The sequence below is a fragment of the Mycolicibacterium pallens genome (genome assembly GCF_019456675.1).
GTDB classification, from domain to species: Bacteria; Actinomycetota; Actinomycetes; order Mycobacteriales; family Mycobacteriaceae; genus Mycobacterium; species Mycobacterium crocinum.
In genome coordinates this window covers 5,810,605-5,925,947 of the sequence record NZ_CP080333.1, presented here as the reverse complement: position 1 = coordinate 5,925,947, position 115,343 = coordinate 5,810,605, and the positions used below count along the sequence as shown (strand labels likewise).

Below are 115,343 nucleotides of genomic sequence, written 5' to 3'. Positions count from 1 at the left end.
GCAAGGTGGATCTGCGGTCGGAAGTGGCGGATGCCATTGCCCGCTCGGAGTTCAGGCTGGCCTACCAGCCGATCGTGAACTCGGCCACCGGTGTGCTGTTCGGTCTCGAAGCACTGGTTCGTTGGCGGGTCGGCGACGAAGAGATCCCCGCAACCGACATCATCGCCCTGGCCGAAAGTGCCGGGCAGATCGGTCAGTTGAGCCGGTGGATTCTGGCGCGCAGTTTCGAGGACTTCGCAGCGCTGGGCCGAGATGACTTGAAGCTGCACGTGAACCTATCGCCGGACCACGTGCTGGAATGCAGCTTCCTCGACGACCTGATCGGTGCGCAGCGCGACAGTGGGGTCGCCCCGGAGAACATCTGCCTGGAGCTCAGCGAACGCACATTCTACGGAGATCCGGCCACGGCGCGTGTGGCGTTGCGCCACGCTCGAAGCATCGGATTCAACTTGGCCATCGATGATTTCGGTGTCGACCATGCCAGCATGACGAATCTGCTGCACATCCCCGTCGACTGGCTGAAGATCGACCGCACGTTCGTCGCCGAAGTTCACGACGATCAGCGCGTGCAGAATCTGGTGCGCAGCCACATCGCGCTGGCGTCCTGTATGCAGGTCGATCTGATCGCCGAGGGTGTCGAGAACCAGAAACAGGCAGACTGGCTCCGAGACGCGGGATGTGTACTGCAGCAGGGATTTTTGTATGCCCATCCGATCGAAGCAACGGATCTGGCTGCTGAGGTCAAGAAGTGGCCCACTGCGCGGAGAGCTAGGAATACCGGTGAGAGCTAGGGTGATATGAAGCTTGCGACCCGATTGGCGATTGTCTGCGGTTGCGCGCTTCTCGCAGTGATTTTGGCGAATACGCTTTACACCGTTCAACTCAGGCAGATCACCGACCTGTTCGAGCAGCGTTCCCAGGCCCGCAACGACCAGGTTGCCGCACTCGACACCCAGCGGGATCTGAAGGCCCTGCTCGTCGCGCACGACAGGCTGCTGTTTTCCAACGATCCCGCCCGTCGTGCGGAACTCACGGCTGAGATCGACCAACTGGACAAGACGGTCGACACCGAGCTTCGTGCAGGCGCAGAAACCGACGACAACGACGCCATCCGCTCGCTCTATCAACAGGCGTTGGCAACCTGGGTCACCTTCCGGTCGAACTATCGCTCCGATCTGCAGAAGGCCCAAAATGCCGAGCAGGCAGCCGCTTCGGGGAGAGAACACGCCGATCAGGTCGCGCTGCTGGAGACTCAGCTGGGCCAGATCGAGCAGGACGCGGTCAAGGCCGTCGAGAGTGCCAACACGAGGGCGGGACAAGCGGTCAGTTTCGCCCGGTCTCTGCTGTGGATACTCGCCAGCGCAATCGTTCTGGTGCTGGGCATTCTGCTGTATTTCACCAGCCGCAATATCCACCGCACGGTGACATCGGCGGCCGAACAGAACGAAAAGGCACGACGCTCCAAGGAAATTCAGGCGAACCTGATGACCGAGGTGCAGGCGGCGCCCGATCTGGCGTCCGCTGGCTCCATCATCGTGTCGCGCACCGCGCAGGCACTCGACGCCAAGCACGGGGCCCTCTACCTGCGGCAGACACAGGAGACGGACCAATTCGCGCTGGTTGCGTCCTACGCCTTCCACCGCCGAAAGGACCTGCCGACTTCTTTCGGGATAGGCGATGGTCTGGTCGGCCAGTGCGCGCTGGAGGGAAACCGGATCGAGGTGACCGGCGCGCCCGGGGACTATGTCGAAATCGTCTCGGGCCTGGGCAAGACCGAGCCCGTGTCCCTGATCCTGATCCCCATCAAATTCGAGTCCGAGGTACATGGGGTTCTCGAGCTTGCCGGCCTGCAGTTGTTCTCCGAGGAGGACGTCGAACTCTTGGAGAGCATTGCGCTGGGAGCAGGAGTGGCTCTGAGCGCCATCGAGTCGGCGCAGAAGACCAGTGAGTTGCTGCGGCTATCCCAGGCACAGACCGAAGAACTGCAGGCCCAGGAAGAAGAACTGCGCACCGCGAACGAACAGCTGACGCAGCGCGAGGACCAGTTGTCGGCACAGAACGCGGAACTGGAGGAGACGACCGAGGAGTTGCGCTCGCAACAGGAAGAGCTCAGAGCGAGTTCGGAACGGCTCGAGTCGCAGGCGCAGTCGTTGGAGCAGAAGAACGACGAGCTGCATCGGCTCAGCCAAACCCTCGAAGCGAAGGCCGAGGAACTGGCCGTGTCGTCGCGGTACAAGTCGGAATTCCTGGCGAATATGTCGCACGAACTGCGCACACCGCTGAACAGCATCCTGATCCTGGCCGGCTTGTTGGCCGATTCGGATGACCCGCTCACCGACAAACAGCAGGAGTTCGCGGAGACGATCCAGCAGTCCGGCAAGGACCTGTTGAACCTCATCGACGAGGTCCTCGACCTGGCCAAGGTCGAATCCGGATCGTTGCGTCTGGAGCGGGAGCTGATCCAGGTGAACGATCTGGTCGCCTTCCTCGAGCGCACCTTCCGCCCGATCGCGGACAACAAAGGCGTCGGCTTCCACGTCGTGGTGGGTGACTCCACACCCGTGCAGCTCACGAGTGACTACACCCGCGTGAAGCAGATAGCGAAGAACCTGGTGGCCAACGCGATCAAGTTCACCGACGAAGGTTCGGTGACCGTGGAACTGTCCGCGGCAGGCGATATCGACGGCAATCCGGGCACGGGTTATCTGTCCCTGGCCGTCGTCGATACCGGAATCGGCATCGACGAAAAGGACCACCACCTGATCTTCGAGTCCTTCCAGCAGGCGGCCAGGGGAACCACCCGGCAGTACGGTGGCACCGGGTTGGGGCTGGCGATCAGCCGCGAACTGGCCCGCAACCTGGGTGGCGAGATCACGCTGCGCAGCGCGCTGGGCGAGGGATCCACCTTTACCTGCTATCTGCCCGTCGCGGCCCCGCAGGCAGGCGAATCCACGCAGCCCGAAACCCCGCGGGCCGCAACGGTATCGAGCAGCGTGGTTGCCCCGCCGGTATCACAGCAGGTGGCCGGGAACGGATCGGGGACTGCCCCGCAGCCGTCGTCCGGCCAGATGTCGCCCGAGGTGGACGGCGCCCTGGCACGCATTGGCGCGGTGGACATTTCGTCCGTCGACTGGCCGCAGGGGCCCAAACCGGTCCTGCTCGTGGTCGAGGACGACCCGACCTTCGCGGGGCTCCTGGTCGAGTTGGCCACCGAGGCCGGCTTCGACGCGGTCGTCACCGCGAGCGGGCGCATGGCGTTGGCGCTGGCGAAGGAATGCCAGCCCGCCGCGATCACCTTGGATATCGGTCTGCCGGATATGGCCGGCTGGGTCGTCCTCGACGTCCTCAAGCATGATCTCGCCACCCGGCACATACCGGTCAACGTCATCTCGGGTTCCAACGACGACGGCCGTGGGCGGCGGATGGGTGCCATCCACACGTTGAACAAGCCCGCCGAAGTCGACGATCTCCGTTCGATGTTCAGCGCGGTGGCCGACTTCCTGAAGCCGGGACCGCGGCACGTGCTGGTCGCCGAAGACGATGCCAGCCAACGCCAGGTCGTCAAGCACATGATCGAAAGCGACGATATCGCGATCACGTGCGTCGGCACCGGCCAACAGGTGCTCGCCGAGTTGGCCGGCCCGACGTCCTACGACTGCCTGGTTCTCGATCTCGGCTTGCCCGATATGGACGGCATCGACCTCATCGAGCGCGTCAAGGATCAACTCAAGCAGAAGCACTTGCCGGTAATCGTGCATACCGGAAGGGAATTGACCACAGCCGAGACGCAGCGCCTCGAAGTGCTGGCCTCTGCGATCGTGCTGAAGAACGCCAAATCACCCGAGCGGCTGCTGGACGAAACAGCGCTGTTCCTCCATCGCGTGGCCAACGACATGCCCGACTCGGCCCGGGAAATTCTCTCGAACCCCAAGCGGGTCGACGAAAGCCTCGCGGGCAACACCGTCCTGCTGGTCGACGACGACGTGCGCAACGTCTTCTCACTCGGCAGCGCGCTGAAGCGGTATGGGATCACGGTGATACCGGCCCGCAACGGTCAAGAAGGGCTCGACAGCCTCGCCGCCCATCCGGAGGTGGGACTGGTGCTGATGGACATCATGATGCCGGTCATGGATGGTTACGAGGCGATGCGCCGGATCCGGGCTGAATCCCGTTGGCGCAGCTTGCCTATCGTGGCGCTGACCGCCAAGGCGATGAAGGGCGACCGCCAGAAGTGCTTGGACGCAGGCGCATCGGACTATGTCACCAAACCGGTCGACATGGACCAATTGACGTCGGTGCTCAGGGTCTGGCTGGGCAGTCGGTTACGCGGCCAGCAGGGGGCGGCAACCACCAATGAGTGATCCCGCAGAGAATGACGCGGCCCGGTCCAAGGAACTGACGGCGATCGAGGCAGAGGCGTTCTTCTATGCGGTGTTCGAGTTCCTCGGCTACGACTTCCGTCACTACACGGACGCCTCGCGCAACCGGCGGCTGATGGCGTTCGTCGAACGGCATTCGTTGGGCACCATCTCCAGAGCCCAGGACCGGGTGCTTCGTGATCCGAGTCTGCTGGCCTCGCTGCTATCGACGATGACGGTCAACGTGACCGAGATGTTCCGGGACCCGTTGGTGTTCAAGAAGATTCGCACGGAGCTGTTGCCGCGGCTGGCCACCTATCCGCGCATCCGCATCTGGGTCGCGGGGTGTGCGACGGGCGAGGAAGCGTATTCGATGGCGATCATGCTGGATGAGGCCGGTTTGTTGGATCGGTCCACGATCTACGCAACCGATATCGACAGCGATTCCCTCAAAGTCGCTGCCGCGGCGATCTATCCCGCGGATGCGATGGTCGGAGCGACCCGCAATTATCAAGCCAGCGGCGGAGAAAGGCCGTTCTCGGACTGGTACATCGCCAAATATGATCGGTGCATTCTCAGCCCGGCACTGCGGTCGCGGCTGGAATTCTTCTCGCACAATTTGGCGACCGACAGCACATTCGGCGAATTCCATCTGATCATGTGCCGCAACGTCTTCATCTATTTCGAGGACACGCTGCAGCGCCGGGCTGAACGGATGTTCTGGGATAGCTTGGCTCCGTTCGGCAGTCTGGTCATCGGTCCGAGGGAAGGCCTCACCGTCGACGGCATGCGGTTGTTCAAGCCGCAGGACCGCCGCCTGGGCATCTACGCCAAGAGCCAGAACCAGCGTGTCCGGCCCTGACGTCGTTGTGATCGGAGGCAGCGCCGGGGGTATCAAGGCGCTGCGGGGGATCTTCGAGACCCTCGTCGACATCGGCAACACGGTGGTGTTCGTGGTGTTGCACCGCGCACCGCAGTACGCGGGACTCGACCAAGTTCTCCAGGGCTACACCGCAATTCCGATCCGTGAACCGACCAGCAGCCCCTACGCCTGCACGCCGGGCGAGGTCATTCTCGCCCCCGCGGGGTACCACCTGCTGGCGGGCAACGACCGGAGGCGGTCCACGGAGCCGCAGACGCCGATCGAGCAGTACGAGACGGGCCCCGGCGTGCGAGCCCATCTGACGTTGGATCCGCCGATCCTATGCTCGCGCCCGTCACTGGACGCGGCGTTTTCCAGCGCGGCCCAGCTCGTCAATTCGGTGACGGCCGTTCTGCTTTCCTGCGCGAGTGAGGACGGGGCGCGCGGCTGCGAGGACGTGAAAGGCGCCGGGGGGCGGGTCGTGCTGCAGGACCCGGACAGTTGCGAGGCGGCGATGGCGGTCAACGCCGCGCTGCGCGTTGTCGATCCGGATCACATCGCAGATCCGCGCGGGATCGGCCAGTGGCTATCCGAGGCGTGCGGGTAGACCGACCTCAGGCGAACCGCACGTTCATCGTCGCCAGGCCAAAGATCTTCTTGCCCGCGGATTTCGCGCCGATGAGAACAACGCCCGACCGGGTTTCCGGGTCCAGCGACTTGACCTTGCCGCTGAACTCGATGTCGGCGCCCTCTTTGGCCGAGACGACAGCGGGTTGCGACAGCCGCACCGCGAAGCGGGTCACCGCGCCCGGGTCGCCGGACCAGCTCGAGTGAAATCCGGCGCCGAGGCCCATGGTGAGCATGCCGTGGGCGATCACGTCGGGCAGCCCGGCCAACTTGGCGATGTCCTCATCCCAGTGGATGGGGTTGGCGTCGCCGGCCACACCGGCGTAGTTCACCAGATCGCCGCGCGACACCCGGGTGTGGTGGGGCGGCAACTCCTCACCGACCGAGACATCGTCGAACGACCGCGACCCCGGTGTACGGGTCAGACCTCCGTCGGCGATCCGGATCTCGCCCTCGGGCCGCAACTCCTTGGTGTACTCGGCGTCGTTTCCGCCGATGTCGAGGATGTTCATGTCGTGCATCATCGCGTTCTGAACGGCGACCTTCACGCCCGCGTCGATGTCCTCCGCGGTCACGCCGACGACCGTGGTGTGCAGGGTGTGCACCCGCTCCCCGTCGGCGTCGGTGAAGGTGTTGGTGACGGTGATGAAGTCCCGGCCCGCGGTGCGGCGTACCGAGGTCAGCTCGACGTCGATCACCAGCTCGTCACCGGCGACGATCGGTCGGTGCTGCTCGAAGACCTCCTCGGTCTGCAGATAGGTGTCGTAACCGACGACGATCGATTCGAACATCCGGCGATTGCACTGCATGCCCGGCGCCGACGTGAACGTCAACGGCGCGATGACGTCTGAGTAGCCCAGCTCGGCGGCCGCGGCGACGTCCCAGTGAGCAGGGTGGTAGTCCTGCACGGCACGGGCGTACTCGCGAAGCTTTTCGCGGCCGACGAGGTATGTGCCGTCCATCCGGTAGTAGTGGCCGACCCGCGCTTCGAGTGGTGACGTCTCTGTTGGTGCAGTCATGAATTGCTCAACTTTTCTATCGGCTTGTTCACTGAAGCCGACCACAGCACCCTAACCCGCACGCCGGGACGCACCGTCGACACGCCGCGCTGCCCAGTGCGCACGGCTGCGGAAAGAACGCGTTGCCGCAGCGAGGCGGCGGTATCGGTGATATTCAAGAGCGATGAAGCGAGCGCCCGCGGCCTGCCCCTATTGCGGGGCTGACCTGGACGCACACGGGACTTGCGCACGCTGCGGCGGGGTGCTGACGCCCACCCCGCCGACCGGCTGGCGGCCCGATCCCGCGGCCCGCTTCGAGGGTCGCTACTACAGCGCCGGGCACCCCACCAACCGGGTTCGCAACGGCAGGTCCGAGTCGAACGACCCCGTCGGCGGCCAGCTGCTGCCCGGCTATGTCGAAGTGCCGGTCGCCAGGTCGAGCATCCGGTTGACGTGGCTGGCCACCGGAGTGACGACGGCGGTGATCGTCATGGTCGCGGGCGTGGTCGGCGGCCTTCTCTGGGCACGGCACAAACCGACGCCGCCGCCCGAAGTCGACTACGTGCAGGCATTGCAGACGGCGGGGCTGTTCGATCAGTTCAATTCCGAGGCCAATGCGGTGGCCCACGGACACGAGGTGTGCAATCAGCTCGAGCACGGCGGGCAGCAGCAGGGTCTGCTCGCCGACAAGATCGCCGTCGACGTGTTCTGCCCGAAGTTCAACAAGGGCTTTCGCGTCCTCGAATCCGCCAAAATCTCAGGGGTATTCGTGCTGACCGACACCCTCGGCACCGGCGCGATCGTCACTGACGGCGGGTCGTGCCACGGCACGGACGGCTATGCCGACGTCGGTCGCACCACACCGGTCACCGTCAAGAACGACAAGGGCGAAATCCTCACCACCACGTCACTGGGTGCCGGAACCGGTGACACCGCCAACTGCACGTTCTCCTTCACGTTCCCGATCACCGAAGGCCAGGACCGCTATCTCGTATCCATCGGCCGCCGAGGCGAATTCAGCTACAGCTTCGAGCAGCTGCGCAGCCACGGACTGCAGATTCACCTCGGTCACTAGCCAGGCGCCGGGCCCGCCTGGTAGTACGCGATCCGCCAATCCCCGCCGGCGCGGACAATGACCAAGCCCAACCGAAGATCCTTCACCTCGCCGGTGGGAAGCACGAACGTCGCGGCGATGTAGCCGAGCACGGCGTCATCGCCGAGGCGCCGCGACTCGAGAACGGAGAAGTCCACCGTCATACCGGTCGGCTGGGAGTCGTAGTAGTCGAAGACTCCCTGAGGGCCCACGCTGTACGGGCGCAACCCCTGAAAGATCGCGTCGCCGGTGAACAGTTCGGCGACTGCCTGGGGGTTGTGTTCGTCGATGCCGGCCCTCCACTGATCCAGCACCGAACGCAGAAGACGCTCAATGTCCGGCACTTTGGCCCCCGTCCACGTGGAGGATCTCACCGGTGACCAAGCCGGCCTGCTCCAAGTACAGCACCGCCTCGACCGCCTCATCGATCTCGCCGAGCCGACCCAGGGGATGCAGTCCCGCCAGCGCGGCGTGGTCGGACGGATCGTGCATCGGGGTGCTGATGACTCCGAGAGCGACGGCGTTGACCCGGATCCCGCGCCCGGCGTACTCGATCGCCAGCGCCTTGGTCGCTGCGTTCAGGCCGCCTTTGGTCAGAGACGCCAGAGCGGACGGCACCTGTGAATTCGTCTGATCCACCAAACTGGTCGAGATGTTCACGACGTGGCCACCGGCTTTCAGGACCCGCATCGCCGCTCGGGTGAGCTCGAAGAAGCCGCGCATGTTCACCCCGGTGATGGCATCGTAGTCAGTGTCGGTGTAGTCGGTGAACGGCTTGGCGATGAAGATCCCGGCGTTGTTCACCACGGTGTCGACACAGCCGAAGCGCTGCAACGCCGCATCGATAATACGTTGTCCCACACCGGGTTCGGAGATATCGCCGGCGACAGTGAGTACCAGCGGATCGTCGGTGTCACCGATGCTTCGGGAGTTGGCGACGACCGCGTAGCCCAGCCTGCGGTAGCCCCGTACCAAGCCGGCGCCGATGCCCTGGGAGGCGCCGGTGATGACGGCGACCCGTGTCGGAGTGCTCATGTCGATGGTCCTTTCCTTCGCTGTGTGACTGGCTCAACGCCTCGGGCGGGCCGCCGATGCCACGCCTGCGCGATCGGTCCCCTCCCTGCTGGGAGGCTGCGCCTACTAGGCTGCAGCGATGGAGTTGCGGCAACTGCGCTACTTCGTCGCCGTGGCCGAGGAGCTGAACTTCGGTCGCGCGGCTGCGCGTCTGCGCATCGCCGGACCGTCACTGTCCCAGCAGATCAAGGTTCTCGAGCGTGAGCTCAAGGTCACCCTGTTCGACCGCGACCGCCGCTCAGTGACCCTGACACCGGCAGGTGCCGCACTACTGCCCGACGCCAGGGCCCTCATCGCCCAGGCAGACGAATTGCGCAGGCGTGCTTCAAGTCTGGGGAGCTCACAGCCGGTGCGCGTGGGCTACGTCAACTGGTGTCCCACCGATTGGTCCGAGCGCGCGGCGGGGATCGCGCAGCTGCGGGTGGACACGTGGGTAATGCCGTCGCACACGCAGGCCGCGCGGGTCGCCGACGGCAGCCTCGATCTCGCGATCTGCTGGGTCCAGAACACCGACCTGCAAGCGCTCGCGCTCGAGGCGCGACTGTTGGGCGTGGACCGGCTCTACGCGCTTGCGACCGGCCCAGACGATTCGCCCGTCGAGGCCCCCGACACGGTCGTGCTGATCGACGCGGACGCCGGCAGTTGGTCGTCGTGGAATCGCTATGCCGAGCAGTTCGCGGCCGCCACCGGTGCCCGCGTCATGCGTACCGACGACGGCGGCGTCACCGGGGCGACGTTCCTGGAGCATGTACGAGGACTTGGCCGTCCAGTGATCAACAATCCGAAGGGCCAGGACGCGTCGCTGCCCAAGGACCTGGTCCGGCGTGCGGTGATCAACCCGGCCCCGCTATGGACGTGGTCACTGGTGTGGCGGCGCGACGAAGACAACCCGGTGGTTGCCACCCTGGTCGACGAATTCACCCGGGACATCGGTGATTTCGGGCTCTCTGATCATTCTGTCTGGCTGCCCGCCGATGATCCGCATCAGCCCAGCGACCGCGGCGGCGGCTGACACGACCAACGCACCGACCACCAGGGCGGGCCGGAATCCGTTGTGCAGCAGTGGGCTGACCGCGAGCGGGCCGAGTATCTGGCCGACCGAGTAGCCGGCAGTCAGCAGCGCCACGGCGCGCGGATAGCGCAGCGCACGCGCTGCCGCAAGCGACAACGTGCTGACCCCGATGAACGTGCCGCCGAAGAGCACCGCCCCGATCAGTGCGGCCGCGACGCCGCCGAAGACCCCGGCGGCGGCAATTCCCGCGGCCTGCGCGCAGAGCGCCGCCACCAGCAGTCCGGGATGCGACCATCGTGAACTTAACGCCGACCACAATGCCGCGGAGGGGACGGTCGCCAAGCCCACGACGAGCCAGGTCGCACCGCCGAGCCAGTGCGGCGCATTCTGCGTGACCGCGGCAACCAGGAACGTGCCGGCGATGATGTATCCGACGCCTTCGAGGGTGTAGCTCACAGCGAGCAGCCCAAAATGTCTGTGCGGCAATTTGATTCGCGTTGCGGACGCCGACGCAGTGGCCACAGGCGCGGCAGGCATCGTCCAGGCGGCGGCGGTCAAGACCGCGGCAGCTGCAGCCGAGGTCCACCAGGCCAGCCGCCACTGCTCACTGGCCAGCACCAGCACTGCCGATAGCGCAATGCCTGCGCCGATCCCGCCGAATCCCCACCCGGCCAGATGGGCAGGTCGCCCGTGCGGGTGCTCCAGCAAGGTGTTGACGGCGATCACGAACACCAGGGCACTGGTCACGCCGGCCACCGTCCGCAGCAGAACCCATTCCACCGTGGTGTCGGACAGGGGCATACCGGCCAGGCTCACGACCAGTGCCACCAGCGATACCCGGCAGAGGACCATCGAGCGGGCGACGCGCGGCCACACGGAACCGACCAGTGCGCCCGCGAGGTAGCCGACGTAATTGGCCGTCGCCAGGGTGGCCGCAGTGTGAGGCGTCAGGGTCGTTTGTGCGGTCATCAACGGCAGGATCGGGGTGTAGACGAATCGACCGATTCCCATGGCGGCGGCAAGCGCTGCGGCGCCGCGCGCGACGTGCATGTGATGCTGCATCAGACCATCGTGGGTTTCGCCCAGAGCCGTCGGCCACGACCGGGGTCCTCGTAGCTGGTAGGTCATTCCTCCCAACCGTTGGCTAGGTCTAGCGGAATGAACCTAGCCTGTTCTAGTGTTGCGCCAGGCAAGCACCGTGGAAAGGGACACCGATGACCGAGCAGATCACCGCACTGGTAACAGGCGCCAACCGGGGATTGGGACGACAGTTCGCTACCGAACTGGTCGCACGGGGAGCGAAGGTCTATGCGGGCGCGCGCCGACCGGAGACCGTCGACCTGCCGGGTGCTATTCCGGTTCAACTGGACATCACCGACCCGGAGTCGGTGCGGCGGGCCGCGTCGATCGCCAACGACGTGAAGGTGCTGGTGAACAATGCGGGCGTCTACACCGGCGCCGATCTGCTGACCGGGTCGATCGAGGACATTCGGCTCGAGATGGAGACGCACTACTTCGGGACGCTGAACACCACCCGCGAGTTCGTGCCAATCATCGAGAAGAACGGCGGCGGCTCGATCCTCAATGTGCTGTCCGTATTGTCGTGGTACCACGCACCCGCAGTCGGTGCCTACGCGGCAGCCAAGGCTGCCGGCTGGGCGATGACCGATGCGCTACGAACAGAACTCGCCCCCAAGGGGATTCACGTGGCCTCCCTGCATGTCGGCTATATGGACACCGACATGGCCAGCTTCGTCCCCGCCGACCAGAAGACCGATCCAGCGGTGGTGGCGAAAATGGCCCTTGACGGACTGCTCGCCGGCCAATCCGAAATCCTGGCCGACGATCTGACCCGGCAGGTCAAGGCGGGTCTGTCCACCGCCAACAGCTAAGCACCGGGGACCGCGCCTATGTTCCGCCTGATCGTGGGTATACCGGGCGTGAGATGGATCGTCGAATGCTGGTCGCGACAGCGGCCGTGGGGTGTGCGGTGGTCAGCGCCGGGTGTGGCGGCACCACCGGAGGCACTGCTGTGAAAGCGACCGCCCCCAAGTTGATCGCGCGCCCTCTCGTCGAACGAGAGATATCGGGTCTGTTGCTCAGCCCTGACCAGGTGAACGCCGCGGTGGGTGTCAACAACATGGCGGTCACCAACACCGCGACCTCGATGGCCGACAACGCCCCTATCATGACACCGCCGGAGTGCCTCGCCATCGACGGCGCCGCGGAGACTCGCGTGTACGCCGGCAGTGGCTTTGTGGCGGAGCGCGACCAAAGCCTCAGCGACGGTGACAAATTGGAGCATTACGTCAAACAGGCCGTGGTGCTGTTTCCCACCGCCGACCAAGCCCGAGCGTTCTTCACCGCCTCGGCGCACCAGTGGCCCGCCTGCCACGACTTCACCCACACGCAGAGCCAGACGCACTGGACTGTGGGCCCGATCGCCACCACCGAGGACACGATGAGCACCACCGCGACTGAGGAAGAGGCCAGTGCCCCGGGCCGGGCCTGCGGCCGGGCGTTGGAGCACCGCAACAACATCATCATCGACGTCAACACCTGCGCCGCCGACCCCGGTGACTCGGCGTCGAAGATTGCCGACCAGATCGCGGCCAACGTCGCCGCGAAGTGGTGATCAGTCGTCGCCGGCCGCGACCAGCGGGCGCAGCGTCACCTTCGGGTTGTCCTCACAGAAGCCCTGCAGTCGCCACTTCGTGGTGAACAGCGCGAGCATGACGCCGTCGGTGCGAGTGAGGACTTCCGTCGACACCTGCTTGTCCACGAACGGCGCGTCCTCGGGATCGACGGCGCGCGCCACGGTGTAGGGCAGTGACTCGAGCGAGATCGGCGCGTTGAACTCGGTGGCCATCCGGTGACTGGTCACCTCGAACTGCAGCGGGCCGACGGCGGCGAGGACCGGCGCCTGCTCACCGCGACGGTCGGACCGCAGAACCTGCACCACGCCTTCCTGCTCGAGTTGTTCGATGCCCTTGCGGAATTGCTTGTGCTTGCTCGGGTCGGTGCCCCGCGCGACCGAGAAATACGCCGGCGAGAAGCTCGGTATCGGTGGGAACTGCACGGGCACGTCACGGAACAGGGTGTCGCCCGGCCGTAGCGCCGCCGCGTTGGCAAGCCCGATGACATCTCCGGGCCACGCGTTGTCGAGCGTTGAGCGCTGTTGGCCGAACACCGACTGCGCGTACTTGGTGACGAACGGCTTGCCGGTCGCGGCGTGGGTGAGGACGTCGCCTCGCTCGAAAGTCCCCGAACACACTCGGGCGTACGCGATCCGGTCGCGGTGAGCGGAGTCCATGCCGGCCTGCACCTTGAAGACGAACGCGCTGAACGGTGCGTCGACCGGTCGGATGTTGCCGTCGACGTCGGCCTGGCCGCTCGGCGGCGGCGCGAGCCGGGTCAGGTTGTCCAGCAGCTGGTTCACACCGAAGTTCAGCGCCGCAGAGGTGAACAGGACGGGCGTCGTCACACCCTGCAGGAACGCCTCCTGGTCGTGGTCGGCGTCATCGGCGGAAAGCAGTTCGCATTCTTCGACCGCGTTGTCCCAGTCGACGCCGGCCGCGTCGTGCGCGTGCTCGGGTGCGATGTGTTCCTCGGGGGCAGCGGTGGCGCCGCCTGCGGTTCTGGTGAACCGGATGAAGTTGCCGGTGCGGCGGTCCAGCACACCTTTGAAGTCGCCGGCGATGCCGACCGGCCAGGTCAACGGGGTGGGCTTGAGCCCGATGCGTTCCTGGATCTCGTCGAGGAGTTCCAGTGCGTGGCGGCCGGGACGGTCCCACTTGTTGATGACCGTGAGGATCGGCAGGCCGCGGTGCTTGCACACCTGAAACAGCTTGAGCGTCTGCGGTTCCAGGCCCTTGGCCGCGTCGATCAGCATGACGGCGCAGTCGACGGCACTGAGCACCCGGTAGGTGTCCTCGGAGAAGTCGGCGTGCCCGGGGGTGTCGAGCAGGTTGATTACGCAGTCCTGGCCCTCGGGCGAGTGGTACGGGAACTGCAGCGCCGTCGAGGTGATGGAGATACCCCTGGCCTGTTCCATCTCCATCCAGTCCGACACCGTGGACCGGCGCCCGGCTTTGCCGTGGATGGCGCCGGCCTGGGTGATGATCCTGGCGTGCAGCACCAACGCCTCGGTGAGCGTGGACTTACCAGCGTCCGGGTGGCTGATGACGGCGAAGGTTCGCCGGCGGCCCGCTTCGGTCGCGAGCCGGTTTGCGGCAGCCGTGGACGGTGCGCGGGTTTCGAGGTCTTGATCGCTCATTGCGTGGTCGATGGTATTTGCCGACGACGCAAAACCTCTAATCGTGTGGCAAGCCGAAACTTGTCGGAGCCCGCGCGCATTGTGGTCGCAACCACTACAGAAAGGCGTGCCATGTGCTGGCGATGCGACCACCCCGACGCCACTACAGAGGATTATCTGGAGGAATTGCAGGCGACGATCCGTGACCACGGTTGGGCCGTGCAATTCGTCGAGAGCGAAAATCGGCCCTTCGCGTACACGATCGGTTTGCATGACCACGACTTGCCGGAATTGCTGATCACCGGGTTGAGACCCGAAGTTTCCGCCAGCGTGCTCAACTCCATCGCACACATGATTGTCGACGACGGCACGACCTTGGAGCCGGCGATGCACATCGACTTCGAAGACCGCTTCCTCATCGAGGTGGTTGAGGTCGAACACCCTGACGTGCACTTGAAATTCGGGGTGCGGTTATTTGGCCCGCGGATCCGCGCGTTCCAACTTGTGTGGGCCGACAATCACGGCCGGTTCCCCTGGGAGCCAGGGTGGGGACACGGCCGACGTCGTCAGCCAGTACTCGGGGTACGAACTGAGCTCAGTTCCCCGTAGCTGGTTGTGCGCGCATTGTCAGACCATGCCTTCAGAGCAGATGCAGCTCGACCTCAATGGCTTTCCCATCGCGACAATGCGTCGTCCGATCGGCCCGGCAGCCACTACGCTGACCAGCATGAACGGGCAGACCGGCATCGAGATCCAGGTGGGGTTGACGCCGGGTCAGAAGGTCATCGGCAAGCTGCTGCATGCCGCCCATCTCGACGTCATCGGCAGAGCGGTCGCCCAAGGCAGCACCGCTGTCATCGAGGTCGACGGCCGGCGCACCGAGGAGCCGTTCTACGAAGCGCACTTCATCGCGTGTGAACCCGGTGAGCACACCGTCGAGATGTTCATGCAGGGCAAAGGCCCCGGGTCAGATGCCATCGCGAACAAGATCTACGGTGCGAACCTGTCGACGACCGTGGAGGACGGGCAGGTGTCTGTTTTGCTGTACACGCCGAAGGACGGCGTGGGTGCCACGCTGACCTTCGTGGAGACTCGACCGGCCTGAGAGGGGAGCGTGGCGGCATGCTGCGAGGCAAAGCCGTTGCTGGCCAGTACATCAGCACAAGTGCGTAGAACGCGAGGATCTCAAGGCGGAACTACGACCCGCCCGCATCGAATTTCACGTTTTGCGACGCCGCACTCGAACTTCCGCTGCGAAAAGTGAATTTCGATGCGGAAGGGGCCAACCGCGGTCTCACGACCTAGGAGGCTGCCTTCACGGTCCGCTTCACCGTCGCGCGCGGCTTCGCGGCCGGCATCGGGGTGACGGCGGCGGGGCGGACGGGCCGGGCCGGGCGCCGGTTGTGACGCTGAATTCGCTTGTCCAACAACCGCAGTTCCCGGGTGGTCAGGGAGCGGCTCTTGTGGACCAGGAGGTCGAGCTGTTGCCAGCTGAGGCCGTCAAGGTCACCGTCTGCATCATGGGTGGCGACGACAACGCAGCCGGGCAGAAGCGGCACCGACTTGGCGGTGAAGTTGGTTGTCGCCAGAAGAATTTCAGTTGCTTGCTGGTTGATCCGGCTCTGGCATCCCGGGGGCGACGGGCTGAACCAGAAATCGAATTGCCGGTCGGGACTGGTCAGGCAGTGGAGCTGACGGCCCTTGAAGAGGCGGTCGATGTCGGCCTTGGTGTAGGCGCGGGTCTCATATACGGGGCCGTTGGAGCTGAAGTAAAGGATTGTGTTCATAACGGAGATCCATTCGACTCTTTCTTAGCTGGTCAGGGCGGCGCCGGTATGCCAGCGCTGTTACCAAAGTTACCCCTGTTGCATTTGGGACAAACCTAGATCTCAATGTGGAAACAATGTGTTCTTGCTGACAGTGCCGTCAGTCGTCCCACAACAGCAGCTGCCGAACTGCAGGCCGGGATCCGTAGGGCCGCAACATCGCGCTGGCCGGCCGCGGCCGTACGCGCAGCGGCCACCAGAACCACCGGCCTAGAAGCGCGGCGATCGACGGCGTCATGAACGACCGGACGATCAACGTGTCGAACAACAAGCCGAGCCCAATGGTGGTGCCGATCTGGCCCAGAACCAGAAGATCACTGAAGGCAAGTGAGGCCATCGTGAAGGCGAATACCAGGCCGGCGGCGGTGACGACACCGCCGGTGCTGGCCATGGCCCGGATGATGCCGGTGTTGAGTCCGGCGCCGATCTCTTCCTTGAACCGCGATATCAACAGCAGGTTGTAGTCCGAACCCACTGCCAGCAGCAGGATCACGGCCAGTGCGAGCACAACCCAGTACAACGGCTTGCCCAACAGGTCCTGCCACACCAGAACCGACAATCCGAACGAGGCGCCGAGTGAGAGCGCCACGGTGCCGACGATCACCAACGCGGCCACGATGCTTCTGGTGATGAACATCATGATGAGCAGGATCAGGCTGAGCGCGGCGATTCCGGCGATCATCAAGTCGTACTTGGCCATATCGGAGATGTCTTTGTAGGTCGCGGCGGTACCGCCGATGTAGATGCTCGAGCCGGCCAGCGGGGTTCCCTTCACCGCCTCCTGCACCGCATGCCGAATCTTCTCGATGTGGGAAAGACCCTCGGGCGTAGCGGGATCCACGTCGTGGGTGATGATCATCCGGGCGGCCTTGCCGTCGGGGGAGAGGAACAGCTTCAGTCCGCGCTGGAACTCGCTGTTACTGAACGCCTCCGGTGGGAGGTAGAACGAGTCGTCGGTCTTCGAGGCGTCGAACGCCGCGCCGAGGGCGGTCGCGTTCTGCAGCGCCGCCGCCGTTTGGTCGTAGATACCGGACTGGGTGGCGTAGTTCGTCATGGACAGCTCGCGGTTGGCCTGCTGGCTGTCGATCTGTTGCGGAATCAAGGCGAGCAACTTCGGCTGCAGCGCATCCAGCTTGTCCAAACTGGCTGTGACATTGGCCAGTTGGTCGGTCAGGGCATCGATTCCGTCGAGTGCGTCGAAGACCGAACGCAACGCCGCGCAGGCCGGGATGTCGAAGCAGTGCGGCTCCCAGTAGAAGTAGTTGCGCAGCGGCCGGAAGAAATCATCGAAGTTCGCGATCTTGTTGCGCAGATCCTGTGCCACAGCGACGGTCTGGTGGAATGCCTCGACCTGCTCATGAGTGGCTGCGGAACTCTGCTGTTGCAAGGCGTACTGCTCCCGCAGGATGTTGATCGTCTTGTCGATCTCGCCTACCTGCTTGAGCAGGTCTGCGGCGCGCGCCTGCTGATAGGGCAGGTTGTTGATCTGCGCGCTGCTTTGAGCGCTGATCTGGAAGGGCACCGAGCTGTGGTCGAGCGGGGTTCCCAATGGGCGCGTGATGGATTGGACCATCGCGATGCCGGGCGTATGGAAGACGGCCTTGGCGACCCGCTCCAACAGAATCATGTCGGTCGGGTTCCGCAGATCGTGGTTGGACTCGATCATCAGCAGTTCGGGATTGAGTCGGGCCTTAGAGAAGTGCCGCTCAGCGGCGGTGTAGCCGACGTTGGACGGAACATCGGCGGGCATATAGGCACCGACGTCGTAACTGGTCTTGTAGCCGGGCAGCGCCAACAGACCGATCAGCGCGATCCCCAGGGAGACAACAAGGATGGGGCCGGGCCACCGCACGATAGCGGTTCCGATACGCCGCCAACCCCGAGTTCGGGTCCGGCGCTTGGGGTCGAGCAGACCGAAGTGACTGGCGATCGTCAGAACGGCGGGGGCCAGGGTCAGTGCGGCGATCAGCGCGATGAAAACACCGATCGCGGCGGGAATGCCGAGACTCTGGAAATAGGGATTGCGGGTGAACGTCAGGCAGTAGACCGCGCCGATGATCGTCAGCCCGGACCCCAAAATGACGTGGGAGGTCCCGCGGTAGGTGTCATAGAACGCGGTCTGCCGGTCCACACCCGCCGACCGCTCTTCGTGATAGCGGCCGACGAGGAAGATCGCATAGTCGGTGCCGGCGGCGATGACCAGCAGCGTGAGGATGTTGGTGGAATAGGTGGAAAGTCCGATGAACCCGGAGTTGGCCAAGAACGACACGATGCCGCGGGCCGCGGACATTTCGATGAGCACCGTGATGAGCATCAACAGCATGGTGACCACAGACCGGTACACCAGCAGCAGCATGATCGCGATCACCCCGATGGTGAGCAGGGTGACCTTCGTCGTGCCCTTGTCACCGCTTTCGAACTGGTCGGCGACCTGCGGGGCCGCGCCGGTGACATAAGCCTTGATCCCGGGCGGTGCCGGTGTGTGTTCGACGATGTCGCGGACCGCGTCGACCGATGCCAGCGACAGCGCCTCGCCCTGGTTGCCGGACAGGAACACCTGGACGTAGGCGGCCTTGCCGTCGGGGCTCTGCGCGCCTGCAGCGGTCAGGGGATCGCCCCAGAAATCTTGGATGTGTTGGACGTGTTTGCGATCGGCGGAGACTCGCCGGATCAGTTCGTCGTAGTACCGGTGCGCTTCGGCGCCGAGCGGTTGGTCGCCTTCGAGGACGATCATCGCCGCGCTGTCGGAGTCGAACTCGCCGAAGACGTTCCCGATCCGTTTGAACGCCTGCAGCGAGGGCGAGTCGGGGGAGCTCAGCGCGACGTTGTGCTCCTTGCCGACGACTTCCAGCTGCGGCACCAGCGCGTTGCTGAGAACGGTGATCGCCAGCCAGAACAGCAGGATCGGGATGCAGAGCGTCCGGGTGGCCCGGGCGACCCGGTGGGTCAGAGTCCGGTCAGTCACTTGCTGATCCTGAGCTTCGTTCGAAACCCTCTGCACCCGTTGGCCTTTCGATAACCGGCGAACACGATTACTTGGCGGGGAGAGATCGTTTCCCGGTCAGCAGGGGCTGATCGCTCTAGACGGTACGGTACGGTACGGTACTGGATCGCCGCAGGCAACACTTCGTTCTAGCTGATAGGACGGGTGAGGCTGGGGATGATGACGTTGTCCACGAGCGCCCGCACGGTCTGCCGGTTGGGCGGCCGGTTGGGGACGATCGACCGGAAGATCAGGTAGCCGGGCAGCAGATCCCAGAGTTCCTCGGTGATCGCCTCCGCTTTGATCTCACCGCGGTCGACGGCGTGCTGCAGGACCGACTCGATCAAGGCCTTGCGCTGGTCGAGGAACTGATGCTGCATGGCCTCGCGGAGTGCGGGGTCGCGGGAGACCTCCACCATCACCGCCCGGATGGTGGCGGAGTGTTCGTCCGCGTGTTCGGTAATGGCATCGCCGAGGCTCAGCAAGTCCTCCCGCAGGCTTCCGGTGTCGGGCCGCACCGCCTTGCAGCGAACGCCTTCGATGAAGGCCGCCAAGACCAGCTCACCCTTCGACGGCCAGCGCCGATACACCGTGGCCTTGCTCGCTTTCGCGGTCGCCGCGACAGCGTCGACAGTCAGCCGCTCGTATCCATGCAGCTGCAGCAGCTGCAGCGTGGCAGCCAGCAGCTCCGCTTCGCGCGGCGACCACGGCGACGATTCCGCCTCGTAGTCGGCAATCTTGGTCACGCGCTCACCATAGAGCGCGTACGGCAGTACGGTCCAGTACTGCTGAACCCGGGTGTAAGGCCATTTCGCTGCACCGAATCGCCCCCATGCTGCAGTTACGATGAACGCCGTGGCGAGCCTCGTGGTGCGAATCGGCCTAGCCCTGCTTCTGAGTGTGCTCCTGGCCCCACCGGCGAGCGCCGCACCGGAGACCTCGCAATGGATCGTCGTCGGCGTGCCCGCCGCCAACTCCACCACCGGCACGCTGACCGCCTTCCAGCGGGTCGGGCAGGACTGGAAGGTTGTGCTGGGTCCCACGCCGGCCAAGGTCGGCGAATTGGGCGTCGGCGCCCCGGCCGACGGCGTCTACCGCACCCCGGAGGGCACCTTCGGATTCGACCAGGCCTTCGGCCGTGAGCCCAACCCGGGCACGAAGATGCCTTATTTCCAGGCCACCAACCAGGACTGGTGGGACGAGGACGGCAAGTCCCCGACGTACAACACCCACGTGCGGGCCGCGGCCCAGCCGTCGGGCATCGCGGAGAACCTCTACGACTCGGGACCGGTCTACGACTACGCGGTGAACATCACGTCCAACCCCCAACGCATTCCGGGCAAGGTGGCCGGGATTTTCCTGCACGTGACCGACGGCAATCCCACGTGGGGCTGCATTGCCATCGGCCGCGACGAAATGAAGTCGATACTGAATTGGCTTGACCCCGCGGCCAACCCGCAGATCACCATCGGGGTCGGTGAACCCTCGCTCATCACGGCGCGGTCGTGATGGAGCCGACCCGGCGCGACGTCTTCCGGTATGCGCTCACGGCGCTGGCCGGTGCCGCTGCCCTCGGTGCGCCGAAGGCATCCGCCGAGGGGCTGCGGCTGATCGATTTCGCGGTGCAGCTGGTTTCGCCCGAGCAGATCAAGGCCGCCGGCTACGACGGGGCTCTGGTCTACGTGTCCGAGCTGCGGCCGGGCGCCACCTTCGATTTCAAGCCGGTCACCCGCGACTACACCGACGGACTCATTGCGGCCGGGCTGCATGTCGTCAGCTGCTACCAGTTCGGTAAGCCCGGCTGGCCCACACCCTCGGATTTCACCCGCGCCTTCGACGGCGGCGTGGCCGACGCCCAGACCGCGCTGCGGATTCACGGCGCGGCGGGTGGACCGAATTCGGCGCCGATCTTCTTCAGCGTCGACGAGGACATCAACGCCGACACGTGGAAAAGCACAGCGGTCCAATGGTTCCGGGGTATCAACTCGGTGCTCGGTGTCGAGCGCACCGGGATGTACGGCGGCGCCCGTCAACTCGGATGGGCGATCGGCGACGGCGTGGTCGGTCATTCCACGAGTCCCGGCCATCGCTGGGCCTGGCAGACCAAAGCATGGTCGGGGGGTGCCCGCGAACCCGCCGCGGTGTTGTTCCAACGTGAGGTCGTCACCGCGTCCGACCCAGGCGCGATCATCGACGGAGTCAGCGTCGACGTCGACGACGTGTTGGCGCCGGACTTCGGCCAGTGGGATCTCGCCCGCTGATCAGCTGTCGATGAACACGACGTTGTTCTCGAGCGGATTGCGCGGCACGATCAGCTGATTGCACGCGAACTCCGGATCGGGATAGCCGATCGAGACACCGCACAGAATGCGCATCTCCTCGCCGATCCCCAGCTGTTCGCGCAGCACATCGGGATAGCCGGCGACCGAGACCTGCACGCAACTGCCCAAGCCGCGTGCGGTGAGCGCGAGCAGGAAGGTCTGCAGGAACATGCCGACACCGACGGCGTCGACATAACCCAGGTCGCGGTGCATGCAGACGATGCCGGCCACGGGTGCGCGGAAGACTCCCAATTACGCAGGATGGCAAGGCGTCTGGCTTCGGCATCGTCGCGCGCGACACCCATCGTCCCGTACACCAGTGCGCCCAGCTCACGGCGCAGGTGCGCAAACGACTCCGGCAGTTCGGGCACGTTCGGAGCCTCGATGTCAGCCTGCTCGAGCAGCGCCTCGGCCAGGCGATCCCGCACCGGGCCGGACGCGAAGATCACATGCCACGGCTGCACATTGGAGTTCGACGGAGCGCGGATCGCCAGCTCCAGTGATTCGGTGACGAGTTCCCGAGGCACCGGCTTGTCGCGGAGGAACAAGCGGATGGACCGGCGGTCACGGATCGCGTTCTCGAGGTCGTACATCGCGTCCCTCCGTCGTCAACCCGTTCTGCATCGGAGAACGCCGGTGACCGCGGAATGCATCCCGGCGCTGTCAGACCGCAGCGTCAGAAGCCCTTCCTCGCCAGCCATTCCAGGGCCACGTCGGCCACGTCACGCCATCCGGCGTCGATGGTCAACGAGTGACCACGACCGTCGAACTCGCGGAATTCGGTGTCGGATCCACCCTTCTCGTAGAGGCCGTACACCTCCTTGGTGACCTTCAGCGGCACCGTGTGGTCTTCGGTTCCCGACGTCAGCAGTAGTGGACCGCGATCGATGAGGTGAGTGTCGACCTTGGCCGGCGAGTCCCGGTGGAAATTGGCGGTGGCATCCTCGAACAGCGGGCGACCAGGGCCGGGAATCGTCCACTTGTCGTGCAGCTCATCGCTTTCCTGCTCGGTCAGGGTGTTGCCGAACGCGTAGCGGAACTGCTTGGCGTTCAGTGCCACGGTCCGGTGCCGGTTGGCCGGATTGCCGAGTACGGGGAACGCCGACCGCAATTGCGCCAGCGGCAGCGCCTTGACGCCCTTGATGGGGGCCGGGTCGATCGCGACGGCCGCGGCGACGTGGCCCGCGGCGAGCAGCTCCTGAGCGATGAGGCCGCCGAAGGAATGTCCGATCACGACGGGCTTGGCTTGGTGCTTACCGCCGGCGTCGATGATCTCCACATAGTGGTTGACGATGTCCTCGATTCCGATGTCGTTGAGGGCGTCGGCGTTGTCACGCGTCTCGGTGACGGTGTCGCCATCACCGGGCCAGCCCGGGGCCGATACCGCATACCCGCGTTCGGTGAACAGGTCCAGCCACGGCTGCCAGGCGGTGGCGTGGATCCACAGACCGTGGATGAAGATGACGGAATTGAGTTTGGTGCTCATAAGTCCCTTCGCGGATTACAGGGTGGTGACATAGCCACCGTCGATGCGGAAGTCGGAACCGGTGATGTTGGCCGAGCGGTCACCGGCGAGGAAGAGCGCGAGGTCGGCGACTTCCTGCGCGGTGGTGAAGCGTCCGGTGGCCGAACCGGCGACCACGGAGTCGACGACCTGGTCGGGGGTGGCCCCGCTGGCCGCCGCGAACTGCGCGGCGATCCCCTGATCAGCCAGCCACAACGGGGTGGCGACCGGCCCGGGACTGATGGTGTTGACGCGAATACCGTTGCGGCCGAACTCCTTCGAGACCGCCTTGGCGAAGTTGGCCAGGGCCGCCTTGGCGGCGCCGTAGTCGACGATGTTCCATTCCGGCAGCGTCGCGTTGACCGAACCGATCATCACGATCGATCCGCCGCCGCGGCGCAGCATGTGCGGGATGGCCTCCCGGGTGGTCCGCACGGCGGACAGGAAGTTCACCGACAAGCCCGCCAGCCAGTCGTCGTCGGTCACCGACAGCAGACCGTCGAAGCGCGGCGTGACCGCCCCGGCGTTGTTCACCAGGATGTCGATGCCACCGTGCTGCGCGGCGGCTTCGATCACCGCGCGGGGCCCCTCGGGGGTGGCCAGGTCGGCGGCGACGAACGTGGCCAGACCGGCCGCTTCGAGCGCCTCGAGCTCGGCGGTGTTGTGCCGCGCCCCGGCAATCACGTGCGCGCCCGCGGCGGTCAGGGTCTCGGTGATGGCCAGACCGATTCCCTTGCTCGCACCCGTCACAACGGCGACTCTGTCGGTGAGGTTGGTATCCACAAGGGATACCTTGCCGCACCTGCGCCGGTTCAGCGCTCCAAAGTGAAGACCACGTCATACAGCCCGGGATGTGCCTGGCCGTACTCGGCATTGCGATCCAGGAATCCCGCCGCCCGCAACCGCTCGATCACCTGCAGCGCCGCATCGAGGCTGTCGCTTTGGGCGTAGTTCACCACCCGGGTACCGTCCAGGCTGCGATGTAGGCTGGCCGAACGCCAGCCGGGTATGGTGCTCGCGAATTCTGCTGCCTCTCGGAGCAATTCGATCAGGGGCTGCTGACCGCCTTCGGGCACCGTGGACGTGTTGATCTGGGTGACGATCCCGGCGTCGGTGCGAATGAACGGCATGACTACCTCCTATGTGGAGGCGCTGTGAAACCGGAGGCTGGACCACGGCCCTGTCGGTGCCCGCGCCAAGCCACCGGCGCAGCAGCGCCAGTTGCTTGCCGAGGGTCCGCGGGGCGGTACGGAGCTTCCTTGCGGAAGGGAGCGGGCTTACCGGTTGCCGCTCCAGGTCCTTTTCGACTGTTGTGACATTACCGCGACTTCAGGTGAATTGCTGTCCGCCGTCGATGTCGTAGGTGGCGCCGGTCAGCGCTCCGTTCACCATGAGGTGGACCGCGAGCGCGGCGACATCGTCGGGACCGACGACCCGTCCGATCGGCAGTGTGGTGCGCAGCTCGTCTCGGCGGTGTTCGAGTTGGTCGCCGAGCAGAGTGGCCGACAACGGGGTGTCGACGAAGCCGGCCGCAATGAGATTGACGCGAATCGGCGCGATTTCAAGCGCGAGCGCCGCGGTGAACGCGGGCAGCGCGGCGGTCGCGGCCGGGACGATGCCCAGCCGGTGATCGATGCGCCGCCCACCGGTGCCGCCCATGAAAGTGAGTGAGCCGCCAGGTCGCATCTTCGCCCGCGCATTACGTGCGACCTCCAGACCGAGGACGACATGTCCGCTGAGCGCCTCGCGGACGTCGTCGGCGTCCATCTTGAGCAATGGCCGATAGCTGGGGCCGCCTGCGGTGATCAAAACGTGGTCGACGGTGCCGGGCAGCCGGTCGAAAAACCTGCGCAACTCATCGGAGTCGGTGGCGTCGAAGGCTGCGATGTCTCTGGCGCCCACCTCGTCGGCGGCAGCCTGGAGGTGCTCCGCATTGCGTCCGGTCAGGATCACCTCGGCGCCTTCGGCGCGAGCGCGGCGGGCAGTCGCCAGTCCGATACCGGCGCTTCCACCGATCAGAACCACGGTCTGCCCGGCCAATTCTCCGGTCATCGCTTCAGCGTCCGCCGACTGTGGGTGCTATGCAGAGATTTTGGCAAGATTTCGTGCAGGACCCCCACACTCGACACCCCTACGTTAGCCAACGGTCGACGAGGTCGGCCCACCGTCGCGAAATCGTCTTGTCCATCAGGTCGCGCCGGCGGCGGGTGTTCACGTCGTCCGGCTCGATCCCGCCGATCGCCATGCGAGCCATCTCATCGACCTGCTCGCTTTCGAGCCCGAACGTGAGCAGGACGTCGAGATCGGTGGCGGTGTCGAGCTCATCAGGCAGCGTCGAGCGCGCGAGCAGAACGGCGGCGTTCTCCTCGCCGGCCTCCAGCAGCATCGCGACCAGGCTGGCCTTGGCGACCTTCACGAAGCGTGACTACACCGGCCGGCGGACCGATAGCTCGATCCCGTTGTCCCGCATGACCTTACGGCACTGCTCGGGCGTGTAGTCGAAGTTCTCCAGGTCCTTGATGTAGGAGGCCGGCTCGGCCAGACCTTCGACGTGCGGGTAGTCCGAGCCCATCAGGATGTGGTCGTCACCCATCAGCTTCAGCAGGCTGGCCAGTTCGTCCTCGTAGAACGGTGACACCCAGACGTGGCGCCGGAACGTCTCCCGCGGATCCTCCCGATAGATGAACGGGATCTGGCCCCACGACTTGGTCAGCTTCTCGAACAGATGGAACACCCACGTTGAGCCGCTCTCGATGCACGCCATCCGCAGATTCGGGAACCGCAGGAACAACCCGTTGTGCAGATGGTTGGCGAACGTGTCCTGGATCGCGTCCCCACTGAACAGACTGCGGAAGCCCAGCAGCGCGTTGAACGACATCATGTAGTCCGACTCACCCCACGCCGGCATGAACTTCGAGTAGTAGGTCTCACCGGAGTGGTAGCACACCGTAATACCGGAATCATTGGCCAGCTGCCAAAACTCGTCGAACATTGGATCACCGGGTGGCCGCATCCCGACCTCGGTGGTGATCGGTCCCGGGATCATCACGATGAAGCGCGCATCGCGTTCGAGCGCCCACTCCAGTTCACGCACCGCGTCGGCCGGTCGGCACATCGTGATGTAGGGAGCGGTGAAAATCCGCTCCTGATAGGCGAATCCCCAGTCTTCGTCGAGCCAGCGGTTGAATGCCTTGAACGTCGCGACCGTCGCATCAAAGTCGGGGAGCAACGCCTGCTCCATCCCGACGCCGAGGGTCGGCAGCATGATGCAGCCCTGCATGCCCTGGGCGTCCATCGCCTCCAGCCGCGCATCGCGGTTACGGTATTCGGGCCGGATCGGCTCCAGTTCGCCGAACAACGCGTTCAGATCTGCACCCCGGGGATTGCGGCCGCGGAAGTACTCGTCGAGCGCACCGGGTTTACCCACCGGGTCGAACGTCGGGTTCGGGATGAACCGGTTGACCCTGCCGCCGACCAACAGTCGTTGCCGCCCGTCAAGCTGCGCCCACTGGATCGCACGCTTCTTCAGTTTCGGGTCGATGTAGCGCGTGAATGCGTCCTCGGCCTCGTAATAGTGGTTGTCACAGTCGAAGAACTTGAACGGAAGCGCAGTGGTCATGGGGCTGTGTCCTTTCCGGCTATTTCCGTGGCAGGCCGAGGATCATCGAGGCGATGATCGTGAGCTGAATCTCTGCCGTGCCGCCGCCGATGAGCTCTGACGGCATGTCGAAGTAGGGCTTGATCACTGCAGGATCTGAATCCTCCAGCATCGCAAGGCGTCCGGTGAGCCCCAGGTTTGCAGTAGAGGCACGGCGCAGCAGCAGCACCATCGCGTACTTGGCGATGCTGGAGGTCGGGCCGGGGCCCTGCCCTTGCACCAGACGCAAGGTCTCACGCAGAACCATCGCCTTGATGGCAGTCGTGTGGGCTTCGATCCCACCGAGCGCCTGCAGGATCGTGTCGTGATCGGGGCCGTCGGTGTCGGCCATCCGCCGAAGCGCTTGTGAGCGATCGATGGTGACGTAGTTGCTGATTGCCGTGCGCTCGACAGCCATGGTCGCCACCGCGAGATCCCAGCCGTGGCCGGGCTCACCGACCAGCATGTCGTCGGGAATGAAGACGTCGGTGAGAAACACTTCGTTGAAATGGGACTCACCGCTGGCCTGCTTGATCGGGCTGATCTCGATCCCGGGCGATGACATATCGACCAAGAAGTAACTGATGCCACGGTGTTTCGGCGCATCGGGGTCCGTGCGGGCCAGCATCGCGCCGAACTGTGCGACATGTGCCGACGAGGTCCAGATCTTGTGTCCGTTCACCAGCCAGCCGCCTTCGACCTTCTGGGCCCGGGTGACCAGCGAGGCGAGGTCCGAGCCGGCACCCGGCTCGCTGAACAACTGGCACCACCGCTTGGTGCCGCGCAGCATGTCCCACGCGAATCGTTCACGCTGCGAATCGGTTCCGCTGTTGAGAATCGACGGCAGAATCCATTCCGCGATACTGAGCGACGGCCGCACCATCCCGCGCTTGTCGAACTCCTCGGTGATGATCACCTGTTGCACGGGAGATGCGTCGATGCCCCACGGGGCGGGCAGGTGCGGAGCGACCAGACCAGCCTTGGCCAGTAGGTCGCGCTGCGAACCGTAGGCGAGCCCCGGTGCCCGAGCATCATCGGTCGGCGTTTCGTTCTCCAGCTCCGACGCCTGATCGAGTGTCGCGGCGATCGTGGCCCGGAACTCCGACTCGACGTCACCGAGATTGATTGCCGTCGAACGCTTTAGCGTGCGGGCCAGTTCGCCCGCCTCACGGGCCCAGCGTGGAGTCGACCCCACCGATGCGGCCAAACTGGTGGCCCGCCGCCAGTACAGGTGGGTGTCGTGTTCCCAGGTGTAGCCGATGGCGCCGAACATCAGCAGCGCGTCGAGCATCAGGTCGGGGCCCGCGCAGACCGCCATCAGCGCTGCCGACGCGGCGGCCAGCCGGTGCTGGTCGATGCTCTCGTCGATCGCTCGGACCGCATCCCATGCCGACGCCGACGCCAGCTCCGCGTTCACCAGCAGCACGGCGGCCTTGTGCTGCAGAGCCTGGAACGAGCCGACTGGCTTACCGAACTGCTCGCGGGTGCGGATGTAGTTCACGGCGGTTTCGACGCCCTTGCGCACGGTGCCGGCCGATGCGCACGCCGTGAGTGCGGCGACGACACAACGTGCTCGTTCGGTGTCGATCCCGGTGATCGGGGCCTGTGCCGGGTAATCCTGGAGGGTGAGGGTGCCGACGTCGGTGCTCAGATCGGTGCCGCGCTGCTGTTCAAGCGTAAGACCGGAGCTGGCGTCGAGCACGAACCACAATTCGGTGCCGTCCTCACCGTGGGCGGCCAGCAGAACCCGTTGTGCAGCAAGCAGTCCCAGGGTGCTACCGATGGAACCGGTCAGCCGCCACCCTTCGCCGTCCGGCACGGCGCGGACGCTGGAATCCTCCGGCAGCACCACCACGGCCGTCGCACCACCGGCAAGGTCGGCCACCAAGGTCGCCGCGGAATCGTCGGCCAGGCTCGCCACGGCGCTGGCGGACACCGTACTCAACAGCGGGCCGGGCAGGAGCGCCGCCGCGGCCGCCTCGATGACGCAGGCCGTGTCCGCGAGCGTGCCGCCCTGGCCACCGGCATCTTCGGGAAGGTGCACCGCGTGGAAGCCGTTGGCGGTGAATTCCTCCCACCACGTTGGCAATTCACCTGCGGCGATCGAGTCGAGCGCGGCCCGGGTCTTGTCGATCGGGGCGTGCCGGGCCGCGAACTGAGTCACGGCCTCGGCCAGCTGCTCCTGCTCGATCGTGATCGCCAACACTGCGTTAGTTCTCCAGTCCTAGAATCCGAGCGGCATTGCCGTACAGGAACTTCGGCCATACTTCGTCTTTGAACGGCACCTTGGGCAGATCACTGAAGATGCGCTCCAGCGACAGGCCCATCGGGAAATAGCCGGCGTAGATGATCTTGTCGGCACCGCGGGTGTTCGCGTAGTCGATGATTTCCTTGGGGTAGTACTTCGGTGCGAACGCCGAGGTCGAGTAGTACAGGTTGGGCCACTTGAGCATGAGCTTGACCGCGAGGTCCTGCCAGGGCTCGCACCCGTGGCGGGTGACGAAGACCAGGTCGGGAAAGTCGAACATCACGATGTCGATCCGTGAAACCTCTTGCGGCGCCATCGGAATGCGCGGCCCGGGGACACCGGCGCAACAAAAGATCGGCAGCCCCAGTTCGACGCACGTCGCGTAGACCGGGTACATCTTCGGATCGTCGATCGGCACCTGGGGGAAGGTGCCCGACGGGAAACATGACACGGCACGGATGCCGTACGTCTCGTATTCCCGGCGGATGTTGTTGACGGTGCCCATGACGTCGTTCGGGTCGTTGACGTTGCCCGAGGCGATGAAGCGGTCGGGGAACATCTTGAGCGCCAGCTCTGCCGCGGAGCCCTCGCTCACGCCGATCATCGACTTCTCGATACCGAACCGGTCCATCTGCTGAAGCAGCAGTGACACGGGGTCGTCGGTGGGCAGGCCCTTGGGCACGTCCTTGAACATGTACTCGACCGGGAAGTCGAAGTCCTCTTTGGACTCGCGATCCTTGGTCTGCTTGCGGATGAAGTCGTACTGAGCGGTGCCCTCGTGCGGGAAACCGATCATCGTGTCGATCACCGGCAGACCGACCGGTCCGGCCATGGTGTCCTCCCATCACAAGAGACCCGGCGGAATGCCGGCGCGCACACCATAGTGAAACACGGTTCTACTTGGTGTCAAGCGATCTAGCTGCTACTACCGGTCCGTTTGGGGTTAGCATGTCGTAGCATCGCAGAAGACTGTTCTAGCTTTGATCGGAGGTGACATCGTCAATACGCCAGTTCCCGACCTGGTGCCGCCTGCCGGACGTGTCATCCCGCTGTCGGATATGACGAGTGGTCAGCTTGCGCGCCGGGCGAAGATCATCGAAGAGGTGATCGACCTCATCGGTGCGGTCGGCGCGGACGCGGTTCAGATGCGTGATGTGGCCCAGCGGTCGGGCGTCGCGCTGGCCACGCTCTACCGCTACTTCTCGTCGAAAGAGAATCTGTTGGCCGCCGCATTGGCGGACTGGCAGAAGCGGTTGACCCGGCGCGTCCTGTCCGGCGGTGAGCCGTCGGACAGCGATCCACTGCCCGCAGTCTTGGACTACTTGCGCCGGGCGCAGCGTGCGTTCAACCGCAACCCGGCGATGACCGCGCTGATGCTGCAGATGATGACATCGACCGATCCCGAAGTGCGCTCGTCGATCGATCAGATGGAGCGCACCAACGTCGAGCTGTTCAACCGCCTGCTTGCCGGCGTGGAACCCGAAGCCATTCCGCAGGTGACGTTCGGGCTCAACGCCGCGCTGAGTGCTGCGCTCGCCGGGCTGCGTGCCGGACGGCTGACGCTGGATGAGTCGCTGAATCACGTGGAATGGGTGGCGCGGGTGTTGCTGGCCGAGGCGCAACGCTAGACGCGTTGGCAGCCGTGATCACCACGTGGTTCGCGTCACCTGAGCCACGCAGCGGTAACGCCGGACGTGGTCGCGCGCGATCTACAGGCGGACAACCGTGGAGGGACTTCATCGTGATTAGGCGCCTTGGATCGGCCGTGCTGGCCGCCGGTATCGCATTGGCCGGGCTGACGGCGGGAACCGCGTCGGCAGCCCCGGGGTGCGCTGATTACCACTGGATCGGCGCGGCCGGATCCGGACAGCGTGACGCGGCTGGGTTGACCGCCAACGGCGGTATGGGATCGGTGGTCTACCAGTCCTACCAGCAGCTCAAAGCGCAGCTCGCCGCCGACGGCCGCACCATCGACGCCGAAGCTGTCCAATACCCGGCGGCCGCGGTGCCACTCGAGGGCGGGATCAGCGGTTGGCTGGGCTTCCTCGGCAGCGTCGGTGACGGCACCGACGCGACAGCGACGCAGTACAAGGCCTTCGTCGAGCGCTGCCCCGACAGCAAGGTGGTCCTGGCCGGATACTCGCAGGGCGCGATGGTCGTCCACCGCAACCTGTACAAACTGGCCGACGATCCGCACCTGGCGGCGGCGTTGCTGATCGCCGACGGGGACCGGCTGCCCGTCGACACGACGATCAAACTGGGGTCGACCGCCGTCGCGCTGGGCCACGGCGAAGGCGTCGCGCAGGATCACTCGTTCCTGGCGTCGACCAACACTTCGCAGCTGCCGCCGGCGATCGGCACCCGCACCATCAGCGTCTGCGACGTCGGTGATCCGGTCTGCGACTACAACCCCGACACCGGGAAGGTCACCGACTCGGCGATCGCAATCCACACCTCGTACGCGCCGGCCCTCAGCGGCCCGCATGCCTGGGGCACGCCGCTGTACACGCTTGTGACGGCGACCGAGACGGCCTCGCCCGTGGAGCTGACCGCGCACACCGCCTGATATCCCCGCGCCGCCGGGATGAGTTTTCGTTCCACCATCCGTTCTGGCCGTCAGGGAGCTGTTCAGCTTCCGCACGCCAGAAGGGATCATCATGAAAATCGTCGTAATCGGTGGCACCGGCCTGGTGGGGTCGAAAGTGGTGCAGGCCTTGTCTGAACGTGGTCACGAGGCCGTCGCCGCGGCACCCTCGACCGGTGTGGACACCATCACCGGTGCGGGCCTGGCCGAGGTGATGTCGGGTGCCGCCGTCGTCGTCGACGTCTCCAACTCCCCGGTGCTGGACGACTCGGCGATCGAGTTCTTCCGCACGGCGACCACCAACCTGCTGACCGCCGAACAGCACGCCGGTGTGCGGCACCATGTCGCGCTGTCCGTGGTGGGCACTGCTGAGTTGGCTCCGCACAGCGGCTACTTCGAAGGCAAGCTCCTGCAGGAGAAGCTGATCAGTGAAGGTCCGATTCCGTTTTCGATTGTCCACGCGACCCAGTTCTTCGAGTTCGTCAATACGCTCGCCGACTCTGCCACCGAGCGCGACACGGTGGTGCTGCCGCCGAAGTACTTCCAGCCGATGGCCGCCGCCGACGTCGCCGAAGGCGTTGCAATCGCCGCGCTGAACGACCCCGTCAACGGGATCACCGAAATCGGCGGCCCCGACATGGTTTTGCTTCCCGATCTGATCCGCACCGCGCTGATCGCCCACGGCGATACCCGCACCGTCATCGCCGATCCGAGCGCGCTCTACTGGGGCGTCGACATCGGCGAGCGCACCCTGGTGCCGGGGTCGGGCGCGACGCTCTTCGACACCCGGTTCGAGGACTGGCTTCTGCAGGCGGCCGCCAAGTCCTAGGCGATGGCCACCCTCGACGAGACCGTCGTGCCCCTGTCGGGATAGGTCCCACCACGGCAGTGCGCGCCGGCCCTGGCTACGATCGAAGCCGACTAATTCGGTGACGTCCGCTAGGGGCAGACGGTGGTGCCTATCGCGAGTGACGGACGGCCCGCGCAACTGCGCGGACGTGCTGCCGAGAGCCGGGTGCTGCAGTCGCTGATCTCGGCCGTCACCGCCGGTGATTCGCAGGTATTGGTGCTGCGCGGTGAGGCCGGCGTCGGCAAAACGGCATTGCTCGGGTATCTCGTAGAGCAGGCGTCGGCACTGCACGTCCTTCAGATCGCCGGCGTCCAGTCCGACATGGAGCTCGCCTACGCCGGGCTGCAGCAACTCTGCGCGCCGCTGATGGAGCACCTCGGTGAGTTGCCCGATCCGCAACGGCTGGCGCTGGAGGTCGCCTTCGGCCGCGGCGTGGGCGAGGCACCCGACCGCTTTCTTGTCGGCCTGGCGGTTCTGAGCCTGATAGCCGCAGCCGCGCAACAGAAGCCGCTGTTGTGCGTGATCGACGACGCGCAATGGCTCGATCAGGTGACGGTGCAGACCCTCGGTTTCGTGGCCCGCCGCCTGCTGGCCGAGCCAATTGCATTGGTGTTCGCCGCACGCGATGACGGCGCCGAGCCGCTGGCGGGACTGCCGGAGCTCACCGTACGCGGCTTGTCCGACAGCGATGCCCGTGAGCTACTCGATTCGGTGTTACTCGGCGGGATCGATCCCCCCGTGCGCGACCGCATCATCGCCGAAACTCGTGGCAATCCGCTTGCACTACTTGAGGTTCCGCGCAATACATCGGCCACCGAGCTCGCCGGCGGATTCTGGATTTCCGGCTCGGCCTCGTCACCGAGCGCGATCGAGACCGGTTATGTACGGCGTATCCAGGCGCTGCCCGCTCCGACCCGCCGACTGCTGCTCGTGGCCGCGGCCGAACCGGTGGGCGATTCCGCGCTGTTCCTGCGCGCCGCCGCCGCACTCGGTATCCCGGTCGACGCGCTGGCGCCGGCCGAAGCCGCCGGCGTCATCGAGTTCGGCCCGCGGATGCGCTTCCGGCACCCGCTGTTGCGGTCGGCCGCCTACCGCGCCGCCGACCTGACCGACCGCAGAGCCATCCACCGCGCCTTGGCCGACGCCACCGATCCCGACGTCGACCCCGACCGGCGGGCCTGGCATTCCGCCAACGCGGTGGCCGGACCCGACGACGCGGTGGCAGCAGAGCTGGAGAGCTCGGCGACGCGAGCCCAGGGCCGGGGCGGGATCGCCGCGGCGGCCGCGTTTCTCGAGCGCGCCGCAATCCTGACCGCGGACGCGGACCTGCGCGGTGCACGGGCGTTGGCCGCCGCTCAAGCCAAGCGAGATGCCGCGGCGTCGGCGGCCGCGCGTGACCTGCTCGACCTGGCGGAGCGTGGGCCCCTGTCGGAGCTGCAGCGGGCCCAGGTCGCGCGATTGCGAGCCCAGATGGACTTCGTCCGCAGCCGAGCCGGCGAGGCCGGAGCACCGGCCGTGCGTGACACCGCGCGGGCACTGCTCGATGCGGCCCGACAGCTGGAATTCCTGGACGACTACGCATCTCGCGAGAGTTACCTCGAAGCGATTGCGGCATTGATGTACGCCGGGCGACTCGGCGACCCCGGGGCGCTGACCCATGCAGCGGAGGCCGCGCTGGCCGCGCTCGCCCGGGAGCCCGAATTGTCGCGCGCGGTGGACTATCTCCTCAAGGGCATCGCTGAACGCATCACTCGGGGGGTCAGTGCGGGCTCCGAGCCGCTGCGCACCGGGCTGGATCACATGTGTGTGCTGGCTGCGGCGGACGATCGGCACGTCTTGCGCTGGATGGTTCCGGCGTTCCCGATCCTGCAGGAGTCGGCGGCACACGAATTGTGGGATCCGATGATCGTGGAGCAGCTCGCCACCGCGGCGGTCCGAGCCGCACGCAATGCGGGGGCACTGGCCACTTTGCCGCGAGCGCTGGTCTATCAAGCCGGGGTCCACCTCGTGGCCGGCGACTTTCGAACGGCGGCAACACTTGTCGCAGAGGCAAACACGATCACCGCGGCGACCGATCACTCGACGGCGGTCAAGTACCACGCGTTGATGCTGACGGCGTGGCAGGGCGACGCGACCGAAGCCGAGCGGCTGATCGAGGCGGCCGCGGCGGACGGAACGAGCCGAGGCGAAGGCCGGGTGCTCGGACTGACCGGATACGCGGCGGCCGTGCTCTACAACGGGCTGGGCCGCTACGAAGAGGCACTGGCCGCCGCCCGCACAGTATGTGAATACGAAGATGTCGGCTTCTACAGCTGGTGTCTGTACGAACTCGTGGAGGCGGCGACGCGCTGCGGCGATCGCGACGCGGCCGCCAGTGCGCTACCGCGACTCGCGGAGCGAGCGGGGGCGAGCGGAACCGACTGGGGGTTGGGGGCACTGGCCAGCGCCCAGGCGATGCTGGCCGACGACGAGACCGCCGAGGCCCTCTTCACCGAAGCCCTCGAACGGTTGGGCCGCACGACGATCACCGTCCATCAGGCCCGCACACATCTGGTGTACGGCGAGTGGCTGCGACGGGTATTGCGCCGCAGTGACGCCCGGCATCACCTGACCCAGGCCTATGACGCGTTCGTCCGGATGGGTGCCGAGGCGTATGCCGAGCGGGCGAGGCGGGAATTGGCCGCCACGGGCGAGAAGGTGCGAAAACAGCAGCCGAGCACGGGCGGCGAGCTGACCGCACAGGAGGCCCAGATCGCGCGGCTGGCTGGTGAGGGGCTGACGAACCAGGAGATCGGTGCGCAGCTATTCATCAGTACGCACACCGTCGAATGGCATCTGCGGAAGGTGTTCGCCAAGCTCGGCATCTCGTCGCGCAGGCAGCTGCGCGCGATGTCCTGGGCGAGCTAGGCCCGGGCCCACGGACTCCGGGCCACCGGACTACGGATTTTCAAGGGTTCGCTCAGACGGGCAGGCCGCGAGGCTGGTCGCATGACCGCCGAACGATTCGCCCAGGATGCGCAACCACTGTTCGATGCCCTCTTGCGCCGGGCCAGGGGACTGACCAAGACGAACGCCGATGCCGAGGACCTGGTACAGGACACCTTGCTGCACGCCTACATGGGGTATCACACCTTCCGCGAGGGAACCGACTTCAAGGCGTGGCTGTTCCGGATTCTCTACAACCGCTGGGTGAGCACCTTCCGGGCCAAGCAGCGGCGACCGGCTGAGGTGCCGGTCGACGATGTCACCGAGGGTGAGCTGGCCGGCAGTGCGGCTCGCCTGTCCACGGCGGCCCGCTCGGCCGAGGCCGAGGCCCTCACGCGGCTGCCCGACGGCGAGCTCCGCTCCGCGATGGCCGCCCTGCCGGAGGACTTCCGCACGGCGTTGTTCTACGCCGAGGTGCAGGGCCACACCTATGCCGAAACAGCCACGATCCTGAACATCCCGCGCGGCACCGTGATGTCGCGGGTGTCCCGCGGCCGGCAGCGACTGCGAATCGCCCTCGCCGACACCGCGTTTGCGCCGACTGCCCAGATCGCATGACCGCCGCGATCGAACTGAGCGGGCAGACGGCTCTGGTCACCGGGGGCACCGCAGGGATCGGATTGGCCTGCGCCCGACTGTTGGCCGGCGCGGGTGCCACGGTGATCGTCACCGGCAGAGACCAGCACCGCGGTGAGGTCGCGGTCGGCCAGATACCGGGCAGCGCCCGCTTCCTGCCCGCGGATCTCTCCGATGCCGCATCGGTGCAGGCGCTGGTGGACCAGGCAGGCGATGTCGACATCCTGATCAACAACGCGGCGAGCTTTCCCGGTGCACTGACCGTCGACCAGACCGTCGCGAGCTTCGAGACGACCTTCGACACCAATGTGCGCGGGACGTACTTCCTGACCGCGGGATTGGTTCCGGGGATGTTGGGGCGACGCCGCGGCAGCATCGTCAACGTCACCTCGATGGTCGCATCGAAAGGCGTTGGCGGAGCGTCCACCTACGGCGCGTCCAAGGCCGCGGTCGAGTCGCTGACCCGATCGTGGGCGGCGGAGTTCGGTCCCTACGGTGTGCGCGTCAACAGCGTCGCACCCGGGCCTACCAAGACCGAAGGGGTCGAAGCGCAATGGGGTGACACCAACGAAGAACTCGGCCGCGCGTTGCCGCTCGGCCGCACCGCCGCCCCCGACGAGATCGCGCACGCCGTGCTCTTTCTCGCCTCGCCTCGCGCAAGCTTCATCACCGGCACCACCCTGCACGCCGACGGCGGCGGAACCGCCGTCTGACACCAAGGAGATCGGACATGTCGAAAAGCCATGACCCGCAATGGGAGAACGCCTTAACCGTGGTGCAGGACGTGCACCCGCCTTTCATTCCCGAGGGTGCCGACGTGATGACCGTCGTCATCGAGTATCCGCCCGGCAGCGCCGGAGCCCCGCCGCACCGCCATCCGAGCGGCCCGGCGTTCGGTTACATGCTGGAAGGCGAGATGCTCTTTGAACTCGAGGGGCAGCCACCACGTGTCATCCGCGCGGGCGAAGCGTTCTGGGAACCCGGCGGCGACGTCATCCACTACTCGGATGCCAACAACCGCGACGACGTGAAGAGCCGTTTCGTCGTCACGATGGTGTGCGTCCCGGGTCGCCCGATGCTCGAACTCGTCGACGACGACGAGCTGGCCGCCCGCAGCCATCTGCGGGTACCGGCCGTACCGGCTACCGGAAAGGACTGAACGCCAACGATGTCTCGCATCCTGCTCCAGACCACGATCACCGCACAGCCCGACGACTGGAACATCGGGCGCTTCTCGCTGCTGGCCGCCGAACTGCGTGCGGCCGGACACGACGTGGTCGCCCGCGACCGCGCACACCACGGTGACGATCCGATCCTCAGCGTTCTCGACGACCTCGCGTTCGACCAGCTGTGGCTGATGGCAGTCGACACCGGTGACGGCCTGACCGACACCGAAGCCGACGCCATCATGAAGTTTCGCCGCGGTGGTGGTGGCGTGCTCACCGCCCGCGACCATCAGGATCTGGGTTGCTGCCTGACCCGCCTGGGCTCGTTGGGCCACGTCAACGAATTCCAGGACAAAACCGTCGACCAGAGCCACCTCTGCGACGACCGGGACACCCCGACGATCTCCTGGCCCAACTACCACTCCGGTGCCAACGGCGACTACCAACCGGTACTCGCCACCGACCCGGTGCATCCGCTGCTGCGCACCTCGCAGTCCGCCAGCGGGCGCATAGAGTGGTTTCCCGCCCATCCGCACGAGGGAGCGGTCTCGGCGAGCGTGCCCTGCGCCACCGTCGTGGCGCAGGGCCGCAGCAGCGCCAGTGGCCGTCGTTTCAACCTCGCCGTCGCGATCGACGGTGAGACCTCCGACGGCTTACCGATGGGTCGTGCACTGGCCGAATCGACCTTCCACCACTTCGCCGACTACAACTGGGATTTGGGTTGCGGGGCACCGTCATTCGTCAGTGAGACACCCGGCACGCAAATCCTCGCCGATCCGGCCCGGCTGGTCGTCTTCAAGGACTATGTCCGCAACGTCGCGGAGTGGCTGCACCCGGGAATCCGTGCCTATCCCGCCGCGCCACCCATGACGCACGTGTCGCTGTCGTAATCTTGAGGGCGCTTCAGACACAGGAGGCGTAATGAGCGACCACGAAGTCAAGATGATCATCCTGTCGACCGACAATCTGGATGAGTCGATCAAGTTCTACAGTGACACCCTGGGCATGGGCGTGAAATTCAGCGACGGCACGCATTTCGCCGCGCTCGATGGCGGTCCGATCACCTTGGCGCTGGCAACCGAGATCGACCATCCGATCCCCGGACAGGTCGTCGTCGGCATCAAGACCGCCGACGTCGACGCGGCAGCCAAGGCTGTCGAGGCCGCCGGCGGCGGGATCGTGAAGGGCCCGTACGACGATGCGCACGAGCGCCGCGCCGTGGTCTACGACCCCAAGGGCAACGGGCTGGTCTTCTACAGCCCGCTCCCGCGCAAGTAAGTCGCCGCCTCGACAAGCCGTGTCCCCAGTGCGGTGACGCGGCGCATCGGCAGCGGCACGAACGGGTGCACCGCCAGGATCATGGCCACCCGGCCCGTGTCGTCGAACACCGGTGCGCAGATCGACGCAATCGGTTGCGGCCTTGGCGCCGAGTCGTTTTCGGGCAATAGGCCGATGGTCGCACACTCGACCAGCAGCTGATCCAGCATCGCCCCGACATGCGCGGGCACATCGTCACGCAGTGCGCCCACCAGTTTGGTCATCTGCCCGAGGGCCTGCGTGGTCCAGTCGACGTCGAAGCCACGCTCGCGGGTGCGGACCAACACCCGTTCCAACCGTTCGGCCAGTTCAGGATTCGTCGAGCCGGAGCGGGCGATCCAGGCCTGTTGTTCTTCAGGGGTGTCCCACGCCGCGAAGGCAACCCCGAACGGTGGGGCGTAGGCGATCCGCTCCCCGGGCGGGGTCTGCGCGCCTGCATCGCCGCCTTCGAAGGCGGTGATCACCAGGGAGTCGCCGACGCGTTCGACAACCGAAACCGCATAACCCAATTCAGCGGACAGCTGTGTGACGGTCGTATGCGCCGCATGTGCCAGGGGCCGCACCGCACCGGTGCGTGCAGCCACGACGGCAAGCGCCGGCCCCAGGCGGAACGCCTTGCCCGCGGGGTCCCGGGTCACCCATCCGCGGTCGCTGAGTGTTTTGAGGATCGAGTGCGCGGTGGCCTGGGTCAGGTCGAGTTCGCGCACGATGTCAGAGAACCGCAGTTGCTCGTTTCCGGGCTTGGCAAGCAATTCGACGATGTCGAGAACGCGCGCGGTCGGCGCCGATGTGGACCCCTTCATCCTTGACTCCAGCCGCCGGTCTTCCTACTGTCATTTTGAATGGTCGAGATGCTATCTCGAATAATAGAGAAAGCCAACCGGAGGTGCGGGGCGTGCGGGCAGCGGTATTGCGACACGGCACGGTCGAGGTGCGGGAGACACCGGATCCGGTCCCCGGCCAGGGGGAATTGCTTCTGCGCACGCTGAGCACCGCGATCTGCGCGTCTGACGTGCATTTCATGGACCATCCGCAGCTGAGCCTCGACGATCCGACGGGTCGCTCGCTGTACGACGCGGACCGCGACATCGTCCTCGGGCACGAGTTCGTCGGGGAGGTCATCGCGCGTGGGCCGGGGTGCAGCGAGCAGATCCCGATCGGCGCCCGGGTGACGTCCATTCCGATCCGTCTGGTCAACGGCGGAGCCGACGGTGCGCGCATCATCGGCCAGCACCCGGAGGCGCAGGGCAGCTTCGCCGAGCTACTGGTGGTCGCCGAGTCGATCGCCCGGGTGGTCGACGGCGACGTCTCCAGCGACGCGGCGGCTCTGGTCGACGCGTTCGCGGTGGGCGAGTTCTACGTGCGATCGGCTGATGTACAACCCGGTGAGATCCCGATCGTCATCGGTGCAGGCGCCATCGGGTTGTCGGCGGTGGCGGCACTGGCCGAGCGTGGGATCGAACCGATCGTTGTCTCCGACTATCAGCAGGACCGCCGCGATCTGGCACGCGACGCCTTCGGTGCCCACGTCGTCGTCGACCCGGCGGAGCGCTCCCCGTTCGATGTGTGGCGCGAACTGCGCAGCGAGCGCAATCTGTGGGGGCCGGCCGTCGTGTTCGAATGCGTCGGCGCGAGCGGACTGATCCAGAAGCTCGTCGAATCCGCCGACATGGCCACTCGAATCTATTGTGCCGGTGGCTGGTACACCGGTGACACTCTCGACATCACCACCGCGACGCGGCAGGGGGTGACCATCCAATTCGGTGGCGGTCCCATGCCGCAGGACTGGTACGGCACGCTGGATGCGATCGCCGCCAAGCGCCTCGACCCCCTGCCGAGCGTGGGTAGGATCGTGACCCTCGACGAGGTACCCGAAGCCATCGACCTGGCCCGGCGTTCCGCTGGGCCGCCGCGAACCATCGTGCACCCGAACGGAGACCCCGCATGAGTGAACTTCAAGACCGGCAGGACGTTTCGGACCTTCTCATCCGCTACGCCACCGGTATCGACCGGCGCGACTGGGACCTCTTCCGGATGGTGTTCACTCCCGATTGCCAGCTCGACTACGGCGAGATCGGGGTGTGGGACGGAGTCGAGGCGGTCACCGAGTTCATGGACGTCGCGCATCGCGAAGCCGGCTACCTCATGCATCGCATCAGCAATATCGTGATCGACCTGCAGGGCGACCGTGCTGTCACCCGCTGTTACGTCGACGCGTGGATCATGGCTGCCGACAACAACTCCGGGGTGAACGCCAAGGGCTTCTACGACGACGAGATCGTCCGCACCGAGGCCGGCTGGCGGATCGCACGGCGTGTGTTCACGAGCGTGCAGGTCAAGTTCTCATGAGCGACGAGTTCGCCACGCGGTATGGACCCTGGGCTGTGATCGCGGGTGCCTCCGACGGGGTGGGTGCGGCCTTCGCCGACGCGCTGGCCGAGCGTGGACTCAACGTGGTGTTGCTCGCACGCAGGCAAGCGGTGCTCGACGATGTCGCCGCGAGCATCCGCCAGCGGTACGGCGTCGAAACTCGCACACTGGCAATCGATCTCGCCGTATCCGGTGCGGCCGCCTCGGTGATCGACGCGACCGCCGACCTCGAGGTCGGCTTCCTGGTGTACTGCGCGGGCGCCGACCCCGACTTCACACCGTTTCTGTCCAATTCGATCGCAGCCGCCGAGACGATGGTGCAGCGCAACTGCGTGGTGCCGATGCAGCTCAGCCATCACTACGCCGCCCCCATGGTCCAGCGGGGCCGAGGCGGGATCGTGGTGTTCGGGTCCGGGGCCGGTTTCGTCGGTGGCCCCAACATGGTGGCGTACGGCGCATCCAAGGCCTTCGACATGGTGTTCGCCGAGGCCCTATGGAGCGAACTGCACGACAAGGGCGTCGACGTCATCGGGCTCATCCTCGGCAAGACCGACACACCTGCGTTGCGCAAGCTCGAATACCAACGCGGCACACTCGCGTCCGAGGACCAGATGCCGACCGACGCGGTACCCGTCGGGGACGTCGTGTCCGAGGCGTTCGCCAACCTGACCAACGGTCCGACGGTGCTCGTGGGTGAGCAGATGCGCGGCGTCGGGCAATTGCTGGCATCGATGGATCGCAACGACGCGGCGCGGTTGATGGCGCAGTCGATTGCGGCGGCGATGGGATCGGACTGAGTGGTCCGGTATTTGCCCTGCCCAGTGCTTCGGATGTTTATCGATCGCAGATCTGGATAGCTATAGCCATACCAGGCAGATCGTTAACCAAGCACGATTGACGCAGGATTGGAGCACGAAGCCATGAAGTTGATCGACATTGTTGCCGGTGCCGCAGTTGCCGGTGGAGTAGCGGCGAGCGCCTTGGGATTGAGTGCCGCAACCGCCAGCGCCAGCCCGCCGCCCCCGCCGCCCGCTCCCGGGCAGCCGATGCTGCCGCCGGCCGGTCCCGATGCCGGCACTCCGCCGGCCTGGGCGCCGCCGAAGCCGGTCGACCCGTCGTGGGCCAACGGCAACAAGCAGGTCTGGGACGAGGGCTGGAATCACTGGGGCGTTTGGATCAACGGAGTTTTTGTCCCGACGTACTGATTTCCGCGTGACGCCGCGGGGTGCCATCTGATCGCCTGGATGTCGGCGCCTCGCGGCGTCCTCGTGTCTCAGGGGCAAGTACGCCGCTCTATGGTGCAACGGTGACGATCACTTACAACGAGGCGCTGCGGGACCAGATCCGCGACCATCTGGCCGGACATGACCGTCGTGCGGTGAGCGATCCGAGCAAGCGGCACGCCGCCGTCGCGGTGGTGCTGGTCGACTCCGAGACCGGTGAGGATCGGGTCGATCCAGCGCCCGTCGACGACTGGATCGCCGGCCGTCCGATGGAGCCCGGCCTCGACGGCCGGATGGTCGGCGTCTCCGGGGGCGCTGCATTCTTCCTGTGTCGCAGGGCATCCCGACTGAGTTCGCATTCCGCGCAATGGGCGCTGCCCGGTGGCCGGCTGGACCCGGGGGAGACCGCCGTCGACGCGGCCCTGCGGGAACTCGACGAGGAGGTCGGCGTGAACCTGCCCGACTCATCGGTGCTGGGACTGCTCGACGACTATCCGACACGCTCCGGCTACATCATCACCCCGGTGGTGATCTGGGGAGGTGGCCGGCTCGATCCCCGGCCCTCACCCGACGAGGTCGTCGCCGTCTACCGGGTGGGGTTGCATCAGCTGCAGCGACCGGACTCGCCGCGCTTCATCACCATCCCCGAAAGCCCTCGCCCGGTCGTCCAGATGCCGCTGGGCAACGACCTCATTCACGCGCCGACCGGTGCTGTGCTGCTTCAGCTTCGGTGGCTGTGCCTCGAAGGCCGCCACGATCCGGTCGACGATCTCGAGCAGCCGCTGTTCGCCTGGAAGTAACCCCAAAACACAAGTGCCGCGCGGTCATTGCGACCGCGCGGCACTGGGACGTCAGTTGTCAGGCAGGCGGGTACACGCCCATCTGCTTGCCCTTGTCGGTCTGCCAGAAGATGTCGGAGATCTCGTCGATGGTCTTGAGCAGCTTCTCGGCGACGGCGGCGTCGAGCGACTTCTTGACGTCGCCGGCACCGTGCACGCCGTCCCAGAACAGCTGGTGCAGGTTGGGGAACTGCTCGAAGTGGTCCTTGGTGAAGAAGTCGGCCCACAGCACCATCAGGTGATGCTTGACCTCCTCGGCCTGCCGCTCCTTGATGATGATCGCGCGGGCCTTGAAATGGTCGTCATCGGAGTCGTGGTACTTCTGGATCGTCTTGAGGCACGACAGGGCCTCGATCTTGGCCTGGGCGGGGTCGTAGACGCCGCAGTACAGGTCGCAGTGAGCATGGGCAGGGGTGGCGTTGGCGAAAAGTCTATGCAGCATGTGCCCTAACTTACCCTTTCAACATGCGCGAGAACCATGGGCTCGGGTACTGGCCACTGCGCCGGTTTCTGGTGGTCGAGGACTCGATGCTGCCGACGCTTCGGCCCGGTGACGGTCTCCTGGCGGTTCGCGGCGGCAGGATGCGTACAGGCCAGCTACGGGTGTTCCCCGATCCCACGTCGCCGTCGCGGTGGTTGATCAAACGCGTGGGGGAGGTGCGCGGGCGCGGCCGTGGCGCGACTTTTGAAGCGTGCTCGGACAATCCCCGCGCGCCGGGCGCCGTCGACTCGCGGCGCTTTGGCTGGGTTCCGGTCGCCGGTTCGTACCTCGTGGTGTGGACGGTCCGCGGCCCCGAGAAGTAACGGCGAGTTTCGTAATCGGGCTACCGAGGTACACGCGACCTATGGGTATCTCAGACAAGATCAGCAACAAGGTCGACGACGTCGCGGGCAAGGCCAAAGAGGGAGTGGGCCGCGCTTCCGGTGACAAGAGCACCGAAAACGAAGGCAAGCTCGATCAGGCCAAGTCCAGCCTCAAGGACGCCGGCGAGAAGGTCAAAGACGCCTTCAAGAACTGATGGAACTGCGCAACGAGCCGCCGGCAACGCCGGTCGATGCCAGGAAAGCCAGCGAAGAGCAGCGTGTCCTGCAAGACCAGCTGGATCACCAGAACGACGATCCAGCTGGGCCTGGCAAGGTCGACACCGACCAGATCGCCGACGAGTCCACTCGCTGACGCGTCGCAGCCAATCGACCGGCTGACGGGAGAACATTGCGTGCCGGCGGTACTTGCCGCCACACTGCACCGTGCCTCTTGGACTGATCTGTGCGATTCCGGAAGAACTCGGTCATCTGGTCACGCTGCTGCCCGACGCTACGGGGGTCCGCGTCGGGCACACCGAGTTCATCGCCGGGACGCTGGACGGCTGCGATGTCGTACTGGCCGGTGCCGGGATGGGCAAGGTGAACAGCGCCCTCGTCACCACCGTGCTGGCCGACCGGTTCGGTTGTAGCGCAATCGTTTTCTCGGGTGTAGCCGGTGGGCTCGACCCGGAATTGGCGGTAGGCGACGTGGTGATCGCCGATCGTGTCATCCAGCACGATGCGGGGCTGATCGACGACGACGGCCTTTTGACCTACCAGGCCGGACACGTTCCCTTCATCAACCCCACTGACCGGCTCGGGTTTGCGGTGGACGCCGAGCTGTTGGCTCGCGTCACGAGCCGGCTCGACGGGTTCGCGTTGCCCGCTCTGTCGGGGTCCGCGGGTGGCGGCGATCGGCCTGCGGCAATCCGATTCGGGACGGTGCTGTCCGGCGATCAGTACGTGCACAGCGAGTTCACCAGGCAGCGCCTGCACGGGGAGTTCGGTGGCCTGGCGGTCGAGATGGAGGGCGGGGCGGTCGCTCAGGTGGCGGACGCTTTCGGGATCCCGTGGCTCGTCATCCGGGCACTGTCGGATTTGGCCGGCCGGGACTCCCGATTCGATTTCCTCGCGTTCGTCGACGAAGTGGCCGCGTCGTCGGTCGCGATCCTGCGGCGGCTGCTGCCGGTGCTGTGATCGGGCCGGTCTACTGCGGGTGCGTGGCCAGGTAATCGCCCACGGGCATCGGCGCGTCGGCGGCGTAGCCGATCGGCAGGACGACATCGCCCTCGGTCGTCACGTAGTAGACGTCCCAGCGGTAGAAGCCGGCGAACGTGGCGGGGTCGGCCAGTACCGCGGCGTAATCCTTGACGGCGGCCACGTACTGGTCGGCGTGGTTGTAGCGGAAAATTGCGTGATCGGGGTCTGTGGCGAAGCCGTTGGCGGCCAGGTAACGCCCGGCGGCGAGGATGCTGTCGTGCGGTGAGCGGATGTCGCCGCCCTCGCCGTAGGCGGCGAAGGTCGACGGCAGGAACTGCATCGGCCCGTCTGCGCCGGCGGTGCTCAACCCGGCGATGCTGCCGAAGCGGGTTTCGATCAAGTTGATCGCCGCCAGGTAATTCCAGCCGACACCGGTCGCGGCCTCGGCCGCGTGGTAGTGGCTGAGCAGTTCGTCGGCCGGTGCCGGCGGTTGAATCTGCCAGGCGGGCAGCTTGTCTCGCGGATGCGCCATCGCGGCGAGCTGGCGCCGGGCGTCGACGTTACGGTCGTAGGCGTCGAGCAGCGACGCCGGGATTCGTGGGCGAATCGTGGCGTCCCATTCGGGGTGACGCCCGATGCTGCGGTATGCGACCTGCTGACGGCGTGCGGCCGCGACGAGAGCGGCCTCCGGGGTCGACGGGTCGCGGATGGCCAGTTCGTCGGCGACGAGGTCGTCGGCGAGTTGCGCGGGATCCGACGCCAGCCGGGGTTGAGCACCCGCCGGCGCCGCGTCGGGTGCGGCCGGGGAGTCCAGCGCGGCGGCGGGCACCGAGGTGGCAGCCGGGCCGGTCACCGGCGTGCTGACCGGGCGAGCGGTCTCCGATGCGCAGGCGGCGACGGTCAGCAGGACCGTGGCGGCCATGAGCGAGAGTCCGGTGCGCACCGGTGAAGTCTGTCCTACTGCGGCGGTGAGCACCAGGTTCGGTCTGGGATGATGAGGAGATCATGCGGATAGATGTCACGGTCGTGGCGGCCGGACTACTGGGCGCGGCCACAACAGCGGTGGTGCTGGTGGGCGCCGCCGGCTCGGTGACCCAGACGCCTCGAATAGCTTTGGCGGACAACAGCGTCAGCGTCGATCCACCCCCGGGTGACGGGTCACTGGCCGACGGTCAGATCCTGACGCCGTTCGACGTGCAGAACCCCGCCGTCGGCCGCTTGGACCCGCGACTTCTGGACGCGATCCAGCAGGCCGCCACCGCGGCGTCGGCCAACGGCATCACGATGACCGTCACATCCGGATGGCGCTCGCCGGAGTTCCAGCAGCGCTTACTCGACAACGCGGTGGCCCAATACGGCAGCCTGGCGGCCGCCCGCCAGTACGTGCAAACGCCCGAGGCGTCCAAGCACGTCATCGGTGAGGCGGTCGACATTGGCGGTGTCGGCGCTGACCAGTGGTTGATGGACAACGGCGCCCGGTACGGGTTGTGCCGCATCTACGCCAATGAGGTGTGGCATTTCGAGCTGGCCACCGACGCCGCAGGGAACTGCCCACCACTGCTGCCCAACGCTGCTGGTTGAGCGTAATTTGATCCAGATGAGGAGTCTGGACGAGATCCGCGCCGCGCTTGAGGCGTGTTACTCGGCGATCGAAGGCTTGTGCGCCGACCTGAGCGAGGCCGAGTGGAAGACCCAGTCGCTGTGCCCCGACTGGGTCGTCCGCGACGTCATTCAGCACGTCGTCAGTATCGAAGCCGTCATGGCCGGTTGGCTGCCGCAGGACGATGCCACGCCGCCGCCGTTCGAGCGGGCGGCCGAGTTCCTGGCCGGGACCGACGACCCCGCGATCCTGGCCGAGAAGGTCAGCGCCGTATTCGCCGAGCGGCGGGGTGACCTCGGCGCGCTGACGGCCGCCGACCTCGACCGGCCGTCGTGGATGCCCACCGGCCGCGGCACCTACGGCCGCTTCCTGGAGATCCGCGTGTTCGATTTCTGGGTCCATGTCCGCGACATCACGATTCCGCTCGGCAGGCCGACCGACGACGCGGGCTTGGCCGCGGAACTGGCGCTGGCGCAGGTGGAGAGCTCGATCGGCTACATCGCCGGGAAGAAGGTCGGTGTGCCCGAGGGCAGCAGCATCGCCTTCCGGCTGACCGGACCACTGGTTCGCGAGATCGATGTAGCCGTCGACGGTCGCGCGAAACAGGTTGACCACCTTGACAATCCGACTGCGACGCTGACCACCGATTCGACCACGTTCATCATGCTTGCCTGCGGACGCATCGACCCACAGGCTCAGATCGACTCGGGCGCGGTCAGCTGGACCGGCGATGCCGAGCTCGGGGAACGCGCCGCCCGCAACCTGAGGTTCACGATGTGAGCGCCCGGCCCGAGTCCGTCGACTTCCACTTCGACGTCATGTGCCCCTACGCCTACCAGACGTCGCGCTGGATCCGTGAGGTGCGCGACCGCACCGGACTGGTGGTGAATTGGCGCTTCTTCAGCCTCGAGGAGATCAACCGCCAAGAGGGCAAGAAGCATCCGTGGGAACGGGATTGGTCCTACGGCTGGTCGATGATGCGGATCGGTGCGCTGCTACGCCGCCAGTCGATGGCCGCTGTGGAGGCCTGGTATCAACGTGCCGGGCGGGCACTGCATGTCGACGGTCACAAACCGCACGACCCGGCGGTGGCCCGGCACTTGCTGACCGAACTCGGTTTTGATCCCGCACTCGTCGACCAAGCCATCGCCGACCCCACCACCGGCGACGAAGTGTTGGCCGACCACAACCGCGTCGTGGCGGCCGACGGATACGGCGTGCCGACATTGTTCTTCCCCGACGGCCAGTGCCTGTTCGGTCCGGTGCTCATCGACCCACCGACCGGGGACGCGGCGGTGCGGCTGTGGGATGCAGTCGTCGCATGGACCGAATTCCCGCATCTCTACGAGCTTCAGCGGCCCAAGACGCCAGCCGACGAGCAAGTGATCGCCGAGACATTCCGCCCGTATCTGGAGGCCCGCGACTGGGTCTCGATCAACCGGGGTGAGGTCATCAGCTTCGGGGATTAGGTCTTTATCCCCAGACTCGGATTCATCCACAGATTCGTCTTTTCCGGGCCGGTCCCTGTTGCCTCATGTCAAGATGCGCGCGTAGTGCTGTTGGTTGCCTCACGCGAGAGTGCGCGCTTGGGAAGTTGCGCTTTGGCTGCTGGTCCAGCTTTGCTGGTGGCAATGGTGAACCGCCCCGGCATGTCCGGAGACTCCATTTGTTGGGAAGGATGGGGTCATGTCAGGTGGTTCGTCGAGGCGGTATCCGCCGGAGCTTCGTGAGCGGGCGGTGCGCATGGTCGCTGAGATCAGCGATCAGCACGAGTCGGAGTGGGCGGCGATGGGCGAAGTCGCCCGGCTACTAGGGATCGGTACGGCTGAGACGGTGCGCAAGTGGGTGCGCCAGGCCCAGGTCGATGCCGGCGCCCGGGCGGGAACTACGACCGAGGAGTCCGCCGAGCTTAAGAAGCTGCGCCGGGAGAACGCCGAGCTCAAGCGGGCCAACGCGATCTTGAAGACGGCGTCGGCTTTCTTCGCGGCCGAGCTGGACCGGCCACACCACTAGTCTGTCGATTCATCGCTGAGCATCAGGGCCGCCGGGAGGGCCCTGATGGTCTGCGGTGGGGTGTCCAGTCGATCTGTGATGAGCTCGTCCGGCTCGGTGTGCAGATCGCCCCGTCGACGTACTACGAGCATCTCGAGCGTGAGCCCAGTCGTCGCGAGATTCGCGACGAGGAGCTCAAAGCCCACGTCAATCGTGTTCACGCCGCGAACTATCGCGTGTACGGGGCGCGCAAGGTGTGGCTAGCACTGAATCGCGAGGGCATCGGGGTTGCCCGCTGCACGGTGGAGCGGCTGATGGCTGAACTCGGCCTGTCCGGTGCGGTACGTGGTAAGGCCAAACCGACCACGATCGCTGATCCGGCCGCAGTGCGTCCGGCCGATCTGGTCGGTCGGCGCTTCGGTCCGGTCGCACCGAATCGGCTCTGGGTGGCCGATCTGACCTATGTGTCGACCTGGTCGGGGTTCGCCTACGTCGCGTTTGTCACCGATGCCTACGCTCGGCGGATCCTGGGCTGGCGGGTGGCGTCGACGATGGCGACCACGATGGTGCTCGACTCGATCGAGCAGGCCATCTGGACGCGTCAGCAAGACGGTGTCCTCGATTTGAAAGATGTTGTCCACCATACGGATAGAGGCTCGCAGTATACGTCGATCCGATTCACGGAACGTCTCGCCGAAGCCGGTATCCAACCGTCGGTCGGTGCGGTCGGCAGCTCGTATGACAACGCGCTCGCCGAGACCATCAATGGGCTGTACAAGACCGAGGTGATCAAACTGGGCAAGCCCTGGCGCACCGTCGAGGACGTCGAGTTGGCGACCGCGCGCTGGGTCGACTGGTTCAACCACCGCCGGCTCTACGAGTACTGCGGCGACGTCCCGCCAGCCGAGATTGAGGCTGCCTACTACGCTCAACAAGCGAGGCCAGCCGCCGGCTGAGTCCTCAAATCAGAAAATCTCCGGACTCCCCGGGGCGGTTCATGGTGAGTAGTTGGCCGGCCAAGGCTTGTATTCGGCGGCGGGTGGCGGCGGGGTTGATCTGTGCGTGGGTTCGGGCTAGGGCTGCGATCTGGTCTTCGTTGATCGTCGGGTGATCGATCGCACGGTGGAAAGGGGTGGCTGCTGTGTCGTATTTCTTCGTGACTTTAGCGCCGTGGCGGACCTTGGATATCAGTTTCTGCTGGGGATAGAAGTAGTTGGTCAGTTTGGACTGGAGTTTCCAGATCTCGTTGAGTAGCAGCAGTTCTGCAGCGGTGTCATAGCGGTGGTAGCCGACCACGGTACGCACCACCGCCCAGTTCTTCTGCTCCGCATGACAGCCATCGTTTTTGTTGCCCGGCCGCGCTCGAGTGAAGGTGAGGTGGTGGCGTTCGCACCACTGCAGCACGGTGAGATTGATGAATTCCGATCCGTTGTCGGAGTCGACCCCTAAGACCGGAAAGGGCATCCGATAGGCAATGTCATTGAGTGCGGCCAACACGCAGTTGGCGGTCTTTTTGGGCACGGAGCGGTTCTCCGTCCAGCCGGTCGCTATATCGGTGACGGTCAGGGTGAAGGCGTGCGCCCCGGTGAGATTGCCGCCGTCATGGGAAACCAAATCGATCTCGACAAAGCCAGGCCGAGCGTCGTTCCAGTCAGCCCAGGTCCGCACCGGAATCTGGCTCTTCAGCAGCGAGCCGGGTTTGGTGGTGCAGCGACCCTTGAGCTGATATTTCGCCCGCGCGGCGCCCAAGCGCCGATCGATGGTGGCCGCCGAGATCGACACCAACAGCGACGCGGTCTCATCATCGATAACCAGTTCTGCGAAATGTCGTAAGACCGGCACCAGTTCACCCAACATCGGCGCCAGGCGCTTACCGGCCGGCATGCCCAACACTGTCCAACAGACCGTCAGTGCCGCAATAACATCCGGACCATACTTCACTGGTCGCGGCTTGCGTGGCGGAGCCACTTTAGGCCTCAGCGCCCCCGCCAACGCCTTACGGGCATGACTTCGGTGCCAGCCAGTGTTGGCACACAACTCATCGAGAATCCGACCCTTAGCGCTCTTACTCGCCCGCTGATAGCGGGCCGCAGTCGTCTCAATGATTGCTCTGCGTTCGGCCAACGTCAACCCCATCCACTGGGCCTACGCGCGCATTTTCAATGAGGCAACGAATCCCCATTTCGCGCGCATTTACGACGAGTCAACGCGCGGTCTCTGTCGGTGGCGCGGCGTAGTGTTTCGAACATGAGTTCGATCTGTGCGGTGTTGGAGGCGCTCGATGATGTCGTCGAGTCCCTGGCCGCGGTCGATCTCGATGTCTTGGCTCCGCCGGAGCGGTTCGTGGTGTTGGAGCGGTTGGAGACGGTGCGTCGGCGCCAGGTGGCGGTGTCGCATGCGCTGACCGCACGGTTGGAGCAGTTCGAGGGGTGCCCGCCGGTGCCGATCACGGTGGCGGATGTGTTGCGGGTGAGTCCGCGGGAGGCCAAGCGGCGGATCCGGGATGCCGAGCAGCTCGCGCCGCGGCGGGCGTTGTCCGGGGAGCCGCTGCCGCCGCTGCTGCCGGAGACCGCGAAGGCCTGGCAGGCCGGACTGTTGGATGGCGAGCATCTACGGGTGATCCAGAAGTTCTTCCGCGACCTGCCCGAGCACGTCGCGCCGGTGGATATTGAGAACGCGGAACGCATGCTGGCGCAGAAGGCGGCGGTGCTGCGCCCGGACCAGTTGGAGAAAGTCGCGCTGCGGTTGGCGTTGCATCTGAACCCCGACGGCAAGTTTTCCGATGAGGATCGGGCCCGCAAGCGCGGCTTCGTCTGGTGCGGGGGCCAACGGGTCGACGGCATGAGTGTGGGCCGGTTGGTCGCCGACCCGCAGTTGCGCTCGATGCTGGATGCGTGGTTCACCAAGTTCGCCGCACCCGGGGTGTGCAATCCGGCCGACCAAAGTCCCACCCTCGCTCCGTCTGAGGAGGTGGCCGAGCGTGACCGGCGCAGCCATGGGCAGCGTCAGCATGATGCGTTGACGGCGTTGGTGCGCGGCCAGCTCGGTGATCCGAAGTTGGGGCAGCACAACGGCTTACCTGTCACGGTGATCGCCTCGGCGACGCTGCAGGATCTGCAGGCCAAGACGAGCCTGTCAAGTTATCTGTGTAAGTCGCCTATCCGATTCGTCCTGAATGTGTGTTGCTGTGTTTAGAGATAGCGTTCGATGCGGTCTGGGTAGACCAGGCTGAGTTGTTCGAGTGCTTTCTTCCAGTTGGTGACTACCTGTCCTTCCACGAGGCGCCCAGGGGCTGTTCGGCAGAGCTTCTTGCCGCGTTCTTTGGCCCGCTCGGCGGCGCGTTTGTCCTCGATGTTGCAGATCGCCAGCCACAGCAGTTTCACGACCGAGGCGTCGTTGGGGAACTGGCCGCGGTTCTTGATGACCTTGCGCATCTGGTAGTTCAGCGATTCGATCGAGTTCGTCGTGTAGATCACCCGACGCAACTCCGGCGGAAACGCCAGGAACGGGATGAACTGCTCCCAGGCCCGTTCGAAAGCCTTTGTCACCGTGGGGTTCTTCTTGCCCAACTCCGAGGTCGTGAACGCCTGCAATTCGGCGTGGGCGGCATCAGCACTGGGCGCGGTGTAGATCGGCTTCAGTGCTGCGGCTACGGCCTTGCGGTCACCGTAGGACACAAACCGCAAGGCGTTGCGGATCAGGTGCACCACGCACGTCTGAACGGCCGCTTGTGACCAGGTCGCCGCGATCGCCTCCGGGAACCCGGTCAGTCCGTCGCAGCACACGATGAGCACGTCCTTGATGCCGCGATTGGCCAGATCCGAGCACACCGACGCCCAGAACGACGCTCCCTCGGTGGGCTGAACCCAGATGCCCAGGACATGCTTGACGCCGTCCATATCCACGCCCACGGCGATGTGGGCGGCCTTGTTGCGGGTGTGGCCGCCGTCTTTGACCTTCACGATCATCGCGTCGAGGTAGATCACCGGGTACAGCGGTTCCAGCGGCCGGCGCTGCCAGCTGAGTACCTCATCGGAGATCTCGTCGACGATCTTAGAGATCGTCTCATGCGACACCTCGGTGCCAATCGTAGAAGCCAGGTGAAATTGGATGTCGCGCAATGTCATTCCACCGGCGTACAGGGAGATGATCATGTCATCGAGCCCACCGATCCGGCGGGCGCCCTTAGGGACCAGCGTCGGGGTGAACGAGCCGTCGCGGTCTCGTGGAACCTCCAGGGCCACCGGCCCGGCCTCAGACTGCACCGTTTTGGGTGAGTGGCCGTTACGGGCGTTGGGCATCGCCCGCCCGATGGGATCGCCCTTCTCATAGCCCAGATGCTCGGTGAGCTCAGCGGCCAACCCGCGCTCCAGAGCCAGCTTGATCAACCCAGGTAGCAGCCCGCCCTCACCGGTCAGGGCAACCTCGCCGGAGTCGACCTGAGCCAGCAGCTCATCGACGGCACCCGAGGCCCGAAGCGCCTCGGCCATCTCCACTGTGGACCCCGCCTCGACCAGCGATGAATTCACGTCCTTGCCTGTCGTCACGTCCTGCGATCCTTCCGTTAACAGGACTTACACAGACCATTTGACACGCCCGCCAAGACCGGGCACGCCGTCACGGCGACCGGCACCCTGCTGCCCATCCCCGACGTCATCCGGATGGCCAGCCACGCCTACCATTATCTTGCCCTGTTCGATGGCGTGAACGGTCAGGCGTTGTGGCTGGGCCGCACCAAACGCATCGCCACCGCCGATCAGCGAATCATGCTGCACAACAGGGAACGCGGCTGCACCCGGCCCGGCTGTGACGCACCCGGATATCTCACCGAGGTCCACCACGTCGACGAATGGGCCGAGGGTGGCCTGACCAACATCGACAAACTCACCCTGGCCTGCCGAGCCGACCACCGACTCCTCGACCAGGGCTGGAAAACCCGCAAACTCGCCAACGGCGACACCGAATGGATACCACCACCGCAACTCCCACTGGCCGCGGGCACCAACACCTATCACCACCCGGAACGACTACTGGGCAGCTAAGCCGGGAAGTTCACTCGTCGCTGTCGCCACTCGACGGGTCGGACAGCGACAGGCGGAAGATCAGCGACATTCAGCCACAGGATGATCACCGCGGAGATGATGTCGAACCATTGGAACGGGTAGAACGCGCCGTCGATCGAGAGCACGAGGATCACCTCGATCAACCCGAACACCGCCAAGAATGCCCCGATGCGCCATCGCCGCATGCTTCGATGCCGTTGAGTGCGGCGTAGTTCCACCGCGAGCGTGAGAAGTAGCAGCGGCATTACCTGAGCCAGGGTGGCTGCGGTTTTGCTGTCCACCAGCACAATCGATACGGGGTGCGCCATGCGGCCGACCTCCTGTCGATGAGAGTGTGCCACCGCGAGGCCGTGAGGGGTTAGATCGACCTATGCGTGTCAACCGGATCATCGCCGACCTGCAGGTCACCGACATCGAGTCGGCCAAGGATTTCTACACCGACTATCTCGGCCTGACCACCGAGGAGTTCAACCTCGGCTGGGTGGCCAGATACACCAGCCCAGAGACCGGTGCGAACCTGCAACTGGTCACCCAGGATGCGACCGCGCCGGTGGCGCCCGTCATCTCGGTCGCGACCGACGACGTCGACGCCGCCTACGATCAGGCCCGCGCCCGCGGGTACGAGATCGTGCACCCGCTCACGACAGAATCATGGGGAGTGCGGCGGTTCTTCGTCCGCGATCCGGACGGCAACGTGATCAACGTTGTGGCGCACCGGGACTAGTGCCCGGCAAGCATCACGATCAACTCGGCCTGTAGCTCGCCGAACAGGAAGCCCAGCGCGGCACCCAGTACCACGATGATCCACTCGTCGTCCTTGAACGCCGGCCGCAGCAGGTTCTCGTAGGCTTGGGCGTCGAGGTCGCGCATCTTCTCGACCATCATGTCTTCGAGTTGCAGCCGCTCCTGGAAGTAGCCTTCGATATAGCTGGACGTCTCAGGCAGTTTCGCGATGATGGAGGCGGCGATCTGCTGCTTCATCTGTTGATACTGCCGACTGCCGACAGCGTTGATCACCCGGACAGCCTTGCCGAGCTGAGCGTCGATGGTGTTGCTGATCTCGGTTTGGATGAGATCGAAGAACTTATCCGACATCGGGCCGGTCAGCACGCTCTCCATGATGGCCTTGGGGGTGAAGATCTCTCGTGCCATCAACGCCGCGTAGCCCTTGATCACGTCATCGCGTTCGGCCTGGAAGACGCCCTGCCACTTGATGCCGGGAAACACCGTGCGTCGCTGCAGCGGACGGAAAATCATCTGCAGTGCAACGAAATCGGTGAGACCACCGGTCAAGAGCCCGAAGGCCGGCAGCGTCCACACCCATCCCGTGAAGCCGAAAACCAGAACCTGGACCAGGCCGATGACGAACCCGAACCACAGACCGGCGAGGACCAAGAACTTGAACGCGGATTGGCCGATGTCCTGAAAGACGCGGTTCAGCTTCGCCTTATCGCGGACCAGGTTGGTGACGACCATGTGTTTGATGTCGAAGATCTGGTCGACTTGACCACGCAGCTCGGCGAACATCGCCCGCGACGCGGCCGGAATACGGTTGTTGACATTGGCCACGATCAGGTCTTTGACCTGGTCTGGCGTGGCCCGCCACAGCTGGGGCTGCAGCGCCATCATCATCGTGTCGACGAGTTCGGTTGCGGCGGCGTTGAGTGGCTCCCCGAGTTCCTTCACCAGCTCGTCGGGATCGATCTTGTCGAACATCTCCTCCGGTTTGAGGATCCCGGACGTGAGTGAATCCACCGCCACTGCAGCCATTTTCGGTGCCCGCTTGGGGATCTGGCCCTGCCATCCCAGATACGGTTTGATGCCCTTGAACTCGACGGGGTAGAACATCATCTTCAGCGCGAGGATCTTCGTCGCCCAACCGACCAGCGCTGCACCGAGGGGAATGGACACATACACCCACCACGGGTAGGTGAAGATGTCTGCCGCCTCGATGCTCACTTCGCGGCCTCCCACAGCTCCTGGCCGAGCTCGGAGATCCGCACCGTTCGCCGGATCACGCGCGCCGAGCGGATACCGCGCCGCGCCTTGGCAATTGCCGTATTCACCGCGGCGTCGGTGAGCAACATCTCGTAGTCGTCGTACATGGCGCTGCCGCCCTCGGGACCGATGACGGCAAGTCCGGCGAGAACGAGCCGACTGACGTATAGCGGCGTGTGATGAGGAAGCGAGACACCGGCCGCGCGGCCCACCGTGGAGGCATTCGTCAGCACCAGCACGGTGCTGGTGCCCAGCAGCGGTTCGGCGATATCGATGACGGGATAGGTGGAGCCGTCGGAGAGCGCCGCGAGGATGCGTGCCTCGTCGGGCAGCAGGTCGCTCAGCAGCGACAGGTACAGGGCGTTGCGACTGTCGTCGGGACGGCTGTACATCGACCGGTCGAGTAGTTCACGAAGAACATCGGTCGGAGTGGCAGGGGATTCATCGGTGGCCACGTCCGGCGGCTCGTCGTCGGGCGGGTCGATCTCGGCGAGATGTGCTTTTATCGCACGGATTACGATCCGTTCGGCGTCGGCGAGCCGGGCCAGGATCTGACCGATCAACGGTGTCTGGGCGACGGAGCGCTCGACGGATTGCAACGAGATCCCACCCATTCGTGGATGGTATGCGACCCGGCGCGCCCGCATGGCACTTCGCAATTAAGCGGTCGGGGTGGCTCCCAGTACCCGCTGCAGATCACCCTTCATCGCTTGCAGCTGCGCGCCCCAGTACCCCCAGCTGTGTGTGCCGCTGGGCGGAAAGTTGAAGACCGCGTTGCGACCGCCGGCGGCCTGATACTTGCGCTGGAACTCCTTGTTGGTGTTCAGGGTGATGTTCTCGAGGTACCCCGCCGTGAACAGTCCGCCGAATGTCGGGTCGTCGGTGTTGTCGAGGTCCGACGGTGCGCCCGTACCGCAATAGATCCACACCGCAGTGCCGTTGGCGACCAGCCGTGCCACGTTGACCATCGGGTCGTTGCGCTGCCACGCCGGATCGTTGGTGGGTCCCCACATGTCGGTGGAGCGATACCCGCCACCGTCCTTCATGGCCAGCCCGATCAGTGTGGGCCACAATCCGAGTGAGGGGTTGAGAAATCCCGACAGCGAGCCCGCGAAGATGAACTGCTGCGGATGCCAGATCGCCAGGGTGAGGGCGGCGCTGCCCGACATCGAAAGACCCACGACCGCATTGTTGATCGGCGTGACGCCCTTGTTGAGCGCCAGCCAGGCGGGCAATTCTTGGGTGAGGAACGTCTCCCACTTGTAGGTCAGTGTCCCGTTGGACCCGGCCGCCGGCTGATACCAGTCACTGTAGAAGCTGGACTGACCACCGACGGGCATCACCAATGACAGCCCGGATTGGTAGTACCACTCGAAGGCGGCGGTGTTGATGTCCCAACCGTTCTCGTCGTCGCGGGCGCGCAAGCCGTCCAGGAGGTAGACCGCATGGGCGCCGCCGCCTTGGAATTGGATCCGGATGGTGCGGCCCATCGCCGGTGACGGTACGTCGAGTGCCTCGACCGGCAGACCGGATCGCGAGTACCCGGCGGCGGGTGCGGTCTGACCGGTGAGGCCGACCAGGCCGGGAGTCAGCAGCACGGCCGTGGCGAGGCCCCCGAGCCGCTGCACCCAGCGGATCGCGCGGTGCACGGAGGTCCTCACAGCAAGCAACGTAACAACGCCGGCAGCGTCGGCCCGTCCTGGCACGCCTGCCGTGATTGCTTTGTGACCACCGCCGTTACGCGGCCCGGGTGCGCATTCCCAGCACCGGTTGCCGGCTCTCGCGATCGCAGAAGTCCTCGGCCCACGGCCACCGCCCGCGACCGTCCGACCACACCAGCTGTAGCGCGCGAATATCCTTGCCGTACAGGGCAATCGCGCACCCCATGTGCGCGTCGGGATGTTCCACCTCGACGACCTCCAGCATCGGACCGCCGCACAGTGTGAACTGCTGGCCGGCCGTGAGCTCGGCGCCGCGCAGCACGAGCTCGGCCGACTTGCTCAGCAGGCGCGCGGCGCGTTGCGGTGACACGTTCGTCATCAGCAGCTCGGGGACGTCGTAATCACTCAAGCCGACCGTGTAGGCAAACGGCGTCCGGGTCGACTCGACGTATTGCACCGCCCAGCCCCGCCGCAGGATCTTGGCGCGGACTTCGTCGAGATAGTCGGCGACGGAGTTGTCCGGGTGATCGCACAACCAGCACATTGCGGGGCCCCTTTCGTCAGTTCGACGGTGTACGGAACACATGCACCCGGGGTCCGACAGAAAATCGAACTGACGTTCGCCGCGCTCAGCGGGCGACCCACGCACCGCCGTGCAGCACGTCGGTGACGGTGAGGTCGTCGTCGAGCGCGACCAGGTCGGCGCGCGCGCCGGGGACCAACTCCGGGCACGGAAGCCCCAGTGCACGAGCAGGATTGATCGAGGACTGGCACACCGCGAGCAGCAGCGCCTCGTCGCGGGGAAGCGCGCTGTGGGCGACGGCGAAGCCGAATACCCGGTCCATCGTCGCGGTGCTGCCCGCGATCGTCGACGTGCCGGCCAACCGGGCCACGCCACCGGCGACCTCGACGTCCATCCGCCCGATCTGGTAGCGACCGTCGCTGACCCCGGCGGCAGCCATGGCGTCGGTGATCAGCGACATCCGATCCGGGCCGGTCGTGTGGGCCACCTGCCGGTACAGGGCGGGGTGGACGTGCACCCCGTCGGCGATCAACTCCACCGTCACCCGCGGGTCTTCCAGCAGCGCGATCACCGGGCCCGGCTCGCGGTGGTGGATGGGGCGCATGGCATTGAACAGATGTGTGCCCACCGTCGCGCCCGCGCTGATGGCCGCGCGCGTCTGCTCGTACGTCGCGTCGGTGTGGCCGACCGCGGCCACCGCTCCGGCACTGACGATCCGCTCGATCGCCGCCAATGCGCCCGGTCGCTCCGGTGCCAGGGTGACCATCCGGATGGTTCCACCACCGGCCTGCAACAGCCGGTCGACCTCGTCGGGGTCCGGATCGCGCAGCAGTACGGGATCGTGGGCACCACAGCGCTGCACCGCCAGCCACGGGCCCTCCAGGTGAATGCCGGCGACCAGCCCGTCGCGCGCGTGCCCGGCCAGCACCTCGACCTGCTGCAGCAGGTCGGCCGGTCCGGTCGAGACCAGCGAGGCCACCAGCGTGGTGGTGCCGTGCCTGCGGTGAAGGTCCACCGCGGCCGCCGTGTCGGACGCGCTCGCCGCCGAGAAGTCGACGCCGCCACCGCCGTGCACGTGGGTGTCGACGAAACCGGGGACGACCGTCGCCAATTCCCGATCGGCGGGCAGGGGCGGTGCACCCGCACCGAGGGCCCGCACCGTTGTGCCCGAAACCTCAATCCAGCCGGGGCGCAACAACTCTCGGCCGGTCAGCACGGTCTGGGCGGTGAGCAGCACTCAGATGCCCTGCCAGTGCGGCTTGGATAGGTAGGTCTCGCGGTAGTAGTCGGCCAGCTGCAGCCGCCGGGCCGCACCGCCATCGAGGAGCACCGTGACATGGGGGTGGTGCTGCAGGATGGTGGCCGGCCACATCGCGCTCACCGGGCCCTCCACCAGCTGATGCACGGCCTCGGCCTTGGTCCGGCCGATGGCCACCAAGACCACGTGCCGGGCCGCCATGATCGTGCCCAGCCCCTGGGTCAGGCAGTGCGTCGGGACGCGGTCGACGTCGTCGTCGAAGAAGCGGGCATTGTCGATGCGGGTTTGGCGGGTGAGGGTTTTGATGCGGGTGCGCGACGACAGCGACGAGCCGGGTTCGTTGAAGCCGATGTGGCCGTCGGTGCCGATTCCCAGGATCTGCAGGTCGATGCCGCCGGCCGCGTCGATCGCCGCCTCGTAGGCTGCGCATGCCGCCGGAATGTCCTCGGCCAGCCCATCCGGACCGGCCACCGCCCCCGGTGCGAAATCGACCCGCGAGACGAACACCGTGTCGATGACCGTGCGGTAGCGCTCGGGATGATCGGCGGGCAAGCCGACGTACTCGTCGAGGGTGAAGCCGCGCGCGTGCCGGAACGAAATCCGACCCGCGTCACATCGGGCCGCGAGCTCGTCGTAGATCGCCAGTGGTGAGGAGCCGGTGGCCAGCCCCAGTACCGCGGTCGGCTTACGGGCGAGCAGTACCTCGACGGCGTCCGCCGCGACGGTGCCGATCTGCGCGGCGTCCTCGAGGATGACGACTTCCATCAGACCCTACTTGGTGGCCGTGAAAAGCAGTGAGCCTGAGGTTATTTCGGTGCCGTTCGCGACTGCGTCGCCCACCGTGACATTGCCTGGCTCGCGTTCGTCCATCACCACCACGGGAACGATGGGATTCAACCCCGCCGAAACCACTGACGGGACGTCGTAGGTGATCACCGGCTGGCCTGCGGTCACGGTATCGCCCTCGGCGGCCAGCGCAGTGAATCCGACGCCGCCCAGCCCGACGGTATCGAGCCCGAGATGGACCAGCACGCCGACATTCTCGCTCGTCATGATGATGTAGGCGTGTGGCATCAGCTTGAGGATGCGGCCGCTGACCGGTGCCACCGCGTCGACGACCTCGCGCGGCGGGTCGACCGCGGCACCGTATCCGACCATGCCTTGCGAGAACACGGGATCGGGCACGTCGCCGAGCGCGACGGCACATCCGGACACCGGGGCGTGGACGGGTGTGGTGCTCATCGTCTTCGAGAATAGAGAGTCCGTCCCTGCCGGGGTGGCGGAAACAACGTCTCAGCTGCCGCCGGTTGTCTAGGCTTCGCCTGTGCGGCGACAAAGGGAGGCCCGTCGGTCATGAGCGACACCACCAAACAGGCAGGGGCACAGCAAAAGTCGGGACTGCGCATACCGGGCTTCGCCCAGTTGCAGCGTCTCGGCAAGAGCCTGATGCTGCCGATCGCGGTGCTCCCGGCGGCCGGTATTTTGCTGCGGCTCGGTCAGGACGACCTGCTGGGCCGGATCAAGGCGCCGGTGATCGGCCCGTTCTTCCAGGCGATGAGCGCCGCCGGTGGTGCGCTGTTCAACAACCTCGCGTTGTTGTTCGCCGTCGGTGTGGCGATCGGCTTCGCCCGCAAGGCCGATGGCTCGACCGCGCTTTCGGCCGTCGTCGGGTACCTGGTGATGCAGGCGGTGTTCAAGACGATGTCGCCGTTCGTGCTCGCCGGCCAGCTCGACAAAGCCGGCGAGCAGGCACAGATCAACTACAGCGTGTTCGGCGGGATCGTGGTCGGCTTGCTCACCGCGTGGCTGTTCGACCGGTACCACACCATCCAATTGCCGTCGTATCTCGGCTTCTTCGGCGGCCGGCGGTTCGTGCCGATCGTGGTGTCGCTGGCGAGTCTCGTGCTGGCCTTCGCGATGAGCTACTTCTATCCGATCTTCGACGCGGGCCTCACCGGATTGGGCCACTTCATCGGCGGCGCCGGCGCGCTGGGGGCGTTCGTCTACGGCTTCGCCAACCGCATGCTGATTCCACTGGGCCTGCACCACATCTTGAACTCCTACGTGTGGTTCATCTACGGCAGCTACCCGAGCGGCGACGGCCATGTCGTCACCGGCGAGCTCAGCCGGTTCGCCGCCGGCGACCCCAGCGCCGGGCTGCTCACGTCGGGCTTCTATCCGATCCTGATGTTCGGTCTGCCCGGGGCGGCACTGGCCATGATCCACGTCGCGAACAAGAAGCAACGCAGGGTCGCCTTCGGCATCCTGTCCGCCGCCGCGCTGACCGCGTTCCTCACCGGCGTCACCGAACCACTGGAGTTCGCGTTTATGTTCGTGGCGTTCCCGCTCTACATCGTGCATGCGGTGCTGACGGGCCTGTCGCTGGCGATCGCCTACCTGCTCGACATCCACCTGGGCTTCTCGTTCTCGGCCGGGCTGATCGATCTGCTGCTCTACGGCACCGCGCCGGCCGCCAAGAACATCCCGCTGCTGATCGTGATGGGCCTGGTCTTCTTCGCGGTGTACTACCTGTTGTTCCGGTTCGCCATCACCCGATGGAATATGCGCACGCCCGGCCGCGAACCTGAAGCGGAGTTCGACGCCGAAGAGCGGGCCAACGTGGGCGAAGGTGTCGAGTCGGCGACCTCGGTCGGAGCCGGGGGAGCGGTGAAAACCGCGCCGACCGTCACCGACAGCAAGGGCGAACAACTCATCGCCGCCTTCGGCGGACGGGAGAACCTGCGCAGCGTCGACGCCTGCATCACCCGGCTGCGCATGGAAGTGGCGGATCCGGGCAAAGTCGACCACGATCGGCTGAAGGCGATGGGTGCCGCAGGCGTGATCGAGGTCGGCAACAGCGTGCAGGCGGTCTTCGGAACCCAGGCCGAGACGCTCAAGAACGAGATCAACGATGCTCTGTGACGGCTAACGCGAGATGCCGGGACGCCGATATGGTGGTTGAGTTGGGGCCTTACGGCGGAATCGAGTGACTGTGAAACGACTTCTCATCGGCGGGTGCGCTCTCGTGCTCACCTCAGGATCGCTGGCGCTCGCCGCGCCCGCGTCCGCCGACTGCCCGTACGGCACCGTCCCGAGCCGCTTCCCCGGGGTGTGCACCTCGGGCCAGTCCGGCGGCCAGGTCCCGCAGGCGGTCGGTCCCTCGGACGTCACCACCAATATCCAGCCGAACCAGATCCCCACGATGAACGGCATCCCCTGCAACCTGTGGCACTCGGTCACCTGCTGGGCGATGGCGCAGAACGGCGGCTAGGACTACAGGCCTTCAGGCCGCCCGCAGCGCGTCGATGCCCTCGTCGAGAGCTGCTTCCAGATAGCTCAGATCGCCGGTGGCGAGCATGATGCCGACGCCGCCCTGAATCCCGGCCAACAACGCTGCCGCGGCACGCTCGGCGTTCACCGAATCGGCCACCTTTCCCTGGTCCTGCATCGACCGGATGCCGGTGGCGATCGCGCCGCGCCACTGCACGATCAACTCGGCCGTTACAGCTTCGGCGCCCTGGGTCGTGCGCCCGATCTCCGACATCAGCACCGCGATCGGGCAGTTCTGGCCCTGACGGCGGTAGCGGTCGACCACGGAATCGCGCCATCGCTGCCAGGCGGCCCAGGACGTCAGCGCGCTCAGGTGTGGCTGCTGGTCGTCGAGCACCCTCTGCGACTCCAGCGCCGCGACCGCCAGCAGCAACTGCTCCTTCCCGCCGGGAAAGTAGTGGAAGAGTTGGCTTTTCGACGTCCGGGTGTGCGCCATGACATCGTCGAGCGTGGTCAGCGCGACGCCGCGGGCGCGGATCTCGGCGGCGGCCCCCTCGATGATCCGCTGCCGGGTGGCCCGACCTTTGGCGGTCAGGTTTTGGACTTGCAGGTCCATTTTGAGAGGCGAACCATATGGACTCATGAGTCCAAAAGATACCCGGTTGGCCGGGCGCAGAGCACTTGTCACCGGCTCCACAGGCGGCCTCGGTGTCGCCATCGCCAAGGCCCTGGCGGCCGAGGGTGCCGTCGTCGTGGTCAGTGGCCGAGACAAAACCCGCGGTGATGCCGTCGTCGCCGATATCCGATCGGCCGGTGGTGACGCCGCCTTCGTCGCCGCCGACCTGGGGGCCGGCGGCGATGCGGCCCGCCGACTGGCCGACGGCGCCGTCGAGGCGGCGGGCGGCATCGACATCCTGGTGAACAACGCGGCCACCCTGCTGATGCCCACGCCGACCGCCGACGTCAGCGAGCAGGAGCTGCGAGATGTGTTCGGCGTCAACGTATTCGCGCCGTTCCTGCTGACCGGTGCGCTGGCCCCGCGGATGGTCGACCACGGCGGCGGCGCCGTCGTCAACATCGGGTCGATCACCGGTCTGCGCGGATCCAGCGGATCGGCGGTGTACAGCGCCAACAAAGCCGCGATCCATTCGTTCACGCAGTCCTGGGCCGACGAGTACGGCCCGCACGGCGTGCGAGTCAACGCCGTGGCCCCAGGACCGATCGGCACCGAGCGGCAGGCCGAATTCGCCGATCACATCGCACCGACGTTGAGCCGACTGCCGTCGCGGCGGGTGAGCACTCCCGAGGAGGTCGCGGCTGCGGTGGTGTTTTTGGTCAGCGACGACGCCGCCAACATCCACGGAACCGTTCTGAGCGTCGACGGGGGCTGGGCTGCGACGTGATCGGGGCAGGTCCGGGGCGCAAATTTGCCTCCTCGTCAACAGCCTGGCTGCCCGCTCGATGTTGTCAGGATCACACCCCGGCAAACGGCTGGCGGGGCGTCTGCCCAGCAATCCCACAGCATTGCGAACCCGGAGCGGCAGCTACCGCGCTGATACGCTGCCATGGTCGCCGGGGCCATGATCCCGGTGCGGCGGGGTCCGACCCGTGTGACGAAATGACGTCGAAACGTAAAGCAAGAGTCGGAAATGGGTGTTGTGCGAACCGGAGAGATCAAGGCGCTGACCGGTCTTCGCATCGTCGCCGCCATGTGGGTTGTGCTGTTCCACTTCCGCCCGCTGATCTGGGAAGCCTCCCCACGCCTCAAGGATGATCTGGCGCCGCTGCTCAACGCCGGCGCGCAGGGTGTCGACCTGTTCTTCATCCTCAGCGGATTCGTGCTCACCTGGAACTATCTCGACCGGATGGGGTCGCATTTTTCGCCCCGGGCCACTGTGCATTTCTTGTGGCTGCGGCTGTCCCGGGTGTGGCCGGTGTACCTGGTGACCATGCACATCGCGGCCGCGTGGATCATCTTCACGTTGCACTTCGGCGCCACACCCTCGCCGGCCGTCGAGAAGCTCACCGCGATCAGCTACGTGCGCCAGCTGTTCATGGTGCAACTGTGGTTCGAACCGTTCTTCGACGGCACCAGCTGGGACGGCCCGGCCTGGTCCATCAGCGCGGAATGGTTGGCGTACCTGCTGTTCGGCGGAATCATCCTGGTGATCTTCCGGATGGCGCGGGTCACCCGGGCGCGCACGCTGCTGCTGCTGGCGTTCATCGCCGCGCTGCCGCCGACACTGCTGCTGCTGGCCAGCGGCCACTTCTACACCCCGTGGAGCTGGCTGCCGCGCATCGTCGCCCAGTTCCTGGCCGGCGCGCTGGCCTGTGCCGCGGTGCGGCGCCTTCAGATCGGCCGGCGCGGCCAGCACATCTCGGGCATCGCCGCGGTGCTGCTGACCGCTGCGATGGTCGGCATCCTCTACTACTACGACGCGAATCCCGTCGCCGGGATGATCGACCCCGGCGGCCTGGTGGACGTGCTGTTCATGCCCCTGGTCGTCACGCTCGCGATCGGCGTCGGCACGCTGCCGGCCCTGCTGTCCACCCGGCTGCTGGTGTACGGCGGCCAGATCTCCTTCAGCCTCTACATGGTTCACGAGATCGTGCACACCTCATGGAACTGGGCGGTTCAGGAGTATCAGATCGACCTGCCGAAGTCGGTGCAGAAGATGGTCGTCGTCGGGTTGATCGTCGCCGCGGTGCTCGGCGCGATGGCGCTCTATCACTGGGTCGAGGAACCGGCCCGGCGCTGGATGCGCCGGATGGTCGATTTCCGGGACGTCAAGCACGACAAGCACACCGGCCCACCGGGGGCCGAAGGTGGCCGGCTCACCTCGATCGAACAGGCGCGAGATTCCCGGCCGCCGCAGTCGTCGGCCCGGGCCGGGTAGTAACGAACCCAGCATCGATGGGCGACAACACCTTCGGAGGCAGTAGGCTGCCTGCGTCGGGCGAAACTCAGTGGGGTGTCAGTGATCCGCAGGGAAGGACTTGTGCGCGTCGTCACGACGGGCCTGTCGGCAGTCGCGGTGCTCGCCGCTGTCGTCGGTTACTCGCATCCGGCCGTCGGTTACCAATTGGCAAATCGCGGTTCGGGTTTCAGCCGCATCGCGGTGATCGGTGATTCGTACACGACGGGCACTGACGAGGGTGGCGAGGGTCCGCAGTCGTGGACGTCGCGCGCCTGGCTGATGCTCGCCAGTCAGGGTGCCCGGGTCGACGCCGACGTGGCCGCCGAGGGCGGTGCCGGTTACGGGATCCGCGGCAACCAGGGCAGCCTGTTCGAGGACCTCACCGTGCGAGCCGTCGACCGCGACGACGCCCTCGTGGTGTTTTTCGGCTCGCGCAACGACCAGCCTGTCGACATGCAGAAGTACCCGGTCCTGGTCGGGGAGACCTTCCAGATCGTCCGCCGAGTAGCGCCCAAGGCCAAGGTGCTGGTGATCGGGCCGCCGTGGCCGACCGCCGACCCACCGGCCGAGGTGCTGGCCCTGCGTGACAACCTGCGCACCCAGGCCAGGACCGTCGGTGCCGTCTTCATCGACCCGCTGGCCGAAGGCTGGTTCGTCGGACACCCCGAACTCATCGGTCCGGACGGTGTCCACCCCACCGATGCGGGCCACGCCTACATGGCCGAGAAGATCGCCCCGCTCATTCGGAGCCAACTGGCCATCCCGCTGTGAGGATCAGGGGCCGATCCACGGTTGGTTGTTGCCCAGATTGTTCGCATCGACCTGATAGCACTGCGGGGGTGTGCTGAAACCGAACGCGCCGCCGGTGTCGCAGCGCTGGAAGAAGCCATTGGCATCGATCGGGTCGTCACAACGCTGACCGCCGCCCCACGGCGTCCAGAGGCCCTGGCATCCCGCCTGTGCCGCGGGCGCACTGATGACGCCGATACCCATAGCGGTGATCGCGCAGACCACCAGTGAACCGAGTTTCTTCACCGTCCACCTCCTCGACGACAAACCTCAAGTGAAGTTCGGATACCCAGTTCATCGCGGCGGCCAACGAGAGCGTTATCCCGCTCGACGCTGACCCGCCGACAGGTCGTCGATGTCGATTGCCACCGCGTCCTGCCCTGTGACCCCGCATCGGTGTGGGATCGTTTGCGTGATGCTCAGACGCTTGTGGCAACGGCGTCGCCGGGGGCGACCGCTGGCACCGTTTCTGGTGAAGGTGGCCGTGGTCATGGTGGTGTTCACCGCGGACCGCCCGACACCGTCGCTGCCCTACAACCTGATCGCCGGGCCGTTCGCCCGGTTACTGGCCCAGGCCGTCGACCTCGGGCCCGCGCGCACCGAGCGCGTGCAACTGACCGCTGAACTGCGGGACGCCGCCCACCCGGCGGCGCTGACTGAGTGGGCCGGCTCGCACGGGTTGTCGGTGCAGTGGCGTGAGGGCGACGCCTGGGCGGTCGTGGAGGGTGCGCCCCGCGCGATGGCCCGCGCGCTCGACGTTGTGGTGCACGACTACCGCCGCACGAACGGGGTGGTGTTCTACGCCTCGCCGCAGCAGCCCGTTGTCCCGCACCAGCTGAGCGGCGAAGTCAGCGAGCTGGGGCGGATTCTGGGTTACACGCCGTCTCATGAAGGCCTCCCGCCGACCCCGCCACTGGACGTGCCCAACGCGGGGCTCGCGCCCACCGAGTTACTCACCGCCTACAACCTCACCTCGCTGACGTCGGCCGGCTACACCGGAAAAAGACAGACCGTCGTGGTCTTCACCTTCGACGGCGTCGATCAGCGCGACCTGGACAAGTTCTCCGAGTGGTTCTCGCTGCCGCCGTTCAGCCTGGAGGTGATGGGCGGTATGCCGCCCGACCGGCGAGGCGAGGCGACCATGGACGTCCAGTTCGTCCACGCGATCGCGCCCTCGGCGAAGATCGTTCTGGTCAACGCCCGCCCCACAGCCGAAGGCGACGCGACGTACGTGAAGCTCGGCAAGCTGATGGAGGACGTCGACCGCCGGTATCCCGGTGCGGTGTGGAGCTTTTCGATCGGTTGGGGCTGCGATCGCCTGCTTTCTCGCGCGGACCTGGCGCCCGTCCGTTCGGCGCTGGCCCGCGCACAACGCAACGGGACGACGACCTTCGTCGCCAGTGGGGATCTGGCCGGCCTGGAATGCAAGGGCGGCAAAACCTGGTCGGATCCGCCGAGTCCGGACGACTACGGCGTCGACGTGATGGCCTCACTGCCGGAGGTGACCGGCGTCGGCGGCACGACGTTGTCGACCGACTCTCAGGGCCGGTGGTTGGCCGAACAAGGTTGGTACGACGTTCCGTTGACGCAGGGCAGCGGCGGCGGTGCGTCAGTATTGTTCGCCCGTCCGTCGTGGCAGGACACCGGAACGCGGGCCGGACCGCACGACAAGCGACTGGTGCCCGACATCGCCGCGGTGGCCGATCCCTTCACCGGCGTGAAGTTCGTGTTCAACGGACAGGTACTCGTCGGCGGCGGCACCTCGCAGGCCGCGCCGATCTGGGCCGGGATGGCCGCGGTGATGAACCAATTCCTGACCGCGCGCGGACTGGGTCAGCTCGGCGATTTCAACCCGCTGCTCTACGAGATCGCTGGCGGCGCCGAGGTACCCGCCTTCCGGGACATCTTCCTCGGTGCCAACGCGGTGACGCCCGTCATGGTCGGCTACGACATGATCACCGGGCTGGGGACGCCCAACGTCGACAACCTGATCAAGGCCCTCCTCGTCCTGAAGTCGCTGCGCCGATGAGCGATATGACGACAACATCGGACGGCGCCGACTCGTTCTCCGGCTACGCGGTGCCTGCGGGCGACTACCGCGCCCGGCGAGAGCGCGGTCCGGCCTACTTCGTCACCATCGGCCTCTGGGTAATCCTGTTGGTGGCGGCGATGATGGGGCTGAGCGTCCTCGCCACCCGCATCACGCCGACCTCGACCACGTACCACTGCCCACCCGACTGCGGCCGTCCGCCGACGGGGCTGCCGGTGGCGATCAATCCCCGCTTCTTCGCTCAGGACGGGTCGTTCTCCGTGTCGTATCCCGCGTCCGGAACCGCCTATGACGTCACCACCGAACCCAACGGTGTTCGCGCCGAATTGAACATCGGCGACGGGGGGACGCTGCGGTTGTTCAGCGAGCCGGCCAGGGGGCGCGACGCGCGCCGGGTGGCCGCCGACCTGAAGGGTCAGATGTTTCCGGACGCGGTGACGTCCTATGAGCTGCCCAACGCGATCCTGGGTTACGAGCCGGGCTACGGCGAGGTCGCCGACGACTGGCCGAAGGGCACCACGACCGACGCCCAGCATCTGCGCATCATCCTCATCGTCGCGGTGAAGAACGACCTCGCCCTGGTGGCCGGTGCGGTGGGGCCGTTCCACCAGTTCGGGCCCGACGACGGGCCGGGGCCGCCGTCACCGGCGAACCTCGACATCGCCAAGGACATGGGCAAGTACGTCAACAGCTTCATGTGGCGCGGCGACCCGCCTCGATAGTCGTTGTGGCCCTTGGCTTTCAGTCCTGCACGGCCTTGGCGACGGCGATGCAGGTGGTCAGCCAGTCCGGCTCGGGCAGGCCGTCGTGCACCGCCCACATCGCATTGAGCACCATCCGCACGATCACCCAAGCTCGCGCGCGGTCCTCGTCGAACCCGGCGGCGTCGACCAGGGTGTAGAACCGCCGGCGCACACCGTCCCGGACGTCACCGGCGAGTTCGTCGAAGCGGTTCCACAGCATCGGGGCGATCTCGTAGGCCGGGTCGCCGTTGACCGGCTTGGGGTCGATGACCAGCCAGGGCCGGCGGTCACCGGCGAGCACGTTGGCGTAGTGCAGATCGCCATGGATGACCCGTGCAGTGGTCGCCGGGTCGGTGGTCAGGTCGGCGCACAGGCTCAGCGCCTGTTCGACCAGCCGGTGCGGGATCGGCGCGCGGCGCGGCAGATCGGCGAGTTCGGCGGCCCACCGGTCGAGATACAGCGTCAGCGTTCGCAGCTGCGGCATGGCCGGGACGTGGATGTGCCGGTACAGGCCCGCGACGATCTGACAGGCCTCGACATCGGTGACAGAGGTCAGGTCTTCGCCGTGCAGCCGCTCGAGGAGAAGGGCGTGACGGTGCGGGTCGGCGCTGAGCAGCTTGACCGCGCCGTCGCCGCCCCAGCGCCGCAACGCCAGGTGTTCGTGTTCGGATTCGTCGTCGGGGAAGCTGATCTTGAGCATGGCGCTCGTACCGTCGGGCGCGCGGACCGGCAGCACCAGCGAGCAGTAACCGTGGGTGGCCGGACCTTCGGGCCGAAGTTGCCACTGCGCGACGACCTCACGGGTGAGCCGGGGCAGCGTGTCGATCCACGCCGCCCACTGCGGTCCACGCTCGGCCATCGCCCGCACCGCGGCGGGCAGGTCGCTCACGTCTGGGGTTCGTCGGGATGCTCGCTGGGTGACTCGCTGGGTGGGGCGGGCTTATTCAGCCAGTCCTTGAGCCGAAACAGCTGACTGGCCACGATTCCGAGGCCTACCAGCAGCACACCCACGACGATCCAAATGGTCATTGCCATCGAGCCTACGCACTCCGTCACGCTCTCAGCGGCGCTCGGCGCTATTGTGGCGCCAGTGTCCGAGGTCTCCGTCGAGCAGGTGCGCCAGCTGCGCAACCGCCTCGACGGGCTGACCTTCCGCGACGCGGCCCGGCTGGGCCGGCGGTTGAAATCCCTGCGCGGCGAGGTGTCGGCGGCGACCGTGCAGAAGATCGCCGACCAGGTTGCGGCGGCCGAGGCCGTGATCGCCACCCGGGAAGCCGCGGTGCCGGTCATCACCTACCCCGATCTGCCGGTCAGTGACCGCCGTGACGAGATCGCCAAAGCCATCACCGACAACCAGGTCGTGGTGGTCGCCGGCGAGACCGGCTCGGGCAAGACCACCCAGCTGCCCAAGATCTGCCTCGAGCTGGGCCGCGGGATCCGCGGAACCATCGGCCACACCCAACCGCGCCGGCTGGCGGCGCGAACGGTGGCCCAGCGCATCGCCGACGAGGTGGGCACCCCGCTGGGCGAAACAATCGGCTACACCGTCCGCTTCACCGACCAGGCCAGCGACCGCACCCTGGTGAAGCTGATGACCGACGGCATCCTGCTCGCTGAGATCCAGCGCGACCGGCGCCTGCTGCGCTACGACACCCTGATCCTCGACGAGGCGCACGAACGCAGCCTCAATATCGACTTCCTCCTGGGCTATCTGCGTGAACTGCTGCCCCGGCGGCCGGATCTCAAGGTGATCGTCACCTCGGCCACCATCGAACCGCAACGGTTCGCCGCGCACTTCAATGACGCTCCGATCGTCGAGGTGTCCGGACGCACCTACCCGGTGGAGATCCGCTATCGACCCCTGGAAGTACCTGTGGTGGACGATGATTCGGAAGCCGGAGGTCGCCGCCGGGGCGGCTCCGAAGACCCGGACGATCCCGACCACGAGATCGTCCGCACCGAGGTCCGCGACCAGACCGAAGCCATCGTTGACGCCGTCCGCGAGTTGGAGGCCGAGCCGCCCGGCGATGTATTGGTGTTCCTTTCCGGTGAACGAGAAATCCGGGACACGGCTGAGGCCCTGCGGGACCTGAAGAACACCGAGGTGCTTCCGCTGTATGCGCGGCTGCCGACCGCCGAGCAGCAGCGGGTGTTCCAGCCGTCGCGGACCGGTCGACGAATCGTGTTGGCCACCAACGTTGCCGAGACGTCACTCACCGTGCCGGGCATCCGCTACGTCGTTGATCCGGGGACCGCGCGGATATCCCGCTACAGCAGGCGCACCAAGGTGCAGCGGCTGCCGATCGAGCCGATCTCGCAGGCCTCGGCCGCGCAGCGGGCCGGCCGCTCCGGGCGTACCGCACCCGGGGTGTGCATCCGGTTGTACTCCGAGGAGGACTTCGCGGGTCGTCCCCGCTACACCGATCCGGAGATCCTGCGCACCAACCTGGCCGCGGTGATCCTCCAAATGGCGGCGCTGCAACTCGGCGACATCGAGAGCTTTCCGTTTCTCGACCCGCCCGAGCAGCGCAGCATCCGCGACGGTGTTCAGCTGCTGCAGGAACTCGGCGCCTTTGACGCGAGCGGGGCGATCACCGAAATCGGCCGCCGGCTCGCGCAGTTGCCGGTGGATCCGCGGCTGGCGCGCATGATCGTGCAGGCCGACACCGAAGGCTGCGTGCGCGAGGTGCTGGTGCTCGCCGCCGCGCTGTCGATACCCGACCCTCGTGAGCGACCGTCCGACCGTGAGGAAGCGGCGCGGCAGAAGCATGCGCGGTTCGCCGACGAGCATTCGGACTTCGTATCGTTCCTGAACCTGTGGCGGTACCTCCGGGAAGAGCGAAAAGCGCGATCCGGCAACGCGTTCCGGCGCATGTGCCGCGAGGAGTTTCTGCACTACCTACGCATCCGGGAGTGGCAGGACCTGACCGGACAGCTGCGCAGCATCGCCCGCGATATCGGTATCCGGGAATCCGACGACCCAGAGCCGGCCGATCCGGCACGTGTGCACGCGGCCCTGGTTGCCGGCCTGCTCTCGCATATCGGTCTGCGGGAGGGGGATTCGCGCGAGTACACCGGTGCGCGCAACTCCCGATTCGTGTTGGCTCCCGGGTCGGTGCTGACCAAACGGCCGCCACGCTGGCTGGTGGTCGCCGACCTCGTGGAGACCAGCCGCCTCTACGGCCGCATCGCCGCCCGCGTCGAACCCGAGATGGTCGAGCGGGTGGCCGGACATTTGGTGCAGCGCAGCTACAGCGAGCCGCACTGGGACGCCAAGCGCGGTGCCGTGATGGCCTTCGAACGGGTGACGCTCTACGGACTTCCGCTCGTTCCGCGCCGACGGGTGGGCTATGCCAACGTCGACCCGACCGCGTCCCGCGAGCTGTTCATCAGGCATGCGCTGGTTCAGGGGGAGTGGCAGACCCGCCACCACTTCTTCGCCGACAACGCGCGGCTGCGGGCGGAACTGGCCGAGCTGGAGGAGCGCGCCCGCCGGCGCGACCTGCTGGTCGACGACGACGAGATCTACGCCTGGTACAACAGCAGGATTCCGCCTCAGGTGGTGTCCGCCCGTCATTTCGACGGCTGGTGGAAGAAGCAGCGGCACAGAACCCCCGACCTGCTGACCTTCACGCGCGACGACCTGCTCCGCGTCGATGACGCCGCCGAACGGCCGGACAACTGGCAGGCCGGCGACCTGTCGCTACCGCTGACCTACCGGTTCGAGCCCGGCGCCGCCGACGACGGGGTGACGGTACACATTCCGGTCGAAGTGCTGGCCCGGCTCGGCGGCGACGAATTCGGCTGGCAGGTACCGGCATTGCGCGAGGAACTGTTGACCGCGCTGATCAAGTCCTTGCCCAAAGACCTGCGGCGCAATTTCGTTCCTGCTCCTGACACCGCACGGGCGGTACTCGCCGACATCCAGGTTGGCCGCGAACCGCTACTGGAAGCGCTGCAGCGTGAATTACACCGCCGCAGTGGGATTCTGGTGCCAATCACCGCCTTCGATCTGGACAAACTGCCCGCGCACCTGCGGGTGACCTTCGCCGTCGAGGGACCGGACGGAGCCGAGGTGGCCCGTGGGAAGGACCTCGATGTGCTGCAGCGTCAGCTCGCGGGGTCCGCCCGCAAGGCGGTGGCCGACGCGGTGGCCAGCGATCTGGAACGAAAAGGGCTGCGCGCCTGGCCCGACGACCTCGACCGGTTACCGGCCAGCGTCGAGCGAACCGTGGGCGGTCACCTCGTGCGTGGCTACCCGGCATTGGTCGATGCCGGCACTGGCGTGGATGTACGGGTCTTCGCCACCGAGGCCGAACGGGACGCCGCGATGCGAGCGGGCACAAGGCGGCTGCTGCGTCTGGCGGTGCCGTCGCCGGTGAAATCGGTGGAGAAGAGCCTGGATCCGCGAACCCGACTGGTATTGGGAGCCAACCCCGACGGCTCGTTGGCCGCGCTTCTGGACGATTGCGCCGATGCGGCCGTCGATGTGCTGGCCGCGCAACCGGTCTGGACCAAGGCCGATTTCGCTGCGCTGCGAGACCGGGTGGCCTCGGCGCTGCCGTCGACGACCCGCGAAATCGTGAGCCGGGTACAGAAGGTTCTCGCCGCCGTGCACGAGGTGCAGCTCGCCCTGCCCGACAAGCCGCCTGCGGCGCAGGCCGATGCGGTCGCCGACATTCGCGCGCAGCTGGCGGGACTGGTCGCGACACCGTTCGTCACCTCCACCGGGGCCGGGCGGCTGGCCGACCTGACCCGCTACCTGACGGCGATCAGCCGACGCCTGGACCGGCTGTCCCAGGCCCCGCAGGCCGACCGCGAGCGCATGCAACGGGTGCACGCCGTCGAGGACGCCTACTCCGAACTGCTGCACGCACTTTCGCCCACCCGCGCGGCGGCCTCCGATGTGCGCGACATCGGGTGGCAGATCGAAGAGTTTCGAGTCAGCCTGTGGGCTCAGCAGCTGGGCACCCCACGCCCGGTCAGCGAGCAACGCATCTACCGCGCGATCGACGCGGTCCTGGCCTGACAACGAAAGAGGGGCACCCGAATCGGGTGCCCCTCTGGAGTTCGTTGACGATCAACGGCTTCCGTGGACCGTTGTGTCTACGTGCGGCGCGGTCGCCGTCGGGCCCATGTTGTTGACCCAGTCGTTGTGACCGAGGTCGGCCTGCGCGGGTCCGGCAAGGCCGAGGACGGCGGCGGTCATCGCGCCTGCGATCGCTGTGGTGATTGCGTACTTCTTCATGTCATTCCCTCTTCTTCATCTGCGTCCGGTGTGGGGTTTCCGGGCCGCTGACTGTCTCAACACCGGGTAGGGGCGCGGTAATTCCACTGGCAGCACATGATCGGCGGTTGGCAGGAATTGAGCGGTGTCCACCGATCGGGGGACGCTCGCCTCCGCCCCGTGATCCACCGGCTGCCCGACAGACACCGCCCCTCGGATGCGAGACCGTTGATGCACTGGCGAAACGCAAGGGCCACGACATAGTCAACGACGACCCAGAGGAACCCCATGACCACCATGACCTGGATGAAGCGATTCGCCGCCGGTAGCGCCCTGGCCGCGGGCTCGGCACTGTTCGCCTTCGGTGCGGCTACCGACGCCGTCGCCGACAGCGGCTCGTTCAACGGCGGGCCCAACATGAGCCAGCCCGGCCGCCACCAAACCTTCCCCGGCCAACACCCCGCGGCACCCGGCTCGCCCCAACACCATCACCACCAGTGGCACCACGCCGGGTGACCGGCGGCTCCTAGCATGGGGCGATGGCCACAACCACGAAGCCCGTCGACCTGGTTCTGGCCGGCGGTGGCGTGAAGGGCATCGGCCTGGCCGGTGCCGTCGTCAAGCTCATGGAGGCCGGCTATCGGGCATACCGCGTCGCCGGCTCCTCGGCGGGGTCGATCGTCGGCTCGATATTGGCCGCCGCCGCCAAGAACGACCAGCTGACCCCGAACGACGTCCGGGAGCTCACGCTGAGCATCGACTACCGCAAGTTCCTGGATCCCGGACCCGTGGAACGCGTGCCCCTGCTCGGTGCCGGCTGGGCGATCCTGCAGGGCACCGGCATCTACCGGGGTGACTACGCGCACGATTTCATCGCCGACCAGCTGCGCGCACTCGGCGTCACCACGTTCGGCGATTTGCGACTCGACGACGACGAACTGCCCCCTGAACAGCGCTACCGGCTGGTGGTGACCGCGTCCGACGTGACGGCCGGCCAGTTGGTCCGCCTGCCGTGGGACTACCGCAGGGTTTACGGCCTGGACCCGGACGAGCAACCGGTCGCCGATGCGGTGCGAGCCTCGATGTCGATCCCGTTCTTCTTCCGCCCCGTGACACTAACCAGCTCGACGGGCCGCGAGTCGACGCTCGTCGACGGCGGCCTGTTGTCGAACTACCCGATCGACTCGCTGGACCGCTGCGACGGCAAGAAACCCCGGTGGCCGACGCTCGGGGTGACGCTGCTGCCCGACCTACCCGAACACAACGACAAGGTGATTCCCGCGCTGGCGCCGCTGCGGCTGTTCGGCGGCCCGAGTCTGCTCGAGGACGTCATCACCACGATCCTTGTCGGCCGCGACCAGGCGTACCTCAACCTGCCGTGGGTGAGTGCCAGGACCATCCGGGTCGATTCGAGGAAGGTCGGCGTGCTGGATTTCGACATCAAGCAGCCACAGATCGATGCCCTGTATGCCGAAGGGTATGACGCCGCCACGACGTTCCTGTCGACCTGGGACGAGCGGGCCTACGTCGAACGATTCCGGACCTAGGTCGGGATCTGACGGCAGGCTGCCAGCAGAGCGGCGAAGCGGTCGTCGTCGGCCTCGTCGGGCGGCACCGGCAGGTTGATCCCGCTGCACAGCCCGGAATACCACTCGCGCAGCACATCGGGGATCTCGTCGTAGGTGCCCTGGGGAACCAGGCGGTCCATCACCTCGTCGGTGAGAATGCTTGGCAAATCATCCCATTCGGAGCGCTGCGCCATCTCCGACAGCGCGGCACCGACTGTGGCCAGGCCGAAGTCCTCCAACTGCCTGCGGTAGGCGGGAGTGCTGTAGAGGAAGGCGAGCTCCGAGCGCCGTTGGTCCCGGATCGCGTCCACGGCGTCGCGGGTGGCGGCGGTCATGACGTGCGGATTGGCGACGACCGCCAGGTCTGACACGGAGCGGCCCGCACGGGACGCACCCTCGGCCAGGGCGGGCAGGGTGCGTGACCGCAGCACGACAGGGTGTGAGTTCGTCGGATGGCAGACGAAGCCGTCTGCCAATTCCCCTGCCATCGCACACATTCGGGCGTTCACCGCACCGGTCCAGATCTGCGGAGCGGGATGCTCGAGCGGGCCGGGGTTGAAATACGGCTGCAAACGCTCGAATCGGTAATGCGGCCCAACATAATTCAGCGGGGCACCGGTCTGGAAGGAGGCGAAGATCGCCCGAAGCGCCCGGATGTAGTCAGCCAGGCGGGCGACCGGCTCGGACCACTGGGCCGAGAACCGGCCGACGATATTGCCGCGCACCTGTGAGGCGATGCCGAGGTGGAACCGGCCGCCGGAGAACTTCGCCAAATCCCATGCCGCGTAGGCGGTGATCATCGGGCTGCGCGGAAAGGCGAGTGCCATGCTGGTCCGCACCGTCACCCGCTCGGTGTGCTGCAAAGCCAACGCGGCAACGGTGAAGGGATCGTGGATCGTCTCGGAAATGTGGATGACGTCGAACCCGAGCCGCTCCGCGCGGACCGCCCATGAACCGATCTCCCCGGGACCCATCGCCGCGGGGGCAGAGGTGACCACCTGCATCGTCATCGCGCCAGTCCCGTCACGATCAGCGAGGTCGCCTGATCCACCCAGTTCGAATCGAGCGTGCGCTCGTTGGCCAGTGCCATCATCACGGTGCCACCGATCGTGTCGAGAAGGAGGCGGGCATCGACACCGGGAGCAGTACGCCCCGCGGCAGCGGCCTCGTCGAGGAACCGCTGCAACTGAACGTAGGTACTGCCCTGTAGTCGACCGAGCAGACGTGCGGACAGGCCCGGCTCGGCGGGGAGCTCGGCCATCAGTCCCGACATCGCGGTGTGCACGGCCGGGCTGGCGAACAGTTCGATGCTGGCCACGAGCAGACCGCGAATCGCGGTGTCCACATCACCGGTCAACGGCAGATCGGCCTCGGGTGGCGTGGGAAACACCGCCTCGTAGACCAGTTCCACCTTGGTCGGAAAACGCCGGTACACCGCAGGCGGAGTGGCGCCGGCGCGCGCGGCGACCAGGGGAATGGTCAAACGCGCATAGCCGATCTCGTCCAGGAGTTCGACCGTCGCGCGAAGCACGGCGTCATCGATCCGACTGTCGCGCGGCCGCCCTTGGCGAGGCCGAGTGGAACGCTGCTTCTTCGTTGACTCCATTTCGTTAAGATCGTAATGTAACTCGACGTTCGGGGCTACCGGCCCCGCTGCGCCGGGAGGTGATCGACATCGCCATCGAGACACCGCCCAGGCCGATGCCGATCCGGGCGATGAATCTGGCCTATCGCACTGCGCGGCGCGTTCGAACGCGGCCACTGACGTTGCGCGCGGACGCGTTGATGAACCGCGCGAGTCGCGCTGCGGGTGGACTGACCGATTTCGGTGACCCGCGCTTCGAAGCCGGCCTCGAGCACCTGATCGACTCACTGGAAGACGAGGACCGGCTCAACGGCTTCGGCCGGATCCTGGCCCGTACCCACCTGACGAACCTGCTGCGCCAGCGGTTGTTGCTCACCGAGCACCTCCGCCGGCACCCCGAGATCCGCGACGAGCCAATCGAACGGCCGATCTTCATCGTCGGTGCGCCCCGCACCGGTACCACCGTCACCCATCATCTTCTCAGCCAGGACAGCGGCTTTCGTTATCCGCTGACCTGGGAATGCGACGAATTACACCCGCCTCTCGACCCAGCGACGATGGACCGCGACCCACGAATTGCCCGCAGCGAGAAACAGATTCGACAGATCATGACCCTGGCGCCGAACCTCGATGCCGCCCACCCGGTCGGAGCATGGGAAGCGCAGGAGTGTGCGCTGTTGCACGCCTACGCGTTTCACAGCGACACCTTCCATGTCATGTTCAACTGCCAGGGTTATGCGCGCTGGCTGACCGAGCAGGACCTTCGGTGGGTGTACGAAGAAGAGAAACTGCTGCTGCAGTACATGCAGAGCGGCGGACTGCGACCGACGACAGGCTGGTTGCTCAAGACGCCGCCGCACATGGAGAACATCCACAACATCCTCGCGGTCTTCCCGGATGCCCGTTTCATCACCACCTATCGCGAGCCCACCGAGATCGTCGCGTCGGGATGCAGTCTGGCGGGCACCGTATTCCACATGGCCGAAGACTCTCCCGACTGGCACGACCACGGCCGGTTCATGCGATGGCGCACCACCAAAATGCTGAAGCGCAATGTCGAATTACGTGAGCAGTTCCGCCATCTCGCGGACCGGTTTATCGACTTCTCGATGCAGCGGATGGTCGCCGATCCGCTGCAGTGCGTGACCGAGATCTACGACCACTTCGGGATCGAGCTCACCGAGTCCAACCGGGCGAAGATGAGCCGCTTCGTCGACGAACGCGGAATCGCCACGCGCAAACCACATATCTACCGTGCCGAAGACTACGGACTCGACATCGACGAACTGTGGCCGCAATTGCAGTTCTACCGCGACTTCTACGGAATCGAGGACACCCGATCGTGACCACCGACGACAACGACCGGATACGGGCCGCCTGGCGGAGCTTCACCGACCTCAACGAGGAACTCCTCGAACTCGCGCTCGCCGACGGCGAACTCGACGACGGATCGGCAGCCACACTGCTGGCGCGATTGGTGGGCCACATCCAGTACAGCGGATTGCTGCTGAACAGCGACCCCGCGCGGCCGACGCTGATCAATACCCAGTATTCGCCGTGGAATTGGGGCCACTCGAATCCGGACACGCTGTACCTGTCAGCGCGCATCGACGACGCCCACGACTATCGGGTGTCGGGAACGCTGGGATCGGTGGCCCAGACTACGTTCGGTGTCTACACCGGCAAGGACGATCAGGGCACCTCAGTCAAGGTCCTCGCCGAGGATCTTGCCATCGCCGAGGACGGCTCGTTCGAAATCATTTTTGGCCGAGAACCGCGGGGCACCAACTGGTTCGAGCTACCGCCCGGGGCCGACTCGTTCTGTGCCTACCAGACCTACGGCGATTGGGACCGTCAGCGCAAGGGCACCATTCGCATCGAATGCCTAGGGGACGTGCCGGCCGCCGCGCCGCAATCGGTGAGCGCCGCGATCGACGCGTTCACCACGCACCTGACGGACTCACGAGACCTGTTCACCATTTGGGTCAACGACATTCCAGCGCGGGTGTTCGGCGCGTTGCCCAAGAATTTCGCCATACCGCCGATGCAGCCACCCTCCGCGATGGCCGGCGCCTGGTTCGTCCCGATCGCGTGGGAGCTCGCCGAGGGACAGGCCATGGTCATCGAGTACGAGATCCCTGACGGCAGTCCGTATGTCGGTATCTGCCTGACCGATCGGTGGAGCGCGATGATCGACATCGAGACCCGCCAGACCAGCCTCAACCTCGGCCAATCCGACGTGGTCGGCGGGCGCGTCCGAATCCTGTTGTCCACCGAGGACTTCGGTGTACCCAACTGGCTGGACGCCCGCGGTTACCGCGGCGGCGTGGTGACCTGGCGTGCCAGCACCCCGAATCAGCCTGCCGCCCCGACCGTCACCGTCATCGGCACCGACGAGATCGACCGCTACTTCGACCCGTCGCAGCGCCTCACCGCGGCGGAGCGAGCCGCCGCCATGGTCAAACGGCACGCGCACTTCGCAGAGCGCAATACGCCTTGACGTTGCGGTGTCCACCGATCGGTGGACACCGCTTTCACCCCTGCTTTGGCCTGGTCACCCGACAGACGTCGGCGCCGATTCGCGGGATCGTTGGATCACCGCCGGCAAACCGGTGAAAGACTAAGCAAGGACATTGCACAGCCATGACGATCACGATGAACACCACCAACTCGACGAGCCTCTGGTTCAAGCGCATCGCCGCGGGCGCAGTTCTGGCCACCGGGTCCGCGATGGTGGCACTCGGCGCAGCCGGTGCCGGCCACGCCGACACGACCGGACCCAACATGAGCTCTCCGACGCCGCACACCACGTTCCCCCACCAGCACAACCAGCCGGTCCCGGGTTCCTCGATCCATCATCACCACCAGTGGAATCGCCATCGCGGCTGACGAGCCGGGCGCACCACTTCAAACAGTTCGGGTGCGAGAAGTCCTCAGCACTTCTCGCACCCGAACTTTTCGTATCGTGAGGTTTAGACCGGCAGACCGTCCGCCACTCGGGTGGCATCCTCGGCGCTCGCCTCGTCCAACACGATCTCGGCGACCCGGGCCCGGTGCTGCTCGGCACTACCCAGCAGCGCGGCATCGGTTGTGGCGCGCTTGAAATACAGGTGCGCCTGGTGTTCCCAGGTGAAGCCGATCCCACCGTGCACCTGAATGGTGTCGGCGGCGACGCGGCTCAATGCTGCCGACGCGGTGGCCTGCGCGATACTGACCGCCAGAGCCGGATCATCGGAGCCGTCCGTCAGCGCCCACACCGCGTGATAGGCCGCCGAGCGGGCGTGCTCGACGTCGACCAGCATGTCGGCCAGCTTGTGCTTGATCGCCTGGAACGAACCGATCTGACGGCCGAACTGCAACCGGGACTTCGCATACTCGACCGACAGATCCAGTAGATGCTGTGCGGCACCGACCTGCTCGACGGCCAACAGCGCCGAACCCACCTGAAGTGCATGGGTGATCACCCGCTCGGCTTCCTCGGGGCCGGCCAGCAGCCGGGCGGGGGAGTCGGTGAAGGTGATGTTGGCTTGTGGACGGGTCAGGTCCAGGGTCGACAGCGGGGTGCGCGCAGCGTCCTTGGCGTCCACCGCGTACAGCCCGAGACCGTCGGAACCGGTTGCCGCGACCAGGATTACGTCGGCCGCGGCACCGTCGATCACGCGAGCGACCGTGCCGGACACCGTGTCACCGGCGGCGGTGACCGTGACCGCGGCCGGGTCGAACACGCCGGTCTTGTCGGCCACCGCGAAGGCAGCAGTGGTCGTCCCCTCCACCAGCGCAGCCAGCAGCTCGTCACGCGCCGGACCGGCCGGGCTGGCCACCAGCGCGGGAACGGCGAGATAGACGGTGCCGAACAGCGGCCCGCACGCGAGGGTGGCGCCGAATTCCTCGACCGCGACGGCCTGATCGACCAGCGACCCGCCGACACCGCCGTCGTCCTCGGGCACCGAGAGTCCGAGCACGCCGAGCTCGGCGCCGAGGCGGTTCCACACCTTGGCGTCGAAGCGCACCTCGGACTCCATCAACCGGCGCACGGTCGACTCGTCGAAGTTGTCGGCGCAGAACTTGCGCACCGCGGCGCGCAGCTGCTGCTGCTCCTCGCTGAACTGGAACTCAGCCACGGGGGATCTCCTTCCACGGCATGCCGGCGTCGGCACGCAGATCACCGGGCAGGCCCAACACCCGCTCGCCGAGAATGTTCTTCATCACCTCGGTGGTGCCGCCCTCGATCGTGTTGGCGCGGCTGCGCAGGAAGCGCTGCTGGATCGGCCCGCGCCAGTCACCCGCGTCGCCGGCGCCATCGGCCAATGCGTAGCTGTCGTACAGGATCCCTTCGGGCCCAAGCAGATCCATGCACCATTCATAGATGTGCTGATTGAGCAGTGCGCCGACCAGCTTGCCGACCGAAGCCTCCGGGCCCGGGCCGCCGGCGGTGGCGGAGGCGCGGGAGCGCTCCGAGGTCAGCCGCTGGGCTTCAGACCGTAACCACAATTGCGCCAACCGGTCTCGCAACACCGGGGTGTGCAGGTCGGGGCGTGAGGCCCACAGCGTGGTGGCCTCCTTGATGGTGCCGCTGCCGCGGCGGCTGCCGCTGGCGCCCAGGGCGCTGCGCTCGTTCATCAGGGTGGTCATGGCGACGTTCCAGCCGTTGCCGACCGCGCCGAGGCGGTGACTGTCCGGGATGCGGGCGTCGGTCATGTAGACCTCGTTGAACTCCGCCTGCCCGGTCATCTGGCGCAGCGGCCGGGTCTCCACGCCGGGGGCGTGCATGTCGAGCACGAAGTAGGTCAAGCCCTTGTGCTTGGCGATGTCGGGATTGGTGCGCGCCAGCAGCAGACCCCACCGGGCGCGGTGCGCCAGGCTGGTCCAGACCTTCTGGCCGTTGATCACCCACTCGTCGCCATCAGGTACCGCCGTGGTGGCCAGCCCGGCCAGGTCGGAGCCGGCGCCGGGCTCGGAGAACAGCTGGCACCAGATGTCCTCGGTGGTGGCCAGCGGTCGCAGCAGCGACTTCTTGAGGTCGTCGGACTGGGCGTGTTCGCGCACGGTCGGTGCGGCCATGCCGTAGCCCATGGGGTTGAGGCCCAGCGGCACGGGGCCGCCTGCGCCCTGCAGGATCCGGTCGGCGACGGCCTGCAGGCCTCGCGACAGGCCGAGCCCGCCGAGACCTTCGGGGAAGTGCACCCAGGACAGGCCGGCGTCGTAACAGGCGCCGAGGAATTCCGGAATCGGGACTTTCTTTGGGTCGTGGTCGGCCACGACCCGCCGGGCCAGGTCTTCGACCCGCTCGGCATCAGCGACGGTGCTCATTCCGACACGATAAGCAGCCCCTCGCGGCCGGTTGTTGGCAGGTGTCAAGTTTTGGCTCGGGCGTCGGATCGAGTCTGCGGTGAGAGCGCCAAGCGGGCCGACGGACGCACTCTGGACGCAGAGTTGATGCAGAGACTGCAGAGCCGGAGTCGAGACCGCCGAACGGCAACTAGAACGTGTTACAGTTCGGCCGCGGTAGGAGGCTGGAAATGGTGAACCGGAGCAAAGCCCAGTCGCTGTGGTTGGTCACTGCGGCCTACGTCGTCGCGGTCGGGGCCGGCGCGGCCTGGCTGCTGTACGGTCCGTCGGCGACCGGCCGACTGTGGCTAGATGCGTTCACCGCCGACGTCATCGCCACCCTGGTGGTATTCGTCTTCAGTCGGGCGTACCGCAACTCCAGCTTCTACGACGCGTTCTGGAGCGTCATCCCGCCGCTACTGCTCATCTACTGGTGGGCCGCCGGGCCGCTCGGGCTGGACTCGGTGCGGTGCTGGCTCGTCGCGATCGTCGTCATGTACTGGGCGATCCGCTTGACCGGCAACTGGGCGTACAGCTTTCCCGGCCTGCACCACGAGGACTGGCGCTACCCGCAACTACGCGACAGCGCGGGCCGGCTCGAATTCTTCGCCGACCTCTTCGGCATCCACCTGATCCCGACTGTGCAGGTGTTCCTCGGCATGCTGCCGGTCTACGTCGCGGTCACCCGACCGGGCGATGGCCTGATGTGGCTCAGCTGGATCGCATTCGCCGTCGGCATCGCGGCGGTGACGCTCGAATTGGTCGCCGACACCCAGATGCACCGCTTCGTCCGTGACAAAAAGCCCGGCGCGGTGATGGACCGTGGACTGTGGGCATGGTCGCGGCACCCGAACTACTTCGGCGAGATCAGCTTCTGGTTCGCCCTGGCCCTGTTCGGAGTCGCCGCCGCACCCGCCGATGCCTGGTGGCTGTTCGTCGGGGTGGTGGCCATGGTCGCGATGTTCCTCGGCGCCAGCATTCCGATGATGGAGAAGCGCAGCCTGGCCCGGCGCCCGCAGTATCAGGACGTGATCGATCGAGTGCCGATGCTCATTCCCCGCCCGCCCCGAAAGGCCGTCGTATGACTCGTAAGCCGCGCGTGGTGATCGCCGGCCTCGGCGACAGCGGGCTGCTCACCGCAATCAAGCTGGCCCGGCACGCCGACGTGGTCGGCATTTCGGCCAAGCCGGCATTGGTCAGCGGCCAAGAGCTCGGATTGCGGCTGGCCCGGCCGAAGGACTGGGCTCGCGACAACTGGATCTCCTTCGACAAGTACCGGGGTCTGGACCGGGTGCGCACCGTGCAGGCCACGCTGACCGGTCTGGATCTGGAGAACCGCACGGTGTCGGGCACCGCGCCGGACGGCTCGCCGATCACCGAACCCTATGACGTACTGGTGATTTCGACGGGGGTGCGCAACGGCTTCTGGCGCCAGCCCACGCTGCAGACACCCGAGGAGATCGCCGCCGACCTCACCGCGACGCACCAGCGACTGGCCGCGGCCGACTCGGTGATCATCATCGGCGGTGGCGCCGCAGCAGTCAGTGCGGCCGCCAATATCGCCACCGCATGGCCGGGCAAGAAGGTGGACCTGTACTTCCCGGGCGAGCGAGCGTTGACCGAGCATCATGAGAAGGCTTGGAAAATCCTGCACGACAAGCTGATTCGCTTGGGCGTCGGAGTCCATCCCGGTCACCGCGCGGTGCTGCCCGACGGGTTCGACGGCGACGAGATCACCGACGACGCTGTGCAGTGGAGCACTGGACAACCCGACTCGAAGGCCGACGCGGTGCTGTGGGCGATCGGACGGGTCAAGCCCAACACCGAGTGGTTGCCGCCCGAGCTGCTCGACGAGCAGGGCTTCGTCAAGGTCACCCCCGAGCTGCAGCTGTGCGGGCATCACCACATGTTCGCGATCGGCGACGTGGCAGCCACCGACCCGCTGCGGGCCTCGGCGCGGGCGCGGGCCGACTCGCTGCTGGCCCACAACATCCGCGCGACGCTGGCCGACCGTCCGCTGAAGAAGTACCGCGCGCCCCGGCGCCGGTGGGGCTCGATCGTCGGAATCCAGGCCGACGGATTGGAAGTGTTCGCTCCCAACGGCACCGCCTACCGATTCCCCGCCTGGTCGATCGATCGGATCCTGATGCCGTGGATCGTGCGACGCGGTATCTACAAAGGCGTCCGAAAGAATCAGCCGCTGGCCTGAACGCCGCTGGTGCGGGCGGTTACGGCCGAACTGACAGCGCAGGGATCGACGGTAGGCTCCTCAACGTGGCGATCTTCGGTCGGAACTCGGCGCGTCAGCGCCTGAAGAGGGCGACTCGGCAAGCCCTCTCCGTGCCGACCCATCCCACGCCGCCGGACGCCACACCCTGGGTGATCGGGGGCCTGTGGCCCGCGGAGCTGGAGACGGTCACACCGGCGACCGAGGTCGTCGCCCAACACCTGAAGCACGACCTGCAGCGCATCGCGGACTCGGCCAACGAGCGGCTGCACGCGCTGCGGAATGCCGATGTGCCCGACTTCGCCCGCCGCGCCGAGGAAGTCCGCATCATCGAGACGGCCAGGTCCTATGCGGTCCAGCGCGTCGAGTCCACGATTCGCCAATTGCGCGCTGCCGCAGATGAGTTCGATACCGATCCGTCGATGCCCGTCGTGGTTCCTGTTGTCGAGCCGACGGTCACCGAGCCGGAGCCCGAGCCCGAACCGGTCGTGCTTCAACCTGAACCCGAGCCCGAGCCCGGGCCTGAACCCGAGCCGGACGACCGGAGTCTGGAGCGCGTGCTGGAGTTCGTCGCCCGCCAGGAGCCGGGCCTGCGCTGGGCGGTCGGGGAGCGCGCCGACGGGACGACCCTGCTGGTGACCGACCTCGCGCACGGGTGGATCCCGCCCGGCGTCGCGATCCCCACCGGCGTCGGCCTACTCGCGCCGGGCAGACGTGGGGGACGGATCGGCGATCTGCTCGGCGAGGTCGTCCGATCCGTGGTCTATCACCCGGGTGACCCGTTCCCCGCCGGGCGAACCGGCCCGCTGGCGACCTCGACCAGCGCTCGCGAGCTTCCCCGCGTCGACGACCTGGGCTGGAAATTGGTCGAGGCCACGCACTGGCGCGACGGCCTGCCCCGGATGGTGCACACGCTGGCGAAGGCGGGCGCGGGCCGCACCGGCGTCCTCGATGCCGAAGTCGACGTCCTTCGCGTGCATTCCGACACCGCCCGCTATCAACTGATGGCCCAGTATCCCGACGTCGATGCCGCCCTGCTGAGCAACTGCCTGCTGCTGGCCGCGACCGAGGCGATCGCCGTGAGCGACGAATTGTCCGCCAACTATCACTTCGCCTGGTTCGAGGCGCTCAATGCTCCGCCCGCAAGCCATTGGGGCGCCGCGACGTGACACGTGAGAAATTCGGAGGTTGCTGGGGCGATTTTCGCCGATCCTGACAGCGGATGCTGCAAAGGTGAATTGACGCAGGTAGCGACGGTCGACATACTTGTCACGTGGCGGGATCCAGCAGCGATCGCGAGCTTAGCGACAGGGATCTCGTCGACGCGGTCTTGAAGGAACTGAGCGAGGCTGCGGAGCGTTGGGAGGCGCTCGTCGCACAGGCCGAGACCATCACGTACAGCGTCGATCTGGGGGACATACACGCGGTGGCGAACTCCGACGGCAAACTCATCGAGCTCACCTTGCACCCGGCGGTCGTCACCGATTACAGCCACGGTGAACTCAGCGACCGGCTGAATCTGGCGTTCGCCGCCCTGCGCGAGGAAGCCCAAACGGACAACCAGGCACGGTACGGAGGTGGATTGCGGTGACCCCTGCAGACCTGGCGGAGGGACATCACCCGTGCCGCTGAACCTGTCCAACCGGGACCAGAACTCCGGCCACCTGTTCTACAACCGCCGGCTGAGGGCGGCGATCACCCGCTTCTCCGTGCGGATGAAGCACGACGACCGCAAGCAGCAGGCGGCCGTGGCGCTGTCGATCGTCTTCGTGCTGATCGGCTGCGGGTGGATGGCGCTGCTGCACTTCATGAAGCCGGCCGGCCTGGTGGGCCAGTCGAACATCATCGGCAACCGCGACACCGGTGCGCTCTACGCGAAGATCGACAATCGGTTGTATCCGGCGCTGAACCTGACCTCGGCTCGACTGGCGACCGGTAGCTCGTCGACGCCGACGTGGGTGAACGCCAAGGAGATCGCCAAGTATCCGACCGGACCGATGATCGGGATCCCGGGCATACCAGACGATTTGACCGTATCGGCGAATCCGGTCTCCGCGTGGTCATTGTGTGACACCGCGGCGGCACGCGGCAGCGGCCAGCCGCCGATGGTGACCGCCATCGCCGGTGAGATCTACGGTGGCGGACGGGCTCAGCCCATTCGCCCGACGCAGGCCGTCCTGGTCACCCATGGCACCAGTACGTATCTGGTGTGGAACGGCCAGCGCACCCAGATCGACCCGGCCGACCGTTCGGTCACCTTCAACCTCGGGCTCGACCCGGGCGTGACGCGTCCAATCCAGATCTCCAACGCTCTGTTCGACGCGATGCCGGCGACGGAACCCCTTGTGGTGCCGGTCATTCCGGAGGCCGGCAGCCCGTCGCGGCTGTTGGCCGGTTCGGTGGTGGGCAGTGTCCTGGAGACCAAGGACTCAGGCGGAAACGTCAGCGGTTTCTATGCGCTGCTTCCCGACGGTGTGCAGAAGATCACCGGCTTCGTCGCCGACCTGTTGCGCACCGCCAACAGTCAGGGTTCGACGACGCCCCAGTTGATCTCACCCGACAAGCTCGTCGACATCCCCCAGGTGTCGGTGCTCAACGTCGATTTCTATCCCACCGGCAAGCTGGATTTCATCGACACCGACGCCAACCCCGTGACGTGCGTGGGCTGGCAGAAGCAGACCACCGACCGGCAGGCCACGGTGACGTTCTTCAGCGGACGCGGCCTGCCGAGCCCGGAAGGTATGGACTCGCACATCGTGCGGCTGGTCCGTGACAGCCGCGATCCCGATTCCGTCGAGGCCAACCAGACGCTGATCCTGCCGGGATCCGCGAACTTCGTCGCGTCCACCAGTGCCGCGGCCGCATCGGACACCCGCGAAAGCCTGTATTGGGTGTCCCCGCAAGGGGTTCGGTACGGCGTCGAGTGGGATCAGAGCACGCTGCAAGCGCTCGGACTGGACCCGCGCCAGGCGGTCCAGGCACCGTGGCCGATCTTGCGTACGTTCGCTGCCGGCCCAGCCATCAACCGTGCGACCGCATTGCTGGCGCGCGACACCATCGACCCCAGCGGTGCGGTGGCCCCGGTGGCCGCACCCGGCCAACAGAACGCGGGAGGATAGCGGTGTCGAAAAGGGGATTCGTTCGCGGCGCACGTAAGTCGACACCCCCCGTGCCGCCGGTGCGGGTGGCCGTCGCGCCGCCGCTGGCACTGCCCGAGCGGGAACCGCGCAACATCCTGCTGATGATCGCGCTGCCCGCGCTGCTGGTCGGCATCATCGGCACGCTCGTCGTGATGTACACCTCCGGTGTCCGGTCGCTGCAGTCCGGTTTCTTCCCGATGGTCGGTCTGGTCGGCTTCGGCGCGCTGATGTTCAGCGGCCGGCTCGGCCGCGGTCGACGAATCAGCTGGGGCGAGCAGGAAAAGCAGCGGCGGATGTACCTGCGCCAACTCGACGATGACCGTGACGAGGTGCAGCGCGCCGCCCAGGATCAGCGCCGCAGCCAGTTGTTCGTGCACGGCGACCCGCAGGAGCTCGACACCGTCATCGGCGGACCCCGCATGTGGGAGCGCCGGCCTTCCGACGCCGATTTCCTCGACGTGCGACTCGGCATCGGGGTTCAGTCGGCCGCCGATTCCGCGGTCTCCCTGCAGTGGCCCGAGGTCCCGGTCGGCGAGGAGCTCGAACCGGTGACCGGTCGGGCGCTGCGCGACTTCATCCTGGAGCAGAGCAAGATCCGCGGCATCGGCAAGGTGCTGAGCCTGCGCTCGCGTCCGGGATTCAGCTTCGTCGGCGACGATTCCGAGGAGCTGCATTCCTTCATGCGGGCGGTGCTGTGCGAGCTGGCGGTCTATCACAGCCCCAACGACATCAAGCTGATGGTCGTCACCCGCCACCCGGAACTGTGGTCGTGGCTGGTGTGGTTGCCGCACAATCAGCACGACGAGATGTTCGACGCGTGCGGCCTCCGGCGGCTGGTCTTCACCTCGCCCACCGAACTCGAGGACGCGCTCGATTCCGAGTTGCACCGCAAGGGTCGCGGGCCGTGGGCGCCGCCCAGCGGTTCCAGCCCGACGACCATGCTCTCGCCGATGGAGGCCGCCTCCGGCAACGCCCTCGGCCCGCACTGGGTGATCGTCGACGACAACGTCGGCACCCCCGAGCAGTGGGAGGGCATCACCGGCCAGAAGGGAATGGCTGGAATCACGGTGCTGCGCCTGGCTTCCCGGCCCGGCATCGGAGTTGGCTTCTCCGACGAGGAGGAACGTTTCACGCTGCGCGAAGGCCGGTTGCGGCATCGCAATGCGTTCTACGCCGTCGCCGACATGCTCGCCGAGAGCACTGCGGACCGCTACGCCCGCGCGCTGGCCCGCTGGTCGCCGATGACCGCGGGCGAGCTCTCGGAGACCGACAGTCAGGGCGGAGAGTTATTGCGGGCGTTGGGTATCACCGATCCGCGCCGGCTCGACGTGGATCGGCTCTGGGCGGAAAGCCGCGGCCGTGGCGACCCCAAGTGGGCGGTGGTTCCGGTCGGCGTCAAGCCCGGTGGGGAACTCCAGTACATCGTGTTGCGGGCCAAGGACTTCGGCGGCTTCGGTTTCCACTCCGTGGTGATCGGTACGTCGGGTTCGGGCAAGTCCGAGTACTTCCTGTCGCTGTGCAACGGGATCGCGCTGACGCACTCGCCGGAGACGTTCATCGTGATCTTCGTCGACATGAAGTTCGAGTCGGCTGCCCAGGACCTCGCGGGCTTGCCGCACGTCGCGGGCTCACTGTCGAACCTGGGCAAGGACGACCGCCACCTCGCCGAGCGGATGCGCAAGGCCATCGACGGTGAAATCGCCCGCCGCTACCGGCTTTTCAAAGACGCCGGGGCCCGTGACGCCAACGAATACGAAGAGATGCGCCTGGCTGGACGTGACCTCGAGCCGGTCCCGATCCTGCTCGTCATCATCGACGAGTACCTCGAGCTGTTCCACCACCACCCCGAGTGGATCGATCTGGTCATCCACATCGGGCAGGAAGGCCGCGGCTGTAACGTCTTCTTCACCCTCGGCGGCCAACGGCTGGATCTGTCGTCACTGAGTAAAGCCAAAAGCAACATCGCCTTTCGGGTCGCGCTGCGTGCGGAGACCGCGGAGGACTCCCGCGATGTGATCGGCAGCGACGCCGCCCTGCATCTGCCCTCCAAAGAAGCCGGTTACGGCCTGCTCAAGGTCGGGCCGCGCGAACTCGAACAGTTCCGCTGCTTCTATGTCTCGGCACCGTTCGTCGTGCCGAAGAAGGTGGTCGCCACCGACACCACGGTGGACGTCAGCTTCACCCAGCCGCGTCCGCTGACGTGGGAGTACCAGCCGTTGTCCGCCGAGGACAACGCAGCGCTCGCCCAGGCTGATGCGCCCGAGGAGCCCGACGAATTCCTCTACCACGCAGACGGTTTCAAGAAAAAGAAGCTGCTCGACGTCATCCGGGAGTCGCTGATATCGCACCCGGCCCGTGCGCCGCACCAGATCTGGCTTCCGCCGTTGGAAGTCAGCGAGCCCGCGGATGCCCTGGTGGAGCGCTGGCGGGGCAAGCCGTGGTGGGTGGACTACGGGCAGAACCCCGGCCTGGTCATTCCGGTCGGTATCGAGGACTTCCCGGAGGACCACGCCCAGCGGGTGCACATCATCGACGCCGAGATGGACAACATCATGGTGGTCGCGACCGCCCAGCGCGGAAAGTCCACGACGCTGATGACACTGATCACCTCGGCGGCACTGATGTACCGGCCCGAGCGAGTGACGTTCTTCTGTCTGGGCGCCTCGCTGTACCCGGTCGAAGACCTGCCCCATGTGGCGGGCGTCGTCAGCCTCACCGACACCGAGGGTGTGTCGCGCACGCTGGCCACGATCGAAGGTCTGATTCGGGCGCGTGAAGCGTCGTTCAAGCGCTATCAGATGGACATCGGCGAGTTTCGCGAACGCCGGTTCGGGGCGGCCGGCGGCGGAGGTACCGACCCCGACGACAAGTTCGGCGACATCTTCCTGGTCATCGACAACTTCGGCGACCTGTACGACAAGGACAACGGCATGGGGGACCGGGCGATCTCGATCGCGCGCCAGGGCCTGTCCTACGGCATCCACGTCGTCACCAGTGCCAGCGGCTGGCTGGTCGGCCAGAAGCAGGCGCTGCTGAATGTGTCCAACGCGCGAATTCAGTTGCGGCTGAGCAACCCTGACGAGACGCAGATGGGCACCGGCATGGAACACCGCCGGGCGGCCCGAAACACGTTGGACCGTCCCGGTTTCGGTGTGACACGACTGGGTCAGGAACTGTTGATCGGGCTGCCCGAGATCGTCGGACCCAACGGGGAGCGGATCCCCACTCGACAGGTCGGTCAGGTGATCGCGGCCCAGACCGGTGCGGCCAAGGTCGAGACACTCGCCCGGCTGCCCGAACGCATCGGGCTGCGCGAGATCATCGCGGCATATCCGGATACCGCCGACAGCCTGGACATCCCGTTCGCGATGGGCGAGAGCGCCCTGCAGGCGGTGGCCCTGCCGAGCCGGCAGACACCGAACCTGTTGGTGGTCGGCCGACAGGGCTGCGGCAAGACCAGCAGCCTGGCAGCCTTTGGGCAGGCGATCGCCGCGCGGTTGTCGCCGGAGCAGGCGCAGATCACCATCGTCGACCCAAAGACCAGCCTCATCGGCAAGATCCAAGGGCCGCACGTGCGGGCCTATGCCTACACCCCGGACGACATTGACCAGGTGCTGGCCGAGCTGGCCGAGATCATGCGAGACCGGCTGCCACCGTCCGGGCTGAGTCAGGAAGAGCTGCTCACCCGCTCCACCTGGACGGGGCCGCATCACTTCGTGCTGATCGACGACGAACAAGAGCTGCGGCCCAGCGGGGCCATCGGCAAGGCCGCGGCGACGGCGCCGCTGTGGCCGCTGATCGAACGCAGCCGCGAGATCGGCTTACACGTGATCGCCACTCGGCTGCCGGGCAACTGGGCCGGGGTCTCGGCGATGAGTCCGTTCCTGCAGAAGCTGACCGGTTCACGGGCTCCCACGCTGTTCATGGACAACGATCCGCAGACCGTGAAGGTGTTCGGACGTACCAGTGCTCAGCAACTGCCACCGGGTCGCGGATTGATGGTGACTACCGATGGCGCGATGGAAGGAGTATTGGTTGGAACACCGGAGTGAGCGACCGCTAGCGAATTAGCTGCTTCCGCAAAGACATAAGTAGCCTTAGGTCGCCAGCACACTCTAGTATGAGGCAAGATCGCAGGTACGCCTGTGATTACCGGGAGGAGAGCAACATGGTTTTGAATGTAAATGCGGCGACAGTCTCGACATCTGCAACAACCGAGACGAGCCTCAGCGCAGAAATGGGCGCCGCCACCTCGGCTGCCGCCGAGGCGCTGATGGGTGTCCTGCCGATGGGCGCGGACCTGGACTCTGCCCAGTTCGCTGCGGCCCTGAATGCCGCAGGCGCCTCATACGTCACTACCGCAACGGAGCACCTGGCGAATCGCGGCATGTTCGCGGGTGCCCAGGAGCTTGCGGCGGCGACCTACACGGCCACCGACATCCTCAACAACACGGCGCTGGCCCTCTAGATCGATGCCGGATCCGTCATGGCCGACGTTCACGCCTGAGATGAACTACCTCCGGCTCGTCGGGCCGGGGGCGGGCGGCACGGCGACGACGATGGCCAGCGGCGCGGCTTGGCAGGCGCTGATGGGCAGCAACGAGCTGGCCTTCTCGATGTCCCAGCTGAACACCGCGGTCACCGCGCTGAACTTCGAGGGCGTTGGCGGCCTCAGTTCGATGACCGCCGTAACGGGACTGAACACCGCGCTGCAGCTCCTGGCCGGCTGGGTGCAGGAGAAGCCGCCGATTGCCGCCAGCGCGGTATCGGCGTACGAGACCGCGGTGTCGACGATGATTCCGGCGGAAGTCTCGATCGCCAATCGCACCGAGCAGGCCGCTGACGTGGGAATCAACCCCGCCGTCTTCTTTACGCTCACGCCGGCGATCGTTGCGCTGGACACCGAGTACTACGGCGAGCACTGGCCGCACAATGCGGGTGCGGGGGCTGCGTACGGGGCCGCACTGGCCGCCCTGGTCGCCGCGCTGGCCATTCCGCCCCCGCTCGCACCGCTGGGCGCCTCGCCTGCGGCCCCGGCAGCTGCTGCGGCGGCGGTCGCCCAGGCCGCCGGAACCAGCAGCATGCAGGCAGCGACGCAGGGCACCGGCCAGGTAACCCAGATGGCCGGCCAGACCGCTGCGGCTCCGGCCGCCGCCGGCAGCGAGATGAGTTCGATGATGCAGCCGATGCAGGCGGCGATGGGCGCGATGCAGCCGCTGATGGGCATGTTCCAGGCTCCGATGCAGGCCTTCCAGGGTCTGTCGAGCCTGCCGCAGTCGATGATGGGCCAGCTCAGCGGCTTGATGAGCGGGATGAAGGGCGCCGACGCGGCAATGCCGGCGGCGGACTTGGTCAAGGCCGGCGCACCTGTGGGCGGAGCCGGTGGCATCGGCGGCGGAGGGGCCGGCGGCGGTATGGGTGGCGGAGCCGGCGGCGGGGTGCCCGGTGCGGGCCTCACCAGCTATACCCGGCCCACGAGCAGCTTTGCTCCGGAGAGCTCGGGCCGGCCGACGTCGCTGAAGACCGGCCTGCTCAGCGCCGCCGAAGTCAAGGGGCCGACCACGTCGCCGATGGGTGGCGGCGCTATGCCGATGTCGCCAGCGCATGCCGGCATGCTCGGCCAGGGCAAGGGAGAGAACAGCAAAGACGATGTCGCTCGTGCACAGGTCGTCGTCGGCCATGATCCGCAGCGAAATTAGCGGATCAGCTAATAACCGGGTTTTAGGGGGTGCGTCCGTCAACGTTTGCCAGAGGGTGAAGTGACAGCTGGTCCACCCCGACCGATACTCGACAACACATCCAACTACCTCCATCACAATCAGCAAAAGGGAGAAGTACATGACACTCGTCGTCACACCGGAGGTGCTGCGTAGCACCCAACAGGCCATCGAGTCCGCGCTCGAGCACGCCACGGCCATCGCCAACGGCTACCTCAGCAGCCACGAAGGGCTGGGTTCCGCGGTCTGGGGCGGCCAGGCGCAGCTGGCGTCGGTGAACACCGCGGCACAGATCAACCACGACCTGCAGCAGGTGATCACCGGTGGCACGCGGCTGGCGCACGGCCTGAGCCAGGCGGCTTCGATGATGGAGCAGCACGAGGCCGACGCCGCTCACAGCCTCACCAGCTTCGCCGCCAACTCCTGATCCCCAGACCACCTACCAAAGGACTTCACCATGGACAACATCACGTACAACCACGGCGGCGTCGCTGATTTCGCGTCCGATGTCGGCCAGCGCTCAGCTCAGCTCATGGAGATCCACGATGATATCCTGCAGCGCACCAACGCAATCGCCGACTTCTTCCAGGGCGCTGCGGCCGGCTCGTTCCACGAGGCCCAGATGCAAATGCTGCAGGGTCTGCAGGGTCTCATCGAGACGATGAACCAGCACGGCACCACGATCAGCAGCGTGAACGACAGCGCCCACGCGACCGACCTCCAGATGGGCAACCTCTTCTAACCGATCGATCTCAGTCGGTGGGGGCGCACGGTCGGTGCGCCCCTGCTGTCTGTCTTGGGGGAACCATGTTGACGACGACAGTGGACGGCCTGTGGGTCCTACAGGTGCTGTCCGGTATCGAAGTGGTGGCACCAGAACTCGGCCTTCGACCGCATCTACCCAGCGTCGAGACCGCGGATATGGCGCTGGCTCATCCCATCGCCGACGAGCTGCGCGCGGCGGGTGTCATCACCGACGCCGGCGGCGTCGACGAGGCGGTGCTGGAGTGGCTGACCGTGCTGTCCCGCCGGGATGTCGCCCTCCTGATTTATGCGCAAACCCCCACCCAGGACACCGCGCCGGAACGAATCCTGCTGGCGCGCTTCGCCCAGTGGTGGGTTGCCCTGGAACGCAACGGGATCATGGTCCGGCTCTCCGGTGTCGGCACCGCGAGTTCGGAAGAGTCCGCCGGCATGCTGATCAGTTCGCAGATCGAGCGGCTTTGCGGGTCGATGAAGGCCGCGTCATTGCGGCCGGTCACCCTCGACGTCGCCGAACTGCTTGCCTCTGTTCGTGATCGAGCGAGTTTGCGGGCATTCTTGTTGAACCAGAGAATCGATGGCGACCAAATCGGCGTGCTGACCATGGCTGCCGACACCGACCAGTCGGCAGCGGCCTCGGTGGTGGCCCTTCAGTCCGGTGTTTCCGGTGGACCCGCACGCACACATATCGACCAGGGGGCGGTGACCATCATGGACACCCCGCAGGGCAGGCTGGTGTCCGAACAGGTCACGCGCGGTGGAAAATCGTGGATGATCATTTCGCCTGGGTCAGCCGCCAACATCGCATCCGCGGTGTTGAAGATGGTTCGCCGACTGCCCGCCGAAGACGAGTGGTACTCGCACAGAAAGGTTGTCTAGGTGACCAATCCCTGGAACGAACCACCGCGCTCCGCCGACCCTCGTGACGCCGGCGGCCGTGAAAGCTTCGGTGCACACCACCGCGGACACGCCGACTCCGTGTCGGGCACCCTGCGTATCTCAGACATGGTCGCGCCACGCAAGATCCCGCCTGGTTCGGGATGGCGCAAGTTCATCTACACCATCTCGGGTAAGACCATCAACCTCGGTGAGTCACCGGGTGAGCGGCACTATCGCGAACTGCGCGAACGGATCCGCAGGCACATCCGCAAGCAGTACGTCATCGGCTTCGTCTCCGGTAAGGGCGGTGTCGGCAAGACGACGATGACCGCCAGTGTCGGCGCGGTCTTCCGGGAATGCCGTCCGGAGAACGTCGTCGCCATCGACGCCGCACCCGGGTTTGGGACGCTGGCGGGCCGTATCGATGAGGCGCCGCCGGGGGATTACTCCGCCGTCCTCAACGACACCGACGTCCAGGGCTACGCCGACATCCGAGAGCACTTGGGGCAGAACCAAATCGGACTCGACGTGCTGGCGGGCAACCGCGCCTCCGACCAGCCCCGCCCGCTGGTGCCTGCGATGTTCAGTGGTGTGCTGTCGCGGCTGCGTCGCACCCACAACGTGATCCTGGTGGACACCGCCGACGATCTCGAGCACCCCGTGATGAAAGCGGTCTTCGATGCGTGCGACACCCTGGTGTTCGTGTCGGGCCTGACCGCCGACACCTCGCTGCCGGTGACCCGGTCCATCGATCTGCTGCGCTCGCTCGGCTACCACGAGCTGGTGTCGCGCAGCATGGTGATCCTCAACGACAGCCGCAACAACTACGACTCCGATGCGCGCAAGTATCTGACGGAGCGGTTCAGCCAGTCGGGCGCGACCGTCGAATTCATGCCCTACGACCCGCATCTGGCCAAGGGCGGCATCATCGACGCCCAGCACGAGCTGCAGAAGAAGACGCGGCTGCGACTGTTCGAGATCACTGCAGCACTGGCCGACAAGTACATCCCGGACGCCGATAGGCCGCGTTGATGGCGAAGGTCTCGTTTCCGGCTCGCTGCGCCGTCGCGGTGATCTGCGGCGAACACCTTGTCTCCCAGGTCTATCCGGCGTCGGTGCCGGTCGAAGTCTTCATCGACAATGTCGTCGAGCTGCTCAACGAAGAGCTCAAGCGCCGCGGTGTCCCCGGCCTCGACCCGGGTATCGGCTATGAACTGAACCGCGCCAACGGCACTCGGCTGGACGTCACCAAGACGCTCGACGAACTCGGCGTCGAGGACGGGTCCACCCTGGTTCTGGTACCGGCGCAGGAGGGTGAATCCTTCGAGCCGCAATACGAATCGTTGTCCACCGGACTGGCCCGGGTCGGCAAGAGACTGTTCGCTCCGGTGACCGCGGAGACGGCCGCGCACACCGCGATGGCGGTGCTGGCGATGGTGGTGCTGTCCGTGTTGGGGCTGGGAGTGCACACCCGATTGCACACCGATTCGGTGATCCCGGCCATCGTGACCGGCGCGACCGGTCTGCTTCTCGCGGTCGGCGCCGGCTCAGTGTGGCGGTGGTGGCCGCAGCGCGCAGATCTGCTCAGCGGCTTCGCCTGGCTGGCTGTTCCGTTGCTGGCGTTCGGCTTTGCCGCCGCGGCGCCGGGCGGTGTCGGGGCCGCGCACGTGTTCATCGCCGCCCTGGCCGCTGCGGTGCTCACCGTCGGCGTGGTCACGATGACCGGGCGTCACCTCACGGTCGCGGCGACGGTGGTGACCCTGTGCGGGATCGGCGCACTGGTGGGCGTCGCCCGCATGTGGAACCCGATCCCGGCTCAGTGGCTGGGCATGTGCGCGCTGATCGGCCTGCTGCTCCTTCTGACGCTGGCGCCGACGTTCGCGCTGTGGACGGCGCGAATTCGTCCGCCGCACTTCGGTTCCATCACCGGGCGCGACCTGTTCCGCCGAAGCGACGGACTGCCGGTCGACACCGTCTCGCCGGTCGACGACGAGGCCGAGGACGAGCCCAACCCGGACACCACGCCGACGGGCGCGATCATCACGGAGGCCGCGAGGCGAGCCAACAGGGTGCTCACCGGCATCTGTGTGGCCGCCGCGATCACCCTGCCCGCGGCGGTGTGGGCGACCCTGATGCCGGGCCAGGGCAAGAGCATCGCCGCGGCCGTGCTGGCCGGACTATTCGTGCTGATCTTCATCAGCCGCGGCCGGGCGTTCGCCGACAAGCGACAGGCCGTCGCACTGGTGTTGGGCGCCGCCGCCGCGCTGTGCGTCGGGGTCATCCGCTACGTCCTGCACGAGCCGGCCGACTCCGGAGCGGCACTGCTGTGGGGTGCCCTGGCGGTGGCGATCTTTGCCGGCGCCGGTTTGGCTGCGGCACTGCTGGTTCCGGTCACCCGGTTCACTCCGTTGGTGCGCATGGTGGCCGAATGGCTGGAGCTGGCCGCGATCGTGGCCGCGTTCCCATTGGCCGCGTGGATCGGCGGCCTGTTCACCTGGGTCAGAATGCGATGATCGGACAGCGGTTTGCCGCGACGGCGATGGTCATCCTGCTGACCGGACTCATCGCCAACATCCCTGCAGCGCAGGCAATCCCGCCGCCCAGCGTGGACCCGTCGATGGTTCCGCCGGACGGGCCGCCGCACCCGGACCAGCCGATGCGGCAGAGCAACATCTGTGCCCGCACCATCACGGTGGCCGAGCCGAATGTCGCGCTCCCGGCGCCGAACCTGGCGATGCTCAACGTCGTCAAGGCGTGGCAGTACTCGACGGGCAACGGCGTACCGGTGGCGGTGATCGACACCGGGGTCAACCCCAGCCCGCGGCTTCCGGTGGTGCCCGGCGGCGACTACATCATGGGCGGCGACGGCCTGATGGACTGCGATGCGCACGGCACCATCGTCGCCTCGTTGATCGGCGCCACCCTGCAGGGCGGCCCGCCGCCGGCCCCGATGCCGCCGGCTCCGGCCTTTCCGCCGCCCGCCGGTCCGCCTCCGGTAGTGGCCGCACCGCCCCCACCGGGGGCGCCGCCCGCACCACCGGCGCCGCCGCCCCCACCCGTCCCGGTGACGGTGACCGAGACCAAACCCGCGCCACCCCCGCCGCCGCCACCGCCCCCGCCGCCGGACCAGCCGTCGGCCGGGCCCGGCGACCCGGACCCCAACGGTCCGGAAGATCCCGAGGTCCCGCCGCCCCCACCGGGAGCGCCGGACGGGGTTGCCGGGGTGGCTCCGCACGCGGTGGTGATCTCGATCCGCCAGTCGTCGCGGGCCTACGAGCCGGAGAACCCGGGCCCGGGTGACAACGAGGCCCGCAAGAAGGCGGGCACCGTCGCCACGCTCGCCAGCGCGATCGTGCACGCCGCGAACATGGGCGCCAAGGTGATCAACATCAGCGTGACGGCATGCGTCTCGGCCGCCGACCCGCTGGATCAGCGCGCACTGGGTGCCGCGGTCTGGTACGCCGCGACGATCAAGGACGCGGTGATCGTCGCGGCTGCCGGCAACGAGGGTGAGGACGGCTGCGCGCAGAACCCGTCGTTCGACCCGCTGGACACGTCAGACCCTCGCGACTGGCATCAGGTGAAGACGGTGTCATCGCCGTCCTGGTTCTCCGATTACGTGCTGTCGGTTGGTGCGGTCGACAACACCGGCGCACCGATCACCAAGAGCCTGGCCGGCCCGTGGGTCGCCGCCGCGGCGCCCGGCGTCGGCGTCATGGGTCTCTCGCCGCAGACCGGTGGACCGGTCAACGCCTACCCGCCGGTGCGGCCCGGGGAGCGGAACATGCCGTTCTGGGGGACCAGTTTCTCGGCAGCGTACGTCTCCGGTGTCGCGGCGCTGGTGCGGGCCAAGTACCCGAACCTGACCGCGAACCAGATCATCCACCGCATCCTGCAGACAGCGCACAATCCACCCCGCGGGGTGGACAACCAGGTCGGTTACGGTGTCGTCGATCCTGTTGCGGCACTGACGTTCAACGTGCCGCCCGGTGACCGCCTGGCCCCCGGCTCGATGACCCGGGTGATGGCGCCGCCGCCACCGCCGGTCCCGCCCGATCATCGGGCGCGCAACGTGGCGCTGATCTTCGCCGGAGCGGTCGTCGGCGCGGTGTTGTTGGCGAGCATCATCGCTCGGGCCAGGCGGGCGCGATGAAACGTCACACCATCCAGCTCGCGGTGATACTGGCCGTGTTGGCGCTGGGCCTGATCGGGTGGATCGTATATGGCCTGATCGGTGCGGGTGTGGGCCTCGTCCTGGGGCTGATCTTGTTCGCAATTCCATGGCGGCGCCAGCCGCTGTGGTCGTGGGCCGGACTCTATCTGCGTCGCAACCGCCCGATACCGCTGAGCGAGCCGGTGACGGTGGCCAACGACCGCTCCGGTGGTGGTGTGCGTTACCAGGACGGTGTGGCGATCGTCGCCGTCCAGTTGATCGGAAAGGCGCACACTCCAACAATTTTCACCGGCTCCGCTGCGGCCGAGACACGCAATACGCTCGACGTGAGTGAGCTGTTGCCTGCGATGCACCAGAGTCTGGGCCTGACCATCGAGTCGCTGTCGGTGGTGACCGCGGGCTCGCGGCGCCGCAGCACCGGCGACTATCCGCGGGTCTACGACACCCTGATCGGCACACCGCCCTACGCCGGCGCACGCGAGACGTGGCTGGTGATCCGGCTACGGGCACTGGAGAACGCCGACGCTCTGCGGCGCCGCGCGACCGTCGGAACCGCGGCCTTGGCTGCCGCCCAGCGGATTGCGGCAAGCCTGCGCTGCACCGGAATTCGCGCCAAGGTCGCCACCGCGACCGACATGGTGGAGTTGGAACGCCGCCTGGGCCGCACCGCGCTCGAGTCGCACAACCAGCGGTGGAAGACCGCGCGAAGCGACGCCGGCTGGCTGACCACCTACGCCTATCAGCCGCGTGACATCAATGCCGAAACGCTGTCGCAGGCTTGGGCGTTGCGCGCGGACGGGATCATCCAGAACGTCACGCTGTTCCCGGACGGGACGGCGACCGCGACCATCACGGTCCGCAGTGCGCAGCCGCCGACGGCCCCGCCGAGCGTCATGCTCAAGACCCTGCCCGGTGAGCAGGCCAGCGCGGTCGCCGCGAATCTCTGCGGACCGCGACCTGAGCTACACGGCCTTTCCCGCGGCCGGGCCCCCGCCTCGCTTGTCGTGCCGATCGGGCCGTCCGGGGTGCTGTTGGGCAAGGTGAACGCCGGTGACCGGCTGTTGCTGCCGCTGGGCGATCCCGGTGAGTTCAGCCGCATCCATATCGCGGCCGAGGACCCCATCGCCAAACGCATCATCATCCGCACGGCAGGTGCGGGTGATCGGATCACCGTGCACACCCGCGACCTGCAGCGCTGGGAGAGCGTGCGGATGCCGCACATCGCCGTGTCGGATCAGCCGCGGCCTGCCTCGGGAACCACGGTCAGCGTGGTGGACGGCACCGTCTCGCCGGCGCCGCGGCCCAATACGGTGATCTCGGTGGGTCGCCCGGGCCAGGCGCAGCGCGGAACGGCCGACGTGGTGATCACGCAGATCGGTCCTGCTACCGTCGAAGTGAACGCCGCCGGAGCTGTGTACATGGTGGAGGTAGAACTGTTCCGTGCCGAGAACCGTTACGTGTCAACCGAACCGACCAGCCTGCGCTCGGAAGAGCTGGAACTGGCGGAGTAGTCATGACCAGTAGTACCGACACCGCAGCGGCCCGGCGCCAGTTCGACCAGGCGATGGCCGCGCTGGAGTCCGACCCCGCCACCGCGCTGCGGCATTTCCGGGATGCCACCGGGATCGACCCGTCGATGGCCGACGCCTGGTTGGGTCGCATCTCGGCGGGTGACGACGCCCTGGACACCCTGCAGCAGCTGTACGCCTACGGCTCGCGGCTGCACCGCGAGTCCAACCGACTCGGTGTCCGGTTGGCCGCGCCGATCAAGGCTGGTCCGTACCTGTCGATCACCGTCACCGAGTCGTCGCACGCCGGCCTGGCGCTGGCGAGCGCGCTGGTCGATGACAAGCAGTTCGAGAAAGCCGAAGCGGTACTGGATGATTCGGCGCTGCTGGACACGTGGGAGAACCACCAGTGGCAGCAGTACGTGCGGGCGTATCTCATGTTCGCCACCCAGCGCTGGCCGGACGTGATCGCCGAGGCGGCGCGGGTGCTGCCACCGCAGGCGATCATCATGTCGGCGGTGACGGCCGCCACGAACGCGCTGGCCGCGCATGCCGCCGCCCATCTGGGTCAGGGCCGGGTGGCGCTGGACTGGGCCGACCGGGTAGATCTGCGCTCCGAGCGCGGCACCGAGGCACGCAGGCACAGCCTGCTCGACACCGCCGTCACCGCCATCGACCCGCTTGAATTCCCGTTGATCGCAGCTGATCTGGCGTACGTGCGGGGGATGGCGCACCGCCAGCTCGGCGAAGAGGACAAGGCACAGATCTGGCTGTCGAAGGCCACGATCAACGGCGTGCTGATCGAACCGGCCAAACAGGCGCTGGCCGACCAGCGGCTGCAACTGGTCGTCACCGACGAGGACACGATCAACAGCCGCACCAACAAGTGGGACGTCAGCACCGAGCAGTCCGAGAACGAGCGGGCCGAGGAGGAGAACGCCGAACGGCGCGCCGAGCTGTTGGCCGAAGGCCGTGCGCTGCTGAACAATCAGGTCGGCCTCGCCGACGTCAAACGAGCTGTCGCCGAACTCGAAGACCAGATCGAGGTGCGCGAGCTCCGCCTGGCCCACGGCCTGCCGGTGACGAACCAGACCAATCACATGCTCCTGGTGGGCCCGCCCGGTACCGGTAAGACGACGACCGCGGAGGCGCTGGGCAAGATCTACGCCGGATTGGGGATCGTCCGGCATCCGGAGATCATCGAGGTCAAACGTGCCGACTTCTGCGGTGAGCACATCGGGTCGTCAGGGCCGAAAACCAATGAGCTGATTAGTCGTTCGCTCGGTCGGATCCTCTTTATGGACGAGTTTTATTCCCTGGTGGAGCGCCATCACGACGGCCGGCCGGACATGATCGGCATGGAGGCGGTGAACCAGCTGCTCGTTGCGCTGGAGGTGCACCGGTTCGACTTCTGCTTCATCGGCGCGGGTTATGAGAAGGAAGTCGACGAATTCCTCACGGTGAACCCGGGTTTGGCGGGACGGTTCAACCGCAAGCTGAGGTTCGAGTCCTACAGTCCCGACGAGTTGGTGGAGATCGCCGTGCGTTACGGCGGGCCGCGCGCCACGGTGATCGAACCCGCCGCGCAGGATGCGCTGAACGCGGCGTGCCGCAAGCTGCGTGCCTACCTCGCGCCGGACGGCACCCACGGTATCGACGTAATGCAGAACGGCCGGTTCGCCCGCAACGTCGTCGAACGCGCCGAGCGACTGCGTGACTCGCGGGTCGCCGCGCAGAACCGCACCAGCCGCGGCTCGGTGACGGTCGAGGACCTCGAGACGCTACGGACGCAGGACCTCATTGCCGCGGTGGCGGATGCGTGCGCGGAAAAGCATGTGCCGGTTGAACTTTGACGTGTAGCGCGGCCGTGGCGGCACGCGCCAGCTCGCCCGCGCTCGGGTAGCGCCCGCCGGGGTCCTTGCGCAGGGCCGTGGCTACGACGTCGTCCATCGCCGAAGGCAACCACGGCGCGAACTGGGTGGGCCGCGGAGGTTCGTGATGCAGGTGAGCCTGCACCACCTCGTCCTTGGAGCCGGCGTCGAAGAACGGTGGCTTGCCGGTCAGCAGCCGAAACAGCGAGCAGCCCAATGAATACACGTCGGCCCGTGCGTCAACCGGCCCGCCGCGCAACATCTCCGGCGACGCGAAGGCGGCCGACGTCAGCACCATGCCATCGCCCTGGAACGGACTCGTGCAGAAGTCGGTCAGCACTGCACGGCCGTCCTCGGCCAGCAGAAAGTTCGACGGCTTGACGTCACCGTGGACGATATCTCGGTCGTGCGCGAAGTCGAGTGCTGCGGCAACATCGGCGATGATCTGCACCGCCCGTTCCGGTGACATCCGGCCGGCCCGCAGCTCGCTGTCGGCATCCCCACCGGGGAGGTATTGCATTGCCAGCCAGTGCTTTCCGTCCGACAGCTGCCCGGTCTCGTAAACCTGCGCAATATGCGGGTGGCGCATCGGGGCGGGGCATTCGGCAGTGAGTACCTTGAGCGCGACCGGCACTCCTTCGTGGCGGGCCAGGTACACCGTGCCTGTGCTGCCGGTGCCGAGCACCGACTCGATGACGTATCCGTCGATGCTAACGGGGTCCACGGGCCGGGACGGTCGCCAAGAACTGCGAAATGACCGCTGCCACTTCGACGAATGCGCGGCGGGTCGGCAGCGACATCTCGCCCGTGTTGTTGATGACACCGCCCGGCCGCAGACCCGGATCGAACGGTACCTCCACCACCGCCTGCCGGCGGGAGCGGAACTGGTCGGCCAGCACGCCTCGGGTCTTCTTGTCGGAATGGCCGTCGGAGTCGTTGAGCACGATCACCGAGCGCTGCATCAATCCGGTCTTGCCATGGGCCGCAAGCCATTCCATCGTCTGCGCGGCCGCCGACGCCCCATCGGGCCACGGCGAGGACACCACGATCAACGCGTCCATGTCCCGCATGGCCTCCTGGGTGACCGGGGCGTCCATCGTCGAACCGCAGTCGACGATCGAGATCGTGAAGTGCCGGTCCAAGCGCATGGTGGCTTCGCGGTAGATCGCCGGATCAAGAATCCCGCGCCGGCTGCCGTTCTCGCCGGCCAGCACGAACAATCCTGAGGAGTTGCTGCCCATTCTGGTGAGGACCTCGGCGAAGGACTGGAGGTTCTTGTTCTTGGCCAGCTCCCAGTAGGAGCCGTCGGCGCGCGGATCGATCCGGCTGCCCAACCGGCCGAACGCGGTATCGGCGTCCACCGCCACGACGCGGTCTCCGCGGCGCAACTCGGCCAGCACGCACCCGACGCTGGCCGACACCGTCGTCTTGCCGACACCGCCCTTGCCCAGCACACCGATCTTGTAGTGCCCGCGCAGCGGGGCGGCCACCATGGCCTCCATCGCCGCCTGCCGCTTGTCTTCCCGCGACGGGCCGGGGTTCACCAGCCCGAACGTCGCGGCGTGCACGCCGCGACGCCACCCCCGCGTCGGCTTGGGTTTCGGGGCACGCGCAGGAGCGGGAGCCGGCAGCGGGGGATACGGCGTCTGCGGCATCGGCGGCGTCGGGACCTCGATGCGGGGCAGCCGCTCGGTGGGCGGGCCGCCGTACCCCGCCGGGGGCGGGCCCTGCCGGTATCGGTAGTCGTCGCGGTCGGTCATCGTGTTCAGTATCGCTGGTCGTCCCGAGATCGACGTTTTGCCGGTCCTCACCCGGGCTTTTCCTGCGATTTGGCGGTTTGGGCGAGGGAAAGCTAAGAATCCGACCAGAGTTTGCGCAAAGTCTCGGCTCGGGCTGCGCAGCGCCTCCCGGTGGCAATGACGAGTACCGATGTGAGCTGTGCCCCATCCCATGGGCCGGCAACCTACGCCCTCAGCAAACAACTGCCGAGGCGGTTAACGGAGCAGCCCGCCCGTGCCCCGGTGTCCAAACCGGGGATCAGCTCCCCAAAGCGTCCCTCGGACAACGGATTCCGCAGGCTGAGGCACCCATAGACGGCGGCTTCAGCAGAGGGAGGAGAGCAACCGAGTTAGCCTATACTAAGTTGGCATGTCAGGCGGGGTTTGGCATATCGTTTTACGACTTGTTGACACCACAGTGGAGCCCCGTTCAGTGACGCACGGAGGAATCCCTGGCGGGGCGCGGTGACGTCGACGAACCACCGCGCACAAAAGCTTGTGAAGGGTCAGGTGCGAATGCCCAGGAGTGTCGGGCTGTACAACCCCGCATTTGAGCATGACTCATGTGGTGTCGCCATGGTGGTGGACATGCACGGCCGCCGGAGCCGCGACATCGTGGACAAGGCGATCACCGCGCTGCTGAACCTCGAGCACCGCGGCGCCGCCGGCGCCGAGCCGCACAGCGGTGACGGCGCGGGCATCCTGCTGCAGGTTCCCGATACCTTCCTGCGCGCCGTAGTTGACTTCGAGCTGCCGGCCGAGGGCTCGTATGCCACCGGCATCGCCTTCCTGCCGCAGTCCTCCCGCGACGCGTTGACCGCCTGCGAGGGCGTCGAGAAGATCGTCGAGGCCGAGGGCCTCGAGGTCATCGGCTGGCGCGACGTCCCCACCGACGACTCGTCGCTGGGTGCGCTGTCCCGCGACGCCATGCCGACCTTCCGCCAGGTGTTCATCGGCGGCGCCTCCGGTATCGAGCTGGAGCGCAAGGCCTACGTGATCCGCAAGCGCGCCGAGCACGAGCTGGGCAACAAAGGCCCCGGCCAGGACGGTCCGGGTCGCGAAACCGTCTACTTCCCAAGCCTTTCCGGGCAGACGTTCGTCTACAAGGGCATGCTGACCACCCCGCAGCTCAAGGCGTTCTACCTGGATCTGCAGGACGACCGCCTAGAAAGCGCGCTGGGCATCGTGCACTCGCGGTTCTCCACCAACACGTTCCCGTCGTGGCCGCTGGCCCACCCGTTCCGCCGGGTCGCCCACAACGGCGAGATCAACACCGTCACCGGTAACGAGAACTGGATGCGCGCTCGTGAGGCGCTCATCAAGACCGACATCTTCGGCACCGACGTCGAGAAGATCTTCCCGGTCTGCACCCCCGGCGCTTCGGACACCGCCCGCTTCGACGAGGTGCTCGAGCTGCTGCACCTCGGTGGGCGCAGCCTCGCGCACGCGGTGCTGATGATGATCCCCGAGGCCTGGGAGCGCAACGAATCGATGGACCCCGCCCGGCGGGCGTTCTACCAGTACCACGGCTCGCTCATGGAGCCGTGGGACGGACCGGCCTCGGTGTGCTTCTCCGACGGCACCGTCGTCGGCGCCGTGCTCGACCGCAACGGCCTGCGTCCGTCGCGCATCTGGGTCACCGAGGACGGCCTCGTGGTGATGGCCTCGGAAGCCGGCGTGCTGGATCTCGACCCGTCCACGGTCGTCAAGCGCATGCGCTTGCAGCCCGGCCGCATGTTCCTCGTCGACACCGCCCAGGGCCGCATCGTCTCCGACGAGGAGATCAAGGCCGAGCTGGCCTCGGCCGAGCCGTACCAGGAGTGGCTGGACGACCAGCAGTTCCACCTCGACGATCTGCCGCAGGGCCCGTACGTGCGGATGCCGCACCACCGCGTCGTGCTGCGCCAGCAGGCGTTCGGCTACACCTACGAGGAGCTCAACCTGCTGGTCGCGCCGATGGCGCGCACCGGCGCGGAGCCGCTCGGCTCGATGGGCACCGACACCCCGATCGCGGTGCTCTCGTCGCGGCCGCGGATGCTGTTCGACTACTTCCAGCAGCTGTTCGCCCAGGTGACCAACCCGCCGCTGGACGCCATCCGCGAAGAGGTGGTGACCAGCCTGCAGGGAACCGTCGGGCCGGAGGGCGACCTGCTCAACCCGACCCCGGAGTCGTGCCATCAGATCGGGCTGAGCCAGCCGATCCTGCGCAACCACGAGCTGGCCAAGCTGATCAACCTCAACCCGGACGACACCGTCCGTGGCCGCAAGCACGGCATGCGTTCGGCGGTCATCCGATGTCTGTATCCCGTCGCCAAGGGCGGCGAGGGCCTGCGCCGTGCGCTCGACGACATCCGCGACGCGGCGTCGAAGGCGATCGCCGACGGTGCCCGGATCCTGATCATCTCCGACCGCGAGTCCAACGAGAACCTGGCGCCGATCCCGTCGCTGCTGTCGGTGGCGGCCATTCATCACCACCTCGTCCGCACCCGGGCCCGCACCCAGGTAGGCCTGGTCGTCGAGGCCGGTGACGCCCGCGAGGTGCATCACATGGCGGCGCTGGTCAGCTTCGGCGCCGCAGCCATCAACCCCTACATGGCGTTCGAGTCGATCAGCGACATGATCGACCGCGGTGTGATCGAGGGCATCAACCGCGAGAAGGCTCTGCAGAACTACATCAAGGCCGCAGGCAAGGGCGTGCTGAAGGTGATGTCGAAGATGGGCATCTCCACGCTGGCCTCCTACACCGGCTCGCAGCTGTACCAGGCGATCGGCATCTCCCAGCAGGTGCTCGACGAGTACTTCACCGGGCTGAGCTGCCCGGTCGGCGGAATCGATCTCGACGACATCGCCTCCGACGTGGCCACCCGCCACCAGCTGGCCTACCTGGATCGTCCCGACGAGCGCGCGCACCGCGAGCTCGAGGTCGGCGGCGAATACCAGTGGCGCCGGGAGGGCGAGTACCACCTGTTCAACCCGGACACGGTGTTCAAGCTGCAGCACTCCACCCGCACCGGGCAGTACAAGGTGTTCAAGGAGTACACCCAGCTGGTCGACGACCAGAGCGAGCGGATGGCGTCGCTGCGCGGTCTGCTGAAGTTCAAAGACGGTGTGCGGCCCTCGATCCCGATCGAAGAAGTCGAGCCGGCCAGCGAGATCGTCAAGCGGTTCTCCACCGGTGCGATGAGCTACGGCTCGATCTCGGCCGAGGCGCACGAGACGTTGGCGATCGCGATGAACCGCCTTGGTGGACGGTCAAACTCGGGTGAGGGTGGCGAGGCCGTCAGCCGCTTCGAGCGCGAGCCCAACGGTGACTGGCGCCGCAGTGCCATCAAGCAGGTGGCCTCCGGTCGCTTCGGTGTGACCTCGCACTACCTGACCAACTGCACCGACATCCAGATCAAGATGGCCCAGGGCGCCAAACCCGGTGAGGGCGGCCAACTTCCGGGCCACAAGGTGTACCCGTGGGTGGCCGAGGTTCGGCACTCCACGCCCGGCGTCGGGCTGATCTCGCCGCCGCCGCACCACGACATCTACTCGATCGAGGATCTGGCGCAGCTGATCCACGACCTGAAGAACGCCAACCCGCAGGCCCGCGTGCACGTGAAGCTGGTGAGCGAGAACGGCGTTGGCACAGTCGCGGCGGGCGTCTCCAAGGCACACGCCGACGTGGTGCTGATCTCCGGCCATGACGGGGGCACCGGCGCGACGCCGCTGACCTCTCAGAAGCACGCGGGCGCGCCGTGGGAGCTCGGCCTGGCCGAGACCCAGCAGACCTTGTTGCTCAACGGATTGCGCGACCGGATCGTGGTGCAGGTCGACGGCCAGCTCAAGACCGGCCGCGACGTGGTCATCGCCGCGCTGCTGGGCGCCGAGGAGTACGGCTTCGCCACCGCACCGCTGGTGGTCTCGGGCTGCATCATGATGCGGGTCTGCCACCTCGATACCTGCCCGGTGGGTGTGGCCACCCAGAACCCGGTGCTGCGTCAGCGTTTCGAAGGCAAGCCCGAATTCGTGGAGAACTTCTTCCTGTTCATCGCCGAAGAGGTCCGCGAGCTGATGGCGCAGCTGGGCTTCCGCACCGTCAACGAGATGGTCGGCCAGGTCAACGCGCTCGACACCGCGCAGGCGGCCGAGCACTGGAAGGCCCACAAGCTGGACCTGACTCCGGTGCTGCACGAGCCGGATTCGGCGTTCATGAACCAGGATCTGTACTGCAGCTCGCGCCAGGACCACGGTCTGGACAAGGCTTTGGATCAGCAGCTGATCGTGATGAGCCGGGAGGCGCTGGATTCGGGCACCCCGGTTCGGTTCTCGACGACGATCGCCAACACCAACCGCACCGTCGGCACGATGCTCGGCCACGAGTTGACGAAAGCCTATGGCGCCAACGGTCTTCCGGACGGCACCATCGACATCACGTTCGACGGCTCGGCGGGCAACAGCTTTGGCGCGTTCGTGCCCAAGGGTGTCACGCTGCGGGTCTACGGCGACGCCAACGACTACGTCGGCAAGGGACTATCCGGCGGGCGGCTCGTGCTGCGACCGTCGGACAAGGCACCGGAAGACTATGTGGCCGAAGCCAACATCATCGGCGGCAACGTGATCCTGTTCGGTGCCACCAGTGGTACCGCGTTCATCCGCGGCACCGTGGGCGAGCGGTTCGCGGTGCGCAACTCCGGTGCGCACGCCGTCGTCGAGGGCGTCGGTGACCACGGCTGCGAGTACATGACCGGCGGACGAGTGGTGATTCTCGGCGAGACCGGCCGCAACTTCGCGGCGGGTATGTCCGGTGGTATCGCCTACGTCTACGACCCCGACGGCAAGCTGCCGGCCAATCTCAACACCGAGATGGTCGACATCGACGAGTTCGACGACGCCGACGTCGAGTGGCTGCGCGACATCATCGTCGCGCACGTGGACGCCACCGATTCGGTTGTGGGCCAGCGCATCTTGGCTGACTGGTCCGGACAGGTAGGTAATTTCGTGAAAGTGATGCCGCGCGACTACAAGGCCGTGCTGCAGGCGATCGCCGAGGCCGAGGCCGCCGGCGAGGACGTCGACAAGGCGATCATGGCGGCCGCTCATGGCTGATCCGAGTGGCTTCCTGAAGATCACCCACCGTGAGACGCCGGCCCGCCGTCCGGTGGATCTGCGCCTCAAGGACTGGAAAGAGGTCTACGAAGACTTCTCCCAGGACACCCTGGAGCAGCAGGCATCGCGTTGCATGGACTGCGGAATCCCGTTCTGCCACAACGGTTGCCCGCTGGGCAACCTGATCCCTGAGTGGAATGACCTTGTGTACCGGGACCGGTGGCGCGACGCGATCGAGCGGCTGCACGCCACCAATAACTTCCCGGAATTCACCGGTCGGCTGTGCCCGGCGCCGTGTGAAGCGTCCTGCGTGCTCGGCATCAATCAGGATCCGGTGACGATCAAGCAGGTCGAGGTCGAGATCATCGACAACGCCTTCGACGAGGGCTGGGTCGTCCCGATGCCCCCGCATGTCATCACCGGCAAGAAGGTCGCCGTCGTCGGCTCCGGTCCCGCTGGGCTGGCTGCCGCACAGCAGCTGACCCGCGCCGGCCACGACGTCACCGTCTTCGAGCGCGCCGACCGCATCGGCGGGCTGCTTCGCTATGGCATCCCCGAGTTCAAGATGGAGAAGCGCCACATCGATCGGCGCCTGGCCCAGATGGAGGCCGAGGGCACCAAGTTCCGCGCCGGCGTCAACGTCGGGGTCGACATCACGGCCGATCAACTGCGCGCCGACTTCGATGCCGTCGTGCTCGCGGGCGGCGCCACCGACTGGCGTGATCTGCCGATCCCGGGCCGCCAGTTCGAGGGCGTGTACCAGGCGATGGAATACCTGCCGTGGGCCAACAAGGTTCAGCAGGGCGATCCGGTGCTCGACGAGGACGGTCAGCCGCCGATCACCGCCAAGGGCAAGAAGGTCGTCATCATCGGCGGTGGCGACACCGGCGCCGACTGCCTGGGCACCGCCCACCGGCAGGGCGCGGTCAGCATCCATCAGTTCGAGATCATGCCGCGGCCGCCGGAGACGCGGGCCGACTCGACCCCGTGGCCGACCTACCCGCTGATGTTCCGGGTGTCCTCGGCTCACGAGGAGGGCGGCGAGCGGGTGTTCTCGGTCAACACCGAGAAGTTCCTCGGCCACGAGGGCAAGGTCACCGGGCTGCGCGCCCACGAAGTGGTGATGAAGGACGGCAAGTTCGAGAAGGTCGAGGATTCCGACTTCGAGCTTGAGGCCGACCTCGTGCTGCTGGCGATGGGCTTCGTCGGGCCGGAGAAGCCGGGTCTGCTCACCGACTTGGGCGTGGATCTCACCGACCGCGGCAACGTCGCCCGTGACAACGAGTTCGCCACCTCGGTGCCGGGTGTCTTCGTCGCAGGCGACATGGGTCGTGGGCAGTCGCTGATCGTCTGGGCGATCGCCGAGGGCCGCGCCGCCGCCAAGGGCGTGGATCGCTACCTGATGGGGCATTCCGCGTTGCCGGCGCCGATCAAGCCGACGGCCGCCCCGCAACGCTGATCACCCGTACGGAACACTGGTCACTTCAGTAACAGCAGAATCATCGGATTAATCGACGGCGCGCCTATTGACGTTTGCGGTTGACGTTGGCTCTAATTGCTGGAGCGGGCGTTGCGGTAACGTGGGGCTCCGGTTGAACCGATATCCGACCACAGGAGTGATCCTTGTGTACCTCAACCCGATATCTCGATCGCGGGTCGGGCGTATAGCCTGGTCCTTCTTCCGGCACCCGGTGAAGAGCCGCGAGTGGCCGGCCAAGCACGAGCGCCTGGTAACAGCCGACGAACTCGTTCGCTTCGGTTTCTAGCAACTGAATCCGACGTCGGCGGGGCTTTGCCCGTCGTTATCAAGCTGTTATCTAGAGCGCAGAATCCCGGATGGCTTCGGCAAGCGGTTCCAGCACGGCCGGAGTGTGTGGCGGCGGTAGATAGAAGATCGCCAGATCGAGTCCCTCGGCTGCCAATGCGGCTGCTTCGTCGATCGCCTTCGCGTAGTCGTGGTCCTCACTGAGCCGGACATGTGCGGAGTGCATGATCTCGGCCGGGTCGCGGCCTATGTCGGCGCAGTGCGACGCGAGCACACTCCGCTTGTGGGCGAACTCTTCCGGTGTACCGCCGGCGAAGTTCCAGTGCTGGGCGTACTTGGCGACGATGCGCAGAGTGCGCTTCTCACCGCTGCCGCCGATGCAGATCGGCGGGTGTGGTCGCTGCGGACCCTTCGGCTCGTTGCGGGCATCCTTGAGCTGGTAGTACGTCCCGTCGAAGGTCGTAGTCTCCTGGCTGAGCAGACCGATGAGCACCTGGCAGGCCTCTTCGAAGCGGTCGAGCCGCTCCTTCACGCTGCCGAGCTCGATGCCGTAGGCGCCCGACTCTTCCTCGTTCCAGCCCGCGCCGATGCCCAACTCGAGGCGGCCGTCGGAAATGATGTCGACCGCTGCCGCCATGTTGGCCAGCACGGCGGGGTGCCGGTAGTGGATGCCGGTGACCAAGTTGCCCAGCCGAAGACGTTTGGTCGCCTGGGCCAGTGCGGTCAGCGTGGCCCAGCCTTCGAGGCAGGGGCCGGTCGAGTCCGAGAAGATCGGAAAGAAGTGATCGAAGGTCCAACCGGAGTGGTAGACGTCGATGTCATCGGCGGCCTGCCAAACCGCGAGCATGTCGGCCCACGTGGTGTTCTGCGGTGAGGTTTTGAAGGCGAATTGCACTAGGTCGAGCCTAGTCCGGTTCCCTGACCGGCACCTGTCAGGCGGCGGCTTTCAGCGGGACCAGCTCGTGAGTGCGGACGGATTCGCGGCGCAACGCCTTGGCGAGCGCATGCACGAGCAGCCATTGGGCGAGCCCGACCACGAGCAGCGGCCACAGCACGCCGGCCAGCAGCGCCGGCACGGCGGTGACACTCGGATTGGTGGGCTCGCTCTTGCGTGACCAGGCCGCGAACGCCATGGCGCCACCCGCGACGAGCGCGGCGACGCACAGGTAGGTGATCACCCACTGCAGGGACGGCATGCGGGTCTATACCCGCGCGCGGTCAGGGATAAACCATTCTGGCAACGTGTGAGCGTGCATGGGCGACTGCCTCGTCGAGCGAGTCGATCAGGTGATTCTCGTGGCGAAGGGCGTCGACGATGCCGATGTTGGCAAGCAAAGCCATGTGCTCGGGTCGCACCCCCTTGATGATCACGGTGACCCCGCGCGCCTCGAGGTCTCCGGCAATCTCGGCGAGGGTGTGGGCCCCCGTGGCGTCCAACATGCCCAGCTGTGACATGCGGATGATGACGACCGAGACGTCGGGATAGTTGGTGATCGCGGTGGAGAGGCGCTCGGCCGCGCCGAAGAACATCGCGCCGTCGAGGCGCAGCAGCGCGATGTGCTCGTCACCGACCTGAGGCGGCCCGGTTAGATCTTCGCGGACCACGCTGCTGCGCCGCGCGACCGTCCGCAGCGCGAAGAACGCCGCGATCAGGATCCCGATCTCGACCGCCTCGATCAGATCGAAGCAGACGGTGACGATGGCGGTCAGCGCGAAGGCCAGCGCGTCCGAGCGGGTGGATCCGACGATCTTGGTGATCGTGGTCAGCGAGATCATCCGGAACGACGTCACCATGAGCACACCGGCCAAGGCGGACAACGGGATTGCCGCCACCGGCCCGGTGGCCAGATAGACGACCCCGAGCAACAGCAGCGAGTGCACGATGGCCGACACCCGGGTGCGGGCACCGGAGCGGACGTTCACCGCGGTGCGGGCGATCGCGCCGGTCGCGGGCATCCCGCCGAAGAGCCCGGACGCCATCGAGGCCAAACCCTGCCCGACGAGTTCGCGGTCCGGATCGTAGGGACCGGTGGGTGACATGGTTGCCGCCACGCGTGCGGACAGCAGCGATTCGATGGCGGCCAGCGCGGCGATGGCCACCGCGGCGCCGAGCAGGGTACGTAGCGCGCCGGGATCGGCCTGCGGCATCACCGGTGCCGGCAGATGCGAGGGCAGGTTTCCGATGGTGCCCACCGGAAGGTGGAACCCCACCACGATCAGGGTTGCGGCGACGACCGCGGTGAGCGATTCGGGGATCCCGCGGTGCAGCCGCGGTAGACCGACCATCAGTGCGGCAACGAAACCCACCACCGCCACGGTGCGCCACGCCGACGACCAGTCCGCCTCGGAGATGACGGTCCAGGCGGCGGGCAGCGTGCGTTGTCCGCTCGGAGCGGTGACGCCGAATGCGGCCGGTACCTGCTGCAGGAAGATGATCGCCGCGATGCCGAGCGTGAAACCCTCGATCACCGGCCACGGGATGAACGTCACGGCCCGGCCCAGGCCGGTGATGCCGGCGGCCAGCACGATCAGACCCGCCAGCACCGTCACCAACGCAACGCTGCCCACACCGTGCTGCGCCACGATCGGCGCGAGCACCACTGCCATCGCTCCTGTCGGCCCCGAGACCTGAACGTGCGATCCGCCGAATATCGCGGCCACCACGCCGGCAATGACGGCCGTGATCAAGCCGGCGGCCGCCCCGACTCCGGAGCTGATGCCGAAAGCCAGCGCCAGCGGCAGGGCCACCACACCCACCGTGATTCCGGCGAGGATGTCACGACGCCAGGACCGGGGCAGGTCGGCGTAGTCACCGAGGTGGGGAAGCAGCCGCGAGATTTGGTCGGCCGCCTTCGCGATCACGGCGCGTCCCCGACCGGCGGCAGGGCGTCGAACGCCTCGAGTTGCTGGTGACGGGCCTTGAGGGTGTCCGCCAGAAAGCTGCGCGCGGTGACGAGCAGGACGCGGATCGAGGGATGTGCGAGCCGGTAGTAGACGGCGTTGCCGACGCGTTCGGACGACACGACGTCGTGGCGTTTCAGCACGGCCAGGTGCTGGGAGAGCAGCGTCGGCTCGATGTCGGTGGCGGCCAGGATCTCACTGACCGGGGTGGGTTCGTCGCCGGCGGACAGGATCTCGAGGATGCGGATACGGGCGGGGTGAGCGAGCGCCTTGAACAGGTTCGCTTTGATTTCGTACAGCGGCCGCTCAGTGCCGCCGGGGGAGCTGGTGGGCACCACGGGCCTCGGATTGATCACTTGATGGATTGAAGGATTGCTAAATCAGCCTAGCTCGATGCGCTGTGCGGCGGCAAATCGTGGGCGCAGCGTGCGAGGCACACTGGAGTCATGGACCCGGTGACCGCGCTACGCGAGATCGCGTACTACAAGGACCGTGCGCGGGAAGACTCCCGGCGGGTGATGGCCTACCGCAAGGCCGCCGATATCGTCGAGGCGCTGGACGAGGAAACCCGCGACAGGCACGGCCGCGCCAACAGCTGGCAGAGCCTGCCCGGGATCGGACCCAAGACGGCCAAGGTGATCGCACAGGCGTGGGCCGGCCAGGAGCCCGACGTGTTGGTCGAGTTGCGTTCCAGCGCTGAGGATCTCGGCGGTGGCGACATTCGCGCAGCGCTGCGGGGCGATCTTCATCTGCATTCGAACTGGTCGGACGGATCGGCGCCCATTCCGGAGATGATGGCCGCCGCCGCGGCGCTGGGCCACGAGTACTGCGTGCTCACCGATCACTCGCCCCGGCTGACCATCGCCAACGGGCTCTCGCCCGACCGGCTGCGCCATCAGCTCGATGTGATCGACGAACTGCGCGAGAAGATGGCACCCTTCCGGATTCTCACCGGTATCGAGGTCGACATTCTCGACGACGGGACCCTGGATCAGGAGCCCGAGTTACTGGACCGGCTCGACGTCGTCGTCGCCAGCGTGCACTCGAAACTTGCCATGGACGAACCGTCGATGACCCGCCGGATGGTCCGCGCGGTGAGCAACTCTCGGGTCAACGTGCTCGGCCACTGCACGGGACGGCTGGTAACCGGCAACCGCGGGCTGCGGCCCGAGTCCAAGTTCGACGCCGAGAAGGTCTTCACCGCGTGCCGGGACAACAACACCGCGGTGGAGATCAACTCGCGCC

110 protein-coding genes and 4 pseudogenes (2 of these 114 only partly in view) are annotated in these 115,343 nt (G+C 66.4%); 69 read left to right on the top strand and 45 right to left on the bottom strand.

From position 1 onward, the window contains the following. The 4 genes in view from K0O64_RS28985 to K0O64_RS28970 are tightly spaced (at most 57 nt apart) and all read left to right on the top strand, a layout consistent with a single transcriptional unit that may run on beyond the window. Positions 1-791, top strand: partial view of a two-component system response regulator gene (locus K0O64_RS28985; protein WP_225933575.1) — the 3' portion only. Its footprint begins 1,804 nt before the window's first position; 791 of the gene's 2,595 nt are visible here — the last part of the coding sequence; its start codon lies beyond the left edge, outside the window; it ends in the stop codon at positions 789-791. A gap of 57 nt (positions 792-848) precedes the next feature. Continuing rightward, on the top strand, positions 849-4,361 hold the full coding sequence (locus K0O64_RS28980) for a response regulator (RefSeq protein ID WP_225933574.1): 3,513 nt from the start codon (positions 849-851) through the stop codon (positions 4,359-4,361). Further along, on the top strand, positions 4,354-5,220 hold the full coding sequence (locus K0O64_RS28975) for a CheR family methyltransferase (RefSeq protein WP_071948453.1): 867 nt from the start codon (positions 4,354-4,356) through the stop codon (positions 5,218-5,220). The genes K0O64_RS28980 and K0O64_RS28975 overlap by 8 nt, the downstream gene beginning before the upstream one ends. Next, complete coding sequence (locus K0O64_RS28970; protein WP_071948454.1) at positions 5,207-5,827, top strand: chemotaxis protein CheB; 621 nt, start codon at positions 5,207-5,209, stop codon at positions 5,825-5,827. Before K0O64_RS28975 ends, K0O64_RS28970 begins: the two co-directional genes overlap by 14 nt. A 7-nt stretch (positions 5,828-5,834) precedes the next feature. On the opposite strand, the gene K0O64_RS28965 is transcribed toward K0O64_RS28970, so the two are convergent. Continuing rightward, a complete protein-coding gene (locus K0O64_RS28965) occupies positions 5,835-6,866 on the bottom strand; it encodes a fused (3R)-hydroxyacyl-ACP dehydratase subunits HadA/HadB (RefSeq protein WP_071950211.1) in 1,032 nt (343 codons plus the stop codon). A gap of 241 nt (positions 6,867-7,107) precedes the next feature. Between K0O64_RS28965 and K0O64_RS28960 the strand changes: the two genes are divergently transcribed. Beyond that, positions 7,108-7,920: a DUF732 domain-containing protein gene (locus tag K0O64_RS28960; RefSeq protein ID WP_225933573.1), complete on the top strand. Its 813-nt coding sequence runs from the start codon at positions 7,108-7,110 to the stop codon at positions 7,918-7,920. On the opposite strand, the gene K0O64_RS28955 is transcribed toward K0O64_RS28960, so the two are convergent. Together K0O64_RS28955 and K0O64_RS28950 are read right to left on the bottom strand one after the other, a co-directional pair. Then, positions 7,917-8,282 carry an SgcJ/EcaC family oxidoreductase gene (locus K0O64_RS28955; protein ID WP_071948456.1) on the bottom strand — a complete coding sequence of 122 codons (366 nt, stop codon included), beginning with the start codon at positions 8,280-8,282 and terminating at the stop codon, positions 7,917-7,919. The two genes, K0O64_RS28960 and K0O64_RS28955, sit on opposite strands and share 4 nt — an antisense overlap. After that, positions 8,269-8,973: an SDR family NAD(P)-dependent oxidoreductase gene (locus K0O64_RS28950; RefSeq protein ID WP_071948457.1), complete on the bottom strand. Its 705-nt coding sequence runs from the start codon at positions 8,971-8,973 to the stop codon at positions 8,269-8,271. Before K0O64_RS28950 ends, K0O64_RS28955 begins: the two co-directional genes overlap by 14 nt. Before the next feature lie 118 nt (positions 8,974-9,091). Between K0O64_RS28950 and K0O64_RS28945 the strand changes: the two genes are divergently transcribed. After that, complete coding sequence (locus tag K0O64_RS28945; protein WP_071948458.1) at positions 9,092-10,024, top strand: LysR family transcriptional regulator; 933 nt, start codon at positions 9,092-9,094, stop codon at positions 10,022-10,024. 42 nt (positions 10,025-10,066) lie between these two features. On the opposite strand, the pseudogene K0O64_RS28940 reads toward K0O64_RS28945, so the two are convergent. Further along, positions 10,067-11,035: pseudogene (locus tag K0O64_RS28940) on the bottom strand (YbfB/YjiJ family MFS transporter); the annotation flags it as partial. A 203-nt stretch (positions 11,036-11,238) separates the two neighbouring features. On the opposite strand from K0O64_RS28940, the gene K0O64_RS28935 reads away from it, so the two are divergent. Next, positions 11,239-11,916, top strand: coding sequence for an SDR family oxidoreductase (locus K0O64_RS28935; protein ID WP_071948459.1), 678 nt, complete (start codon positions 11,239-11,241; stop codon positions 11,914-11,916). 65 nt (positions 11,917-11,981) lie between these two features. Beyond that, a complete protein-coding gene (locus K0O64_RS28930; protein WP_071948460.1) occupies positions 11,982-12,659 on the top strand; it encodes a sensor domain-containing protein in 678 nt (225 codons plus the stop codon). Here the strand turns inward: K0O64_RS28930 and K0O64_RS28925 are convergent, their stop codons facing one another. After that, positions 12,660-14,300 carry a peptide chain release factor 3 gene (locus K0O64_RS28925; RefSeq protein WP_071948461.1) on the bottom strand — a complete coding sequence of 547 codons (1,641 nt, stop codon included), beginning with the start codon at positions 14,298-14,300 and terminating at the stop codon, positions 12,660-12,662. Between the two features lie 45 nt (positions 14,301-14,345). Between K0O64_RS28925 and K0O64_RS28920 the strand changes: the two genes are divergently transcribed. Next, positions 14,346-14,888 (top strand): DUF4262 domain-containing protein, encoded by a 543-nt coding sequence (locus K0O64_RS28920; RefSeq protein WP_225933572.1) that lies wholly within the window; start codon positions 14,346-14,348, stop codon positions 14,886-14,888. Between the two features lie 25 nt (positions 14,889-14,913). Next, complete coding sequence (locus tag K0O64_RS28915; protein WP_125477518.1) at positions 14,914-15,384, top strand: hypothetical protein; 471 nt, start codon at positions 14,914-14,916, stop codon at positions 15,382-15,384. A gap of 196 nt (positions 15,385-15,580) precedes the next feature. On the opposite strand, the gene K0O64_RS28910 is transcribed toward K0O64_RS28915, so the two are convergent. The 3 genes from K0O64_RS28910 to K0O64_RS28900 form a co-directional block, all read right to left on the bottom strand. Continuing rightward, on the bottom strand, positions 15,581-16,066 hold the full coding sequence (locus K0O64_RS28910) for a hypothetical protein (RefSeq protein WP_096312581.1): 486 nt from the start codon (positions 16,064-16,066) through the stop codon (positions 15,581-15,583). A gap of 139 nt (positions 16,067-16,205) precedes the next feature. Next, entirely contained in the window at positions 16,206-19,070 is a 2,865-nt protein-coding gene (locus K0O64_RS28905) for an MMPL/RND family transporter (protein ID WP_071948465.1), read from the bottom strand. A gap of 167 nt (positions 19,071-19,237) precedes the next feature. Next, positions 19,238-19,834, bottom strand: coding sequence for a TetR-like C-terminal domain-containing protein (locus K0O64_RS28900; protein WP_096312580.1), 597 nt, complete (start codon positions 19,832-19,834; stop codon positions 19,238-19,240). Between the two features lie 100 nt (positions 19,835-19,934). Between K0O64_RS28900 and K0O64_RS28895 the strand changes: the two genes are divergently transcribed. Next, positions 19,935-20,597, top strand: a complete 663-nt coding sequence (locus K0O64_RS28895; RefSeq protein ID WP_071948467.1) for a L,D-transpeptidase family protein — start codon at positions 19,935-19,937, stop codon at positions 20,595-20,597. Continuing rightward, a complete protein-coding gene (locus tag K0O64_RS28890) occupies positions 20,597-21,349 on the top strand; it encodes a DUF1906 domain-containing protein (protein ID WP_071948468.1) in 753 nt (250 codons plus the stop codon). The genes K0O64_RS28895 and K0O64_RS28890 overlap by 1 nt, the downstream gene beginning before the upstream one ends. Here K0O64_RS28890 and K0O64_RS28885 read toward each other — a convergent pair. The 9 genes and pseudogenes from K0O64_RS28885 to K0O64_RS28845 form a co-directional block, all read right to left on the bottom strand. Beyond that, positions 21,350-22,002: pseudogene (locus tag K0O64_RS28885) on the bottom strand (nitroreductase). An 83-nt stretch (positions 22,003-22,085) separates the two neighbouring features. After that, positions 22,086-22,895, bottom strand: coding sequence for an alpha/beta hydrolase (locus tag K0O64_RS28880; protein ID WP_071948471.1), 810 nt, complete (start codon positions 22,893-22,895; stop codon positions 22,086-22,088). A 15-nt stretch (positions 22,896-22,910) separates the two neighbouring features. After that, a complete protein-coding gene (locus tag K0O64_RS28875) occupies positions 22,911-23,696 on the bottom strand; it encodes an SDR family NAD(P)-dependent oxidoreductase (RefSeq protein ID WP_071948472.1) in 786 nt (261 codons plus the stop codon). 29 nt (positions 23,697-23,725) lie between these two features. Further along, a complete protein-coding gene (locus K0O64_RS28870) occupies positions 23,726-24,043 on the bottom strand; it encodes an antibiotic biosynthesis monooxygenase family protein (protein WP_071948473.1) in 318 nt (105 codons plus the stop codon). 199 nt (positions 24,044-24,242) lie between these two features. Beyond that, complete coding sequence (locus K0O64_RS28865) at positions 24,243-24,965, bottom strand: SDR family oxidoreductase (RefSeq protein WP_071948474.1); 723 nt, start codon at positions 24,963-24,965, stop codon at positions 24,243-24,245. 79 nt (positions 24,966-25,044) lie between these two features. Further along, positions 25,045-25,329: a hypothetical protein gene (locus tag K0O64_RS28860; protein ID WP_071948475.1), complete on the bottom strand. Its 285-nt coding sequence runs from the start codon at positions 25,327-25,329 to the stop codon at positions 25,045-25,047. A gap of 9 nt (positions 25,330-25,338) precedes the next feature. After that, on the bottom strand, positions 25,339-26,532 hold the full coding sequence (locus tag K0O64_RS28855) for an amidohydrolase family protein (protein WP_071948476.1): 1,194 nt from the start codon (positions 26,530-26,532) through the stop codon (positions 25,339-25,341). Between the two features lie 19 nt (positions 26,533-26,551). Further along, the gene (locus K0O64_RS28850) at positions 26,552-28,756 is read right to left on the bottom strand and encodes an acyl-CoA dehydrogenase family protein (RefSeq protein WP_096312579.1); all 2,205 of its coding nucleotides are present in this window, start codon (positions 28,754-28,756) and stop codon (positions 26,552-26,554) included. A gap of 4 nt (positions 28,757-28,760) precedes the next feature. After that, complete coding sequence (locus tag K0O64_RS28845) at positions 28,761-29,630, bottom strand: amidohydrolase family protein (RefSeq protein WP_071948480.1); 870 nt, start codon at positions 29,628-29,630, stop codon at positions 28,761-28,763. 148 nt (positions 29,631-29,778) lie between these two features. On the opposite strand from K0O64_RS28845, the gene K0O64_RS28840 reads away from it, so the two are divergent. From K0O64_RS28840 to K0O64_RS28800, 9 genes are all read left to right on the top strand, one after another. Continuing rightward, positions 29,779-30,426 (top strand): TetR family transcriptional regulator, encoded by a 648-nt coding sequence (locus tag K0O64_RS28840; RefSeq protein ID WP_225933571.1) that lies wholly within the window; start codon positions 29,779-29,781, stop codon positions 30,424-30,426. A 113-nt stretch (positions 30,427-30,539) separates the two neighbouring features. Then, positions 30,540-31,364 carry a cutinase family protein gene (locus K0O64_RS28835; protein ID WP_096312578.1) on the top strand — a complete coding sequence of 275 codons (825 nt, stop codon included), beginning with the start codon at positions 30,540-30,542 and terminating at the stop codon, positions 31,362-31,364. Positions 31,365-31,455: 91 nt separating this feature from the next. Then, positions 31,456-32,211 carry an SDR family oxidoreductase gene (locus K0O64_RS28830; protein ID WP_096312577.1) on the top strand — a complete coding sequence of 252 codons (756 nt, stop codon included), beginning with the start codon at positions 31,456-31,458 and terminating at the stop codon, positions 32,209-32,211. Between the two features lie 132 nt (positions 32,212-32,343). Continuing rightward, a complete protein-coding gene (locus tag K0O64_RS28825) occupies positions 32,344-35,139 on the top strand; it encodes a helix-turn-helix transcriptional regulator (RefSeq protein WP_071950215.1) in 2,796 nt (931 codons plus the stop codon). An 81-nt stretch (positions 35,140-35,220) separates the two neighbouring features. After that, positions 35,221-35,775, top strand: a complete 555-nt coding sequence (locus K0O64_RS28820) for a sigma-70 family RNA polymerase sigma factor (RefSeq protein WP_071948484.1) — start codon at positions 35,221-35,223, stop codon at positions 35,773-35,775. Continuing rightward, positions 35,772-36,506, top strand: coding sequence for an SDR family NAD(P)-dependent oxidoreductase (locus K0O64_RS28815; protein WP_425574817.1), 735 nt, complete (start codon positions 35,772-35,774; stop codon positions 36,504-36,506). The genes K0O64_RS28820 and K0O64_RS28815 overlap by 4 nt, the downstream gene beginning before the upstream one ends. A gap of 17 nt (positions 36,507-36,523) precedes the next feature. Continuing rightward, positions 36,524-36,952: a cupin domain-containing protein gene (locus K0O64_RS28810; RefSeq protein WP_096312576.1), complete on the top strand. Its 429-nt coding sequence runs from the start codon at positions 36,524-36,526 to the stop codon at positions 36,950-36,952. Between the two features lie 9 nt (positions 36,953-36,961). Next, positions 36,962-37,849: a hypothetical protein gene (locus tag K0O64_RS28805; protein ID WP_096312575.1), complete on the top strand. Its 888-nt coding sequence runs from the start codon at positions 36,962-36,964 to the stop codon at positions 37,847-37,849. A 31-nt stretch (positions 37,850-37,880) separates the two neighbouring features. Then, positions 37,881-38,237, top strand: coding sequence for a VOC family protein (locus tag K0O64_RS28800; RefSeq protein ID WP_096312574.1), 357 nt, complete (start codon positions 37,881-37,883; stop codon positions 38,235-38,237). Here K0O64_RS28800 and K0O64_RS28795 read toward each other — a convergent pair. Next, on the bottom strand, positions 38,213-39,079 hold the full coding sequence (locus K0O64_RS28795; protein WP_096313060.1) for an IclR family transcriptional regulator: 867 nt from the start codon (positions 39,077-39,079) through the stop codon (positions 38,213-38,215). The genes K0O64_RS28800 and K0O64_RS28795 overlap by 25 nt on opposite strands. 92 nt (positions 39,080-39,171) lie before the next feature. On the opposite strand from K0O64_RS28795, the gene K0O64_RS28790 reads away from it, so the two are divergent. From K0O64_RS28790 to K0O64_RS28770, 5 genes are all read left to right on the top strand, one after another. Beyond that, the gene (locus K0O64_RS28790; RefSeq protein WP_225933570.1) at positions 39,172-40,224 is read left to right on the top strand and encodes a zinc-binding dehydrogenase; all 1,053 of its coding nucleotides are present in this window, start codon (positions 39,172-39,174) and stop codon (positions 40,222-40,224) included. After that, complete coding sequence (locus K0O64_RS28785; RefSeq protein ID WP_096312572.1) at positions 40,221-40,625, top strand: nuclear transport factor 2 family protein; 405 nt, start codon at positions 40,221-40,223, stop codon at positions 40,623-40,625. Before K0O64_RS28790 ends, K0O64_RS28785 begins: the two co-directional genes overlap by 4 nt. Then, the gene (locus K0O64_RS28780) at positions 40,622-41,443 is read left to right on the top strand and encodes an SDR family NAD(P)-dependent oxidoreductase (protein WP_096312571.1); all 822 of its coding nucleotides are present in this window, start codon (positions 40,622-40,624) and stop codon (positions 41,441-41,443) included. The genes K0O64_RS28785 and K0O64_RS28780 overlap by 4 nt, the downstream gene beginning before the upstream one ends. Positions 41,444-41,566: 123 nt before the next feature. After that, the gene (locus K0O64_RS28775) at positions 41,567-41,851 is read left to right on the top strand and encodes a hypothetical protein (RefSeq protein WP_071948494.1); all 285 of its coding nucleotides are present in this window, start codon (positions 41,567-41,569) and stop codon (positions 41,849-41,851) included. A gap of 101 nt (positions 41,852-41,952) precedes the next feature. Next, positions 41,953-42,669 carry an NUDIX hydrolase gene (locus K0O64_RS28770; RefSeq protein ID WP_071948496.1) on the top strand — a complete coding sequence of 239 codons (717 nt, stop codon included), beginning with the start codon at positions 41,953-41,955 and terminating at the stop codon, positions 42,667-42,669. A gap of 58 nt (positions 42,670-42,727) precedes the next feature. Here the strand turns inward: K0O64_RS28770 and sodN are convergent, their stop codons facing one another. Next, on the bottom strand, positions 42,728-43,150 hold the full coding sequence (gene sodN / locus K0O64_RS28765) for a superoxide dismutase, Ni (protein ID WP_071948498.1): 423 nt from the start codon (positions 43,148-43,150) through the stop codon (positions 42,728-42,730). Positions 43,151-43,173: 23 nt separating this feature from the next. Here sodN and K0O64_RS28760 point away from each other — a divergent pair, with 23 nt between their 5' ends. From K0O64_RS28760 to K0O64_RS28745, 4 genes are all read left to right on the top strand, one after another. Further along, complete coding sequence (locus K0O64_RS28760) at positions 43,174-43,512, top strand: S24/S26 family peptidase (protein ID WP_372507742.1); 339 nt, start codon at positions 43,174-43,176, stop codon at positions 43,510-43,512. 41 nt (positions 43,513-43,553) lie between these two features. Continuing rightward, positions 43,554-43,727, top strand: a complete 174-nt coding sequence (locus tag K0O64_RS28755) for a CsbD family protein (protein ID WP_071948499.1) — start codon at positions 43,554-43,556, stop codon at positions 43,725-43,727. Next, on the top strand, positions 43,727-43,885 hold the full coding sequence (locus tag K0O64_RS28750; RefSeq protein ID WP_164520162.1) for a hypothetical protein: 159 nt from the start codon (positions 43,727-43,729) through the stop codon (positions 43,883-43,885). The genes K0O64_RS28755 and K0O64_RS28750 overlap by 1 nt, the downstream gene beginning before the upstream one ends. Before the next feature lie 71 nt (positions 43,886-43,956). Further along, positions 43,957-44,709, top strand: coding sequence for a 5'-methylthioadenosine/adenosylhomocysteine nucleosidase (locus K0O64_RS28745; protein ID WP_071950218.1), 753 nt, complete (start codon positions 43,957-43,959; stop codon positions 44,707-44,709). A 10-nt stretch (positions 44,710-44,719) separates the two neighbouring features. Here K0O64_RS28745 and K0O64_RS28740 read toward each other — a convergent pair whose 3' ends face one another. Beyond that, positions 44,720-45,634 carry a lytic transglycosylase domain-containing protein gene (locus K0O64_RS28740; RefSeq protein ID WP_071950219.1) on the bottom strand — a complete coding sequence of 305 codons (915 nt, stop codon included), beginning with the start codon at positions 45,632-45,634 and terminating at the stop codon, positions 44,720-44,722. Positions 45,635-45,717: 83 nt separating this feature from the next. Between K0O64_RS28740 and K0O64_RS28735 the strand changes: the two genes are divergently transcribed. The 4 genes from K0O64_RS28735 (at position 45,718) to K0O64_RS28720 (ending at position 49,260) form a co-directional block, all read left to right on the top strand. Then, positions 45,718-46,293: a M15 family metallopeptidase gene (locus K0O64_RS28735; RefSeq protein WP_096312570.1), complete on the top strand. Its 576-nt coding sequence runs from the start codon at positions 45,718-45,720 to the stop codon at positions 46,291-46,293. 16 nt (positions 46,294-46,309) lie between these two features. After that, positions 46,310-47,092: a maleylpyruvate isomerase N-terminal domain-containing protein gene (locus tag K0O64_RS28730; protein ID WP_174714154.1), complete on the top strand. Its 783-nt coding sequence runs from the start codon at positions 46,310-46,312 to the stop codon at positions 47,090-47,092. After that, entirely contained in the window at positions 47,089-47,781 is a 693-nt protein-coding gene (locus K0O64_RS28725; RefSeq protein WP_071948504.1) for a mycothiol-dependent nitroreductase Rv2466c family protein, read from the top strand. The genes K0O64_RS28730 and K0O64_RS28725 overlap by 4 nt, the downstream gene beginning before the upstream one ends. A 217-nt stretch (positions 47,782-47,998) precedes the next feature. Continuing rightward, positions 47,999-49,260, top strand: a protein-coding gene (locus K0O64_RS28720) for an IS3 family transposase (RefSeq protein ID WP_096311544.1) whose coding sequence is annotated in 2 segments (ribosomal slippage) — positions 47,999-48,287 and positions 48,287-49,260 — 1,263 coding nt in all. Because the reading frame shifts where the segments join, the coding sequence is not laid out codon by codon here. Between the two features lie 4 nt (positions 49,261-49,264). On the opposite strand, the gene K0O64_RS28715 is transcribed toward K0O64_RS28720, so the two are convergent. Continuing rightward, a complete protein-coding gene (locus tag K0O64_RS28715; protein WP_096312568.1) occupies positions 49,265-50,440 on the bottom strand; it encodes an integrase catalytic domain-containing protein in 1,176 nt (391 codons plus the stop codon). Positions 50,441-50,551: 111 nt separating this feature from the next. Between K0O64_RS28715 and K0O64_RS28710 the strand changes: the two are divergent. Beyond that, positions 50,552-51,430, top strand: a pseudogene (locus K0O64_RS28710) (DUF222 domain-containing protein); the annotation flags it as partial. Positions 51,431-51,495: 65 nt separating this feature from the next. On the opposite strand, the gene K0O64_RS28705 reads toward K0O64_RS28710, so the two are convergent. Next, positions 51,496-52,851, bottom strand: coding sequence for an IS256-like element ISMgi5 family transposase (locus K0O64_RS28705; protein WP_220045588.1), 1,356 nt, complete (start codon positions 52,849-52,851; stop codon positions 51,496-51,498). 54 nt (positions 52,852-52,905) lie between these two features. On the opposite strand from K0O64_RS28705, the pseudogene K0O64_RS28700 reads away from it, so the two are divergent. Beyond that, positions 52,906-53,346 (top strand): annotated as a pseudogene (locus K0O64_RS28700) (HNH endonuclease signature motif containing protein); the annotation flags it as partial. Here the strand turns inward: K0O64_RS28700 and K0O64_RS28695 are convergent. After that, a complete protein-coding gene (locus K0O64_RS28695) occupies positions 53,343-53,675 on the bottom strand; it encodes a hypothetical protein (RefSeq protein ID WP_198044338.1) in 333 nt (110 codons plus the stop codon). The pseudogene K0O64_RS28700 and the gene K0O64_RS28695 overlap by 4 nt on opposite strands. A 62-nt stretch (positions 53,676-53,737) precedes the next feature. On the opposite strand from K0O64_RS28695, the gene K0O64_RS28690 reads away from it, so the two are divergent. Further along, positions 53,738-54,091 carry a glyoxalase superfamily protein gene (locus K0O64_RS28690; RefSeq protein WP_071948508.1) on the top strand — a complete coding sequence of 118 codons (354 nt, stop codon included), beginning with the start codon at positions 53,738-53,740 and terminating at the stop codon, positions 54,089-54,091. On the opposite strand, the gene K0O64_RS28685 is transcribed toward K0O64_RS28690, so the two are convergent. From K0O64_RS28685 to K0O64_RS28655, 7 genes are all read right to left on the bottom strand, one after another. Beyond that, positions 54,088-55,326 carry a DUF445 domain-containing protein gene (locus K0O64_RS28685; RefSeq protein WP_125477517.1) on the bottom strand — a complete coding sequence of 413 codons (1,239 nt, stop codon included), beginning with the start codon at positions 55,324-55,326 and terminating at the stop codon, positions 54,088-54,090. The genes K0O64_RS28690 and K0O64_RS28685 overlap by 4 nt on opposite strands. After that, positions 55,323-55,979, bottom strand: coding sequence for an Abi-alpha family protein (locus K0O64_RS28680; protein ID WP_083542788.1), 657 nt, complete (start codon positions 55,977-55,979; stop codon positions 55,323-55,325). Before K0O64_RS28680 ends, K0O64_RS28685 begins: the two co-directional genes overlap by 4 nt. A gap of 45 nt (positions 55,980-56,024) precedes the next feature. Next, on the bottom strand, positions 56,025-56,945 hold the full coding sequence (locus K0O64_RS28675; RefSeq protein WP_275085029.1) for an esterase family protein: 921 nt from the start codon (positions 56,943-56,945) through the stop codon (positions 56,025-56,027). 157 nt (positions 56,946-57,102) lie between these two features. After that, a complete protein-coding gene (locus K0O64_RS28670) occupies positions 57,103-57,570 on the bottom strand; it encodes a DUF4262 domain-containing protein (protein ID WP_164520161.1) in 468 nt (155 codons plus the stop codon). Between the two features lie 85 nt (positions 57,571-57,655). Continuing rightward, entirely contained in the window at positions 57,656-58,786 is a 1,131-nt protein-coding gene (gene nagA / locus K0O64_RS28665; RefSeq protein ID WP_096312565.1) for an N-acetylglucosamine-6-phosphate deacetylase, read from the bottom strand. After that, positions 58,787-59,572, bottom strand: a complete 786-nt coding sequence (gene nagB / locus K0O64_RS28660) for a glucosamine-6-phosphate deaminase (RefSeq protein WP_071948516.1) — start codon at positions 59,570-59,572, stop codon at positions 58,787-58,789. It abuts the gene before it with no gap. Positions 59,573-59,578: 6 nt separating this feature from the next. Continuing rightward, complete coding sequence (locus tag K0O64_RS28655) at positions 59,579-60,049, bottom strand: PTS sugar transporter subunit IIA (RefSeq protein ID WP_096312564.1); 471 nt, start codon at positions 60,047-60,049, stop codon at positions 59,579-59,581. 111 nt (positions 60,050-60,160) lie between these two features. Here K0O64_RS28655 and K0O64_RS28650 point away from each other — a divergent pair, with 111 nt between their 5' ends. Beyond that, positions 60,161-61,729: a PTS transporter subunit EIIC gene (locus K0O64_RS28650; RefSeq protein WP_071948518.1), complete on the top strand. Its 1,569-nt coding sequence runs from the start codon at positions 60,161-60,163 to the stop codon at positions 61,727-61,729. Between the two features lie 70 nt (positions 61,730-61,799). Continuing rightward, complete coding sequence (locus tag K0O64_RS28645) at positions 61,800-62,078, top strand: hypothetical protein (protein ID WP_225933568.1); 279 nt, start codon at positions 61,800-61,802, stop codon at positions 62,076-62,078. Positions 62,079-62,090: 12 nt separating this feature from the next. On the opposite strand, the gene K0O64_RS28640 is transcribed toward K0O64_RS28645, so the two are convergent. After that, complete coding sequence (locus K0O64_RS28640; protein ID WP_071948522.1) at positions 62,091-62,693, bottom strand: TetR/AcrR family transcriptional regulator; 603 nt, start codon at positions 62,691-62,693, stop codon at positions 62,091-62,093. 25 nt (positions 62,694-62,718) lie between these two features. Here K0O64_RS28640 and K0O64_RS28635 point away from each other — a divergent pair, with 25 nt between their 5' ends. The 3 genes from K0O64_RS28635 to K0O64_RS28625 all read left to right on the top strand — a co-directional run bounded on the left by K0O64_RS28635 (position 62,719) and on the right by K0O64_RS28625 (position 65,766). Beyond that, entirely contained in the window at positions 62,719-63,480 is a 762-nt protein-coding gene (locus K0O64_RS28635) for an SDR family NAD(P)-dependent oxidoreductase (RefSeq protein WP_096312563.1), read from the top strand. 255 nt (positions 63,481-63,735) lie between these two features. Beyond that, on the top strand, positions 63,736-64,974 hold the full coding sequence (locus K0O64_RS28630) for an acyltransferase family protein (protein WP_225933797.1): 1,239 nt from the start codon (positions 63,736-63,738) through the stop codon (positions 64,972-64,974). Between the two features lie 102 nt (positions 64,975-65,076). After that, positions 65,077-65,766 (top strand): Rv0518 family GDSL lipase, encoded by a 690-nt coding sequence (locus tag K0O64_RS28625; RefSeq protein WP_164520256.1) that lies wholly within the window; start codon positions 65,077-65,079, stop codon positions 65,764-65,766. Positions 65,767-65,769: 3 nt separating this feature from the next. On the opposite strand, the gene K0O64_RS28620 is transcribed toward K0O64_RS28625, so the two are convergent. After that, entirely contained in the window at positions 65,770-66,030 is a 261-nt protein-coding gene (locus tag K0O64_RS28620) for a hypothetical protein (RefSeq protein ID WP_071948526.1), read from the bottom strand. Between the two features lie 169 nt (positions 66,031-66,199). On the opposite strand from K0O64_RS28620, the gene K0O64_RS28615 reads away from it, so the two are divergent. Together K0O64_RS28615 and K0O64_RS28610 are read left to right on the top strand one after the other, a co-directional pair. Further along, positions 66,200-67,813 carry a S53 family peptidase gene (locus tag K0O64_RS28615; protein ID WP_096312560.1) on the top strand — a complete coding sequence of 538 codons (1,614 nt, stop codon included), beginning with the start codon at positions 66,200-66,202 and terminating at the stop codon, positions 67,811-67,813. 5 nt (positions 67,814-67,818) lie between these two features. After that, a complete protein-coding gene (locus K0O64_RS28610) occupies positions 67,819-68,556 on the top strand; it encodes a hypothetical protein (RefSeq protein WP_071948528.1) in 738 nt (245 codons plus the stop codon). Between the two features lie 19 nt (positions 68,557-68,575). On the opposite strand, the gene K0O64_RS28605 is transcribed toward K0O64_RS28610, so the two are convergent. Then, positions 68,576-69,466 (bottom strand): aminoglycoside phosphotransferase family protein, encoded by an 891-nt coding sequence (locus tag K0O64_RS28605; protein WP_071948530.1) that lies wholly within the window; start codon positions 69,464-69,466, stop codon positions 68,576-68,578. Next, a complete protein-coding gene (locus K0O64_RS28600; protein WP_164520160.1) occupies positions 69,463-69,606 on the bottom strand; it encodes a hypothetical protein in 144 nt (47 codons plus the stop codon). Before K0O64_RS28600 ends, K0O64_RS28605 begins: the two co-directional genes overlap by 4 nt. A 52-nt stretch (positions 69,607-69,658) precedes the next feature. Between K0O64_RS28600 and hrpA the strand changes: the two genes are divergently transcribed. Further along, entirely contained in the window at positions 69,659-73,606 is a 3,948-nt protein-coding gene (gene hrpA, locus K0O64_RS28595; protein ID WP_164520254.1) for an ATP-dependent RNA helicase HrpA, read from the top strand. A 51-nt stretch (positions 73,607-73,657) separates the two neighbouring features. On the opposite strand, the gene K0O64_RS28590 is transcribed toward hrpA, so the two are convergent. After that, the gene (locus K0O64_RS28590) at positions 73,658-73,825 is read right to left on the bottom strand and encodes a hypothetical protein (RefSeq protein ID WP_096312558.1); all 168 of its coding nucleotides are present in this window, start codon (positions 73,823-73,825) and stop codon (positions 73,658-73,660) included. 267 nt (positions 73,826-74,092) lie between these two features. Between K0O64_RS28590 and K0O64_RS28585 the strand changes: the two genes are divergently transcribed. After that, positions 74,093-74,320: a hypothetical protein gene (locus tag K0O64_RS28585; RefSeq protein WP_096312557.1), complete on the top strand. Its 228-nt coding sequence runs from the start codon at positions 74,093-74,095 to the stop codon at positions 74,318-74,320. 23 nt (positions 74,321-74,343) lie between these two features. Then, positions 74,344-75,351, top strand: coding sequence for a patatin-like phospholipase family protein (locus tag K0O64_RS28580; protein ID WP_096312556.1), 1,008 nt, complete (start codon positions 74,344-74,346; stop codon positions 75,349-75,351). Here the strand turns inward: K0O64_RS28580 and K0O64_RS28575 are convergent. Beyond that, positions 75,348-76,376, bottom strand: a complete 1,029-nt coding sequence (locus tag K0O64_RS28575; protein ID WP_096313058.1) for a TIGR03617 family F420-dependent LLM class oxidoreductase — start codon at positions 76,374-76,376, stop codon at positions 75,348-75,350. The two genes, K0O64_RS28580 and K0O64_RS28575, sit on opposite strands and share 4 nt — an antisense overlap. 2 nt (positions 76,377-76,378) lie before the next feature. Further along, positions 76,379-76,978, bottom strand: a complete 600-nt coding sequence (locus K0O64_RS28570) for a TetR/AcrR family transcriptional regulator (RefSeq protein WP_071948536.1) — start codon at positions 76,976-76,978, stop codon at positions 76,379-76,381. Positions 76,979-77,157: 179 nt separating this feature from the next. On the opposite strand from K0O64_RS28570, the gene K0O64_RS28565 reads away from it, so the two are divergent. From K0O64_RS28565 to K0O64_RS28555, 3 genes are all read left to right on the top strand, one after another. Continuing rightward, positions 77,158-78,303 carry a sulfotransferase family protein gene (locus K0O64_RS28565; RefSeq protein ID WP_225933567.1) on the top strand — a complete coding sequence of 382 codons (1,146 nt, stop codon included), beginning with the start codon at positions 77,158-77,160 and terminating at the stop codon, positions 78,301-78,303. Next, complete coding sequence (locus K0O64_RS28560) at positions 78,300-79,457, top strand: hypothetical protein (RefSeq protein WP_220045888.1); 1,158 nt, start codon at positions 78,300-78,302, stop codon at positions 79,455-79,457. Before K0O64_RS28565 ends, K0O64_RS28560 begins: the two co-directional genes overlap by 4 nt. Positions 79,458-79,600: 143 nt before the next feature. Beyond that, on the top strand, positions 79,601-79,846 hold the full coding sequence (locus K0O64_RS28555; RefSeq protein WP_083542792.1) for a hypothetical protein: 246 nt from the start codon (positions 79,601-79,603) through the stop codon (positions 79,844-79,846). Positions 79,847-79,929: 83 nt separating this feature from the next. On the opposite strand, the gene K0O64_RS28550 is transcribed toward K0O64_RS28555, so the two are convergent. Both K0O64_RS28550 and K0O64_RS28545 read right to left on the bottom strand, forming a co-directional pair. Further along, a complete protein-coding gene (locus K0O64_RS28550) occupies positions 79,930-81,078 on the bottom strand; it encodes an acyl-CoA dehydrogenase family protein (protein WP_071948540.1) in 1,149 nt (382 codons plus the stop codon). Further along, a complete protein-coding gene (locus K0O64_RS28545; RefSeq protein ID WP_071948541.1) occupies positions 81,071-82,267 on the bottom strand; it encodes an acyl-CoA dehydrogenase family protein in 1,197 nt (398 codons plus the stop codon). Before K0O64_RS28545 ends, K0O64_RS28550 begins: the two co-directional genes overlap by 8 nt. A 209-nt stretch (positions 82,268-82,476) precedes the next feature. On the opposite strand from K0O64_RS28545, the gene K0O64_RS28540 reads away from it, so the two are divergent. The 16 genes from K0O64_RS28540 (at position 82,477) to eccA (ending at position 102,545) form a co-directional block, all read left to right on the top strand. Then, positions 82,477-83,370 (top strand): DUF1295 domain-containing protein, encoded by an 894-nt coding sequence (locus K0O64_RS28540; protein WP_096312554.1) that lies wholly within the window; start codon positions 82,477-82,479, stop codon positions 83,368-83,370. Next, on the top strand, positions 83,367-84,494 hold the full coding sequence (locus K0O64_RS28535; protein WP_096312553.1) for an FAD-dependent oxidoreductase: 1,128 nt from the start codon (positions 83,367-83,369) through the stop codon (positions 84,492-84,494). Before K0O64_RS28540 ends, K0O64_RS28535 begins: the two co-directional genes overlap by 4 nt. 65 nt (positions 84,495-84,559) lie before the next feature. After that, the gene (locus tag K0O64_RS28530) at positions 84,560-85,681 is read left to right on the top strand and encodes a DUF5631 domain-containing protein (RefSeq protein WP_096312552.1); all 1,122 of its coding nucleotides are present in this window, start codon (positions 84,560-84,562) and stop codon (positions 85,679-85,681) included. A 104-nt stretch (positions 85,682-85,785) separates the two neighbouring features. Then, positions 85,786-86,103 carry a DUF2710 family protein gene (locus K0O64_RS28525; RefSeq protein WP_071948545.1) on the top strand — a complete coding sequence of 106 codons (318 nt, stop codon included), beginning with the start codon at positions 85,786-85,788 and terminating at the stop codon, positions 86,101-86,103. Between the two features lie 31 nt (positions 86,104-86,134). Next, complete coding sequence (eccB, locus tag K0O64_RS28520; protein ID WP_071948546.1) at positions 86,135-87,631, top strand: type VII secretion protein EccB; 1,497 nt, start codon at positions 86,135-86,137, stop codon at positions 87,629-87,631. A gap of 2 nt (positions 87,632-87,633) precedes the next feature. Further along, a complete protein-coding gene (gene eccCa / locus K0O64_RS28515; RefSeq protein WP_125477516.1) occupies positions 87,634-91,704 on the top strand; it encodes a type VII secretion protein EccCa in 4,071 nt (1,356 codons plus the stop codon). A gap of 116 nt (positions 91,705-91,820) precedes the next feature. After that, positions 91,821-92,120: a PE domain-containing protein gene (locus tag K0O64_RS28510; protein ID WP_071950226.1), complete on the top strand. Its 300-nt coding sequence runs from the start codon at positions 91,821-91,823 to the stop codon at positions 92,118-92,120. Between the two features lie 4 nt (positions 92,121-92,124). Continuing rightward, entirely contained in the window at positions 92,125-93,351 is a 1,227-nt protein-coding gene (locus K0O64_RS28505; RefSeq protein WP_071948549.1) for a PPE domain-containing protein, read from the top strand. A 139-nt stretch (positions 93,352-93,490) separates the two neighbouring features. Continuing rightward, positions 93,491-93,796: a WXG100 family type VII secretion target gene (locus K0O64_RS28500; protein WP_071948551.1), complete on the top strand. Its 306-nt coding sequence runs from the start codon at positions 93,491-93,493 to the stop codon at positions 93,794-93,796. Positions 93,797-93,826: 30 nt separating this feature from the next. Further along, complete coding sequence (locus K0O64_RS28495; RefSeq protein WP_071948553.1) at positions 93,827-94,111, top strand: WXG100 family type VII secretion target; 285 nt, start codon at positions 93,827-93,829, stop codon at positions 94,109-94,111. A gap of 65 nt (positions 94,112-94,176) precedes the next feature. Beyond that, the gene (locus K0O64_RS28490; protein WP_071948555.1) at positions 94,177-95,010 is read left to right on the top strand and encodes an ESX secretion-associated protein EspG; all 834 of its coding nucleotides are present in this window, start codon (positions 94,177-94,179) and stop codon (positions 95,008-95,010) included. Then, positions 95,011-96,042, top strand: a complete 1,032-nt coding sequence (locus K0O64_RS28485; protein ID WP_321189717.1) for a MinD/ParA family ATP-binding protein — start codon at positions 95,011-95,013, stop codon at positions 96,040-96,042. Continuing rightward, complete coding sequence (eccD, locus tag K0O64_RS28480; protein ID WP_096312551.1) at positions 96,042-97,523, top strand: type VII secretion integral membrane protein EccD; 1,482 nt, start codon at positions 96,042-96,044, stop codon at positions 97,521-97,523. The genes K0O64_RS28485 and eccD overlap by 1 nt, the downstream gene beginning before the upstream one ends. Then, positions 97,520-99,163, top strand: a complete 1,644-nt coding sequence (mycP, locus tag K0O64_RS28475; RefSeq protein WP_071948558.1) for a type VII secretion-associated serine protease mycosin — start codon at positions 97,520-97,522, stop codon at positions 99,161-99,163. Before eccD ends, mycP begins: the two co-directional genes overlap by 4 nt. After that, positions 99,160-100,695, top strand: a complete 1,536-nt coding sequence (gene eccE, locus K0O64_RS28470) for a type VII secretion protein EccE (protein WP_071948560.1) — start codon at positions 99,160-99,162, stop codon at positions 100,693-100,695. The genes mycP and eccE overlap by 4 nt, the downstream gene beginning before the upstream one ends. Before the next feature lie 2 nt (positions 100,696-100,697). Further along, on the top strand, positions 100,698-102,545 hold the full coding sequence (gene eccA / locus K0O64_RS28465) for a type VII secretion AAA-ATPase EccA (protein ID WP_071948562.1): 1,848 nt from the start codon (positions 100,698-100,700) through the stop codon (positions 102,543-102,545). On the opposite strand, the gene K0O64_RS28460 is transcribed toward eccA, so the two are convergent. Continuing rightward, a complete protein-coding gene (locus K0O64_RS28460) occupies positions 102,490-103,287 on the bottom strand; it encodes a serine/threonine-protein kinase (protein WP_164520159.1) in 798 nt (265 codons plus the stop codon). The genes eccA and K0O64_RS28460 overlap by 56 nt on opposite strands. After that, positions 103,274-104,323: a MinD/ParA family ATP-binding protein gene (locus tag K0O64_RS28455; protein ID WP_096312549.1), complete on the bottom strand. Its 1,050-nt coding sequence runs from the start codon at positions 104,321-104,323 to the stop codon at positions 103,274-103,276. Before K0O64_RS28455 ends, K0O64_RS28460 begins: the two co-directional genes overlap by 14 nt. Positions 104,324-104,857: 534 nt before the next feature. Here K0O64_RS28455 and gltB point away from each other — a divergent pair. Further along, positions 104,858-109,432: a glutamate synthase large subunit gene (gltB, locus tag K0O64_RS28450; protein WP_096313054.1), complete on the top strand. Its 4,575-nt coding sequence runs from the start codon at positions 104,858-104,860 to the stop codon at positions 109,430-109,432. After that, on the top strand, positions 109,425-110,891 hold the full coding sequence (locus K0O64_RS28445) for a glutamate synthase subunit beta (RefSeq protein ID WP_071948567.1): 1,467 nt from the start codon (positions 109,425-109,427) through the stop codon (positions 110,889-110,891). The genes gltB and K0O64_RS28445 overlap by 8 nt, the downstream gene beginning before the upstream one ends. Before the next feature lie 358 nt (positions 110,892-111,249). On the opposite strand, the gene K0O64_RS28440 is transcribed toward K0O64_RS28445, so the two are convergent. Genes K0O64_RS28440 through K0O64_RS28425 form a run of 4 tightly spaced genes read right to left on the bottom strand, consistent with a single transcriptional unit; the run spans position 111,250 to position 114,433 of the window. Further along, positions 111,250-112,092, bottom strand: coding sequence for an LLM class F420-dependent oxidoreductase (locus K0O64_RS28440; RefSeq protein ID WP_096312548.1), 843 nt, complete (start codon positions 112,090-112,092; stop codon positions 111,250-111,252). Between the two features lie 37 nt (positions 112,093-112,129). Next, positions 112,130-112,393, bottom strand: coding sequence for a hypothetical protein (locus K0O64_RS28435; protein WP_096312547.1), 264 nt, complete (start codon positions 112,391-112,393; stop codon positions 112,130-112,132). A 22-nt stretch (positions 112,394-112,415) separates the two neighbouring features. Further along, positions 112,416-114,059: a SulP family inorganic anion transporter gene (locus K0O64_RS28430; protein ID WP_220045887.1), complete on the bottom strand. Its 1,644-nt coding sequence runs from the start codon at positions 114,057-114,059 to the stop codon at positions 112,416-112,418. After that, positions 114,056-114,433, bottom strand: a complete 378-nt coding sequence (locus K0O64_RS28425; RefSeq protein WP_096312545.1) for an ArsR/SmtB family transcription factor — start codon at positions 114,431-114,433, stop codon at positions 114,056-114,058. Before K0O64_RS28425 ends, K0O64_RS28430 begins: the two co-directional genes overlap by 4 nt. A gap of 111 nt (positions 114,434-114,544) precedes the next feature. Here K0O64_RS28425 and K0O64_RS28420 point away from each other — a divergent pair, with 111 nt between their 5' ends. Then, positions 114,545-115,343, top strand: partial view of a PHP domain-containing protein gene (locus tag K0O64_RS28420; protein WP_220045886.1) — the 5' portion only. It continues 206 nt past the right edge of the window; 799 of the gene's 1,005 nt are visible here — the first part of the coding sequence; the start codon lies at positions 114,545-114,547; its stop codon lies off the right edge, out of view.

Bases quoted from the DNA above. Each gene is read 5' to 3' on its own strand.
- K0O64_RS28635 (WP_096312563.1), top strand. From the start codon at position 62,719: ATGAGTCCAAAAGATACCCGGTTGGCCGGGCGCAGAGCACTTGTCACC.
- K0O64_RS28975 (WP_071948453.1), top strand. From the start codon at position 4,354: ATGAGTGATCCCGCAGAGAATGACGCGGCCCGGTCCAAGGAACTGACG.
- K0O64_RS28775 (WP_071948494.1), top strand. From the start codon at position 41,567: ATGAAGTTGATCGACATTGTTGCCGGTGCCGCAGTTGCCGGTGGAGTA.
- K0O64_RS28935 (WP_071948459.1), top strand. From the start codon at position 11,239: ATGACCGAGCAGATCACCGCACTGGTAACAGGCGCCAACCGGGGATTG.
- K0O64_RS28580 (WP_096312556.1), top strand. From the start codon at position 74,344: ATGGCCACAACCACGAAGCCCGTCGACCTGGTTCTGGCCGGCGGTGGC.
- K0O64_RS28570 (WP_071948536.1), bottom strand. From the start codon at position 76,978: ATGGAGTCAACGAAGAAGCAGCGTTCCACTCGGCCTCGCCAAGGGCGG.
- K0O64_RS28965 (WP_071950211.1), bottom strand. From the start codon at position 6,866: ATGACTGCACCAACAGAGACGTCACCACTCGAAGCGCGGGTCGGCCAC.
- K0O64_RS28740 (WP_071950219.1), bottom strand. From the start codon at position 45,634: ATGGCCGCCACGGTCCTGCTGACCGTCGCCGCCTGCGCATCGGAGACC.
- K0O64_RS28680 (WP_083542788.1), bottom strand. From the start codon at position 55,979: ATGGGTGGGATCTCGTTGCAATCCGTCGAGCGCTCCGTCGCCCAGACA.
- gltB (WP_096313054.1), top strand. From the start codon at position 104,858: ATGCCCAGGAGTGTCGGGCTGTACAACCCCGCATTTGAGCATGACTCA.
- K0O64_RS28780 (WP_096312571.1), top strand. From the start codon at position 40,622: ATGAGCGACGAGTTCGCCACGCGGTATGGACCCTGGGCTGTGATCGCG.
- K0O64_RS28755 (WP_071948499.1), top strand. From the start codon at position 43,554: ATGGGTATCTCAGACAAGATCAGCAACAAGGTCGACGACGTCGCGGGC.
- K0O64_RS28810 (WP_096312576.1), top strand. From the start codon at position 36,524: ATGTCGAAAAGCCATGACCCGCAATGGGAGAACGCCTTAACCGTGGTG.
- K0O64_RS28585 (WP_096312557.1), top strand. From the start codon at position 74,093: ATGACCACCATGACCTGGATGAAGCGATTCGCCGCCGGTAGCGCCCTG.
- K0O64_RS28510 (WP_071950226.1), top strand. From the start codon at position 91,821: ATGGTTTTGAATGTAAATGCGGCGACAGTCTCGACATCTGCAACAACC.
- K0O64_RS28910 (WP_096312581.1), bottom strand. From the start codon at position 16,066: ATGAACACAATCCTTTACTTCAGCTCCAACGGCCCCGTATATGAGACC.
- K0O64_RS28805 (WP_096312575.1), top strand. From the start codon at position 36,962: ATGTCTCGCATCCTGCTCCAGACCACGATCACCGCACAGCCCGACGAC.
- K0O64_RS28735 (WP_096312570.1), top strand. From the start codon at position 45,718: ATGCGGATAGATGTCACGGTCGTGGCGGCCGGACTACTGGGCGCGGCC.
- K0O64_RS28650 (WP_071948518.1), top strand. From the start codon at position 60,161: ATGAGCGACACCACCAAACAGGCAGGGGCACAGCAAAAGTCGGGACTG.
- eccD (WP_096312551.1), top strand. From the start codon at position 96,042: ATGGCGAAGGTCTCGTTTCCGGCTCGCTGCGCCGTCGCGGTGATCTGC.
- K0O64_RS28640 (WP_071948522.1), bottom strand. From the start codon at position 62,693: ATGGACCTGCAAGTCCAAAACCTGACCGCCAAAGGTCGGGCCACCCGG.
- K0O64_RS28760 (WP_372507742.1), top strand. From the start codon at position 43,174: ATGCGCGAGAACCATGGGCTCGGGTACTGGCCACTGCGCCGGTTTCTG.
- K0O64_RS28730 (WP_174714154.1), top strand. From the start codon at position 46,310: ATGAGGAGTCTGGACGAGATCCGCGCCGCGCTTGAGGCGTGTTACTCG.
- K0O64_RS28695 (WP_198044338.1), bottom strand. From the start codon at position 53,675: ATGGCGCACCCCGTATCGATTGTGCTGGTGGACAGCAAAACCGCAGCC.
- K0O64_RS28575 (WP_096313058.1), bottom strand. From the start codon at position 76,376: ATGCAGGTGGTCACCTCTGCCCCCGCGGCGATGGGTCCCGGGGAGATC.
- K0O64_RS28820 (WP_071948484.1), top strand. From the start codon at position 35,221: ATGACCGCCGAACGATTCGCCCAGGATGCGCAACCACTGTTCGATGCC.
- K0O64_RS28445 (WP_071948567.1), top strand. From the start codon at position 109,425: ATGGCTGATCCGAGTGGCTTCCTGAAGATCACCCACCGTGAGACGCCG.
- K0O64_RS28535 (WP_096312553.1), top strand. From the start codon at position 83,367: ATGACTCGTAAGCCGCGCGTGGTGATCGCCGGCCTCGGCGACAGCGGG.
- K0O64_RS28865 (WP_071948474.1), bottom strand. From the start codon at position 24,965: ATGACCGGAGAATTGGCCGGGCAGACCGTGGTTCTGATCGGTGGAAGC.
- K0O64_RS28495 (WP_071948553.1), top strand. From the start codon at position 93,827: ATGGACAACATCACGTACAACCACGGCGGCGTCGCTGATTTCGCGTCC.
- K0O64_RS28670 (WP_164520161.1), bottom strand. From the start codon at position 57,570: ATGTGCTGGTTGTGCGATCACCCGGACAACTCCGTCGCCGACTATCTC.
- K0O64_RS28715 (WP_096312568.1), bottom strand. From the start codon at position 50,440: ATGGGGTTGACGTTGGCCGAACGCAGAGCAATCATTGAGACGACTGCG.
- K0O64_RS28845 (WP_071948480.1), bottom strand. From the start codon at position 29,630: ATGGCCGGACCGGTCGGTCTGCCGGTGATCGACACGATGATCGGTTTC.
- K0O64_RS28945 (WP_071948458.1), top strand. From the start codon at position 9,092: ATGGAGTTGCGGCAACTGCGCTACTTCGTCGCCGTGGCCGAGGAGCTG.
- K0O64_RS28505 (WP_071948549.1), top strand. From the start codon at position 92,125: ATGCCGGATCCGTCATGGCCGACGTTCACGCCTGAGATGAACTACCTC.
- K0O64_RS28435 (WP_096312547.1), bottom strand. From the start codon at position 112,393: ATGCCGTCCCTGCAGTGGGTGATCACCTACCTGTGCGTCGCCGCGCTC.
- K0O64_RS28855 (WP_071948476.1), bottom strand. From the start codon at position 26,532: ATGACCACTGCGCTTCCGTTCAAGTTCTTCGACTGTGACAACCACTAT.
- nagB (WP_071948516.1), bottom strand. From the start codon at position 59,572: ATGGAAGTCGTCATCCTCGAGGACGCCGCGCAGATCGGCACCGTCGCG.
- K0O64_RS28565 (WP_225933567.1), top strand. From the start codon at position 77,158: ATGAACCGCGCGAGTCGCGCTGCGGGTGGACTGACCGATTTCGGTGAC.
- K0O64_RS28615 (WP_096312560.1), top strand. From the start codon at position 66,200: ATGCTCAGACGCTTGTGGCAACGGCGTCGCCGGGGGCGACCGCTGGCA.
- K0O64_RS28500 (WP_071948551.1), top strand. From the start codon at position 93,491: ATGACACTCGTCGTCACACCGGAGGTGCTGCGTAGCACCCAACAGGCC.
- K0O64_RS28455 (WP_096312549.1), bottom strand. From the start codon at position 104,323: ATGACCGACCGCGACGACTACCGATACCGGCAGGGCCCGCCCCCGGCG.
- K0O64_RS28890 (WP_071948468.1), top strand. From the start codon at position 20,597: ATGGAGCCGACCCGGCGCGACGTCTTCCGGTATGCGCTCACGGCGCTG.
- K0O64_RS28815 (WP_425574817.1), top strand. From the start codon at position 35,772: ATGACCGCCGCGATCGAACTGAGCGGGCAGACGGCTCTGGTCACCGGG.
- K0O64_RS28545 (WP_071948541.1), bottom strand. From the start codon at position 82,267: ATGAGCACCGTCGCTGATGCCGAGCGGGTCGAAGACCTGGCCCGGCGG.
- K0O64_RS28750 (WP_164520162.1), top strand. From the start codon at position 43,727: ATGGAACTGCGCAACGAGCCGCCGGCAACGCCGGTCGATGCCAGGAAA.
- K0O64_RS28590 (WP_096312558.1), bottom strand. From the start codon at position 73,825: ATGAAGAAGTACGCAATCACCACAGCGATCGCAGGCGCGATGACCGCC.
- sodN (WP_071948498.1), bottom strand. From the start codon at position 43,150: ATGCTGCATAGACTTTTCGCCAACGCCACCCCTGCCCATGCTCACTGC.
- mycP (WP_071948558.1), top strand. From the start codon at position 97,520: ATGATCGGACAGCGGTTTGCCGCGACGGCGATGGTCATCCTGCTGACC.
- K0O64_RS28930 (WP_071948460.1), top strand. From the start codon at position 11,982: ATGCTGGTCGCGACAGCGGCCGTGGGGTGTGCGGTGGTCAGCGCCGGG.
- K0O64_RS28690 (WP_071948508.1), top strand. From the start codon at position 53,738: ATGCGTGTCAACCGGATCATCGCCGACCTGCAGGTCACCGACATCGAG.
- K0O64_RS28655 (WP_096312564.1), bottom strand. From the start codon at position 60,049: ATGAGCACCACACCCGTCCACGCCCCGGTGTCCGGATGTGCCGTCGCG.
- K0O64_RS28800 (WP_096312574.1), top strand. From the start codon at position 37,881: ATGAGCGACCACGAAGTCAAGATGATCATCCTGTCGACCGACAATCTG.
- K0O64_RS28915 (WP_125477518.1), top strand. From the start codon at position 14,914: ATGCCTTCAGAGCAGATGCAGCTCGACCTCAATGGCTTTCCCATCGCG.
- K0O64_RS28490 (WP_071948555.1), top strand. From the start codon at position 94,177: ATGTTGACGACGACAGTGGACGGCCTGTGGGTCCTACAGGTGCTGTCC.
- K0O64_RS28795 (WP_096313060.1), bottom strand. From the start codon at position 39,079: ATGAAGGGGTCCACATCGGCGCCGACCGCGCGCGTTCTCGACATCGTC.
- K0O64_RS28540 (WP_096312554.1), top strand. From the start codon at position 82,477: ATGGTGAACCGGAGCAAAGCCCAGTCGCTGTGGTTGGTCACTGCGGCC.
- K0O64_RS28830 (WP_096312577.1), top strand. From the start codon at position 31,456: ATGAAAATCGTCGTAATCGGTGGCACCGGCCTGGTGGGGTCGAAAGTG.
- K0O64_RS28555 (WP_083542792.1), top strand. From the start codon at position 79,601: ATGACGATCACGATGAACACCACCAACTCGACGAGCCTCTGGTTCAAG.
- K0O64_RS28610 (WP_071948528.1), top strand. From the start codon at position 67,819: ATGACGACAACATCGGACGGCGCCGACTCGTTCTCCGGCTACGCGGTG.
- K0O64_RS28785 (WP_096312572.1), top strand. From the start codon at position 40,221: ATGAGTGAACTTCAAGACCGGCAGGACGTTTCGGACCTTCTCATCCGC.
- K0O64_RS28925 (WP_071948461.1), bottom strand. From the start codon at position 14,300: ATGAGCGATCAAGACCTCGAAACCCGCGCACCGTCCACGGCTGCCGCA.
- eccE (WP_071948560.1), top strand. From the start codon at position 99,160: ATGAAACGTCACACCATCCAGCTCGCGGTGATACTGGCCGTGTTGGCG.
- K0O64_RS28895 (WP_071948467.1), top strand. From the start codon at position 19,935: ATGAACGCCGTGGCGAGCCTCGTGGTGCGAATCGGCCTAGCCCTGCTT.
- eccA (WP_071948562.1), top strand. From the start codon at position 100,698: ATGACCAGTAGTACCGACACCGCAGCGGCCCGGCGCCAGTTCGACCAG.
- K0O64_RS28950 (WP_071948457.1), bottom strand. From the start codon at position 8,973: ATGAGCACTCCGACACGGGTCGCCGTCATCACCGGCGCCTCCCAGGGC.
- K0O64_RS28880 (WP_071948471.1), bottom strand. From the start codon at position 22,895: ATGAGCACCAAACTCAATTCCGTCATCTTCATCCACGGTCTGTGGATC.
- K0O64_RS28600 (WP_164520160.1), bottom strand. From the start codon at position 69,606: ATGACCATTTGGATCGTCGTGGGTGTGCTGCTGGTAGGCCTCGGAATC.
- K0O64_RS28870 (WP_071948473.1), bottom strand. From the start codon at position 24,043: ATGCCGTTCATTCGCACCGACGCCGGGATCGTCACCCAGATCAACACG.